The organism is Verrucosispora sp. WMMA2121, from assembly GCF_027460185.1.
Classification (GTDB): Bacteria; Actinomycetota; Actinomycetes; order Mycobacteriales; family Micromonosporaceae; genus Micromonospora; species Micromonospora palythoicola.
Map to the genome: position 1 here is coordinate 4,591,749 of NZ_JAPZBH010000006.1, position 115,343 is coordinate 4,707,091.

At 68.8% G+C, this 115,343-nt stretch carries 82 protein-coding genes, 2 pseudogenes, 5 CRISPR repeat arrays and 1 other annotated feature (1 of these 90 only partly in view); of the genes and pseudogenes, 33 read left to right on the plus strand and 51 right to left on the minus strand.

Annotation, left to right across the window (positions count from 1 at the left end; translation table 11 throughout):
* Both O7605_RS29555 and O7605_RS29560 read right to left on the minus strand, forming a co-directional pair.
* Nucleotides 1–668, minus strand: partial view of a zf-HC2 domain-containing protein gene (locus O7605_RS29555; RefSeq protein ID WP_269742248.1) — the 5' portion only. 139 nt of this gene lie to the left of the window's left edge; only the first 668 of its 807 coding nucleotides appear in the window; the start codon lies at nt 666–668; the stop codon falls past the left edge of the window.
* Complete coding sequence (locus tag O7605_RS29560) at nt 665–1,204, minus strand: RNA polymerase sigma factor (protein WP_269742249.1); 540 nt, start codon at nt 1,202–1,204, stop codon at nt 665–667. The genes O7605_RS29555 and O7605_RS29560 overlap by 4 nt, the downstream gene beginning before the upstream one ends.
* 218 nt (nt 1,205–1,422) lie before the next feature.
* On the opposite strand from O7605_RS29560, the gene O7605_RS29565 reads away from it, so the two are divergent.
* Nucleotides 1,423–2,181 (plus strand): alpha/beta hydrolase, encoded by a 759-nt coding sequence (locus tag O7605_RS29565; protein WP_269742250.1) that lies wholly within the window; start codon nt 1,423–1,425, stop codon nt 2,179–2,181.
* Between the two features lie 137 nt (nt 2,182–2,318).
* Here the strand turns inward: O7605_RS29565 and O7605_RS29570 are convergent, their stop codons facing one another.
* Nucleotides 2,319–3,098 (minus strand): SDR family NAD(P)-dependent oxidoreductase, encoded by a 780-nt coding sequence (locus O7605_RS29570; protein WP_269742251.1) that lies wholly within the window; start codon nt 3,096–3,098, stop codon nt 2,319–2,321.
* Nucleotides 3,099–3,225: 127 nt separating this feature from the next.
* On the opposite strand from O7605_RS29570, the gene O7605_RS29575 reads away from it, so the two are divergent.
* Together O7605_RS29575 and O7605_RS29580 are read left to right on the plus strand one after the other, a co-directional pair.
* Nucleotides 3,226–3,864, plus strand: coding sequence for a TetR/AcrR family transcriptional regulator (locus O7605_RS29575; RefSeq protein ID WP_269742252.1), 639 nt, complete (start codon nt 3,226–3,228; stop codon nt 3,862–3,864).
* A 52-nt stretch (nt 3,865–3,916) separates the two neighbouring features.
* A complete protein-coding gene (locus O7605_RS29580; RefSeq protein WP_269742253.1) occupies nt 3,917–4,789 on the plus strand; it encodes an oxygenase MpaB family protein in 873 nt (290 codons plus the stop codon).
* A gap of 356 nt (nt 4,790–5,145) precedes the next feature.
* On the opposite strand, the gene O7605_RS29585 is transcribed toward O7605_RS29580, so the two are convergent.
* Nucleotides 5,146–5,721 (minus strand): hypothetical protein, encoded by a 576-nt coding sequence (locus O7605_RS29585; protein ID WP_269742254.1) that lies wholly within the window; start codon nt 5,719–5,721, stop codon nt 5,146–5,148.
* Nucleotides 5,722–5,865: 144 nt separating this feature from the next.
* Here O7605_RS29585 and O7605_RS29590 point away from each other — a divergent pair, with 144 nt between their 5' ends.
* On the plus strand, nt 5,866–6,801 hold the full coding sequence (locus O7605_RS29590) for a phosphotransferase family protein (protein ID WP_269742255.1): 936 nt from the start codon (nt 5,866–5,868) through the stop codon (nt 6,799–6,801).
* A gap of 65 nt (nt 6,802–6,866) precedes the next feature.
* Here O7605_RS29590 and O7605_RS29595 read toward each other — a convergent pair whose 3' ends face one another.
* Both O7605_RS29595 and O7605_RS29600 read right to left on the minus strand, forming a co-directional pair.
* Complete coding sequence (locus tag O7605_RS29595; RefSeq protein ID WP_269742256.1) at nt 6,867–8,108, minus strand: DUF1501 domain-containing protein; 1,242 nt, start codon at nt 8,106–8,108, stop codon at nt 6,867–6,869.
* Between the two features lie 11 nt (nt 8,109–8,119).
* Complete coding sequence (locus O7605_RS29600) at nt 8,120–9,421, minus strand: DUF1800 domain-containing protein (RefSeq protein WP_269742257.1); 1,302 nt, start codon at nt 9,419–9,421, stop codon at nt 8,120–8,122.
* A gap of 277 nt (nt 9,422–9,698) precedes the next feature.
* Between O7605_RS29600 and O7605_RS29605 the strand changes: the two genes are divergently transcribed.
* Together O7605_RS29605 and O7605_RS29610 are read left to right on the plus strand one after the other, a co-directional pair.
* Complete coding sequence (locus O7605_RS29605; RefSeq protein ID WP_269742258.1) at nt 9,699–10,289, plus strand: redoxin domain-containing protein; 591 nt, start codon at nt 9,699–9,701, stop codon at nt 10,287–10,289.
* Between the two features lie 2 nt (nt 10,290–10,291).
* Nucleotides 10,292–11,203 (plus strand): cytochrome c biogenesis CcdA family protein, encoded by a 912-nt coding sequence (locus tag O7605_RS29610; protein WP_269742259.1) that lies wholly within the window; start codon nt 10,292–10,294, stop codon nt 11,201–11,203.
* 115 nt (nt 11,204–11,318) lie between these two features.
* On the opposite strand, the gene O7605_RS29615 is transcribed toward O7605_RS29610, so the two are convergent.
* The 4 genes from O7605_RS29615 to O7605_RS29630 form a co-directional block, all read right to left on the minus strand.
* On the minus strand, nt 11,319–12,098 hold the full coding sequence (locus O7605_RS29615) for a 1-acyl-sn-glycerol-3-phosphate acyltransferase (RefSeq protein WP_269742260.1): 780 nt from the start codon (nt 12,096–12,098) through the stop codon (nt 11,319–11,321).
* On the minus strand, nt 12,095–13,540 hold the full coding sequence (locus tag O7605_RS29620) for a dihydrolipoyl dehydrogenase family protein (RefSeq protein WP_281581584.1): 1,446 nt from the start codon (nt 13,538–13,540) through the stop codon (nt 12,095–12,097). The genes O7605_RS29615 and O7605_RS29620 overlap by 4 nt, the downstream gene beginning before the upstream one ends.
* A gap of 124 nt (nt 13,541–13,664) precedes the next feature.
* Entirely contained in the window at nt 13,665–14,300 is a 636-nt protein-coding gene (locus O7605_RS29625; protein ID WP_269742262.1) for a class I SAM-dependent methyltransferase, read from the minus strand.
* 309 nt (nt 14,301–14,609) lie between these two features.
* A complete protein-coding gene (locus O7605_RS29630; protein ID WP_269742263.1) occupies nt 14,610–15,095 on the minus strand; it encodes a hypothetical protein in 486 nt (161 codons plus the stop codon).
* A gap of 175 nt (nt 15,096–15,270) precedes the next feature.
* On the opposite strand from O7605_RS29630, the gene O7605_RS29635 reads away from it, so the two are divergent.
* Complete coding sequence (locus O7605_RS29635; RefSeq protein WP_269742264.1) at nt 15,271–15,780, plus strand: YunG family protein; 510 nt, start codon at nt 15,271–15,273, stop codon at nt 15,778–15,780.
* 74 nt (nt 15,781–15,854) lie between these two features.
* Here O7605_RS29635 and O7605_RS29640 read toward each other — a convergent pair whose 3' ends face one another.
* From O7605_RS29640 to O7605_RS29650, 3 genes are all read right to left on the minus strand, one after another.
* Nucleotides 15,855–16,868 carry a DUF3885 domain-containing protein gene (locus O7605_RS29640; RefSeq protein WP_269742265.1) on the minus strand — a complete coding sequence of 338 codons (1,014 nt, stop codon included), beginning with the start codon at nt 16,866–16,868 and terminating at the stop codon, nt 15,855–15,857.
* Nucleotides 16,869–17,084: 216 nt separating this feature from the next.
* Nucleotides 17,085–17,573, minus strand: a complete 489-nt coding sequence (locus O7605_RS29645) for a DUF1877 family protein (protein WP_269742266.1) — start codon at nt 17,571–17,573, stop codon at nt 17,085–17,087.
* Nucleotides 17,574–17,718: 145 nt separating this feature from the next.
* A complete protein-coding gene (locus O7605_RS29650; protein WP_269742267.1) occupies nt 17,719–18,156 on the minus strand; it encodes a VOC family protein in 438 nt (145 codons plus the stop codon).
* Nucleotides 18,157–18,556: 400 nt separating this feature from the next.
* Here O7605_RS29650 and O7605_RS29655 point away from each other — a divergent pair, with 400 nt between their 5' ends.
* The 3 genes and pseudogenes from O7605_RS29655 (at nt 18,557) to O7605_RS29665 (ending at nt 22,778) form a co-directional block, all read left to right on the plus strand.
* Nucleotides 18,557–18,934, plus strand: a complete 378-nt coding sequence (locus O7605_RS29655; RefSeq protein WP_269742268.1) for an effector-associated constant component EACC1 — start codon at nt 18,557–18,559, stop codon at nt 18,932–18,934.
* Nucleotides 18,935–21,574 carry a caspase, EACC1-associated type gene (locus O7605_RS29660; RefSeq protein WP_269742269.1) on the plus strand — a complete coding sequence of 880 codons (2,640 nt, stop codon included), beginning with the start codon at nt 18,935–18,937 and terminating at the stop codon, nt 21,572–21,574.
* Between the two features lie 148 nt (nt 21,575–21,722).
* Nucleotides 21,723–22,778 (plus strand): annotated as a pseudogene (locus O7605_RS29665) (hypothetical protein).
* A gap of 156 nt (nt 22,779–22,934) precedes the next feature.
* On the opposite strand, the gene O7605_RS29670 reads toward O7605_RS29665, so the two are convergent.
* Both O7605_RS29670 and O7605_RS29675 read right to left on the minus strand, forming a co-directional pair.
* Complete coding sequence (locus tag O7605_RS29670; protein ID WP_269742271.1) at nt 22,935–23,378, minus strand: SMI1/KNR4 family protein; 444 nt, start codon at nt 23,376–23,378, stop codon at nt 22,935–22,937.
* A 196-nt stretch (nt 23,379–23,574) separates the two neighbouring features.
* Complete coding sequence (locus tag O7605_RS29675) at nt 23,575–24,249, minus strand: TetR/AcrR family transcriptional regulator (protein ID WP_332317193.1); 675 nt, start codon at nt 24,247–24,249, stop codon at nt 23,575–23,577.
* Between the two features lie 154 nt (nt 24,250–24,403).
* Between O7605_RS29675 and O7605_RS29680 the strand changes: the two genes are divergently transcribed.
* From O7605_RS29680 to fxsT, 6 genes are all read left to right on the plus strand, one after another.
* Complete coding sequence (locus tag O7605_RS29680; RefSeq protein ID WP_269742273.1) at nt 24,404–25,099, plus strand: hypothetical protein; 696 nt, start codon at nt 24,404–24,406, stop codon at nt 25,097–25,099.
* Nucleotides 25,100–25,184: 85 nt separating this feature from the next.
* Nucleotides 25,185–25,571, plus strand: coding sequence for a hypothetical protein (locus tag O7605_RS29685; RefSeq protein ID WP_269742274.1), 387 nt, complete (start codon nt 25,185–25,187; stop codon nt 25,569–25,571).
* Complete coding sequence (locus O7605_RS29690; RefSeq protein WP_269742275.1) at nt 25,568–27,352, plus strand: caspase family protein; 1,785 nt, start codon at nt 25,568–25,570, stop codon at nt 27,350–27,352. Before O7605_RS29685 ends, O7605_RS29690 begins: the two co-directional genes overlap by 4 nt.
* Before the next feature lie 162 nt (nt 27,353–27,514).
* Nucleotides 27,515–28,996, plus strand: a complete 1,482-nt coding sequence (locus tag O7605_RS29695; RefSeq protein ID WP_269742276.1) for a VMAP-C domain-containing protein — start codon at nt 27,515–27,517, stop codon at nt 28,994–28,996.
* A gap of 14 nt (nt 28,997–29,010) precedes the next feature.
* Complete coding sequence (locus O7605_RS29700) at nt 29,011–30,051, plus strand: AAA family ATPase (RefSeq protein ID WP_269742277.1); 1,041 nt, start codon at nt 29,011–29,013, stop codon at nt 30,049–30,051.
* A complete protein-coding gene (gene fxsT, locus O7605_RS29705; RefSeq protein WP_269742278.1) occupies nt 30,048–34,301 on the plus strand; it encodes an FxSxx-COOH system tetratricopeptide repeat protein in 4,254 nt (1,417 codons plus the stop codon). Before O7605_RS29700 ends, fxsT begins: the two co-directional genes overlap by 4 nt.
* A 27-nt stretch (nt 34,302–34,328) precedes the next feature.
* On the opposite strand, the gene O7605_RS29710 is transcribed toward fxsT, so the two are convergent.
* The 5 genes from O7605_RS29710 to O7605_RS29730 all read right to left on the minus strand — a co-directional run bounded on the left by O7605_RS29710 (nt 34,329) and on the right by O7605_RS29730 (nt 41,720).
* A complete protein-coding gene (locus tag O7605_RS29710) occupies nt 34,329–36,197 on the minus strand; it encodes an HEXXH motif domain-containing protein (protein WP_269742279.1) in 1,869 nt (622 codons plus the stop codon).
* Nucleotides 36,194–37,420 (minus strand): FxsB family cyclophane-forming radical SAM/SPASM peptide maturase, encoded by a 1,227-nt coding sequence (locus O7605_RS29715; RefSeq protein ID WP_269742280.1) that lies wholly within the window; start codon nt 37,418–37,420, stop codon nt 36,194–36,196. Before O7605_RS29715 ends, O7605_RS29710 begins: the two co-directional genes overlap by 4 nt.
* An 8-nt stretch (nt 37,421–37,428) precedes the next feature.
* On the minus strand, nt 37,429–37,599 hold the full coding sequence (gene fxsA / locus O7605_RS29720; protein WP_269742281.1) for an FxSxx-COOH cyclophane-containing RiPP peptide: 171 nt from the start codon (nt 37,597–37,599) through the stop codon (nt 37,429–37,431).
* A gap of 506 nt (nt 37,600–38,105) precedes the next feature.
* Complete coding sequence (locus tag O7605_RS29725) at nt 38,106–39,152, minus strand: LacI family DNA-binding transcriptional regulator (RefSeq protein WP_269742282.1); 1,047 nt, start codon at nt 39,150–39,152, stop codon at nt 38,106–38,108.
* Between the two features lie 117 nt (nt 39,153–39,269).
* Nucleotides 39,270–41,720, minus strand: coding sequence for an alpha/beta hydrolase-fold protein (locus O7605_RS29730; RefSeq protein ID WP_269742283.1), 2,451 nt, complete (start codon nt 41,718–41,720; stop codon nt 39,270–39,272).
* A gap of 502 nt (nt 41,721–42,222) precedes the next feature.
* Between O7605_RS29730 and O7605_RS29735 the strand changes: the two genes are divergently transcribed.
* The 5 genes and pseudogenes from O7605_RS29735 to O7605_RS29755 form a co-directional block, all read left to right on the plus strand.
* Entirely contained in the window at nt 42,223–42,771 is a 549-nt protein-coding gene (locus O7605_RS29735) for a hypothetical protein (protein WP_269742284.1), read from the plus strand.
* A 398-nt stretch (nt 42,772–43,169) separates the two neighbouring features.
* The gene (locus O7605_RS29740) at nt 43,170–44,309 is read left to right on the plus strand and encodes an amidohydrolase family protein (protein WP_269742285.1); all 1,140 of its coding nucleotides are present in this window, start codon (nt 43,170–43,172) and stop codon (nt 44,307–44,309) included.
* A 309-nt stretch (nt 44,310–44,618) separates the two neighbouring features.
* Nucleotides 44,619–44,930 carry a transposase gene (locus O7605_RS29745; RefSeq protein ID WP_269742286.1) on the plus strand — a complete coding sequence of 104 codons (312 nt, stop codon included), beginning with the start codon at nt 44,619–44,621 and terminating at the stop codon, nt 44,928–44,930.
* Nucleotides 44,885–44,998 (plus strand) — a sequence feature (AL1L pseudoknot). It overlaps the preceding gene by 46 nt.
* Nucleotides 44,936–45,853 (plus strand): IS3 family transposase, encoded by a 918-nt coding sequence (locus O7605_RS29750; RefSeq protein ID WP_269742287.1) that lies wholly within the window; start codon nt 44,936–44,938, stop codon nt 45,851–45,853. It overlaps the preceding feature by 63 nt.
* 206 nt (nt 45,854–46,059) lie before the next feature.
* A pseudogene (locus tag O7605_RS29755) lies at nt 46,060–46,764 on the plus strand (ISL3 family transposase); the annotation flags it as partial.
* Nucleotides 46,765–47,128: 364 nt separating this feature from the next.
* Here the strand turns inward: O7605_RS29755 and O7605_RS29760 are convergent.
* The 4 genes from O7605_RS29760 to O7605_RS32005 form a co-directional block, all read right to left on the minus strand.
* Complete coding sequence (locus tag O7605_RS29760; RefSeq protein ID WP_269742289.1) at nt 47,129–47,548, minus strand: hypothetical protein; 420 nt, start codon at nt 47,546–47,548, stop codon at nt 47,129–47,131.
* Nucleotides 47,549–47,634: 86 nt separating this feature from the next.
* A complete protein-coding gene (locus O7605_RS31995; RefSeq protein WP_332317194.1) occupies nt 47,635–49,371 on the minus strand; it encodes an RHS repeat domain-containing protein in 1,737 nt (578 codons plus the stop codon).
* Nucleotides 49,372–49,553: 182 nt separating this feature from the next.
* On the minus strand, nt 49,554–53,018 hold the full coding sequence (locus O7605_RS32000) for an RHS repeat domain-containing protein (RefSeq protein WP_332317167.1): 3,465 nt from the start codon (nt 53,016–53,018) through the stop codon (nt 49,554–49,556).
* The gene (locus tag O7605_RS32005) at nt 53,008–53,856 is read right to left on the minus strand and encodes a hypothetical protein (protein WP_332317168.1); all 849 of its coding nucleotides are present in this window, start codon (nt 53,854–53,856) and stop codon (nt 53,008–53,010) included. Before O7605_RS32005 ends, O7605_RS32000 begins: the two co-directional genes overlap by 11 nt.
* Nucleotides 53,857–55,021: 1,165 nt before the next feature.
* Between O7605_RS32005 and O7605_RS29770 the strand changes: the two genes are divergently transcribed.
* Nucleotides 55,022–56,224: an RNA ligase RtcB family protein gene (locus tag O7605_RS29770; RefSeq protein ID WP_269742290.1), complete on the plus strand. Its 1,203-nt coding sequence runs from the start codon at nt 55,022–55,024 to the stop codon at nt 56,222–56,224.
* Complete coding sequence (gene prfH, locus O7605_RS29775; protein WP_269742291.1) at nt 56,221–56,829, plus strand: peptide chain release factor H; 609 nt, start codon at nt 56,221–56,223, stop codon at nt 56,827–56,829. Before O7605_RS29770 ends, prfH begins: the two co-directional genes overlap by 4 nt.
* Nucleotides 56,830–57,545: 716 nt before the next feature.
* On the opposite strand, the gene O7605_RS29780 is transcribed toward prfH, so the two are convergent.
* The 4 genes from O7605_RS29780 to O7605_RS29795 form a co-directional block, all read right to left on the minus strand.
* Entirely contained in the window at nt 57,546–60,641 is a 3,096-nt protein-coding gene (locus tag O7605_RS29780) for a LamG domain-containing protein (protein ID WP_269742292.1), read from the minus strand.
* Nucleotides 60,642–61,197: 556 nt separating this feature from the next.
* Nucleotides 61,198–67,194 (minus strand): RHS repeat-associated core domain-containing protein, encoded by a 5,997-nt coding sequence (locus O7605_RS29785; RefSeq protein ID WP_269742293.1) that lies wholly within the window; start codon nt 67,192–67,194, stop codon nt 61,198–61,200.
* Nucleotides 67,195–68,175: 981 nt separating this feature from the next.
* Entirely contained in the window at nt 68,176–69,075 is a 900-nt protein-coding gene (locus O7605_RS29790; protein WP_269742294.1) for a hypothetical protein, read from the minus strand.
* A gap of 927 nt (nt 69,076–70,002) precedes the next feature.
* Entirely contained in the window at nt 70,003–71,121 is a 1,119-nt protein-coding gene (locus O7605_RS29795) for an IS630 family transposase (protein WP_269741614.1), read from the minus strand.
* A 1,306-nt stretch (nt 71,122–72,427) separates the two neighbouring features.
* Between O7605_RS29795 and O7605_RS29800 the strand changes: the two genes are divergently transcribed.
* Nucleotides 72,428–73,234 (plus strand): hypothetical protein, encoded by an 807-nt coding sequence (locus O7605_RS29800; RefSeq protein ID WP_269742295.1) that lies wholly within the window; start codon nt 72,428–72,430, stop codon nt 73,232–73,234.
* Between the two features lie 129 nt (nt 73,235–73,363).
* The gene (locus O7605_RS29805) at nt 73,364–73,606 is read left to right on the plus strand and encodes a hypothetical protein (protein WP_269742296.1); all 243 of its coding nucleotides are present in this window, start codon (nt 73,364–73,366) and stop codon (nt 73,604–73,606) included.
* A 431-nt stretch (nt 73,607–74,037) separates the two neighbouring features.
* Nucleotides 74,038–76,202: a CRISPR direct-repeat array (repeat unit 29 nt; unit sequence CTGCTCCCCGCGCACGCGGGGGTGATCCC).
* 80 nt (nt 76,203–76,282) lie between these two features.
* Here O7605_RS29805 and cas2e read toward each other — a convergent pair.
* The 9 genes from cas2e to O7605_RS29850 are packed head-to-tail and all read right to left on the minus strand — an operon-like array spanning nt 76,283 to nt 87,465.
* The gene (cas2e, locus tag O7605_RS29810; protein WP_269742297.1) at nt 76,283–76,690 is read right to left on the minus strand and encodes a type I-E CRISPR-associated endoribonuclease Cas2e; all 408 of its coding nucleotides are present in this window, start codon (nt 76,688–76,690) and stop codon (nt 76,283–76,285) included.
* Entirely contained in the window at nt 76,690–77,658 is a 969-nt protein-coding gene (cas1e, locus tag O7605_RS29815) for a type I-E CRISPR-associated endonuclease Cas1e (RefSeq protein WP_269742298.1), read from the minus strand. The genes cas2e and cas1e overlap by 1 nt, the downstream gene beginning before the upstream one ends.
* Nucleotides 77,655–78,332: a type I-E CRISPR-associated protein Cas6/Cse3/CasE gene (gene cas6e, locus O7605_RS29820; protein WP_269742299.1), complete on the minus strand. Its 678-nt coding sequence runs from the start codon at nt 78,330–78,332 to the stop codon at nt 77,655–77,657. The genes cas1e and cas6e overlap by 4 nt, the downstream gene beginning before the upstream one ends.
* Before the next feature lie 2 nt (nt 78,333–78,334).
* Nucleotides 78,335–79,036 carry a type I-E CRISPR-associated protein Cas5/CasD gene (cas5e, locus tag O7605_RS29825; protein ID WP_269742300.1) on the minus strand — a complete coding sequence of 234 codons (702 nt, stop codon included), beginning with the start codon at nt 79,034–79,036 and terminating at the stop codon, nt 78,335–78,337.
* Nucleotides 79,033–80,157, minus strand: coding sequence for a type I-E CRISPR-associated protein Cas7/Cse4/CasC (gene cas7e, locus O7605_RS29830; protein WP_269742301.1), 1,125 nt, complete (start codon nt 80,155–80,157; stop codon nt 79,033–79,035). Before cas7e ends, cas5e begins: the two co-directional genes overlap by 4 nt.
* Nucleotides 80,154–80,828: a type I-E CRISPR-associated protein Cse2/CasB gene (gene casB / locus O7605_RS29835; protein WP_269742302.1), complete on the minus strand. Its 675-nt coding sequence runs from the start codon at nt 80,826–80,828 to the stop codon at nt 80,154–80,156. Before casB ends, cas7e begins: the two co-directional genes overlap by 4 nt.
* Nucleotides 80,825–82,486 carry a type I-E CRISPR-associated protein Cse1/CasA gene (casA, locus tag O7605_RS29840; RefSeq protein ID WP_269742303.1) on the minus strand — a complete coding sequence of 554 codons (1,662 nt, stop codon included), beginning with the start codon at nt 82,484–82,486 and terminating at the stop codon, nt 80,825–80,827. The genes casB and casA overlap by 4 nt, the downstream gene beginning before the upstream one ends.
* A 36-nt stretch (nt 82,487–82,522) precedes the next feature.
* Nucleotides 82,523–85,369 (minus strand): CRISPR-associated endonuclease Cas3'', encoded by a 2,847-nt coding sequence (locus O7605_RS29845; protein WP_269742304.1) that lies wholly within the window; start codon nt 85,367–85,369, stop codon nt 82,523–82,525.
* Nucleotides 85,366–87,465, minus strand: a complete 2,100-nt coding sequence (locus tag O7605_RS29850; RefSeq protein ID WP_269742305.1) for a UvrD-helicase domain-containing protein — start codon at nt 87,463–87,465, stop codon at nt 85,366–85,368. Before O7605_RS29850 ends, O7605_RS29845 begins: the two co-directional genes overlap by 4 nt.
* Before the next feature lie 258 nt (nt 87,466–87,723).
* Here O7605_RS29850 and O7605_RS29855 point away from each other — a divergent pair, with 258 nt between their 5' ends.
* A complete protein-coding gene (locus tag O7605_RS29855; RefSeq protein ID WP_269742306.1) occupies nt 87,724–89,019 on the plus strand; it encodes a serine/threonine-protein kinase in 1,296 nt (431 codons plus the stop codon).
* Here O7605_RS29855 and O7605_RS29860 read toward each other — a convergent pair.
* Nucleotides 88,955–89,539 carry a hypothetical protein gene (locus tag O7605_RS29860; protein ID WP_269742307.1) on the minus strand — a complete coding sequence of 195 codons (585 nt, stop codon included), beginning with the start codon at nt 89,537–89,539 and terminating at the stop codon, nt 88,955–88,957. The genes O7605_RS29855 and O7605_RS29860 overlap by 65 nt on opposite strands.
* A gap of 170 nt (nt 89,540–89,709) precedes the next feature.
* On the minus strand, nt 89,710–89,880 hold the full coding sequence (locus O7605_RS29865) for a hypothetical protein (protein ID WP_210940623.1): 171 nt from the start codon (nt 89,878–89,880) through the stop codon (nt 89,710–89,712).
* 93 nt (nt 89,881–89,973) lie between these two features.
* Here O7605_RS29865 and O7605_RS29870 point away from each other — a divergent pair, with 93 nt between their 5' ends.
* A complete protein-coding gene (locus O7605_RS29870) occupies nt 89,974–92,145 on the plus strand; it encodes an N-6 DNA methylase (RefSeq protein ID WP_269742308.1) in 2,172 nt (723 codons plus the stop codon).
* 152 nt (nt 92,146–92,297) lie between these two features.
* Nucleotides 92,298–92,877: a CRISPR direct-repeat array (repeat unit 29 nt).
* A 94-nt stretch (nt 92,878–92,971) separates the two neighbouring features.
* Nucleotides 92,972–93,671: a CRISPR direct-repeat array (repeat unit 29 nt; unit sequence CTGCTCCCCGCGCACGCGGGGGTGATCCC).
* A 195-nt stretch (nt 93,672–93,866) separates the two neighbouring features.
* The gene (locus tag O7605_RS29875; RefSeq protein ID WP_443083975.1) at nt 93,867–97,352 is read left to right on the plus strand and encodes an nSTAND1 domain-containing NTPase; all 3,486 of its coding nucleotides are present in this window, start codon (nt 93,867–93,869) and stop codon (nt 97,350–97,352) included.
* Here O7605_RS29875 and O7605_RS29880 read toward each other — a convergent pair.
* The 12 genes from O7605_RS29880 to O7605_RS29935 all read right to left on the minus strand — a co-directional run bounded on the left by O7605_RS29880 (nt 97,349) and on the right by O7605_RS29935 (nt 111,121).
* Complete coding sequence (locus O7605_RS29880; protein ID WP_269742310.1) at nt 97,349–97,645, minus strand: NIPSNAP family protein; 297 nt, start codon at nt 97,643–97,645, stop codon at nt 97,349–97,351. The genes O7605_RS29875 and O7605_RS29880 overlap by 4 nt on opposite strands.
* A gap of 240 nt (nt 97,646–97,885) precedes the next feature.
* Nucleotides 97,886–98,834: direct repeats of the CRISPR family, unit length 29 nt; unit sequence CTGCTCCCCGCGCACGCGGGGGTGATCCC.
* 92 nt (nt 98,835–98,926) lie between these two features.
* Nucleotides 98,927–100,495, minus strand: a complete 1,569-nt coding sequence (locus O7605_RS29885) for an ISL3 family transposase (protein WP_269742311.1) — start codon at nt 100,493–100,495, stop codon at nt 98,927–98,929.
* An 83-nt stretch (nt 100,496–100,578) separates the two neighbouring features.
* A CRISPR array of direct repeats spans nt 100,579–101,400; the repeat unit is 29 nt; unit sequence CTGCTCCCCGCGCACGCGGGGGTGATCCC.
* A gap of 324 nt (nt 101,401–101,724) precedes the next feature.
* On the minus strand, nt 101,725–102,180 hold the full coding sequence (locus O7605_RS29890; RefSeq protein WP_269742312.1) for an NUDIX hydrolase: 456 nt from the start codon (nt 102,178–102,180) through the stop codon (nt 101,725–101,727).
* Entirely contained in the window at nt 102,177–103,298 is a 1,122-nt protein-coding gene (locus tag O7605_RS29895) for a DegT/DnrJ/EryC1/StrS family aminotransferase (protein WP_269742313.1), read from the minus strand. Before O7605_RS29895 ends, O7605_RS29890 begins: the two co-directional genes overlap by 4 nt.
* Nucleotides 103,288–104,316, minus strand: a complete 1,029-nt coding sequence (locus O7605_RS29900; RefSeq protein WP_269742314.1) for a zinc-dependent alcohol dehydrogenase — start codon at nt 104,314–104,316, stop codon at nt 103,288–103,290. Before O7605_RS29900 ends, O7605_RS29895 begins: the two co-directional genes overlap by 11 nt.
* Nucleotides 104,317–104,372: 56 nt before the next feature.
* Complete coding sequence (locus O7605_RS29905; protein ID WP_269742315.1) at nt 104,373–104,969, minus strand: deoxynucleoside kinase; 597 nt, start codon at nt 104,967–104,969, stop codon at nt 104,373–104,375.
* A gap of 126 nt (nt 104,970–105,095) precedes the next feature.
* On the minus strand, nt 105,096–106,295 hold the full coding sequence (locus O7605_RS29910) for a histidine decarboxylase (RefSeq protein WP_269742316.1): 1,200 nt from the start codon (nt 106,293–106,295) through the stop codon (nt 105,096–105,098).
* Entirely contained in the window at nt 106,292–106,984 is a 693-nt protein-coding gene (locus O7605_RS29915; protein WP_269742317.1) for a hypothetical protein, read from the minus strand. Before O7605_RS29915 ends, O7605_RS29910 begins: the two co-directional genes overlap by 4 nt.
* A gap of 281 nt (nt 106,985–107,265) precedes the next feature.
* Nucleotides 107,266–108,711: an APC family permease gene (locus tag O7605_RS29920; protein WP_269742780.1), complete on the minus strand. Its 1,446-nt coding sequence runs from the start codon at nt 108,709–108,711 to the stop codon at nt 107,266–107,268.
* An 8-nt stretch (nt 108,712–108,719) separates the two neighbouring features.
* Entirely contained in the window at nt 108,720–109,034 is a 315-nt protein-coding gene (locus O7605_RS29925) for a hypothetical protein (protein WP_269742318.1), read from the minus strand.
* A gap of 171 nt (nt 109,035–109,205) precedes the next feature.
* A complete protein-coding gene (locus tag O7605_RS29930; RefSeq protein ID WP_269742319.1) occupies nt 109,206–109,910 on the minus strand; it encodes an N-acetyltransferase in 705 nt (234 codons plus the stop codon).
* Nucleotides 109,910–111,121 (minus strand): FAD-binding oxidoreductase, encoded by a 1,212-nt coding sequence (locus O7605_RS29935; protein WP_269742320.1) that lies wholly within the window; start codon nt 111,119–111,121, stop codon nt 109,910–109,912. Before O7605_RS29935 ends, O7605_RS29930 begins: the two co-directional genes overlap by 1 nt.
* 642 nt (nt 111,122–111,763) lie before the next feature.
* On the opposite strand from O7605_RS29935, the gene O7605_RS29940 reads away from it, so the two are divergent.
* The 5 genes from O7605_RS29940 (at nt 111,764) to O7605_RS29960 (ending at nt 114,744) form a co-directional block, all read left to right on the plus strand.
* A complete protein-coding gene (locus O7605_RS29940) occupies nt 111,764–112,495 on the plus strand; it encodes a hypothetical protein (RefSeq protein WP_269742321.1) in 732 nt (243 codons plus the stop codon).
* A 194-nt stretch (nt 112,496–112,689) separates the two neighbouring features.
* Complete coding sequence (locus O7605_RS29945) at nt 112,690–113,073, plus strand: hypothetical protein (protein ID WP_269742322.1); 384 nt, start codon at nt 112,690–112,692, stop codon at nt 113,071–113,073.
* Nucleotides 113,070–113,777, plus strand: a complete 708-nt coding sequence (locus tag O7605_RS29950) for an SDR family oxidoreductase (RefSeq protein ID WP_269742323.1) — start codon at nt 113,070–113,072, stop codon at nt 113,775–113,777. Before O7605_RS29945 ends, O7605_RS29950 begins: the two co-directional genes overlap by 4 nt.
* A gap of 33 nt (nt 113,778–113,810) precedes the next feature.
* A complete protein-coding gene (locus O7605_RS29955; protein WP_269742324.1) occupies nt 113,811–114,539 on the plus strand; it encodes a DddA-like double-stranded DNA deaminase toxin in 729 nt (242 codons plus the stop codon).
* The gene (locus tag O7605_RS29960) at nt 114,526–114,744 is read left to right on the plus strand and encodes a hypothetical protein (protein WP_269742325.1); all 219 of its coding nucleotides are present in this window, start codon (nt 114,526–114,528) and stop codon (nt 114,742–114,744) included. The genes O7605_RS29955 and O7605_RS29960 overlap by 14 nt, the downstream gene beginning before the upstream one ends.
* The last annotated feature ends 599 nt before the right edge of the window (nt 114,745–115,343 follow it).

Genomic DNA, 115,343 nt, shown 5'->3' on the forward strand with positions numbered 1-115,343 from the left:
ACCGTGGCCCAGAGCAACGCCAGGCCCCACGCCGCCCTCGGCAGGCCGACCACCTTGCCGAGCGCCAGCGCACCCACCGTGAACGCCAGGCAGGGCATCAACCACCGCGCCGGGGATGCGCCGACCAGCCAACCGGCCACCGCCAGCACCGGAATCACCACCACGAGCACGACCAGGGTTCGTCGCAGCACCATCCCGAGGCCGGCCCGGGCGGTCGCGACGACCAGTTCGTGGGCCGGATCGAGTCGCCCGGTCCAGGCGGTGGCGACCCCGAGCAGCGGCGCGACCGGTGCCAGGAGCACCACCAGCGACGGCGGTGCCGCACCCCGGCCGGCGACCGCCAGGTCGAACCCGAGCGCGACCAGCACCACCAGCACCGTCGTCACGAGCCAGGGAACGAGCACCGGCGTCACCCACCGGGCGGATCGTGCAGGCATCCACCGGTGCCGGACCGGCGCCGGCTCGGTGGCGGACACCGCAGCCTCCACCTTCACCCAGACGGCGGCCAACAACGCCATCGCGTCACCGTCGGTGGCGTCCACCAGCCGACTCCGGCAGTCGGCACACTGCTCCAGGTGCGTCTCCATCGCCCACAGGACGTCCGGTGCGATGCCCGGATCACCGGCGGCGTAACGGCCCAGTGCCCGGACCGGGATGTGTGCGTTCACGACAACGCCTCCCGCAGTGCCAGTCGCGCACGGCGGGCGCGAGTCTTCACGGTCCCCTCCGGAAGGCCGAGCATGAGCGCGGTCTCCCGGACCGAAAGTCCGTCCAACACCAGGGCGTGCAGCACCTGGCGCAACTCCGGTGCCAGCCGGCGCAGCGCATCACCCATGTCGTCGCCGATCGCGCCGGCCAGCACCACATCCTCGGCCGCCGGTGAGTCCTGCAGCGCCAACGGCAGCGGCACCGCCTGCGAATCCCTCGCGCGTCGCCGAAACCCGTCGACGAGCCGCCGCGCGGCGATCGACCACAGCCAGCCGACCGCGCTACCGGCCCTCATCCCCGCGTAGGAGTCGGCGGCCCGCCACACCGCGAGATACGTCTCCTGGACGACCTCAGCGATCAGGTCGTCGTCCGCGCAGCGACGGCGGAGACGAACGAGCAACCACGGAGACGTCCGGCGGTACAGTTCGTCGAACGCCGCGCCGTCGCCACGCGCGATCCGCCGCAGCAACTCCCCTTCGTCTTCCCTCACGTCCATACAGACGCCAACCACCAAGATCAGGTTCTCGTCACCATGCGTGGCCGCCGATCTCGGTTGTCGAGGTGGCGAATAGTACGCAAAAGTGGCGTTTTATCCATTCACCCTACTTCTCGAACATATCGAACTCCTGGCGGAGAGCGGTCCGCGGCGATCAACCAGTCAGGATGGACGGTTGCTGGTCCGCGAGATCAAACCTTCCGTGACAGAATGCGATCATGGAAGAGACACCGAGTTTCCTCCGCCCTTTCGTGCTGACCCCACCAGACCATGACGCGGAGCGGGAGGCGAACCTCGACTGGTACCGGCCGGATGGCGACACGCCACGCCCCGCGGTGATCCTCGTTCATGGCGGCCCGATGCCGCCCGGCACAAGCCCGACCCCACGTGACTGGCCGGTCTTCCGCGGCTACGGCTCTCTCCTCGCATCCCTCGGCTCGATCGCGGTGACCGCCGAGCATCGGCTCCAGGTGGTTGTCGGCCCGGACGGACCCTTCGCGGACTACCCCACGGCGGCCCAGGACGTCGCCGATGCGGTGGATCGGGTACGGGCGGACCCGCGCGTCGACCCGGAGCGGATCGCGCTCTGGTTCTTCTCCGGCGGAGGCCTGCTGAGCACCGACTGGCTCCGCGAGCGGCCGGAGTGGCTGCGCGCGGTCGCCCTGACGTACCCGCTGCTGGCGCCGTTGCCGGAGTGGGGCATCGATCCACGGTTCGCACCCGCTGCGGCGATCGGCGAGGCGGGACGGCCCGTACCGCCGCTTCTGCTCACCCGGGTGGGCCTGGAGCGCCACATGTTGTCCGAGCCGGTCGCGGTGTTTCTGAGGGCGGCGGGTGACAACGGTGTACCGGCCGACGTGCTCGACGTGCCGAACGGGCAGCACGGCTTCGACATGCTCGACCACACCGACGAGTCCCGGCAGGCGGTCGAGAAGGCGGCGACCTGGATCACCGAGCGGCTCAGGGGGCAGCGGTAACCAATCCCGGCGCTGCATCGCCGGTCCCGGTGTTGCGGCTCGTTGGCTGTTCGATCCCTGCGCTCACCGCGGCCCGTTCCATGGCATCGGTGACGGTGGTCGCGGGTCAGGCGTGCGGCGCTCACGGTGCGCGGGGTTCATTCGGCTTCCTTCGGCAGGGCGGGGCCGAGGAGCAGCCCGCCGTCGATGACATATTCGGCGCCGGTGATGAAGGCCGCGTGGGGCGAGATGAGGAACAGCAGCAGCGCGGTGATGTCGGCGGGCTGCCCGAGTCGCGGGATGGCGAACGGCTCGGGCGAGTAGAAGTCGGCGATCGGGGTGTCGCTGCCGGCCGCCGGCTCGGTGATGAAGGGGGTGGCGACGACGCCGGGGTGGATGGCGTTGACGCGGATGTTGTCGCGGCCCAGCTCCAGGGCAGCGGTATGCGTAAGCCCTCGGACCGCCCACTTGCTGGCCACGTAGGGCGCGTAGCAGGCAGTGCCGCCGATGCCCATGGTGGAGCCGATGTTGACGATTGCTCCTCCCCCCGCGCGCCGCAGCGCCGGTGCGGCCGTCTTGATGCCGAGGAAGGTGCCGGTGAGATTGATGTCGAGGATGCGAGCCCACGTCGCCCGCTGGGTGGACTCGATGAGGGCCGGCGGGTTCTGCACCCCGGCGTTGTTGACCAGCACAGTGAGCGCACCGAAGGCCCTCTCGGTCTCCGCGATGGCGGCGGCCCACGACTCCTCCCGGGAGACGTCGAGGTGGACGAAACGCGCCGCGCCTCCCAGTTCGGCAGCCAGGCCGGCGCCGCGCTCGGCATCGATAGCGCCGATGACGACGTTGGCGCCTTCGGCGTGCAAGGCGCGAACGTGGCTGGCTCCCTGCCCACCGGTGCCACCGGTGACGAGCACGGTCTGATTGTCGAAGCGGGGCATCTGATCCTCCGAGTACGAGCGAGAGACGACAACCCGTAGGGCCGCGTGGTGAGTCGGTCGACTCGCCTTCCGAAGGTACGCCCCGTCGAGTGGTGAGTCAACCCACTCACCTCGCTATGATGGGCGCATGACCCCAGCGCCGTCGGCCTATCACCAGCGCGTGGCACAGGAGAAGCGGGCACTCATCGTGCAGGCCGCTACTGAGCTTTTCCTCGAGTTGGGCTACGACCGGGCATCACTAGCGCGTGTCGCCGAGAGCGCCGGCGTGTCGAAAGCGACGCTGTTCAAGCAGTTTCCGACCAAGGCGGCATTGTTCGATGCCATCGTCATCGACTCGTGGGCCGAGAACGACGTCGCCGACGTACCACCCGCCGGTGACCTGGCAGCCGGCCTGACGGTGCTCGGCCGGCGCTACGCGACGCTGTTGAGCCAGCCGGAGATGACGGACCTGTTCCGCATCGTCATCGCCGAGCTGCCACGCTTTCCCGAACTGGCCAAGGCGCATTTCTCACGCGGCAAACTGCCATACTTCGAGTCCGTCCGGATCTACCTCTCGACCGAGCACGACGCGGGAGCCGCGGACATCGCTGATCCGGAGATGGCCGCTACGCAGTTCCTCGGGATGATCTCCAACTACCTGCTCTGGCCGAGTCTGGTGCTCCCGGACTGGACGGTGACCCCTGACCGCACGACCGCGGTCGTGGACGAAGCCGTCCGCACCATGGTCGCCCGGTATGGCACCGATGCGGGCCGTTCGGGCCCGTGAGTTCGGCACCGTCCCTGCCCGCCTCGCAGTCCACTCCTGGAGACACCCGCCGATGAGAGCTCGGTACACCAACCTCGCTCGTATCCGCGCCCTCGACCCCGAGCATGACTACCTGGCCATCTACCAGACGATGCTGCGGTACGAATTCCCGTGGGACATGAAGCTCGGGCTCAACCTCGCCTTCAACAGGTCCTTCTCGATCCCGTCGATCGCCGCCCTGCACGTCGCCACGGGCGAGCTGACCGAACGCACACAGAAGCGCATCGACGACACCGGGCTCCTCATGTACGAGATGGTGCTCAATGGCTTCGACCAGCCGCGGGGGCGGGAGGCGTTGCGGCGGGTCAACCACATCCACCGCCCGTACGACATCAGCAACGACGACTACCTCTACGTCCTCGGCTGCCTGGTGGTGATCCCCACCCGGTGGCTGCAGCGGTACGGCTGGCGTCGCCCATGCTGGCACGAACGGCAGGCCACGTACCGTTTCTACCGCGAGCTCGGCCGCCGGATGGGCATACTCCACATCCCCGACTCCTACGAGGCGTTCGAGGCCTGGTTCGACGCCCACGACGCGGCGCACCTGAAGCCCAACGACGACGCGGCCGCCATCGAGCGAGCCACCCGCATGCTGATGCTCACCCGGATCCCCAAGCCCTTCTCCCGGCTGGGCAACGCCCTGGTCAGCGCCATGTATGACGTACCACTCCGCCGAGCGACGCGGGTCGCCGCGCCGGCGTGGCCGGTCCGGGCCGGCCTCCACTTGGCGTTGAAGACGCGCTCGCGGCTCCAGCGATGGTTCGGAGCGACTCGGACCACGCCGTTGTTCGCCGACGGGATCAAGGCCAAGAGCTATCCCGACGGGTACGAGATCAGCAAACTTGGTCCGCAGAATGCCCATGTGCCTGGCCGTCCCGGCGCATGAGCTCGATGCGTTCGCCCATCGCCTCGCGGTGCCGGTGATCCGCGCTGTGTGCCAACCCGAGGTTGTGCAGGAGAGTCCCCGTCCCGAGATGCCCACCACAGCAAAGTCGCAGCGCGTACCCTGATCTGCATCTGACGCGCTCCTGGTTGAGCACTACGTCGCCGTGGTGACCCACGATGGACGCCGGTGGCGATCCCCGCCGACCTCAGGTCGACGGCAAGCTACGTGACCTCGCCGACGCCTCGATTCCTGAGCGTGTAAGAGCGTCTGAACTGCCGACGGGCGGATGGGTCGTGCCGGCAGTCGTTGTTCGACCACACCGAGCTTTTTCGACAGTGGTGATGGTGGGGCTGGTGTCAGCGGGACCATCGCCGGGACGGTTCCGGCGTTGAGTCGGGGAAAAGATCCTCGCGCAGCTGTGCGAGTTCGGCCCGTCGTGCGGCAAGTTGCCGTCGCATCTCCGCCAGCTCGGCGTTCTCCGCCGCCTCCGGGCCGTCCTGGTCGGGGCGCAGCGTCGACCACAGAACGGAGGCGCTGAGCATGAGAAGGATCAGACCTCCGCCGGCCGGCAGCAGCAACCAGGGGTCCGGCTCCCAGGCCAAGGTGGCGTTCGGTCCCGCCACCTTCGCCTCGACCACGCCGACGGGCCGGTCGTAGAGCAAGGGGCGGAGGTGAACCCGGTCGATGTGGACGCTGCCGTCGTCTGCGGTGAAGGGACCCGAACACGCCCAGCCGTCCCGCTTACCGCCAGACTCGAAGTGGCAGTCACTGACCGCGACCTGCCCTGGCACCCCAGCGACGAACGCGTAGCTTCGCTCAGCCGCCATCACCATGAGGACCACCCCGAAGACCAGCACGAAGCCGCAGTAGGCGGCGGCCGGTAATCCTCGCACCGTGCGGCCCCTGACGCGGCTGCGGGCGTACCGATTCATGCCCGCAGGGTACGGACATCGATCAACACTGGACCCGCCCGTGTCGGATCGAGTTTCGCGTTGGATATCGATCAGTCGTGTCGGTGCAGGGATCCTCGATCGCCGCGCGATGACATCCCGCGTCAACAGGTGAGGAGCACGGCCGTGTTCGCGAGTAGGAGACGACCCCGCTGGGCCGAACTACCGGCGTCGGTTCGACGATGTATCGAGGGTCTGCTGGGTGGCGCCGTGGTGGACACCGAGAGCTGTGCCGGCGGCTTCTCGCCCGGCTTCGCCTCGCGGATCACCCTGCGCGGTGGCCACCGGGCCTTCGTCAAGGCGGTGGACGCGCATCTCTGGCCGACCGAGGCGTCGCAATACCGCGCCGAGGCCGAAGTGGCTGGGCGGCTGCCGCAGGGCCTGCCCGTGCCTCGACTACTGACCACGCACGACGACGGCCGGTGGGTGCTGCTGGTCTTCGAGCAGGTGGACGGTGTCGCACCGGGGCGACCCTGGACGACACGGCAGATCCGGCGGGTCGTCACGCAGGCAGTCGCCTTCGCTCAGGCGACCACACCGTCTCCGATCGTGCTACCGCGCGACCATCCGCGACTCGGCGGCTGGGCTCACCTCGCCCTCGATCCGTCCAGCGTCGCCCGGCTGCACACGGTCTCGACCTGGGCGTCGCGTCACCTCGATCGGCTGACGGCAATCGAGCAGCGAGGGCTGCACGCGGCACAGGGCGACTCACTCGTGCACTGCGACCTGTACCCACACAACGTCCTGCTCAGCGGCGACCGGGTGATGTTCGTCGACTGGCCGCACGCCCGGCTCGGTGCCCCCGTCATCGACATCATCGCGCTGCTGACCGGCATGGCAGCCGACGGCGTCGATCCCGAACCGCACCTTCACACAGCCTTGCCGGCGCTGAACTGCCCACCAGACTCCTTCGACGCGATCCTCACCGCGCACACCGGTTTCCTGATGGCGGGCGCACTCACACCGATGCCCACCGGGCTGCAAGCCATCGCCGAGGAGAAACTCCGCCTCGCAACCGCCGCAACCCGATGGCTACAGCACCGCCACACCCACACGCGATAGCACGGAAAACCGGACCGGTACGAGGAGCCGGTCGATCCTGATGGCGCGCGGGTCGGCCGAGCGCGTCACAGGATGCCGGTCATCCGCCCGCGCCAGCCGTGCAGGACCACGGCCGGGTCGGTGTCCAGCACCGACTCGAGCAAGGTGGCGTAGACGTCCCGGAAGTCGATGGTGAACTTCAGGTCACCGCGGTCGAGGTCGGTCAGGCTGGGCGGTTCTCCGTACAGGCCGCCGCGCACCCCGGTGCCGAGGAGAAGCAGGTTCGAGGCCGTGCCGTGGTCGGTGCCGTCGGAGCCGTTGGCCCGGACCCTGCGGCCGAACTCGGAGTAGACGGCGGTGACCACCTTCCGGCCCGCGTCGGTTCGCGCCATCCGGTCGGTGAATCGGGTCAGCGCCCGGTCGAGCTGCCCGAGCAGCACCTCCTGCAGTTGCCTCTCGTCGGCGTGGGTGTCGAAACCGCCGAGCGACACCGAGAACACGCGAGTGGTGACACCGGCCTCGATGCACTGGGCGACCAGGTCCAGCTGCGCGTCCAGTGGGGTTCGGGCGCCTCCGGTCGCGGTCGCCGGTACCGTCTCCGTGTCCTGGTCGCTCTCCTCGTCCACTGTCGCGTCGCGCACATCGCGGATCATCTGGTCGACGGCGCGCAGGTCGGCGAAGCAGGCCGCCGCGCGCGCCCGGGCCGCCGACTCCCCCGCCTGGTTCACCGCCAGCGCAGCCAGCGCTGAATCCGGCAGACCACGAGCGACCGCACGCCCGCTCACCAGCACCGAGGCACCCGCCGACCGTTCGCCGGCCAGCAGCGGAGGCAGCGTCGGCTCGAAGGAGACGGCAAGCCGCGGGTCCCCACTGGTGTGATCCAGCCAGCGGCCCACCCACCCGGTGGCACCGGGCCGCTCGGGATCGGCGGTGTGCCAGATGTCCATCGACCGGAAGTGGCTGCGGTCGGGCTTCGGGTAGCCAACGCCACGCACCACCGCGAGCCGACCTTCGCCGTAGCGCGTGTGCAACCCGGCCAGCGCCGGATTCAACCCCACCTCGCCGTCGAGGTGTCTGACCTCCTCCGCCGCGTACGCCAGCTCGGGGCGGGCGTCGTGGTAGGCCGGGTCCGCGTACGGGACGACGGTGTTCAGGCCGTCGTTGCCGCCGTACAGGGTGACCAGCACCAGCGTGCGGGAATCCGGATCCCGGTCGCCGGCGGTGGCGAACAGGTCCTCCAGCCGGTGGGTGGTGGCTCCGGCCGCCAGGGCTACCGCGCCGGCTACGCCGCTGGCCACCAGGAACCGCCGCCGGGTCAGGATGTCCACGCCGTCCTCCTTCAGCTGACCGTGTACTCGGGGCTGACCAGTCCGGCGACGATCAGTCGCCGTGGTTCACCGGCCATCGGGGCCAGGGCCCGCCGGGTGCGCTCGCTCCACCGGTCGACCACGAGCAGCCGGGCCAGCACCTCCGGCCGGTCGTCGCGCGGCGCTGCCGCGAGCCGGGACAGCACCGCCGGTGCCGCGGCACGGGCAAGGTGCTCAGCGGCACGGATCCGGGCCTGCGCCGACGACGTGGTCAGCCAGGCGGTTCCGGCCGGCCAGCCGCCGACGCTGGGCGGGCGCAGCGGCACCTGCTCCAGCGCGTTCAGGCCGCCCACCAGCTGCCGGCGGCGCTGCTCCGACAGGTCCGCCGGGCGGATCCCGAGCTGCCGCATCGCGCCCACCGCCCACTCGACGGGCTGCTTGACGAGGGTCTCCCGGGTCTGTGCGAAGTCCGGCGCGGTGAAGATGCGACGCAGTGTCGCCAGTGTGTCCACATCGGCGAGACCGTCCGGGGCCGGCAGGTGCGCACCGGCGAACCGGAACCAGAGCCGGCCGGCCACGAACCGCTGCGTCTCCGGCTGGTCGGTCAGCAACCGGGCGTAGGACCGGGCGTCGAAGGGGGCGGTGACGCCGAGAATCGTCTTCGGTCCGGTGTCGTGCCGGCGCGGCTCGAACCGCACCACCGCGGTTCGGCGATCGACCGCCCAGCCGGTAAGTGCCCGGGCGCCCTCCCGCACGTCCGTCTCGGTGTAACCGCCGCCGACGCCGAGAGTGAACAGCTCCATCAGCTCCCGGGCGAGGTTCTCGTTCGGAGCCTTGCGGGTGTTGCGCTGCCCGTCGAGCCACAGGATCAGGGCCGGATCGCCCACCATCGCGTCCACCAGCGGCGGCAGCGGTCCGCGCCCGAGCCGGCGCAGGGTTTCCAACTGCCGCAGCATCAACCCGGCGGAGCGAACCTTCTGCACACTGGTCGCCCAATGCCCGTGCCAGAAGAACAGCAGCTTCTCGGTCAACTGGTGTTCGGCGGCGACCATCCGTCCCAGCCACCAGTCGAGCAGCCGGGTCACCTGCTCCCGGCGCTGCCGATTGGCCCGCTGCCGCTGCTCCCGGGGCGCCCCGCGATCGAGTTGGGCCGCCGGGTCCGGCCCGAGGACCGGCACCGGGGTGGCCGCCGCGCCACGATCCGGGCCCTCCGGCGCGAGCAACCGATCGAGGGTACGGGCGAACCCGTCCCGTTCGGCCGCGTCCACCTCCTCGGCCGTCGGGCCGAACGTCGCCCGACGCAACAGGTGCGCCACCGCCTCCCGATCAGTCACCCGGCAGACGCTACGACACCAATGTACGACGACGGTAAGAACTCGGTCAGAGCTGGACGAACATGCGGTCGGCCGGCCGATGCCCTGCTCGCACCGTCGCGGCCGTCGCACGGGCCACCGCCACCATTCCCGCTTCGCAGCAGGCACCCACCTTCGCCTGCGGCCCCTCTCGTGGGGCGCAGCAGGCATCGCCGCGACGACGAGCAGTTCCGCGCCAACGCCGCCCGTAAGGAGCTTGTAAGGCCACCCCAGCCGGTGGTCGGGTTAGCATCCGATCATGCCCGGCATCCGTACCGTCCCCGCCGTCGCCGCCCTCACCGCAGCCGTCCTCGCCCTGACCGCCTGCGGTGGCACGGAGCGGCCCGCCGACTCGAAGAGCACGACTGCCGCACCGAGCGCGGCGGCTCAGCCGACGCTGTCCGGTCCCGCCGCGCCGACGGCGAGCAGCGGGACGGAAGCGACGGTCCCGCAAACGCTCTCGTTCACTGCCCGGACGATCGACGGTGAGAACTTCGCGGGTAGCAGCCTCGTCGGCAAACCGGCGGTGTTGTGGTTCTGGGCAGCCTGGTGTAGCCGGTGCCGCGCGGTGGCCGACGAGGTCGCCGCGGTGCAGCGGGACAATTCGGGTCGGGTCAACGTGATCGGCGTGGCCGGGCTCGGCAGCGGCGACGAGGCGATGAGAAGCTTCGCGAAGCAGACCGGCATCGAGCGCTTTCCCAACCTGGCCGACGACGATGGTCAGGTATGGCGCCGCTTCGAGGTGACCAGTCAGGAGCAGTACGTGCTGCTCGACTCCGCCGGCACTGTCGTGCACTCGGGACCTCTGTCGCAGCAGGACCTGCGCAAGCGGGTCAGCGAGCTGAGCTGACCATGACAGACACCCCGTACGGCCTCGCCGTCGGTGCCGGGCTGTTGGCCGCGGTCAACCCCTGTGGCTTCGCACTGCTACCGGCGTACCTGTCGATGCTGGTGCTGGGTGACGAGCCAGCAGCCGAACGGGACGCGCTTGCGTCCGTCGGTCGGGCGGTCGTGTTGACCGGTGCCATGACGCTCGGGTTCGTCGCGGTGTTCGGCGCGTTCGGGCTGCTCGCCGCCCCTGCGGCGGACGCGGTCGCCCGTCACCTGCCCTGGGTGTCGATCCTCATCGGGCTCGCCCTGGTGGCTGCCGGTGGCTGGCTGCTGGCGGGGCGCCAGTTGCCCACCTTCACGCCGAAACTGGCCACCGGGCCGGAGGTCCGCCGGCGCTTCGGCTCGATGGTGCTGTTCGGTGCGGCGTACGCGATCGCTTCGCTCGGTTGCACCATCGGCCCGTTCCTCGCCGTCGTGGTCACCACTTTCCGCGCCGGATCCGCCCTGTCCGGCGTCGCCCTGTTCGTGGCGTACGCCTTCGGTATGGGGCTTGCGGTGGGGGCAGCCGCGCTGGCCGTCGCGCTGGCCCGTGAGTCGCTGGTGCGCCGCGCCCGCCGGGCTTCCTCGCTGCTCGGGCGGCTCGCTGGGCTGCTGCTGGTGGTCACCGGCGGGTACGTGGCCTGGTACGGCTGGTACGAGGTGCGGGCTTTCTCCGGTCGCGGTGCCGTGGACGATCCGATCATCGAGGCGGCCGGCACCGTCCAGACAGCGGTCAGCACCTGGCTGGCGGAACTGGGTCCGTGGACGGTCGCGGTGGCGGTGCTGGCCCTGCTCGCCCTGGCCGCAGGGATCACCCTGCGGCACCGGCTACCTGCCCGCCGGGTCGTCGCCCGCCCGGCGGGGCCTGACCGTGCGTCGGACGACCGGGCCTGAGTACGGGTCTGCCGCGTCCCCGCAGGTGGCGAGGAAGTCGCGCCGTCGTCCGTACCCCGCCGGTGGCGGCACTGGGCGCCGGACACGCCACACTCGCAGGCGACGGCCACGACCGTCATCGACGAGCGTCGCCGGTCGAGCCGCCGAGGAGCGCCTGCACAGTGTCGTGCACCCGAGCGGCGCACCGGGCGACGTACTCGTCGTCGGCGGCGGCCTCCGGGCCGTGCCGTTCGAAATGGATGGGCGGACCGATCCTGACGGTGATCCGGGCCGGCAGTGGCAGGTAGGGCACCGCGGGGAGAAAGGTCAGACCCCATGGCAGGCTGAGCAGCAGCGGCCACCGTGCGAGACGCAGCCACCGTCGGGTGCGCAGCAGCCGGGCCACGGCGGCGCCGTCGTAGAGGACCACGGCGGTGTTGTGCGCGCCGGCTGCGGCGACCGGGACAACCGGCACGCCGCAGGCGACCGCGAGGCGCGCGTGGCCGACGCGACCGTCGAAGATCACCTGGTGTCGGTCGGTCCAGCGGCGGGCGCCGTCGGCGTCGCCGCCCGGGTAGACGAGGACCTTGTCGCCCTTGGTGAGCAACGCCACGGCGGTGGCGAAATCGGCGGGAACGGCGCCGAGTGGTCGTAGCCAGCGCCCGAGCAGGGCCAGCCCGAGGTCGTGGGTGAGCACCCACGGCGTGTCGGCCAGTCCCCGCGCGTGGTGCACGGCTGCGGCGAACAGGTAGGTGTCGCCGGTGTAGAAACCGCCGTTGTGGTTGGCGACGTAGAGCGCCGGACCAGACGGGATGTGTTCGATGCCGATGACCCGCGCGCGGTGATAGGGCACCAGGATGCGCCGGACCCGGCCGGCCGCGCGGGCGATCGCCTGCGGGTCACGCTGCGGCTTCATCTGGTACGGGCGGCGGTACGCAGCGCGGCCAGCAGTGGCCGGGCCAGCCGGCGGGTGGCCGGGGTCAGCAGCCGCGCCTGCAGGTGCTCGCCCACGGCGTCGACGGCGGCAAGCGCGTACGTCGGGTAGGGGTGCACCGTGCGGTACAGGTCGGTGAGCCGGCCGCGGCGGGCGACCATCGCGGCCAGTTCACCGATGACCTCACCCGCGGCGGGCGCCACCACGGTGGCGCCGACCAGCCGCCCCCGCGGATCGGCGACCAGCTGCGCCCACCCGTCGGTGCGTCCGGCGGCCACCGCCCGGTCCACCTCGGTCAGGTCGAGGCGGGTGATGATGGCGCGGTCGCCCCACCGGTGGCGGGCCTGCGCGGCGCGCAGGCCGACCCGGGCGACCTCGGGGTCCGTGAAGATCACGTACGGCATCGGCAGGTAGCGAACGTGGCTCGGCAGCCAGAACAGCGCGTTGAGCGTGGCCGTGCCCGCCTGGTGGGCGGCGACGTGGGTGAAGGGCAGCACGCCCGTGACGTCGCCGGCGGCGTACACACCCGGGGCGGTGGTCCGCATCCGGCTGTCCACCCGGACCGCACCCTGGTCGGTGACCGCCACGCCGGCAGCTCCCAGGCCCAGCTCGGCGGTGCGCGGCCGTCGCCCGCCCGCGACGAGGATCCGGTCGAAACCGACCGCCCCCGGCCGGTCCCCGGTCAATCGCACCCGCCACGGGTCGGCGGCGGCCACCTCGGTCACCTGTGTGCCGGTGCGCACGTCGACGCCCTCGTCGCGTAACCGGTCGGCGATCAGCTGCCCGACCTCTGGATCTTCGCGGGGCAGTAGCCGCGGCGCCCGCTCCACCAGCGTCACCGCACTGCCGAGACGGGCGAACGCCTGACCAAGTTCGCAGCCGACCGGCCCGCCGCCGAGCACCAGCAGCCGCGGCGGCAGAACCTGCAGGTCCCAGACGGTGTCACTGGTCAGCGGGCCGGCCGCCGCCAGCCCCGGCACCGGCGGCAGCTGCGGCTGCGATCCGGTCGCCACCAGCACACACCGCGCCGTCACCTCCCGGCCGTCAGAGGCCAGCCGCACCCGCCGAGGACCGACGAAGACGGCCTCGTCCGTGATGACCTCGGCTCCGGCCGCGCGGACCCGTTCCGGTGCGTCATGCGGTGCGATCGCCTCCTGGGCCGCTCGCACATGCGCCATCACGCCCGTCAGGTCGATGTCCGGTTCCACCGGGGTCAGGCCGACCCGGTCGGCGCGGCGCATCCGGTGCGCCAGGTCGGCCGCCTCGATCAACGCCTTGCTCGGCACACACCCGGTCCACAGGCACTCACCGCCGGTACGGTCCCGTTCGATCAGCGCGACCCGGGCCCCGAGCCCGCCGGCGATCACGGCGGAGACCAGGCCGGCGGTACCGCCGCCGAGCACCAACAGATCCAGGTCGGTCATGAGCACCTCACCGTCGGCCAGGTGGGTCGCGGCCAATTGTCGATCACGCCGCGACGCTACCCGGCGGCGCACCGGCCAGCACGCCCGTACGGGAACTCGTCACCGACCGGTAAGCCCGGCGAGGTCAAGGGTGGGCGGCTCGCGTGCCGGAGACCACGTGCACGTGCCCACCGCGCATCACCTCGTGCGTGACGTCGGTGAAGCCGCTGTCCAGCAGCGTCCACGGGTGCCGGTGGGGGTCTGACCCGCCAACCCGGCAGGCCAGCCGCGCGGCCGGCGACAGGATCCGCCAGCGACCCGCCGGCAGGGCCAGGTCGACCACTGTCATCCGACCGCCGGGCCGCAGCAGGCCGACCGCCTGCTGGAACGCCGGTCGCCAGTCGCCGATGACGCTGAGCGCGTACATGAACAACACCGCGTCGAACGCCGCACCGGACCGCAGCGCCGCTGGCAGGCGCGCCGCGTCCGCGAGAACAAGGTCGACGTTTCGCCAACCACCACGCTCGACCCGCGACCGCGCCTGTCCCAGCATCTGCCTGCTGGCGTCGACGCCGACCACCGTACCGCCGGATCCCACCGCGGCCCGGGCGAGGGGGATGGTCAGTCCCGTCCCGCAGCCGATGTCCAGCACCCGGCCCCCAGGCCGCAGATCGGCCGCTGCGACGCCCGCCGCCCGACCCGCTCGATAGACAGGCCACTCCAGCGAGATCAGGTCGTACAGGCGGGCCACGTGACGGTAACGACGCCGCTGCCCGGTCACCGCGCCCTCACCGGTCCCGGGCGTGCGGAGACGACGATGGCCGACCCAGTGCCCAGCCGCGCGCTCCCGACATCAGCGGCAGGCGCGCGACGGTGGGCGAGACCTGACGTCATGCGGGTCATTTTGCCAAGAGACCCGCGTCTGCGAGCAGTTGTCGCGGCGGTGCGTCCCATTGGGAGAAGTCGTGCCGCCACGCGACCCCAGCGATCGCTGCGACTGAAGGCGCTGCCGTACCGGTCACTGCAGGTTGGATCCGACGAGGCTGTCGAACATGCTCACCCGCTGCCGGCTCAGGTAGCAGCGGAAGGATCAGCCGCGTGCCTGGCTGACCAGCGCCTGTCTGAGCGCGTGGAGCAGACCTTGGCTGAAGGTGCTGTCCCCGTCCGGCGTAACGAGAGTGACCAGCGACAACCCGGCGGTGACCAACGTCGCCGGGTAGGGCTCGAAGCCGAATCCTCTTCGTTCGTAGGGATCTTCATTCAGTTGAATCTCGACCGCCGGCTGGCTGGCGGACTGGTAGAGCACTGCGAACGGTCCCTCGGCCTGCTCCATGAGCGAGTACCCGAGATCGTCCCAGCGCCGTTCCATCTCCGCATCGCGCGCGACGTACACCTCACCTGCGCCAGCCGGTACCTGCGCCCGCGTCGTCCGCCACGGCAGAAAGGGTCCGACGTGGTCCCCGCCCAAAGCGACCAACATGTTCGGCCATCTGCCACGCAGATCGTCCAGCATCACTCGAATGCCAGCGTCGACCGGCGCGGCCGTGATGAGGACCGTGTCGTATCCCGTGATCATCAGGCTCCGCTCCACTACGGATCCATCCGCTGCAGCCAGCGAACGTACCGATCGATGCCCACCCGTACCACCGTCAGCGGTCCTTCGCGCGACGTGCGCCGTACGCAATCGTGCTCTCGTCGTGTGGCCCGACGCTTACCCTGCGGCTAGAGGATCCCGCTCGGGGTGCTCTTTCATGCTGTCGAACGACCCGGCGGAGATCTTCCCCTTGACTCTCGATCCGGTCGAGGGCCCACCCTTCGGGACGCGTCCTGCGTTTGTGTTTGACGAGCTGGGAGGTCCTCGGATGCTCGACCTGGAGGTACTGCGCCCCATACTTCGGGCGAGCTGGGCAGCGGACACCTGCGACCCGCACGACTTGCAGGATTGGCGGCCAGACAACCCCGCTCGGGGTCAGTGCGGAGTGACTGCGCTGGTCGTCCAGGAACTGCTCGGTGGAGAGCTGATCCTCGGCGAAGTCTTCGTGCAGGACGCCAAGATTGGTCACCACTACTGGAATCGGCTACCCGACGGCCAGGACGTAGATCTGACGGCGGACCAGTTCCGGCAGGAAGAAGTCATCGTCGGCGGTCAGGTGCAGCAGCGGCCACCGGGCGCCCCTCGACGATGCCGTGAGCAGTACGAGATCTTGAGGCAGCGTGTGCTCGCCGAACTCGGCGGCGTACCGATAGCGACCGATCAGTGACGGACCGATCGGCGGATCGAGCAGTGTGGGCGGCATGACAGGACGTCCGATGGGTGGTCGAGTGGCTGCTGGGATCAGAGTCCGGCGGGGTGGTTTGACAGCCATTGGCGATGACGGTCACGTAGGACGTCGCGTCGCGCGATGTTCGCCAGCAGTACGTCCGCGCCACCGTCGTAGGGCGCGTAGAGCCAAGCCAGATCAGGCGGCGCGATGATCACATAAGCGATCCGGTCGTCAGCGACTTCACGAAGCAGTCGATCGAGGCGACCGGGCTTCCAGGCGACGCGGTTGACGTAGGTGTGGGCGAAGGCAAGGTCGGGATCGAGGTCTGGCCAGGACAGCACCCACCAGCATTCACCGTCCGGTAGCAGATCATGCAGGATCGGCGTTCGACGTCGGGGCACTGGCGTGAACGCCACTTCCAGCGTGATCACGAGCAGGTCCGCGGTATCGCCGCGAATTTCATCGAGAATGGTGTTGTGCCGGTGCAGGATGGTGGCGTACTCGGACTCGCTGTCGGCGTAGCGCTTTGAATCAGGCAGGCCATGAAATCTCACCCAGTGGTCATCCAGCCGCTTGAGGTGGTGACTGATGGGTGCGACCTGCGGCCAACGGGTCTCCCAGACCTTCTGCAGACGATGCCCGTCAGCGCCTGGTGGGGGCCACACTCGGACCTCGCCGGGCGGTACCGACTGCCGGCCCGACAGGACCACCTCCCGCAGCGCGATCACATGGGGATCGTCGCTCGGTGCTTCCGGGTCGACGTCGAAGACCACGATCAGCGGATCGTCGTCCCACTCCCAGCCCTGGATCTCACGCCAGATCCGCAGGTTCGGATGCTCGACCTCCCGGCATGCCTCGGTCGGCGCCAACATCCCGATCGCCTCCGCAAGCTGCGCCTGCCCCAGCCGCACCGAGCCGCTGCCACCACGCCACCCCGTGACCGTGGCCAGCACTGCAGCCGATAGCAGGTCCTCGCGCGCGTTGACCCGCACGAACCCGATCTCCCGCTGCGGAACGACGGAGGCGATCGTCGCGTCCAAGCCGTGCTCGATGACGCGAGGAATGAAGCCGACGCCATGCAGCACCGGCCTCTCCCAACCCAGACCCTGCTCACATCGCACCAGCGCTGCCTCGATCTCCCGAAGCGTCGACCACCTCTGCGACATACCGTCCTGCTGTTGCTCACCGCCATCGTCACGACCGGTCGTCGAGAGTCGGCTCTCCCCTCGACCAGCTATGGAAGACTCTCTCAAGGGGTCGGTCTCCTCAGCGCCCGCTTTGCCGGCAGATCAGTGCCCAGTTCAGGTGGCGGTGAAGACCACCGCACGCCCCGCGGCCGCAGCCCGCTGGTAGAACGCCCGCACCTCGACGAGGTTATCCCAGGTGTAGTCGAAGTCGGCGTCGTCGAGGGCACCGCGATAGTCGGGGTCGTCGATGGCGTCGAACCGCTGGCGCAGCTCGCGTCGGTCGACGGACTGCAGAGCGGCGGCCACGTCCCGGGCCTCGTCCACCGTGAGGTAGACCACGACGTACTCCTCGTGCAGCCGGCGCCCACCGAGCACCGCATGGCTCAACGGATACTCACCACCGTCGGGTTCGAGGGTGCCGTCGGTCAGGCACCGGTGGATGGTGTCCCATGCCTTGTCGGTGTCGACCTTCAGGCCGTCCTCGGCCCACGACTCCTCGATCTCCTCGATGAGTTCGTCCACCGCGTCGCCGTCGCCGTCATCGGCGGCCGCGAGCAGCGACCGCTCCTGCTCCGGCGTGATCGCGAAGTGCACTCCCAACACGCAGAGATCCTATGCCGATCTTCACCAGTTGGTTGCGGAGGTTCACCTCGGACCACGGCACGAAGGACCAGCAAGGGTGACCCGCCGATTGCGGCATGAGCGTGGATGTGATCTTCGAACCTGAAGAATGAGGACCGCGGTCGTTTCAGCGGAGCTGTTCGGCCAGTCCGACGAGGATGCCCTCGGGCCCTCGGACGTAGCAGAGCCGATACCTGTCCTCGTACTGCGCCAGTTCGCCGACAAGTTCGGCGCCGTGGACGCGCAGGCGGGTAACGACGTTCTCGATGTCGTTCACGGCGAACATGATGCGACGAATGCCCAGCGTGTTCGCCGGCGCGTCCTTCGGCTCGGCGCTGATCGCCTGCGGCGTGTGGAATCTCGCCAGCTCGATCCGACCGTGGCCGTCCGGCGTGCGCAGCATCGCGACATCCTGCCGGACGCCATCGACTCCGATGACACGCTCCACCCAACGTCCCTCGATTGGCCCCTTGCCCTCCAGCTCCATGCCAAGTTCGACGAAGAACGAAATAACCGCATCAAGATCGTCGACAACGATGAGGACGTTGTCCATCCGCTGGATCATGCCGGACCTCCCTGGTGTCGTATGGCGGCAGTGGCCGCGCTCGCTTCTGAGACGGAGCCGCCAGGTCGTTCTCGACATCCGTTGCGACATCTTCGCCGGGTATCCACACTCAGCGTGACCGAAGGCTGACGGCTCGCCGCGTATCACCGACGTGACGTGACAAGGACTGGCACAGCGTCGCGGTCGACGGCGAGTGGGTCCTGGGCGTGCAACTCGTCCCGATCCACGTACCACCGGATTCGCCGACGACCCCGGCTCCCAGCAGCAGGATCCCGGAACCCTGGGGGCGGAGCACCGTCGAGGTCACGGCGCGTCGTCTGGGTGTGTCGGTAATCTGGCGGTTCCCGAGAGCCGCCGTCTGGTGTGATCGATGTGTCCTGTGTGGAAGGCTGTGGTGTCCGTGGATGGCGCATCGATCCTGCTGGTGCTTGAGGGCGACGATGACGATCGGGAGTACATCGAGCAGGACCTCCAGTACCTGATCGCCGAGCTGCGCAATCTCCATCTCGACCAGATCGAGCGAGTGTCGGAGGAGTCGCCTCCGCCTGGCACCCGGGCGGCCGGTGGTGTGGAACTGGGTGCCTTACTGGTGGCGGTGGGTGGCAGTGGGGCGACGTTGCCCATGTTGATCGGCCTGGTGCAGGACTGGCTGGCACGCCGGCGTTCGGGCACGATCCGGCTGAAGATCGGCTCGGATGAGCTGGAGTTGACCGGCGCGTCGGATGCGATGCGGCAGCGGGCGCTCGAGGATTTCCTGCGCCGGCACGCGGACGGTTAGATGACCAACCGGGCGCTCATCATCGCCAACAGCCGATACGAGGATGAGCATTTCGAGGATCTTCCGGCGGCGGCGGCGGACGCGGCGGCGCTGGCCGAGGTGCTGGCCGATCCTTCGATCGGCGATTTCGCTGTCGATCAGCTGGTGGACGCTGAGCAGCGTGCGGTGATGCGCGCTCTGGAGGGGTTCTTCGATGCCGCCCGGTCCGACGACCTGCTCCTACTGCATCTGTCACTGCACGGCTGGAAGGATTTGCGGAACCGGCTCTACTTCGTGGTGCGCGATACCGAGCGGGATTTTCCGGGTTCCACGGCTGTCTCGGCCGAATTCGTGGCCGACCGGATGGCGCAGAGTCGCAGCCGCCGTATCGTGCTCATGCTGGACTGCTGCTACAGCGGTGCGTTCACCATCAATACGCTGCGCCGCTCCGGGTCGACGCCCGCCGTGGACGTCGCCGAACCGTTCGCGGGCAACGGGCGGATGGTGCTCACGGCGTCGACCTCCCTGCAGTACGCGCATGAGGGCGAGCAGAACGTCCGGTCGAGCCGGGCCCGGTCGCAGCCGTCGGTCTTCACCTCCGCTGTCGTGCGTGGCCTGCGAGATGGTTCGGCCGACCTCGACGGCGACGGGTTGGTCTCCGTCGATGAGCTGTACGAATATGTCCACGAGCAGGTCCGCCAGCGCGTGCCTGGGCAAACTCCGACGCTGAGCGTGGACAGCGCCCAAGGCGCCATCTATCTGGCCCGCAGTGCACGCCACGCCGACACCGACCTGCTCGCGGAGATGCGTGGTGCCGTGACCGATCCCCAGTCGTGGAAACGGATCGGCAGCCTGCATCTGGTCGAGCGGCTCCTCGGCAGTGTCCGGGAGCAGAGCCGTGAGGCCGCGCGCACCGCGTTGCTTGGTCTCGTCGTCGACATGGACCGCGAGGTGGCTCGCCGCGCCCGTGAACTGTGGCACGCGCGAGGCCTCGGTGACCTGCCCACGGCCCGGCCGACCGCCCGGCCGACGCCTCCGCGTCGGGCGGCCGGTGACATGCCCGTCGGGATCGACTTCGGCACCACCAACTCGTCGATCGCCGTTCTCGAGGGCGACGACGTGCGCCTGATCCCGAACCCCGAAGGGGCGCTGACCACGCCGAGCCTGGTCGCCATCGGCGCGGACGGCCAGATCCTGGTCGGCGCGGCCGCCAAGCGACAGGCACTGGCCAACCCGGACCACACGGTGCGTTCGGTGAAGGTCAGGCTCGGCACCGAATGGAGCATCACTCGCGGCGACCTCCGGCTCACCGCGGAACAGGTAGCGCAGCACATCCTCGCCCAACTACGCGAGGACGCCGAGGCGTACCTCGGCGGTCCCTTCCGCGGCGCGATCCTCACGGTTCCGGCGTACTTCCGGCGACCTCAGCGGGCCGCACTGGTCAGGGCCGCCGAAGCCGCCGGGATCAGGGTGCTCCGCATGATCAACGAGCCGACCGCCGCTGCGATGACCTTCGGGCTCAACCGCGCCGCCGACGCCACCGCGCTCATCTTTGACCTCGGCGGCGGCACCCTCGACGTGTCTCTCGTCGAGATCGCCGATGGCGTCTGCGACGTCAAGGCCACATCGGGCGACAACCACCTCGGCGGCGACGACTGGGACCGGCGCCTCGCCGCGCATCTGGCGCACCGCATCCACGAACGATCCGGCGTCGATGTCTCCGGCGACCCCACCGCGCGGCACCGGCTGCTCGAAGCAGCCGAGGCCGCGAAGGTCGAGCTGTCGTCCGCCGTCGTGGCCGACGTCCGGCTCCCGTACCTCACCACCGGCGCAGACGGCCCACTGCACGTGGACGAGAGGGTTACCAGGGACGAGTTCGAGGCCGTCACCCGGGATGTCCTCGAACGCTGTGCCCGCCCGGTCGAGCAGGCCGTCAGGGACGCCGGGATTGCCCTGCCGGACCTCGACCACATCGTGCTGGTCGGCGGAGCCACCAGGATGCCCGCAATCGCAGGCCTGATGCGCCGGCTCACCCGCGGCAAGCAGGCCTACCGTGGCCTCATCCCCGAGGGCATCGTCACCGGCGCCGCCCTCGAGGCGGGCGTCCTGACCGGGCATCTCAAAGACGTCCTGCTCCTCGATGTCACCCCGATGACAATCGGCGTGCAGACCCAGCCCGACAGGACCACGACGATCGTGAAGCGCAACCGCACCATTCCCACGCTCACCTCGACCGTCGTCGCGACCACCCGGCCCGGCCAGACCGACATGGTCTTCCACATCGTCGAAGGCGATCATGCCGACGCGGAGCAGAACGCGAGTATCGCCCTTCTCGAACTGTCCGGCCTCACCGCCACGCCTGCCGGCACCCCGCTCGTCGAAGTGATCGTCGACATCGACGCGAACGGCACCGCGCACGTCACCGCCAAGGAACTTCGCGGCCCGCTACGAGACCTCCCTCGCAAAGCGCGCGAACTGCGCCGGATCAGAGCCGACTGGAGATACCGCAACACCCCCGTCCCCGCCGACTTCTACACCGGCCGGGAGGCTGGCCAGACCGCGATCGACGCCGTCGAACTGGTCGGCAGCCTCCGACGCTCCGGCCGATGGACCGACATCCGGCGCCTCATGCCAGCCCCATGGGATCCTGACCCGGTCTGACGAACTGCCGCGCGTACCCCGTCGAGGTCCTGGGGGCGCAGCCTGCCGACACAGGAATGTCGCGGGAGGTCCGCGCGGCACGGACCGGAGCGCGACCGGCGGGCCGGGCCGATGATCTAGATTGGCGTCGTCGACACGCGGGGGATACATGACAGTCTTCGGCTGCAGGAGCTGCGACGCCACTCTGACAGTTCCGTTGTCGAGGGTGGCGCTGCCCGTCCACGCGGACCAGAAGTACGGGAACGGGCCGGGGTCGCTTGCGCCGGCACTGGAGCCCGGCACGTTCGCGGTGAATCCGCTCCCCTCTGGCTCGCCGTGGCGCCGGTGGGCCGAACTCGAAGCCGGTGAGGCCGAGGCGCTCGGCTGGTACGCGCCCAGGTTCAGCATCTCCGCCGGGCCGGTCGACCGAGTGTTGCTCACCCCGGGAGACGTCCGCGACGCCGTCATCGACCCGGCACGGGTCGGCGACTCCGCGTGCTGTGGCCTCGACGGCGGCGAGCCCAACATGGTCTGCGTCACCTGCGGCACCCCGGTGGCCACCCGGATCGACGACTGTGGTCTGCGGCAGGCGATCTGGCTGGACCCGCTGACCACCCGCGTAATCGAGGACGGTCCCGGCCCGCACCCGGTGCTCGACTGGGCGGACCTGATCGACCAGCGGCCCGGTATCCCGCCGTCCGAACCAGGCGGCGGCTGGCACCCGATGTGGGCGGCCGCCGCAGCCTCGGCGCTGGCACACCTGCTGGCCGCCTCGGGCGGCGACCCGATCCTGATCCCGGAACACCAGGTTGCCGAGGTCTTCCGGCCCACTCTCGGCCGTCTCGTCGGCCCGATAGGTACGAGGCCGGAGCGCATCCTGGTCCTGGCCGGGCCCGGCCTTCCGGACGCCGACGGCGACTTCGCCCTCATCCCGGAACATCCGCAGACCGGCGAACCCTGGCCGGTGGCCCCGCCGGTGAAACCGGTCCCGCTGGCCTGAGACAGCTGGCGGCACCTCGCGTTCCACCACACCCCGAAGCCGGTCGGGCGGTCGGCCCCGATCCCGCCGGAGGCCCTGCCGGCACTGCTCCCGGGCCACCGCTTCGAGCCCGACGGCCACATCTTCCTCAGCGTCCTGGCCCGACTGCCCGAGGTCAGGCAACCACAGTTGCGCGCCATCTATGAACGAAGCCGACCCTACAACTACACGTCCTACGTCTTCTGACCGCCCGGCTCGCCGTGACAGCGCCCTTCTTCCGGCGGGTTCACTCTCATCGGCCAGTTCGGGACGCTTCTGCACGGAACAGGAGCGCGAAGGTCTCCCCGCTGGCTGGCGCGCACGGACGGCGGCCGGAAGAGTGCGTGAAGTCCCCTCGCGCGGTTAGATCCCGAGGCGTTCGATCAGCGTCTCAATGTTGGGCGCAACCTCGATCCAGTCCGCCGTTGTGCTGAGGTAGATCACTGACGGGGCGGCCAAGGAAGGTCTGTAGTCCAGCGCGAACGGCTGGTCGGGGCCGAGGTCACCGATCAGGAGAGACTGGTCAGGATCCACGTCGCCAGGCGGGCGCTGCCGGTCCGGCTGGCCGAGATAGAACCCGCGATAGTCCTCAGGCATGTCGTCGAGCCAGCGTCTGTTGGCCGTCATCCGACTCAGGGGGAGGAACTGTGGGACCACCGCGTCATCGCCGAAGACGTCGCGGTACGTCGAGGACGAGCGGTCTGGGGCCACCCACCGACCTTGCCGCACCGCATTGAGGAGCACCGACGGGACCGGCAAGCCGTCGATGATCACATCGCCATCATCGGCGCGCCGTACGGTCCCCACAAGTCCGAATCTCCTCGGCGCAGCATCGGGCGGCATGAGCGGAGGCCGAAGTCGCGTTCTGTGCACCCACGCCTACCTCGCCGTCACCGCCGCGCAGGCCAAAAAGGGGGCACCGGCTGCATGACAGGGACCCAGGGCCACGACGGACCAAGGCCGCGACGCCGTCGGCCATCACCGCGACGGTCGTTGAGGGTTGCTATGTGGAGGCTCTTAGGGGCTCGAGGGCGGCCAGGATGAGGTCGAGGCCGAAGATGAACTCCTCTGCCGGGTCGTAGCCGGCAGCGACGAGCGCTGCGGCGGACTCGTTGAGGTAGGGGAACTCGTCAGGAGAAAGCTGGGGCAGGTAGACGTCCTCGGCCATGTCCGCGAAGTCATCGGCGGTGTCGAACGGCAGGCTGCTTTCCTGTAGGGCGAAACCGTAGACGTAGACGTCGAGCAACCAGTTGGCGTGCGTCGCCATCAGAACCGAGAAGCCGGCCCTTCGCAGGCAGGCGGTGACCGCTTCGCGGTGGCGCAGGTGCGCGGGCCCCGGCGACGTCCGCGACTCCATCAGGCCGATCGCCCACGGGTGGCGGGCGAGAACCTGTCGGGCGGACACCGACCGCCGTCGCATCGCCGACTGCCAGTCGGTCTCGTCGGGCGGGAGCTCGATCTCCTCGAACACGATGTCGATCATGGCGTCCAGCAGTTCCTCCTTGTTCGCTACGTAGTAGTAGAGCGACATCGCGCCCGCGCCGAGCGCGCCGGCCAGCCGGCGCATGCTCAGCGCGTGGACCCCCTCGCGGTCGGCGATCCGGATGGCCTCGATGACCACTCGTTGCTTGCTCAGCCCCGCGTCGGGCGCGACCTGGCGTTTTTTCCTCCCGGACACGGGTCTCCTCACTCGCTCGAACGGCTTGACAATCGTCAAGCGTACTTTCATCGTACGGTGTACTAAACCGTAGTACGGTGTACGAATCAGCGAAACAATCCCCGAACCCGCTCGACAACCCGCCGGTCATCCGACCGCAACGAAGGAGTAAGAGATGGGATCACCGAAGAACACCGCCACCACACCAGCCCGCAGTTGGTTCGTTCGAGGCCGGCTCGTCGGTGCCGCGGCGATCGCGTTCGCGGTGTTGGTGGTGACAGAGAACGTGTTGTTTGCGGTGACGGGCGCGCTGCCCTACGGCGCTCCGATCGAGGAAGTGCTGGCCTACTACGCGGCCAACCGCGACGCGGTCGCGATCGTGTCCGGTCTGGTAGCCGTGTACCTGCCGCTGCTGCTCGTGTTCGTGACGGGCCTGCACGGCCTCGTAAAGCGGCGCGGCGGAGCGGGCACCGACTGGTCGCGCCTCGCCTTGACCGCTGGCGCAACGCTGTCGGCCATCTTCGTGCTCGTCAACGTCCTGCAGATCGGGCTCGCGCTCTCCGCCAGCGCGCTCGCCGAGCCGACGCCCGCGTTCGGGCTCGTCTGGCAGATTCACGCAGCGGCGTTCGCGCTGGCGCTGCCGATGCTCGGCACCACCTGCATCGGCTCGGCCCTCGCCGCGCACGCGAGCGGGCTGACTCCGGCTTGGCAGCGCCTGCTGGGCATGGTGGGCGGGAGCCTGCTGCTCGCTGCGGGGCTGGGCAACCTCGCGATCGCCGACGGCTCGCCGCTGATCTTCGTCGGGCTCCTAGGGTTCGTCGCCTGGCTCGTCTGGCTGCTCGCGACCGGCGTGCGCCTCGTCCGCTCGTGACCGAGATGAGAGCGGCGCCGGCCGGGCGCGTTGACCACCGATGGTGCAATTGACGCGGACGGATCCGTACCCGGGGAGGAACCTGATGGCTGACCACAGCGGGCTGCCGATCGCCGCGCTCCTGTTCGGGGGCCCGGAGGACGGACCTGGCGAGCTGGAACGCGGTGCCCGGCAGTTGGCCCTGGAACTGGCGCCGTACGGGGAACGGTTGCCCGCACCGACCGAGGTCGCGCCGGACGGCACCCGTGCCGGCGAGATCGAGATGATCGGTGCCGTCGCGCTGGCCATCGAACCCGCTCTCCCGTCGATCATCGCGGTGCTGGAACTCCTCGTCGCCTGGGCCGGCCAGCGCCAGGGACGCGGCGTGCGGATCGTCGAGCCGGACGGCAGCGAACTCGAACTCACCGGAGTCTCCGCCGCCGACCAGCGCCGCATCGCCCAGACCTGGCTCGACCGGAAACTTCCCCGGTGACGCGCAGACGCGCCCTGTTGATCGCCTGTGACGAGTACGAGGATCCCAAGCTGTCCCGCCTCCGGTCTCCGGCGCACGACGTCCAGGTGCTGGCCCGGCTGCTCGGTGACCCGACGGTCGGTGCCTACGACGTACGACTGCTGGTCAACCCGACCGAGCACGAGGCCCGGCTGGAGATCGCCCGACTGCTGCGGTCGGCCGGCCGGTCGGACCACCTGCTGATCTTCTTCGCCTGCCACGGTCGACGCGACATCGACGGGCTGCTCTACCTCGCTCTGGCCGACACGGACGTCGACGACCTGCCGGCCACCGCGCTTCCCACGGAACTGATCAACCGACTGCTCAACCGCTCGGCCTGTCAGCGGATGGTCCTGCTGCTGGACTGCTGCTTCAGCGGGGCGGTGTCGCGGGTGTTGACCCACCAGGGCGACGCGGGCGTCCGCGGCGGGGACCTGTTCCCGGGCGAGGGCACCGGCCGCGCCGTCCTGACCGCCACCACCGCCCACGAGTACGCCTGGGAGCCGGCCGGCGAACCGCTGCCGCTGACCGACAACCCACGGCACTCCGTCTTCGCCGGCGCGGTGATCGAGGGACTGCGCACCGGTGACGCCGACCTGGACGGTGACGGACTGGTATCTGCCGACGAGCTCTACCGGTACGTCAGGGACTCGGTCGCGGTGGCCGGCGGGCAGACGCCCCGCCGCTGGATGTACGGCGAGGGCGACCTCTACGTCGCCCGGAGCGCCCGGGGCCCAGCCCTGGCCACGGCGGCCGGCCGGACCGCGCCCCTGCCGCCGGCCGGGGTGGAGGTTCGGGACGCGCGCGGTGCCGACCGGTCGGACGGTCCGGTCCCGCCCCGCCAGCGGCCCGTCCCCTGGGCGGCGGAGCGCCTGCACTGGGAGGCGGGGTTGCCCGAACCGGTGGAGCGGATGCTGCGGGGTTTGGCCGACCGTAAGGGTTGGCTGGCCCTGCGGGCGGGCGGCTGGGACGAGGCGACCACCCAGTTCGGGGCGGCGGTGCGCGGCGACGGGACGGCCGGTGCCTGGTGGGGACTCGGGATCAGCCACGCGATCGGCGGACGCTGGCGGGCCGCAGGCCACGCGTTCGCGGCGGCCGCCGGAGGGCTGCGGGAGGCCGCGCCAGACCACCCGGCGCCGACGGCCGCGCTGACCGCCGGGGCGCTGCTGCTCGCGGTCGTCACGCTGCGGGCGGGCGGCGACCAGCGCGCGGCCCAGGTGCTGACCGACTCCGTCGACGCGTTGCCGCTGTGCCCGCCGCTGCTGGTGCTCTCCGCGGCGTGGGCCGGTGACGGTGCGGCGCTGACCCGCGCGTTCCTGCTCGACCCGGAGATTGCGGTGGAGTGCGAGGCCGCGGGCATGGAGATCGGACCGGCCGTCCAGGAGGCCATCGCCTGCGGCGAGGCGCAGATCCGCCGGCTCCACGTCGCCCGCACCCGGCTGCGCGCCACCGATCCGGCCTGGTCCGGCGGTCCGGCCGGCGACGGCGGGCCCGAGGGAGTACGGCGGTCACCGCTGGCGCGGCTGCGGGAGGTCCAGCGGACCGTGGAGGTACGCCGAGACGAGCTGATCTCCCTGCTGCACGCCCGCCAGCTCGGCGTACGGGACGCGTTACGCGCACCGGTGCCGGACGGGGGCGGAGCGGTGGTGGCGGACATCCGCAACGCCATTCACACCGGTCATGAGGCGCTGCGGGCGACGGACCGGCCCGCACCGCTGGCGGCGGTCGGTATTCCACCGATCCGTCCGATGCGTTCAATTTAAGCTAATTGATTTCCCCCGTGCGGAGGCTTCTACCGTGGGCGGTTGCCTCCGTACTATCTGTAGACCCGCCGCAATGGGTGGTTCTCGGCATCGCATCGGAGGAGACATGGTCGATAGCGGTGTCCTTCGGCGTTGCCGAAGTGCGCTCGGGTGGCGGCGCCGGTGACCCTCGAATCCCACGACCACCGCCGGCTGGTCGACGCGATGCTCGCGCTCACCGGTGCCGAGGTACGCACCCACCGCGACCGGTACATCCGGCAACTCGGCCACCTGATCGAGGGCGAGCCGGTCTTCCGCCGCTCCGACGTGCCCTTCGCCGACCTCTGGGGACTCGTCGCGGCCTGCGAGGAGGTGCCGGGGGCGCTCCGGCTGTTGCCCGAGGCGGTTGCGGCGGTGGACGGTGAGAGCCCGGAACTGGACCGTTTCCGCGCACTCGTCGCCATCCACCTGCCGCCGGAGATCCTCACCGCCGACGAACGCGGCCAGATCGTCGAGCTGGCCGACGGCCTCGATCCGCGGGTGCTGCTGGACCTTTGCCGCGGCGCGGTGGCGCGGCTCGGTCCGCGGGTGCGCCCACCGGTCACCGACCTGGCGGCCGTACTCCGGGAGCTGGAGGACGCGGTCTCCGACCCTGACGTACGCCCGCCGCTGGTCGCCTTTTTGGACGACCTGGCGGGCCGGGTCGCCCTACCGGCCCGCCGGATCGCCGGCCGCCTCGCCGACGCGGTCGCCCGGCGGATGGGGGTTCCACCGGGTCCGGCGGCGTCCCCGCCGCCGCCCGGGTCGACGGGCGGTCCCAGACCCTCGGACGGCGACCAGTACCGCTCCTACTTCGTGGTGCTGCTGGACATGGACGGCATCGACGCCTCCCGGTACCTGTTCGAGGCCTGGTTGGTGACCCCGGGCGATCCCGGCCGGCTGCCGTGGCACTGGGAACGCATGCCGGACGGGCCGGAGGATCGGTTCCGACTGGAGCAGATCCAGCTCAAGATCGATGAGGCGCTCACCGAACTGGCCAGTCGCAGTACCGCCGAGATCGGTCAACTGACTGTCGAGTTCATCGTGCCCCGTCCCCTGCTCGACTACGAGTTCGACCGGTGGCAGGTGGCGGCTCCGGGGCTCTACACGGCCCTCGGCGTGCACTACCCGGTGGTCGTCCGCGACCTCACCCGGATGCGCAACTCCCTGATGCGTCCCCGCTGGCGGACGCGGCACCGGCGGCTGCGCGAGCAGGGTTCCGCCGTGCAGGCCCGGGCGGTCGCCTTCGAGCGGCTCACCGAGCCGTACGTCGCGCAGCACCTGCACGCCCGACTGCTCGGCAACGACGACTACCCGGTCTGTCTCGTGCTGTTCGTCAGCGGCGCCGAACGGCACATCCAGGCGGCGATCGGCGCCGCGGTCACCGCCGGACTGCCGGTCGTCCTCTGGTGTCGCGACCGCGCGGCGGCGTCACGGTTCGATTCGTACATCCCCGAGGTGCTCATGGCGCGTAGCGTCGCAAACCTGCGCGAGCTGGTCTGGGAGCTGCGTCGCGACGCGGGTAGCGAGGGCGGCTCCCCCGAACACCTCGGTCTCCACCTCACCCTGCTGTGGGACGAGATCGACCGGGTGCCACCGGCCGACGCCCTCAGCGCGCCGGTCTAGGAAGGGGCGACAGCGTGTTGGAATCACCACCGCAGCCGGAGGACTTTGCCACGGGCGACGGCGAGGACTGGCGGATCTACCTCGGCACCGGACGGCCGCACAACGGCATCGAACGGCTCCCCGAGCCGCCCCGGTGGCGGCGGTTCGGCGGCGGGCCACTGATCACCTCCGCGCTGCCGGAGGACCGGCAGGGCGCCGAGCGGGCCCGTGGCTACCAGATCACCGACGAGGCGATCGAGATGGTGAACGCCGCGCTCTACCTGCGCCGCCCGCTCCTGGTGACGGGCAAGCCGGGCACTGGAAAGTCCACCCTCGCCTACAGCGTCGCGTACGAGCTGGGCCTCGGGCCGGTGCTCTATTGGCCGGTGACCAGCCGATCCACAGTGGACGACGGCCTCTACCGCTATGACGCGATCGGCCGACTCCAGGAGACGAACCTCTTCCAGTCCACCGGGCGGACCGAGGAGATACCGGACATCGGCCGCTACCTGACGCTCGGCCCGCTGGGCACGGCACTCCTGCCCTGGGCACGTCCACGGGTGGTGTTGATCGACGAGCTGGACAAGAGCGACCTGGGGCTCCCCAACGACCTGCTCAACGTCTTCGAGGAGGGCCGGTTCGAGATCCCGGAACTGGCCCGGCTGCCGGAGGACCAGAGCCTGGCGGAGGTGATGACCAGCGACGGCACCCTGCGGGCACCGGTACGGCGCGGCCAGGTCCGCTGCGCCGCCTTCCCGGTCGTCGTTATCACCAGCAACGCCGAGCGGGAGTTCCCACCCGCCTTCCTGCGCCGCTGTCTGCGACTGGACATCCAGCCCCCGGACGAGCAGGCCCTGGCCCAGATCATCACCTCGATGCTCGGCGAGGAGGCGGTGGCCGCCAGCGCCGACCTGATCACGCACTTCCTCGACATGCGCGACCGGGGTGCGGTGGCCACGGACCAGCTGCTGAACGCGATCTTCCTGGTCACCTCCGGGGTGCGACCGCCCGAGTCGACCCGCGCCCGGCTGCGGGCGAACCTGATCCGGGACCTCGAAGCGGCCGGCACCCTATGATCGATCGGCTGGTCACCGCCCTCGGCGGCGCTCCCTCGGCCCTGACGGCCGAGGAGTACGCCGAGGCGATCTGGCTGGCCCGCTTCCTGCCCCGCCAGCCGGGACCGCCCCGAGCCGGGCCGGCCGCGACGGCGAGCGACGCACCACCGGGGGCGCTACCCGAGTCACCGGCGTCGCCGCCGTCCACCTCCCCGGCCCGGCAGCCCGCCCGGCCGGAGACGCCCGCGGTGTCCGAGACGGAGCCGTCCGCCAGGCTCTACCTGCCGCCGCCCGCCAACGGGCCTCGCGACCCGTCCTCGCTGCCGGTACGCACTCCCGGGGTGCCCGCCCTGCCGCACGCCCGGGAGATCGCCCGGGCGCTGGCCCCGCTGCGCCGGCCCGTGCCCGCCCGGCACGCCGTGCGGCTCGACGAGGCAGAGACGGCCCGCCGGTCGGCTGAGGCCCGGATGCTCCAACCGTGCCTCACCCCGGTCACCGAGCCGTGGCTGGATCTCGTACTGCTGGTCGACGGCAGCCCGTCGATGGTGGTCTGGGAGGCGACGGCGACCGAGATCCGGACCCTCGTCGAGCGGATGCGGGTGCACACGTTCCGGCGCATCCAGGTGTGGTACGTGCGGCCGGACGCCAAGGGCCACCGGCCGATTTTGACCTCCGGCGGCGGCAGCACCGCGCGGGACCCGCGCGAGCTGGTCGACCCGGAGGGCCGGCAGTTGACGATGGTGGTGAGCGACTGCATCGGCGCCATCTGGGACGCTCCCGAGCTACGACGGTGGCTCGCGATCTGGGGCCGCTCCGGCCCGGTCGCCGTGGTCCAGCCGCTGCCACAGCGGCTGTGGCACCGCTGCCGCCCGACGCTGTACCCGGTGCTGGTCCGGCCGACCCGGCCTGGGGCACCGGCGGCGCAACTGCATCCCCGCCTGCGTGACGAGGTGCCGGATCACCTTCCGCGCGGTGCAGTCGCGATACCGGTGCTGGAACTGGCACCGCGATGGTTCGCCGCCGGGGCCGCCCTGGTCAGTGGCCGCACCCTCGGCCCGGTCGCGGCGGTCGCGCTGCTGACCACCGACCCTCGTCCGCTGCTCGTTGACCCGCTGCGGGAGCCACCGCCGTCGGAGCTGCTGGACCTGACGCCGGCCCAGCGGGTCGCCCGGTTCCGGGCGGTGGCCTCAGACGAGGCCCGTCAACTCGCCGAGTTCCTTGCCGCCGCACCGCTGACACTGCCGGTGATGCGCCTGGTGCAGCGCCTCATGCTGCCACGCTCACAGCCGCAGGACCTCGCCGAGGTCTACCTGAGCGGGCTGCTGCGCCACGCGGCGGGCTGGACCGAGGACACGCCGGTCGAACAGGCCCGCTACGAGTTCCTTCCCGGGGTACGGCAGGAACTACTCTCCGGACTACGGGTCGGTGAGGCGCTGCGGATCCTCGACGTCGTTTCCCGCTACGTCAACGAGCACATGGGCGCGGCTCTGGACTTTCCGGCGCTGCTCGCCGGACAGGTCTCGGGCCGGCTGGCGACCCGACTGGGCCGCCCGTTCGCAGAGGTGGCCTACACCGTGCTGCGCAGCCTGGGAGGCCGGTACTCGGAACTCGCGCGGCGGCTGGCTCCGGCCGCCCTCGGCCCGCCAGCCACGCCAACGCAGCGGACCGACCGGCGACTACCGATCGCGGCGACACCCGAAGAGGGGGACGACATGACCGCACCGACCGCTCCAGGAGATCGGGGCCGTTCCAGTGTCGGGGAGCAGCCGGCGGTGTTCGGGAACGTGCCGCCCCGCAACCCGGACTTCACCGGGCGGGAAGAACTGCTCAACGTGCTGCGCCAGCGGTTGACCGACAACGTCACCGCGGTGCTGCCGCACACCGTGCACGGCCTCGGCGGAGTCGGCAAGAGCCAGCTCGCCGTGGAGTACGTCTACAAGTACGCCAGCGACTACGACCTGATCTGGTGGGTTCCGGCCGAACAGCCGACCCGGATCCGGGAGTCGCTCGTTGCCCTGGCCCGCAAGCTCGATCTGGTCAGCGACGACGTCGACGTGTCGCAGGCCCTGGAGACCGTGTACGACGCATTGCGCACCGGACGACCGTACGGCCGGTGGCTGCTGGTCTTCGACAACGCGACCCGGGCCGAGGACCTGATGCCGTTCCTCAGCAACCCCGGCGGGCATGTGCTCATCACCTCCCGCAACCACAACTGGGCCGGGGTGGCGGACAGCATCGAGGTGGATGTCTTCACCCGGGAGGAGAGTATCGAGCTGATCCGGCGGCGGCTGCCGGAGCTGGACGACGGGGACACCGACCGGCTGGCGGAGCAGCTGGGGGACCTGCCGCTGGCGCTGGAGCAGGCGGCGGCCTGGATGCTGGCGACCGGCACCCCGATCGACGAGTACCTCGGCCAGTTGGAAAAACGGGTCGGCCTGTTGCTGCGGGAGAGTTCACCCGCGTCGTACTCGACGCCGGTGGTGATCACCTGGGGGCTGGCATTCGACCAGCTGGCCGAGCAGACCCCCGCCGCGTTGCAGTTGCTGGAGCTGTGCGCCTTCCTCGGTTCGGAGCCCATCTCGATCAGACTGCTGCCGATGGGGCGTTACGCCGGGCTGCCCAGCCTGCTCGACGCCACCGTCCGGGACGACATCCAGTTGCGCCGGGCGGTGCGAGACATCGGCAAGTACGGCCTGGCGAAGGTGGACGCGACCCGCAACAGCATCCAGATCCACCGCCTGGTGCAGGCGATCCTGCGGGACCGGCTCACCCCGGCCGACCGGGAGACCTACCGCACCGCCGTGCAGAAGCTCCTCGCCGCCGCGAACCCCGGTGATCCGACCGAGGACCAGGAGATCTGGCCCCGGCACGCGGAACTCAACCCGCACGTGCTGGCCTCCGGGGCGATCGACGGCGAATCCGACGACATCCGCAAGGTGGTGCTCGACCAGATCCGCTACCTCTACGTCAGCGGCGACTACGAGAGCAGCCGCGAGCTCGGCTCGATCGCGTACCGCCGGTGGCTGGAGAAGCTGGGGGCGGCCAACGAGCAAACCATTATCACCGCCCGGTTCCTCGCCAACGCGCTGCGCTCCACCGGCAATCCGCAGGAGGCGAGGCGGTTGAACGAGCGGACGTACGAGATCGCCCGCGACACGCTCGGGCCCGACCACGAACACACGTTGGCGCTGGCCAACAGTTTCGGGGCGGACCTGAGGCTGTTCGGCGAGTGGCAGCGGGCCCGCGAACTGGACGAGGGGCTGCTCGAGGCGCACCGCAGGGTGTTCGGTGAGGACGCTCCGGACACCCTGCGCTGTGCGAACAACCTCGCCGTCGATTACCGGTTGCTCGGCGACTTCGAGCGGGCGCGGCGCACGGACGAGGACAACTGGGCGCGCTACCGGCGGGTGCTAGGCGACACGAACCCGTACACCCTGTTCACGGCCACCCTACTCTCCCGGGATCTGGACGGGCTGGGCCGCTACCACGAGGCGCTGCGGTTGCAGCGGCAGTGGCTGCCGCTGCACCGGGGAAGCCTGCGGCCGGACCATTCGAACGTGCTGCGGGCGACCCGGCTGCACGCGGTCACGCTGCGCAAGACCGGTCTCTACAGCGAGGCGCTGACGGTGGCTCGCGAGGTGTACTCGCTGTGCCTGCGCCGGTTCCGGGAGAACCACGCCGACACGATCTCGGCGGCGATGACGCTGTTCAACATCCTGCCCCGCACCGAGCAGGAGCGGGTGGCGCGGGCCCGGGCCCTGGCCGAGGCCCGGGTGCTGGGCGAGGAGACGTTGACCGGCTACCAGCGGGTCCTGGGCGACGAACACCCCTTCACGTACGTCTGCATGACGAACCTGGCGATCGTGTTCCGCCTACTCGGGGACTACACCGAAGGGCGCCGGCTCGACGAGCGGGCGGTCGCCGGACTCCGTGCCGGGCTCGGGATGGAGCACCCGTACACCCTCTGTGCGATGATCAACCTCGCCAACGATCTCGCTGCCAGCCGAGACCATGCCGGAGCGGCTTCGCTACTGCGGGAGACCCTGGCGGCGGCCCGGCAGGTGAACGGCCAGGATCACCCGGAGACGTTGATCTGCGCCGCGAACCTCTCGATCGAGCTGTCGGCGCTCGGCGACCGGCCGGCCGCCCGGGAGCTGCGCGACGCGGCCATCGCCGGGTACGAGCGGACCGTCGGCCTGGACCACCCGGACGCGGCCGAACTGCTGGCCAGCCATCGGGTGTCGATCCCGATCGACCCGCCTCCGACGTGAGCACTGGCGGGTTCGGGAGGACGGCGGCTAGGCCCGGGCGGCGAGCGGGGCGCCCGCCGCCGGGCTGACCGCCTCAGGCGCCTCGTCCACGAGGGGGCGCAGCCAGCGGGTCAGCCGGAGCGGGTCCGGTGCGTCGGCGCCGCGACGCCGGATCTCGCGGTGCAGCGCGGCGACGAGTTCCGGCATCTGGTGCAGCGCGGCGGTCTCCCCGTCCGCGCCGTCGCCGCTCAACTCGGTGAGGATCGCCAGACCGACCCAGGACCGTGGCTCGTCCGGCTGGTCGAGGATCTGGCGGAGGTAGACGGCGCGGGCGGTCGCGTGGTCGCCGAGGATCTGCGCGATGTCGCCGGCGGACGCCTGTGGTACCTGCGTGGTCACCTGGGTCGGGTCGGTGCAGAGCTGGTCGAAGCCCTCCGGATCTGCCATCTGGAGTCCGGCCAGGTCGAATCGGACGTTGTGGGTCGAGGTCCAACCGACGTCGTGGGTCAGCACGGCGGAGATCGGCCCGGGTGAGGGCGCTGCCCCGGCCAGCCAGTCGTCCGCCAGCAGGCGCACCCGGTGCGGATCGGGCATCCGGTTGCGTAGGCGCCAGCCGAGCCGGTGTTCGGCAGTGACCTGCCGGGCCAGCGAGGCCGCAGCCGGGGAGACGGGTTCCGCGAGCCAGCGGCGCTGCCGTTCGGTCAGCGTGGCGAGGAACCGCCGGCCCTCCGCGGTCAGGTTCGGGACCCCGTGCAGCAGCTCGGTGGTCTGCCAGACCATGGAGCGCCAGCGGGCGAATTCGAAGTCGGCGAACCGGGCGGCGGCGTCGCGCTGGACGTGCCGTTGCACCCGCCAGAAGTCGGTGACCCCGAAGAAGGCGTAGACACCGTGCAACAGCCCGCCGAGCGGCCGGGGATCGTCGCGCCACGGCGCGTAGTGCCGGGGTTCCGGATCGGCGTGGTGCAGCGGAATCAGGTCGAGCAGCGCCCCGAGTTTGGCGTGCTGCCACTCGTGTACCAGCGCCGCCGCCAGGGCGAGTGGATCGGTGGGTGGGGTCAGGGACACGGCGCCGAACGACTCCATGGCGGTCGCGTTGACGCCGTAACTCTCCTCGGGGGCGACCAGCGGGACGATCGTGGTGAGTCCCGCGGCGATCCCCTCGGCGTAGCCGGAGTGCCACCGCACGAGCACCGGCCACGCCTCGTCGAGGGCCGCCTGCCACCCGGCCAGCTCGAGGTCGGTGAGCCGGCCCGCCGCCCGGAGTTGATGGATGTCGCGGCACGGGTCGAGGTCGTCGACGATCAGCCGCAGCGTGCAGCCGGCGGCCTGGGCCGCGATCGTGCGCAGGCCGGACCACCCTGGCGCGTCCGCCGACGGGTCGGTGGGTACCAGGACCGGGCCGATCCGCAGCCGGCCGTCCTCGGCGGTGACGGTGACGCTGCCGGTCCCCGACTCGGCGCGCCCGTACGTCGGCAGCATGACCTGGCCGTCGGTGCTGGACAGCTCGATCGTGAAGTCCAGCCCGGCCCGGGCCGCCGCGGCCACGGCGATCTCGCCCAGCCGGCCGACGTCGCGGGAGGCCGCGACGGTGCCGTCGGTGGCGCTGGAGCGGCGACTGCGGGGCGGCACCGTGGCGGGGCCGGCCCGCAGGCGCCGGAGTGTGACCGTCAGCCAGGAGCCGACGTGCGGCGCGAGCAGTACCTCGTCGACGGCCTCCGGCCGGTGGGCCTGGGCGCGGACGAGCAGCTCCAGCGAGGCCCCGGTGTCCGGGGACGGGTCGGCGTCCAGCAGTGCCCGCAGCAGGAACAGCCGCCGGCTGAGCTGGCCGCGGCGGAGCCGGGCGATCGTCTCGGCGTCGCCGTGACCCGCGGCGAGCTGGCTGAAGGACTGGGCGGGAAGTCGGATCACGTCGGTCACGCGCGTTGCCTCATCACTTGGGCGACATCGGCCTGTACGCGGCCGGCGATGTGGTCGATCAGATATCGCAGGTCGGCGCAGAAGACCGAGGGATTGCGGAATCCTGAGCCCTTACGGTATCGGTGCGGATAGTACCCTCCACCACAGATCGGATGAACCGAACAATCAAGACACGCCGGAGCGAGTGCCTTCACGCCGATCTGTCGGGCGATGACGGCCGGGTGCCGCAGGGCGGCGTCCAACGGGTGATCGGCCAGGTTGAGGCCGGTGGCCGGGGCGCCCTCGTAGGCGGAGCGCAGCGTGTCGACCTGTTCGAGCGACCCGTCGACGTCGATGACGATCACCCCGACGGGGCTCAGTCCGATCTGCTCCGACCTGCTGTGGCCGCCCAGTACGCCCACGGCGATCTCTTCGAAGAGGCGGAGGCGGGTCTCCCGCCGGGGCGCGTCGTACCACCGGTCGAAAACAGCGACGAGCCACTCTCCGTACCGGGTGCTTGCGTCGGGCGGACGACCCGGCGGTGGCTCGCTCCAGTTGCCGTGCGGCAGCAGGAAGTCCAGGGCCGGGGGCTGGTACGCCAGCAGCGTCTCGTAGGTCTCGACCGGATCGTTGCGCAGGTCGATGACGCTAAGGATGCCGGCGAACAGATCGGGCTGCTCGCGCAACAGCCGCAGCGCGCGGTCGACGGCGGGGAAGCTGCTCCGGCCGCCGAGATGCCGGCGGTGCCGGTCGTTGGCCACCCGGCCACCGTCCACGCTGACCCCGACCCGCAGGCCGGCGGCGCTCAGCAGGCGCAGGCGTTGCTCGGTCAGGCGGGTGCCGTTGGTCTGCACGGTGAACTGTGCCGCCGTCCCGGGCGACAGCGCCGCACGCAGCGTGCTCACCACCCGCTGCAACGTGGCGGGCGGGGCGAGCAGCGGCTCGCCGCCGTGCAGGATGACCCGGATCGTCGACAGGCGATGGTCGCGAGCGTGTTCGGCGATGCGCCGGGTCGCCAGGTCGACGACCTCGTCGGACATGAAGGCCTTCCGGCCCCGCCAGGAACGGTCGGCCAGCTCGTACATGTAGCAGTAGTCGCAGGCGAGGTCGCACCGACTGTGCAGCTTGACGACGAAGTCGTGGAACGGGGTGGGCCGCCAACCGGCCGGTGCGATGTCGAGCGGTGACTCGCCGAGCGGCCATTCGGGCGGCGAGGGAAGTGACGGTGGCGCGCCGGTGACCACGACGGGGTTCAGATCGCGGAGGTGAAACCAGCGACGGGGTCCTGCGGTCGGTCCAGCTCGTCGAGAATCCGCTCCAGGCAGTGCACGAACGCGCCATGGCTCGCCTCCCGGAGTTCGGCGAGGCTGATCTTGCTCACATCCAATTGGTGAGACAGATAATCATCGACCGTGGTTTCCATCGATTCCTCTATAGGACAATCGCACGCTAGTGATCCTGACCGGCTCCGAACGCGGCGGCTGGAGACGGAGCAAACTTCCCAAACTAACCCAAGATACCAGTGGATGCCGGACGGCCGGGTCAGTCTACGGCCGTCGCCCCGCCCCGGACAGTCCATAGCCGGTGCGCGCACCGTGGGCTGTCCGATTTCTCGCAGTGGTCGCGGAAGTCGCGGCGCCGCGCCCTGCGCGTTGGCCGGTCGTCGCTCCTGAGCGTCGGTGACCGACGCTCAGCGCCACGCTGGGGGTCGGTCCGCTCAGCCAACCCTCGGCAGCCGCGGCAAACCCAGCGAAACGAGGAAGCTGTCCGCCTTGAGTTCGACGAAGACGCTCGCGTCGTCGTGATCTTCGTCCGAGCGCAGGAGCGCGACCGGCGGTGACGCGCCGCTGCAGCAGGGCGAAGTGCCAGTCACAGCAGTACGCCGACGGGCGCCGTCGTAGCAATTGCGCTACCGCTGGCAGGGCGGCCTCAGCGCAGCGTCGACTGCCTCTGGATCAGTTCGAATTCGACCACTACCCTCCGGGGCGCCGGCTGTTCCTCTCGCGGCACACCGTCGAACTGGAGCTGGATCCGCTCTTCCAGCAGGTCGACTGCCTGGTGTGCGATCACGTCGCGTCCGGGGTCGATGGTGCTCAGCGGAGGTCGGGAGTAGTTCGCTTCGTCGATGTTGTCGAAGCCGATCAGCAGGACGTCCTCGGGAACCCGTAGGCCGCGGTCCTGAAAGGCGGCGAGCGCACCCAGCGCGAGTGTGTCGGCGAACGCCACGACCGCGTCGGGCTTGACGCCGCTGTCCAGGATGCGAGCGATCGTCGTGGCGCCGGTGGAGTGGAAATAGTCGGGTACACCGATGATCGCGCGTGGATCGACGTCGAAACCTCGTGACTGGAGGGCGTCCCGGAAACCCTGGAACCGCAGCGTTCCGCTGCTCGGCGATGGGTCGTCCTTGACTCCCAGGGGAACTACCGTGGTTGCACCCCGGCCCAGGACGTGCTCGGTCGCCGCGCGTGCTCCCTCGACGTTGCTCATCGTGACATGGTCGAGGCCGCCATCGAACACCCGCTCGCCCAGGAGCACGAGGGGGAAGTCGACGTCGAACAGCGGGAGGTCTTTCTGGCCCAGCGCGAGCGGGGAGTACAGCACGCCGTCGAAGCGTGACCGGTAGCTGCCGTCCAGTACCCGCAACTCGCGGTCGCGCTCGGCGTTGGTCTGCTCGATGAAGACGGTCAGGCCCCGCCTGGATGCCTCTCGCATGACAGCGTCCGCGAGTTCGGCGAAGTACACAACGCGCAGCGACGGCAGCACCAGAGCGATCGCCCCGGTCCGGCCCCGGCTCAGGTTCCGCGCCGACACATTCACGTGGTAGTCCAGCTCACGGATCGCGTCGTCCACCCGCTCACGGGTTTCCGGGCGCACGTACTGATAGCCGTTGAGGATGTTGGACACCGTCTTGACCGACACCCCGGCGAGTCGGGCGACGTCGCGCATCGTCGCCGACCTGTTGGTCTTGCGCGCCACAGCCCCTCCCGCCGCTCGTCGATTCGTCGGCCAGGGTATAAGACTGCACCATTCACAACCCCGGGACGCAGCGGCCGGCCCGCCCGATCCGGGGCGCGCCGGCCGCGTGACGCGAGGTCAGTTGATGGTCAGGGCGATGGCGTGAACGGGGCCGCGGACCGGGTCGATCTGCAACTCGTAGGCACCGGGGGCGAGCCCCCTGGTGTCCCAGTGGAAGATGTACTGGTTGCTTGCCGCGCTGTAGCGTGCGGTGTTGTCCGCCCTCTTCTGGACAGGCGTGGCCGGAACGCGGTTGCCAGCCACGCCGTCGGTCTTCCTCACGAGGTAGACGCGCGGCCGCGCGTCGGTGACCGTCTCGCCGTCTGCGTCGGTCAGGGTGAACTTGACCGGCACGGCGCGTCCGGCTTCGACGATGTCGGAGCCGTCGCCGGCCAGCGGTGGCCGCACCCCGCCGAACCGGTACTCGGGCGCGAAGATCCGCGGCAAGAAGTCGATCAGATTCGCCATCCAGATGTCGAAGCCATGCGGTCCGACCCAGGTGCCGGCGTACTCGTATTCGATGCCCTGGGAGGTCAGCCACTGCATCGTGTTCTGGGTGAACGTGTACGTGAAGTCGACGTCACCGGAGTACAGCCGTGCCAGCTTTGTGCCTTCGTTGACCGCCTCGGCGTCGACGCCGCTGGGGTAGGAGAACAGGAACCCCGAGAAGACACCGACGTAGGCGAACTCGCCCGGGTGGCTGAGCCACGTGCTCAGGGTGTTCATGCCCCCCCACGACAGGCCAGCGAGCGCCTGCTCATCCGGATCAGTCGAGATGTTGTACTTGTCCGCCGCGGTTGGCATCACGTGCCGGCTGAGGTCGGTCCAGAAGTCGACGCCGTTCTGGTCGGGCATGACCACAACCATCGGCGCCATTGTCTTGTTGAGGTAGCTGTTGTCGAGAATCTGCTTGGCACGCCCGGTTTCGAGCCAGCTGCCGTAGTTCTGGCCCCCGCCGTGGTACAGGTACATCACGGGGTAGGCGGCTTCGCGGTCAGCATCGTAGCCTGGCGGCGTCCAGACGTACGCGTGGCGCTCTGTGCCCTGGCTTCCGTCGTAGGTCATCAGTGAGACCGTGCCGCCCCTGCCCTCGGGGACATCGGCCAGCATCGCATCGGACTTACCCGGCACGAAGAGCTGCGACTCCATCACGTGGGTGTTGACGGTGTCGGCCGGGTCCTTCAGGTCGACGCCGTCGACCACGTACCGGTAGTAGTAGTAGCCGTCGAGCGGCCCAATCGTCGTTCGCCAGCGGCCGTCGGGCTGCTTGTCCATCGGGATCCGGAACCACTGGCCATTCGGAGCCCAGTTGCCCCAGATCGTGACGTCCTTGGCGCCAGCCCACTGGGTGCCGGTCTCGAACGTGACGATGCCGTGCGGGTCGATGTGCGGGGTGGTGATCGAGCCGGCCGCGGGGGGCTCGTACGGCCGGGTCAGCGCGCGGTGTCCCTTGCTGGCGCCGTGGCGGAGGACCTTCTGTCCGAAGAGCCGAGCGGCGAAGTCTCGCAGGTTCTCCCGCCACGCGTCCCAGGTGGCGCCGCCGTCAGGGTTGACGCCGTCGAACTCGAACCTCACTCCGGACTTCTTCAGGTCCACCAGCAGGTCGTAGTTGTCGTTGTACGACGGATCGAGCGTGTTGCCGACGAATACCCGCAGCAGTTTGGTGCCCTTGTTGATCGCCTTGGCCTCCGCTCTGGTGATCGGGCCGTCGGCAGAGCCGGAGAAGGATCCGACGTAGGCGAACCTGCCGGGATCGCTGCGGAGGATGCTGATCGCCTGCTCGGCGCCCGTGGCGACACCGGCCAGCGCCTGACCCTTGGGCCGAGACGAGATGTTGTAGCCGGCCCGTGCTGCGGGGACGATGGCGTCGAGCAGCTCGGCGCGGGGGTCGGCGGAATTGGCGTCAGCCATCACGACCACCATCGGCTTGGCGTCCCCGCCGGCGACCAGGTTGTCGAGGATCTGCTTCGCCCGGCCAAGTTCCAGCCACTCACGAGCTGTCTGACCCTCGCTGCTCAGCAGGTACAGGACCGGGTACGCCTCGGCCCGGGCCGAGGCGTAGCCGGGCGGCGTCCACACCAGGGCGGTACGGTCCTCCGCCGCTGTCGCGCTCGGGTAGGACAGTTCCTCCACAGTCCCGCCCGCGGCGATGTCGTCCATCCACGCGACCGACTCACCGGGCACGAAGAAGGTGTTCCAGTTTGGCTTCGACGTCACCGCCACCGGGCTGCCGGGCTGCCGGAAGGACACCTTCGACCTGTCCTGCATCGTCGCGGTGTACTGGTAGTAGTACAGCCCGGGATCGAGCGGACCGACGTTCGCGGCGTAGTCCGAGCCGCTCGGGTCGAGCGCGAGCGCCGACCAGGTGCCGCTCGGGCCGATGTTCGCCTCCAGTTCGAGCGTTGCCGGCGTTCCGCCGACAATGCTGCTGGCCTGCGACTGCGGCACCTTGAAGTAGTGATAGACGTCGTCGTTCGAATGCCACGTGTCGGTCGCGGCAGCCGCCGGGGCGGCCGCGATGACTGACACCACCACCAGAGCCGCGGCTGCGACAAGGCTGGTCGTTCGGGGGCCACTGCTGTGTGACATCGCGATGCTGCCCCTCTCAGAGCGTCAAGGCCTCCCGCATCGAAGGCACGCGCCTCACCATCGAGATCGGCCACCGAAACCTTCCCGACAGCCACGACGGTCCACATTCACACCAGCGCACTACATGTCCTACACCGGTGTAGAGCGGATGGCAAGAGACCTCTCGAAGCCCCCTACGACATCCATGGTGGACTTTGTACTCGACACCGTCCGGATCTCCGGACGGCAAAAGAGGTCACCCACGAAAGCCAACACAACGAGCAGCCGCTTCCAGGTGGTTCATGCCTGTTGACCTGAAGTTTCATGCTGTTCGACGCAGTTGGCGCGCCCGTCCATCGAGTGCCTGCGTGAATACGTTCCACGCCAAACCCGTTGCACTGAGGGAACGGCACTCCAGCAGGTCAGCGGCCCATCCGTTGAGGACCGTCGGCGCTGGTTCGGCGTGCTGCGGGCCAGCCTCACCCACGTCCGGGCCGTACGCCCTGGTCCTCGTCACCGGCCCGCGACAGGAGATGCCCTCGGCCTCACCTGGACCGACGTCGACCTCGACGCCGGTGAGCTGACCATCGGCCGGCAACGGCATCGCGTACGCGGAAAGCTCCTGCACCGCGACACCAAGACCCAGGCGTCCGACGTCTGCCTGGCCGCGCTCAACTCGTTTGCTCACGCCGCCAGCCGCGCCGCTACGCAGCGTCCCGCCGAGCCGGCCCAGGTTCCGCCGCGCGACCACCCGCGACTCGGCGGCTGGTCCGGCATCGCCCTCGATCCGTCCAGCATCGCCCGGCTGCACACCGCCTCGACGTGGGCAGCGCACCACCTCGATCGACTGGCCGCGATCGAGCAACATGGGCTGAACGCGGCACAGGGCGACCCACTGGTGCACCGCGACCTGTACCCGCACAGCGTGCGCCGGGCACCTGGCTCGGACAACCGGCCTGAGAACATTAACGTTCGTCTCAGATTCACCAGGTACGAAGTCGGCGTCAGATAAGCGAGGTAACCCGCCGACAGGGGCTAGTGATGACAGTGGATGCAGCGCCGTCAGGAAAAGCGCCGCCCGGGCGATTGAGGTTCGGGGCGGCCACCATGGCTCTGGCGACGGCATACCCGGTCGCCGCCTGCGGGTCGCACCCCCACGACAATGCGGGGCCCGCTGCGGCCGGCCCGTACAGCACGCACGCGAGCGACCGGTTCCTCGACCCCGGGCAGGACGCGAAAACCCCTGGTCCCGGCCGGCAGTGCCTCGGCGGGAGCGGCCGAGGTCGCAGCGGGGGGCACGGCTCGGGTGGAGACCTGTTCGACGAAGGCTCGATCCGAAGCATCGCGCAGACGGGTGCCGTACGGATACCACACCACCCAAACACCTGAAGAGAGACTGACATGAAGCCAATGGGACGCCGCACCTTCCTGGCCGCCGCCACGGCACTCGGCATCGGCGCCGGCGTGTCCACGCATGCGATTGTCTCGGCAGCGAGCGATGACAAGACTCCGGACCAGAACGCGGACAAGACCGCGGAAATTTACCAGCGAGACCGGGACCTGCCCTTCATCGGCACCGAGGAAACATTTTCGACTCCCACGTTGTTGAAGCTGAACTCCATCAATGAGGATCATATAGCGTTCCTTGAGGAAATTGGACTGTCGGATCTAGGCCAACGCCGCATCGGCGACATGGACGCGGGGGGACTCGACGTTCAAATCCTCTCCGCTCATACACCGTCCGTACAAAATGTCCCCGGAAAAAGGGGCATCGACCTTGCCTATCGCCTCAACCGGCAACTTGTAGACGGGCCAATCGCCAAATATCCGGGCCGCTTCAAGGCTTTCGCCACCTTGCCCTTGCAGAGCCCCGAGGCGGCGGCGGACGAGCTGGAACGCTCGGTTCGGGAAGATGGCTTCCTGGGTGCACTGACCAACGGACATATCACGAGGAAGTACCTCGATCATCCCGATTTCGAGCCCGTGCTGGCACGTGCCGTTGCTCTTGATGTGCCGATCTACCTACATCCCGGCTATCCAGCTGACGAGATCTTCGAGATCCTTTACAGCACCACCCGACCTGAATACACGAAGGAGTACCAACCCTACATTTTCAGCGGGTCTGGATATGGCTGGCACCAAGAGATACTGACCCAGTGCATTCGAATGATCACGTACGGAGTTTTCGACAGATTCCCCAAACTGAAGATCATCATCGGCCACATGGGCGAAGGCCTTCCCTTCTACTACGAGCGGATCGCCAATGACATGGGCGAGCCGACCGAAAACTCGCTCAAGAAGCCCTTCGAGCAATACTTCCAGGACAACTTCTGGATCACAACCAGCGCATTCCCCCAGACCGAACTGCTCAATCTCCTGCTGAAGTACATAAGCGTGGATCGAGTGATGTTCGCAACCGACTACCCGTTCGCGGACATAAAGGAGCAGACCGATTGGTTCCGCGGAGTCGATTTGCCACGCGAAGACAAGGAAAAGATTGCGTTCCGAAATGCAGAGGAACTGTTCAGAATGAAAATGCCCGTGAAGTGAGGCGCCGACGTCGGCAGCAGTAGCGACTCTCCTGAGATCCTCAGCGCGCCGACCCGCCTGGGTCATCGACAGTGCGGTTCGCGAGGGTCTCTACGGGTCCCCGTAGCAGACCCTCGCCCGCCCACGTGATTGCCTGGTCACGCCTGGACACCGTCAGTGGCGAGCACAGCATTCCACCGACGGCGAAGTGCGAACCCAGTTCTCATGGCCCGCTCCGACAACGACCCCCGTCGGAGCGGGCCTGAGGTTCCCCCGATAGCTCGGAGACTTTCGATCATGGTCTGATAGGCCCTGACCAGGAGGTTTTCTGTGCCCGCCCCTCGTAAGTACCCGGACGAGTTGCGCCAGCGTGCGGTGCGGCTCTACCGGGAGTCCGACCCCAAACCGGTGATCAAGCGCTTGGCCGAGCAACTCGGTGTGCATCCCGAGGCGCTGCGTAACTGGATCCGCCAGGACCAGGCTGATCACGGTGAGCGCTTCGACCAGCCCACCACCGCCGAGGCCGAGGAACTGCGCCGGCTCCGCAAGGAGGTCGCTGAGCTGCGCCGAGCCAATGAGATCCTCAAGGCCGCGTCCGCTTTTTTCGCATCGGAACTCGACCCGACCCGGCGACGGTCATGACGCTCGTGAGCGAGCTGCGCGACCGCTTCGGGGTCGAGCCCGTCCTCCGGGTCCTGAACATCGCCCCGTCGACCTACTACGGGTGGCTGGCACGCGAGGCCACTCCCGGCCCGCGGGAGGTCGAAGACCGCGGGCTGCTGTCGGAGATCGTCGACATCCACGACCGGTCCGGGCAGACGTATGGCAGCCCGCGCGTGCATGCCACCCTCGCCCGCCGGGGCATCCGCGTGGGCCGCAAGCGCATCGAGCGGCTGATGCGTGAACACGACCGGCAAGGAGCCTTCCTGCCTAAGGGCTGGCGGGGCGGGTCCACGAAGCAGAACCCGAAGGCCGATCCGGCACCGGACCTGGTCAACCGGAACTTCACCACCGACGCCCCGAACCGGCTGTGGGTGGCCGACGCGACCCGAATCACCTGCGGTGATGGTGTGCTCTGGCTGGCCGCGGTCCGCGACGCGTTCTCCAACCGGATCGTGGGCTGGAAAACCTCCGACCGGTGCAACACCGACCTCGTCCTCGGCGCCCTCGAGTACGGGATCTGGTCACGCGACGTGCGTGACGGTCAGTTGATCCATCACAGCGACCGCGGATCGACCTACACCGCGATCAAATTCTCCGAACGCCTGGCAGACAACGGGATCCTGCCCTCGATGGGCTCCGTCGGGGACTCCTACGACAACGCCCTGATGGAAAACTTCTTCAGCACCCTGAAAATCGAACTGGTCTACCGCACCTCGTGGCGTACCCGAGACGAAGCGGAGAACGCGATCTTCGCCTACATCGACGGGTGGTACAACCGCGAACGCATCCAGAAGGACCTCGGCTGGCTGTCACCCGACGAGTACGAAGCCGCCTGGTACACAAAGAACATCGATACACCGAACCCCGTGAACACCACCCACGAACAGGCTCTAGCCTGCTAAAACGCCCTCCGCGTTATCGGGGGAACCTCAGTGGGGTGATCGATACCGTGAACCCACCATGGCTTGGCCCAGACGATGATGTCGTGATCGACTTTCGTCCGCAGTTACCCTGATGACAGCTGCCATGACCCCCGTTCACCGCCCCGCCAGTTCATGAGATGCCTGCTAAATCAGGGACTTGCACGCTGGCACGCGCTCAGGAACTCGAACCCCGAACCCGCGCGGTCACCGGCTGGCTCACCGCTCGCCGACCGGCCTGGCGCGAGCAGATCCAAGCGGTGGCGATCGACATGTGCACCGTGTTCAAGGCCGCGATCCGGCAGGTTCTGCCGCACGCGCTGCTGGTCGTCGACCATTTCCACGTCGTGCAGTTGGCCAACCGGGCCGTCACCGAGGTCCGCCGCCGGGTCACGCTCACTCAGCGCGGGCGTCGCGGCCGCGGCACCGACCCGGAATGGCGGATGCGTAACCGGCTGACCCGGTCCGCTGCTCGCATGCCCGGCAAGCACGTCGACCGCCTCGTCGACACCCTTGAGGCACTGCCCGCCAAGATCGGCGCCCCGATCCTCGCCGCGTGGAACGCCAAGGAAGACCTGCTCGACCTGCTCGCGACCGCCCGCACCAAGCCCGACCGGGAACACGTCCACCGACTGCTGCACCGCTTCTACACCCGCTGCGCCGCCACCGACCTGCCCGAGCTGCACCGGCTCGCCACCACGATCGAAACCTGGTGGCCGCAGATCCACGCATTCCTACGCACCGGAATCACCAACGCCGGATCGGAAGGCACCAACCGCGTCATCAAGACCGTCGCTCGCGACGCCTACGGCTTCCGCAACCCCGAAAACCAGCGCCTACGCACCCGCACCGCGACCACCCGACGCCACCGCGGACACCTCAACCCCGCTTAACTTCGAAGAGCCGTCAAAAGTCGGCATTGAGCTTGCATATACACGGCCAGGAGGTGATCTCTTCTTGCTACTGTCCGTCAACGTTCGGCCAGTGTTTTCGGAGGGTAAACGGGGGCTATCAGGATGCTTCCATGGGGGACGCCGACAGCACGTCGCCAGGGCCCCCCGCGCCCCCCGCTCCCCTGTCGGGCACCATCGGTACGAGAGCGACGTGCGCCTACCCGATCGCGACCCGTCCCATGCGGTAGGCAAGGATTAGTGTCCACAGCGAGAGCAGTGTCGGTTAGTCAGTTCATCGCTGCGGAGTGGCAACCGGGACGCGGGAGGAACCAATTGTCTCCTCCCGCGTTGTTCGCACGGTCACTCACTCGCGGTACCGAATGAAGCTCAGCTCCAGCACCTCCCGCTCTCCCCGAGCAATCTCAGCAGCCACATTTTCATCGATGTTCAGATATTCGCTGCGGGCGGGACCGATATCTAGCCTCGACAGGTAGACCAAGCAACGGGAATTCTCACCACGGATGCTCCCCTCCGCCAAAAGCACGTCTCGGCCAATCGACCCGTCAGCCTTCTCAAGCCGCATCCCTGGGGCCTGCACGAGCCCCATCGGATCGTCACTCGGCGGGCCGACGTACGCCACTTCGAACTGCGACTTCTCCCAGCCCTGGTGAATTTCCTGATAATCGGTGATTGTTGCAGTCGATGCACACTCCATGACCTCGGACTGCCAGGCAGGGCGACTGATGACCCCGCATCCACCCAGCACGAGAACGGTCAGCAGCAAGCCGGCCACCAGCCGCGCGAAAGAAGGAGCCGTGTCCACACGGCCGTGGCAGACGCCAGCGAGTCTCGACCACCCGTCCACACGACTCACATCTCTCCCCACCTCGGGTCGAACGGGACCCTCAACTCAGACATCGCGTATTCCGCTACGCCTCTGTGGAACACGTATCCCGGCGTCGTCCGACCGTAGAGGTAGGTGCGAGCATCGGGATTCAGCTGTCCCGATTTCGCAATGTCCCGCATGCCACCTTCCCCCTGATTATACCCTACGGCGGCGAGTTCATCGATCGATAGTGGAGAATTGTTGGTTAGGAGTTTGGCGGTCACGGTGAGATCCTTCAGGTGATAAGTCAGCGCCGTGAGCGCGAGCTCGTCGTCGAGAACCAATTCATTCCAGGATCTCCCGGAGAATACCGCCGGATGCCTATCCTTAGTCTCCTGGAAGGTTCCTTCCTGCATTTGAACCAGCCCAATTGAAGGCGTCCCTGGATATTTACCAAGCCGGTCCAATAGGATTTGCGTCCCCTCCATCATCTTAGCGAATTTGCCCCCAATTGTCCGCAGATTGCTTTCCCTGAGGAGGATGGCAAGGACAGGAGCCGGCGACATTCCCGCCTTCGCCGCTATTTCCTTGACCAGCGGCGTGAATCTCACGATCTGATCGACTCCCGGCAACCGAAGGTTGGGCAGCAACTGACGCCATCCGCCGTTCTTCGGCTTGCTCGGCGTTACCGGTTTCCCGGTGACCTTCACGTTGCTCTTTCCGGAAGAAGTCTTGGTGACGTAGCCGCGGCGGCCCTGACCGTCGTTGTTCTCTTCGAAGTAGAGACCGCTGGGATCACTGTATGTGGCTGGGGAATTGTTGGCGTACGCGTATCCGTGCATCTGCTGCGGGTCTGTGAGATCCATGATGGGGTCGATGCTGATGAAGCGGCCGATGAACGGATCGTACTCTCGCGCGCCTATGTGAGTCAGGCCGGTGGGATCACTGGTGCCGCCGACGAAGCCTTTGTCCATCGCAGCTGGCCAGGTTCCGGTGCCGTTTCCGCGGGTGTCGCCGTACGGCAAGGTGCGGCGCTTGGCGACCGCGAGGGTGGTGGCGTTGACGGTCACTTCGGCGGTGCCGTGGTGGTCGGCGACGATCCAATGGAGGCTGCTGCTGGTCCGTACGGCAACCGTGGTGCCGGCGTGGCTGTAGTAGCGGGTGGCGGTCTTGGCGGTGGTGGAGTTTGCGTAGCGGACTTCTAGGCCGCCGGGTAGGTAGAGGGTTTTGCCGGTGGAGTCGGTTCGGGTCAGGCGGTTGCCGTCGGCGTCGTAGCGGAAGCTGGTGGTGCTGGCGCCTTCGGTGATGCTGTCGACCCGTGCCTCGGGGCTCCAGGACAGGGTTTGGGTGGCGCCGCTGGTGGTGGGCCGGGTGATGGTGTTGCCGGCGTTGTCGTAGCTGTAGTTCCGGCTCCACGTAGCGCCGCCGGTGGCGGTGACGTTGGTGACTGTGTGCGGCCGCGCCGAACCTGCCTGCGGGTGGGTGTAGGTGTAGGTGGTGTTGGTCGCGTGCCGGGTCTCGGTTAGCCGGTTGCCGGTGACGTCGAATGTCCAGGAGTGCCAGTACGGCGCCGGGCCGCCGAGCCCGGCCACGGTGGGGTTCGCCTGGCAGTCGCCCGAATTGGGTGTCCAGGCCCGGGTCAGCCGCCGCAGATAGTCGTGGTTGTAGCACTGCGTGTCCGCAGTCTGCCCCTGCGCCTGTTCCTTGATCTGAGTGACGTTCCCGGCGGGGTCGTGGTCATAGGTCCAGTTCGCTGCTTCCGGTTTCAGCTCGGGTACCACGTTGGTGGCCTTGAGTCGACGGGTGGGCTCGTCGAAGTCGGAGGTGACCGCGACCCGGTAGCCGTAGGCGCCGAACTCCCGCCCGGTCAGTTGACCCAGTTTGTTGTAGGTGACCGCTCCGACGTAGATCTGCGCCGCGGAGAGCAGACCGCCGGAGTCGTCGACGTCGTTGTAACCGACGATCAGCCGCTCCGACGGCAGGTCCGCCGCAGCCGGGAGGTTGATCTGGTGGACCTTGCCGTTGACCCGGTAGCTGGTGGTCGTGGTGTAAGTGCAGGGGTTGGGTGCTGCCGCCGCACACAGCTGCGACTCCGACGACGGCACCACCACAGACGCGGACGTCGGGCGGCCGTACGCGTCGAAGGCGTCCGTCCGGTTGATCCATGCTGCCCGCCGACGTAGCGGGTCGCGGAGGTGAGCTTGCCCTTGCCGTTCGGCAGGCTGTCGTAGACCCACTCGGCCCGCTTCGCGCCGGTCGGGCTGCCATCGCGCAAGGTGGTCTTACGGCCCAACTCGTCATAGGTATGAGCAAGAGTCACGGTGCCGGTTCCCGTGCCTGACGGCGATGTGGTGGTCACCACGTTGCCCGCCGCGTCATACGTGGAGGTCGTCGTCCCCTTGTCCGGGTCCATCGTCTGGATTTCCCTGCCGCGCAGGTCGTAGCCGTAGGACCAGGTGTTGCCGGCCGGGTCCTGCACGGTTTTCTGTTGTCCGAGCAGAGTGTAGGTGTACTTAGTCTCGTCGTACTTGGCCGGATCCGTCGATCCTACGTCGGCCCGGTCCTTGTACTGGCGCAGCCTCGTTACCTGCCCCTTGGCATCAAGAACCGTAGTGGTGGCGGTGGCACCGAGGGGTGGGGTGGTGTGGGTACGATCCCCGCCGTAGCTAGTCGTGGTGCTCCACTTGCTCGCCCCGAGCGCTATGAGGATTTTCTCCGTCTGCCGGCCAGCCCCGTCGTACACGTTCTGGGTGATGGATGGGATCTGTCCCTGCGGTGTGCCGAGTGTCGTTGACGGTGAGGCGTTGGTGGTGTCGTAGTACGGGGCGGATGTCCACTCCACCTCACCGCGGGCGTTGTGGAACGTCTCGGTCAGCAGCCTTCCGCCGCCGGTGGCCTGGGTCTGGGTCTGCCGGGCCCGGAGGAAGCCGTCGAAGAGTTGAACCGACTTGCGGTAGCTGCTGCCAGTGACCAACAGCGTCTCGGTCGTGACCGCGGTCGGCCCACCGCTGTTGCGTACCAGGTAGCTAATCTTCATGCTCGGCGTCTGGTTAGCCTTGTTCCGTCCTGGCTGCCACACGTTGGTGACCCTGCCCAGCCCGTCGTAGGTCTGCTCGGCCACCGCCCCGTTCGGGTCGGTGACCTTCGTCGGCAGGTCCCACGCCGATTCCCGATCGGTGGTCGTGGCCTGGCTGAGGGCGTTGGTCACCACGGTCTGGGTCACCAGTCCACCGTTGCTCGTGGTGTAGCTGGTGGTTGTGGTGTAGCCCCGGGCGTCGGTGGTCGAGGCGATCCGGCCGTTGTCGTCGTAGGTGTTTGTTGCGGTGCGGAGGTATACCGGGGTGGAGCCGTTGAAGCGGTCCAGGTCCTCGGTGCGGACCACGTTGCCTTGGGTCGGGGCGGCGCCGAACGACGAGTCGTTGGTGTAGCTGTCGTAGAAGGTACGGCTCCGCTTCAGGACCGTGGTCGGGTTCGCCGGCGTCGTCGCGGCGGCACAGGTGCCGGAGAGCACTTCGGTCTGGCTGGCCCGGTCGAGCATCCACGCGGTCGCGTTACGGGCATAGCTGATCCGGGTGCACGTCTCGTCCCCCGTGGCTGACTCGTCGCCGAAATCGTCCACCTCCGCGGGGAAACCGTCCGGATTGAAAACGGTAGCGGTTTTGGTGGTACGGAACCCGCCAGCGGCCAGCGCAGTGCGACTACGGGTCGAGGCCGTGTTCACTCGCCACGCGTTGGTGGTGACCCCGTTACGTTCCCGGGTAGCGGTCGGTCCCACCCGCACCGGCTCGTTCACCGTGGAGGACACCTCGGCTCCGATGACGCCGCTGCTACTGACCCCGTTGTAGGTGATCTCCTGCCGGACGAAGCCCTGCAGCGCCTCATGGTCGGTGATGGATCCGCCCCAGGTGTCCGACACCTGCACGTTGCGGGTGCCGCTGGGCTGCTTGTCGCCGTGCATGCCACGCAGGTAGCGATACTCCACGGCGGTCTGCACCCCGTTGGTCGGGTCGCCCTGACGCACCCGGACCCGGCCGTAACCACGCCAGTCACCCCAGGTGCGGTGCTTGTCCTTGGTCAACTCGTCGGTGTTGTACGCCCAGGCCGGGGAGTCCAGGTAGTCGTAGAACGTGGTCTGGTTCGGCTGGTCGGTGACCAGGTCGTCCTGGTCGATACGGGTGACCACGTACTTGTGGAACCAGTCCAGCGTCGGGTCACCACTGCCCGGCCAGGAGAAGTACGCCGGCACGCACCGCTTGGTGTTCGAATGCGGCGTCGGCAGGCTGCCGCGGGTGCAGTCGTGCCCCGAGTAGGTGACCAGGATGTCCCCGCCGGACTCGGTGCGGATCTGCTTGATCCGCCACCGGTTCAGCTCGGTGCGCTGGTCCGACGGCCCGTCCACCCGGTTGGCCAACGGCTCCGCCCCCGGGTTGAACGTGATCTCCGGGTCGGAGACGACGACGCCACCGGCGGTGGTGACGTGCCCGGTCCGGGTGACCCCACGCAGCCACATCGGCGTGCTCTCACCGGTACCGGCGTTGATGAACTCCTGCCGCAACGCCCAGGACTCCACATCCCGATACGACGACGTGCCGTTACGCAGCTGAGCGGTCACCTTCGTCAGCCGCCGCGCCGACCAGAACGTCGGTGCGTTCTGCTCCACGCACGGCGACTCCTTGCAGTACTGGTCCCACGGAGTGTCCGGCCACGAGGCCGGCTTCGGATCCGACGTCCACGCCGTACCCGTCCAGCAGTTCGACAGACACCGCTCGTTGGTCTCGAACAGCACCCGCAGCGGCGCCGCCGCGTCGTACTCCGCACCCTTGCGCATCCCGTACTCGATGCGGTCCAGGTAGCCACCCCGGTCGTACGTGGTCCGCTGCGTCGGCGTCATGTTGCGGCCGTACGCGCCGGTCTCCTTCTTGTAGAAGTACGCCAGGGAGTTGCTGTTCGGGTCGACCACATAGTCCAGGTTCCACCGCCACCCCTGGGTACAACGGGCGTCGGCGAACGTCGAGTCGTAGCACGGCTCACCGGAGTTGTTGCCGTACACAGGCGCGGTCCAGGTCGAGTTCGTCACCGGCTTTTCCGAGGACCAGCCCGGCAGCCGGTGGTAGCCGAAGAAGTACTGCACCCCGTCGGTGGTGGTGAGCTTCCAGTACTCGTTGTCGTTGTCCCCGTTGTCACGGGCCGAGCCGGTGAGCCGCTCGATCCTGGTGCCGTCGTCGTCTTTCAACCGCCAGACCGAGCCGTCCCGAATCAGCTCACCGGCCCGACCGTTCATTGACAGCGTGGCGTTGTCGTTGAACCAGCACAGGTCGCCGGTCTTGTGGCTCGGGTTGTCGTCCGCGCAGGAGGCGTAGCGCCGCTCGATAAAGCCCGGCCACGACGCCCAACCATCACCGACCCAGCCACCCTGGTTATTCGACATCGCGGTCAACGTCCACACTGCCCGACGAGTACGCCAGGCTCACCGACGGTTCGGGACCGCCCAATCCTGGGGGCATCCGCATCTCGTACGACCAGGAGAAATCACCTGTTTGGGCCGACACATCCCAGGCAGCGGCCGGTGAGAGGTCGGTCGCCTTGTAGTCACCGTTGTCGCCACCCGACTCCGCCTGCACCGCCAGCAGCGTCGCCGCCTTACCCGACAGGCCCACCTGAGCCGACAACGTCGACGCCTGCGGGTCGTTCACCGTCGGCACCGGCGTCGACGTCTGGCATTCCGGTAGCTGCGGCGTGGTTGCCGCACACGCGGGCCGCTGCGTCAGCCGCAGCCGCGACGCCCAGTCACCACCGAACGCATGCGCGTACCCCGAATAGTTGACCCCGACCGACACCCGACCATTGCCCGGTATGCCATCCGAGCGACCGAGACTCAGCAGCACACCCTGCACGCCTGCCCGCGCCGTTGCCGCTCGGTCGAACACCCGCACCGTCACCGCTTCCGGCCCGGCCACACCCCGCGCGCCGAACCCTTTTGACTCCACTGCGGACACGGTCACCGGCAGCTCGCCAGCCCGATGCGCACCCGCCACAGTTGGGCGGGCCGTCGCCGTACCCGGCTGCGGCCAGGTCACGGGCCGTGGGCCCTGCACCGCACGCGACTCCGGGAAGGCCGTCACTCGTGCGGCCTCCGGCTTCGCGTCGGTCACCCGCAGTCCGGCAACATCCTTCGGCTTTGGCGGTTCCCACTTCGGCGCTGCCTCGACAGCCGACGGCTGATCGATCATCGTGACCGCCAGGACCACCGCCAACGGTGCGGACATCCAGCGCATCCGGCGCCCGACGCCGGGCCTTGCTTTCGTCCGCTGCGGCGGACCATCGACTTCAACCCTCATGGCGCTGCTCCCCATGCATGCTTTTAGCGACGGAACCGGAGGTGGAACGACACTGTCGGGAAGATCATGTGTACGAAGAGTGGTCACGTCGAGTAGCCGGCGGGCTCGACAGGCGCACCTCGCGGCCGGTGAGCCGACAGCGCGGCAACAAGCAGCAAAGAAAGCCAAAGCGGCGGCAACTGCATTAGCATCTGCCGCTGGCACAGCGCGGGGGCAAGCCGCCAGTGCGACCGACTCTGCTCCGGTTGCCGACCTCGGGCGAGAGTACCGCTGACACCGGATAGGGCGAGACCAGACGTCCTGTGTCACGCCCGGACTCGGGTCCGTCGTGAACAAGATGGCAGCAAGATCAACGCTGGCCGAGTAGTAGGCAGACGGCCGACGCATCGACTTTGAACCACGCGACCGATACGCGGACCGCACCGCGGAGACGCGTTCCCCAGTCCACCGCACATCGAGCCGAGGTGGTTCGCGCACTGCCAATCACGGACTCACGTTTTCCCCACGCCAGGGACTATCGGTGGACCATACTTGGCAGAATCCGAACCACACATACCAGCAGCTCACTGCCCTGCAATAGTCGTCTCACCGGTTCGACGTCACGCTGGGGTAACCAGTTGACGGCACTTCCGCAGGGATAAGCCACGACGGGCAAGACGTCCCACCGTCGGGCGTGGCAGCAGAGCGGGAGCGTTGTACACCGGCGGATGGGATTTGTGTCGGTGGGGCGACGTTGACCAGGGATCCATGATCGTCGTTTGTGGCGAACTGCAACTCAGGTCTAGATAACCGGGTCAGCCGATTGGTGACGCCACTGTCCCGACTCGTCTTCGAGGATCGACGCGGCAGCGACCCGGTCTGCGCACTTTCGGCGCCATCGCGCTCGTCCGAGAGTCAGCTTACCTAGCTGGACCGGGCGGGGACGTTCTCAGGCGGCGGGGTGGTTCGCTTGGACGGACCCGAAAGTCTGTTGCCGGCGACTATGAGTTCCGGGACGCTGGTGACATGACGTTCTGAGGGAAGCACCTTCGTCGCCGCCACGCCATCGCGATCGGCGGCCGTCCATCCCCCCTTTGGCGAGAAGCGAGCGTCCTTGTCCGTTAAGCCTCTCCGGCAGGAGTCCCTGCCGGCACCTACTCCTGCCACCGTTACCGTCTTCGCCTCCCCGGCCAGCTGGGTCGAGTCCGACGCCGTCGACCAGTGCCACCAGGTGGCCACCCTCGACGGCATGGTCCATGTCGCCGGCATGCCGGACCTGCACCCCGGCAAGGGCGCCCCTATCGGCGCCGCCATGACCTCGACAGTGCTCTACCCGCACCTGATCGGCTCGGACATCGGCTGCGGCATCGCCGTCTTCCCGATCGCGCTGAAGCGCGTCGTGCCGGAGCGGCTCGCCGCCCGCTTCCCCGACCTGGACCGCCCGCTCGACCCGGATCGGGACGCCGACGACCCGGCCTGGTCCGTGCTGGACGGTAACGTCCCCGCCGGCCACCTCGACGGTCTCGGTACCGTCGGACGGGGCAACCACTTCGTCGAGCTGGCCCGCGTCGGCGAGATCCTCGACCCGGGCCACGCCGCGCGGCTCCAACTCGCCACCGGCGACACCGTTCTCGTCGTGCACAGCGGGTCACGCGGCCTCGGCGAGCGGATCCTGCGTGAGCACACTGAGCTGCGAGGCGCCGGTCCCGCCGACGACCCGGCCGGGTACCTGGCCCGACACGACGACGCCGTGCGCTGGGGTTCGCTCAACCGGCGGCTGCTGGCCGCCCGGACCGCTATCGCGCTGGGCACCGAGCCGACAGCACCGATCGTCGACCAGTGCCACAACCTGGTCGAAATACGCAACGGGCACTACCTGCACCGCAAGGGCGCGGCCCCGGGCGACAGCCGAGACGTGCTCGTCGCCGGCACCCGCGGCACCCCGTCATACCTGGTGGCCGCACACGCGGGCGCGCAGGCCAACCACTCGGTGGCACACGGGGCGGGCCGCAAGATGTCCCGGGCCGACGCGCTGCGCCGGGGCCGAGCCAAGCACACGGTCGACGAGCTGCGCCGCACCCCGGTGGGTTCGCTGGTGGTCTGCGGCGATCGGCAGCTGCTGTTCGAGGAGGCCCCGACCGCGTACAAGCGAATCGAGCAGGTGATCGCCGACCTGGTCGGCCACGGGCTGGCAACCCCGGTGGCGACCACGGTCCCACTGGTCACCTACAAGACACCGGACGTGGGAGCCGCGGCCCGCAACGACCGGCGACCCGAGCGCCGGCAAGCCGAGCACCGGCGGCGGGGGCAGCGGTGAGCCCGCACCTGCTGCTGTCGGCGGGCCGGGGCCCGCAGGAGTGCGCATGGGCGCTGGCTCAGCTGCTGCGCCGACTGGACGCCGACGCCACCCGGCACGATGTGGGCGTCGTACGGCTGGAAAGCGTCGCCGGCGACCGGCCCGGCACCTACCGGTCAGTTCTGATCCGGCTCACCGGTGCAGGTGCGGAGACGTTCGCCGCCGCCTGGACCGGGACGTTGTGCTGGCAGGCGCCCAGCCCCTACCGTGCCGGCCACGGCCGGAAAAACTGGTACGTCGCCTCCCGACGCTGCGAGGTCGACGCCACGGTCAACCCGTTCACCGAGGCCGACGTAAAGGTGGTGGCCGTACGCACCGGCGGGCCCGGCGGCCAGCACCGCAACAAGGCCAGCACCGCAGCGCGGGCCACCCACCGCCCGACCGGCACCGTCGTGGTGGTCGACACCGAGCGGCAGTACGGCCTCAACCGGAGCATCGCGCTGCGGCTACTGCGGCAACGGCTCACGGCCAGTGACGAGGCGGCCGGGCGAGCGGTCGTTGCCGCCCGATGGCGCGTCCACGACGACCTGGTCCGCGGCAATCCCGTGCGCATCGAACGCCCCTGACCCACCTTCGCGCCCCCGCCCACGGGACGACACACAAAGGCGTCCTGAGCCTCTCCCGACTTGAGGCAACACCCGGGACCGCTCAAGCCAACCAAAGCCACACGAGTAAGGAATGCCTCGTAACCCCGATCTCTGCCCTTCGAGGACGATCATCCTTTGAGGACGGTCATCAAGGATGTCGGGTCCAGGTAATCTCCGCTCCTGCGGCTACGCCTGCACCTGCACCGCCTGAGACTATCGGGCCCGGCATGCCATGTTTCCTCGGACGAATCCGGAGGACACTTCGATCTACATGTCGTATGGGTACCAGTCGGCCGCGTAGCGCAGCAGCGAGCGGGGCCCGACCCCACGGGGTGTCGAAGAGAAACCACTGGTCGCACCCGAAGAAGCCGTCGATCTACCGGGCAACCTGCGCGATGCGCCGATCGAACCGGGTCAGGGACTCGGCGGGCCGCTCCGCGGGCAGCATGTTGAGAATCTCCCGGTGGACCCAGGCTTCCACCCGTACGAAAGCCCCTCGCCCAGCACAAACGTACCAGCCGCATATGCATCGGCCACCTCGCGCAGCTCGCCGCCGAGCAGCTGCCATCCAGACTTAAACCATCGTCCGATCGCCTGCTCACCCTGAACCACCCGAGCCCGGCAGGCGCTGACAGCGTGAACGGGGCAGGCCCAGGCGCCGTGCCGCGAGGCTTATGCGGCACGGCGCCACCCGGCTATGGCTCGTTGACCTGAGCCGTGATCTCAGCGTCCGTTAGGGCACCCTGCCAGACTCGGACGCGATCAATGTCACCAGTCCAGTGGTCTGCGGGGATCTGGTACTTGGAGCGGCCGATGGTGAAGGCACCAGCAGCGTGCCATGGGCTTGGAGCTGCGACCGTGCCGGCGAGCACGCCGTCGATGTACAGACGGAGCACTTGAGCGTTCGCGTCTTGGACGGCCGTCACGTGGGTCCATTTGTCTTGTACGCAAGGGCTCCCGTAGATGGTGCGAGAACTGCTGGTGGTGGCGTCGATGTTGCGGGTCATCAGTGACCAGCGGACGGTGTTCGACTGCAGGCGGCAGGTCAGAAAGAAGCCGGAAATCTGTGAGCCGTCCTGGGCGAAGACGGTCCTGGGGCCACTCCCGCCGGTCCAGCGGGCCCACGCCGAAACGGTGTAGGACTGATCTGTTCGGATGACGGGTCCTGTCGTGGTGGCTGCCCCGTTCGTGCCGTCGAAGCTCAGGCCGCTAGAGAAGTTGTAGCCGAGACCAGGTGCCCAGTCGACGGCGGGCGCGTCGGCCAGCGTAAGGGGACGTTGGTAGCCGGAAGCATCTGCTTCCTGGCGGGGCGAGTCGTCGTCGAGGTCCTCCATCTCCCAATGTCCGGACAGTACGGGCTCAACTAGGGGTTCGAGGTCGTACTCGTCGATGACGCGGTTCCAAAGCCTGACGTCGTCGATGTCGCCTTCGAAGTAGTTCTGCTGATTCCCGTTGTAGTGCACACGGCCGATTTGCATCACCCCTGTGGATGACCAGAGGGAGTTGAGAGTTTGCTCGCCTGCCAATCGGCCGTTGACATAGATGCGGATCCGTTGAGCTCCTGCGTCGTACACCCCGGCGATGTGCTGCCAGACGTTGATCGCCGCTGGAGCGGGGGCGGTGACCGAGGTGCGGGTGTGGCTTGGGCTGTCGCCCGAGAACGTGTGGAAGAACCAGCCGCCGCCGGCGTCTCGTTGCAGCTGCCATGCACCGTTGTTCGTGCCGCTGGCCGCCACGACGGATCCAAAGGTGTTCGGACTGAGGACCCGCGCCCATGCTGCGACGCTGAAGCTGCGGGAGGAGTCGATTGGCGGCGCTGCGGCGGTCGCGCCCCAGCCCCTGCCGTAGCCGAAGCCCACGGCGCGGTCTCGGCCCTGCGTTTTGTGGGCACCGAGTACACGCCCGTCCGTCCAGCTTGGATTGTTGTGCGTCGTGATGATTGGCCCGCCTGCGGGAGTGGTAGCTAGGGTGCTACCGGTTCCTTCATTCATGGCCCAGACTGCCGTAGGGGCTGAAGGGCTATCGGCCAGGAATACGTAGTCGTATGGATCGGAGGCGTTGCCAGCTGCGTCCCGGCTACGGACGGTGAGCACATTTTCACCAATATGCTTCGGGGTGACCCATACGGTGGCCGAACCGCCCAGGCTTGCCGCGCGCACCGCCAACTGAGTGCTGCCCTCGATCTGGTAGACGTAGTCGTAGACGTCAGCGACGCCATTGGCGGAGAAGGTGAACCGACCCGAGTAGCCGACACCGCCACGTACCTGGTCATTAGTTCCCAGCGGCGGAGACTCGAGATAGAGCCCGTCGGCTGGTGTAACGGTCGGGGTGACCGCCGGTGGCGAGTAGTCGACGTAGAACTCGCACCATGGTGACGGGTCTGAGGTGCCGCCGAGGGTATCTTTCGTCTGCACTTGCCAGCGGTACTGCTCCCCGTCGACCGTCTTCGTGGTCAGCTGCACCTCGGCCTTGGCGCCGCTGGCGACCCCGGAGTCCGTCTTCGGCCAACCCGACACGGCGGCCCATGAGGAGCCGTTGCGTTTCTGAAGGGTGAATACTCCCGACAGCTTCCCGCCGTTTGCACCGTCCGGGTCAGTTAGCGTTGCCTTTAGCCACGGGTAGTCGGAACGCACCATCGGTCGAGAAGTGCCCGTCACACAGGCCTGCGCTCCAGAAGTGTAGTTGGCGTGTGTGCTCAGTTGCCCTGCCGTCGGCGCGTTCGGGGGCGTGTTGTACTCCACTGACAGCTTCGTCAGCGCCGGGTCGAACTTCTTCCACCAACTCTCGGTACTCTCGCCGGAATGATCCGATTTCCGGGCTGATAGCGCGAGAGTGTAGTTAGACTGCCCCTGGTTAGCGATCAAGTCGTTCTTCAGAGTGGTGCTGCTGAATTCCATTGGCTTGTCCGGCTGGGGATCGTTCGAGCATCCCGTGCCACCCGAAGGCTTATGGGCGTTACCGGACCGCTCTTCCAACCACTTGGAGAAGCTCGGCCCCGACCAGGCCTGCTTGCCCGAACTCGTCAGGTCTGCCGTCCGCCACAAGTTCACAGGACTTGGGTCACATGACCACGAATGCGTCATTTCCGTCAGGAACTTCACTGACCGTACTGTCTTGCCCGAAAGCCCGGACAGGTTGAAGGCGAAGTACGATCGGTAGGTTCCGGAACCGTCCGGGTTACGCCCAACACGCGCCACTCCGTCACTTCGGGTAGCGTCTTGGGTGCCGCTGTAGCCCCACCGGAGTCTGTTTATTGTCGTCCACGGATCGATCACCACCGGGTAGGTAGTGTCGCTTCCCCGCAGCAACTCGAGGTCCGGACGCACAAGCAGATCCGATCCGTGGACCTCAGTTGGCAGTTCCGCCTTTCGGGCGCCATCCGGCACCGACTCCAGCGCCTCGCGTTGTTCCTGCTCGACGAACTCCTCAAGCGCCCGACTCTTCGAGGCAACTTCATCACGAAGCGCACTCGATGAATCCCACATCAAGGCGTTGCCTGTGGACAGCACAGGCGTGCCCGTGCTATCGACAATGTCGAACCCGCCACTGTCCGTAGGCCGCTTCGCTAGGCCCGCAGTGTCGAGTGTGAACCGCAGTGTCTCCAGAGCCGGGTTGTCTGCCGCCTCAGCTGACTGCACCACGAAAGCCCAGGTGAATCCATCCACCAATGCCCTTACCCGCAAGTCCACCCCGGGAAGAACAGACTCATACACCGCAGTGTCGCTATCGAGCCGCGGTGCGGGCAGGCCCGCCCCCCAAGACATCGCCACCTCGCCGGCGGCGAGCGGCACGCGAACCAAGGGACCCGAGCCGCCCGCAGAGAATCGAACCGGCACAAGCGCCGCTATCGGCGTCACGGATCCATCGGCTTGCGGGCGCAGCCGGGTATCGATCTGCCGCCAGGCACCGTCGGTCCCGTTTGTCCACCTTGGCACCGCATACGACTCCAAGACGAGCGTCCCGTCAGGATTCGCGATCGTCCGCGACGTCTCTGTCCTAGCGCTGGCGACCTCGACGGGTGCCCCTGCTCGCTCGGCGGCAGCGATTGCGTCGGCTTCCGGGGGCGAAGTATCAGCGCTTGTAGGTCCTGCCGGAAGGGCCGACATCTTCGCGACGGCGGCTGGCGGTGCTGTGGTAGCGCCGGTAGTAGCGATCAGAAGGGACGTCAGAGCCGCCACTCCCGCAGCACGCCATGGGCGTACCAGGTAAAAGGGGTTTCTCACCCGCAACCTCACTTAACAGTTATTTGTCCCGGGAGGGGAAAGGTAATGACAGAATCGACGTTTTGAAACGGCCAGCGTGCACGCTGGCCGTTTCAAACATCTTAAGTTGTGGTCGGTGGCTACCTCAGCCCGCGAGCCCGAAGTCCCCGCGCCTCGGTGGCTGTGGTCGCGGCAGTGGCTGAGGCTGGGGCCTGGACATTTGAGTTGCTGTCCGCGAACCTGCGATTGCGGCAGCTCCCGCCACTCCCAGTCGAATTATTAGATATCCGCCGATAAATACTCCAGTGAACAGAATGACGTCGCTGGCGAAGCTACTACGCTCGACGGCATCCCTCGTCAAAGCCTCCTTCCATCTATCCGCCTGCTCGTTCTGATCGCTGGCGATATCCTCCGCCTCTCGAAGGTTGGCTGACGCCTCAGCAGGGGCCCTCTTACTATCCCTCCACTGCTCATACAGTTGCACGCCGTCTTTTTCGCCGTTATACACGGTTGTCCTGCCCCGCGTATCTCCAAGTTGCGGAGAGGTCTCTCGCTGGGGATTGAACACTCGATTCGGCCCTGCGATTACCCGCCTGTTCTTTACCCTGGGATCAAACACGACCTTAGAAATATGCTCCTCAAGCGCCCCTGGGGCGACCGCCTTTTGGCGCTCAGGCTTCACTTCCCAGACCCACACTTCACCCTTCTTGCAGTTCCAACAGATAATGTCGGCACCCTTGGTGATGCCGAAAGCGTCACTGCTAATGACAGCGTGAGGGAAGTTCTTTTTCAGATTTCGCACCCGCAGGAGAACTGCGGTGGCGTGGGCTGCAGTGTTACCGTGCGTCCTTGGGTCGCTCTTCTGGTTGGCCTTGGCTGTGCTTTGCTTCCGCGTTGCCGCATCACGTTCGGCCTTTGCGGAACTCTTGGCGACGTTTCCTTCGAGCCAGCGGAGGCCAGTTGGGTCACTAAAACTGATGGGGCTGTTGTTGGCGTAGATGTAGGCGTTCATCTGTTGCGGGTCGAATTGGTCGAGTACTGGGTCTACGGACAGGAAACGTCCCAGGAGGGGGTCGTACATGCGCTCCCCGACCTGGGTTAGTCCGGTGCTGTCCTTGTAGCCACCGACGAAGCCACGGGGGTTGGGCCAAGTCGCCTGTGTCCCGCGTTCATTGCCGTAGGGCGTTTGCCTGCGGCGCGTGACGGTTTGAGCGGCATCACCGGTGACTGCAACCTGGCCGGTGCCTTGGTGGTCGTCGGCGAGCCAGGTGATACCGCTGGTGGTGCGTTGGGCGACGACCTCGTCTCCAAAGTGGTAGTAGCGAGTGGCGTGTACCGCCCCTGTTGTCTTCGTGAGTCGTAGTTCCATGGGTCCGAGGTGCAGGGTGGAGTTGGTCGGGTCGCGGGTGATGAGTCGACCGCCGGCGACGTCGGTGACGTAACTGCTGGTGCCGGCGGAGTCGGTGATGGTTTCGAGGTAGCCGTCCGGGGTCCAGGTCACGGTTTGTTGTCCATTCGGACCAGGACGCGTGGTCGTGTTGCCTGCTTCGTCGTAGGCGTAGCTGGTGGTGATGGTGCCGGTGTCGTCGGTTCGGGTGGCGGTGGCAACGCTGTGTGGCTGCTTGTTTCCGGCGTCCGGGTAGGTGTAGGTGGTGGTGACGTCACCGGTGGCCGTGCCATGCTCGGTTTGGCTGAGCCGGTTGCCTACCCGCCCCCTTGGGTCGGTCGGGGTGCCGAAGTCCCAGGAGTGCCAGTACTTGGCCGGTCCGCCGAGCCCGGCGACGGTAGGTACCGCGTCGCAGTCGTGCGATGCCGGCGTCCATGCCTGGGTTAGGCGGCGGAGGTGGTCATAGGTGAAGCACTGGCTGTCTCGGCCGCTGCCGGGGTTGTCGTCGATCTTTTCGATGTTGCCGGCTTCGTCGTAGCTGAAGATGCTGTTGGCAATGTAGGAGGGCGCCACCGACCGGATCACTGGCCGGCGGGAAATCCGACCTGTCGCCTCCTCGTAGTATTGGCCAGATTGCACGAACGGAGCACCGGTGAGAGCGGTCGACCGGGTAATGAGGTTCGGCTGGTTCAGGTTGGAGTAGCTGGCCTCAATGACGTAGTGAGTGGCGTCCCCATAGTCGGTTTTCAGTTGGCTGGGGAATGCCTGGTTACTGTCATAGGCGTAGGTTAGGACTTCTTGCGCCAAGCCGCCTGCGGCCGGCAGCGTAACGGTATTTGCCGATCCGTCTGGGTTGTAGGTTTGACGGAGACTGTAGGTGCCGGCGAGCCCGCCTTCTACGGGTGGGATCGTGTAACGGATTTGGGTAGGCCGGTACCGCGCATCGACGGTCAGGTTCTCCGTCCTGTACTCGTGGCCGTCAGTCCACCGAGAGGAGGAACGCAGGACACCCTTGGCTGGTAGGTCGTAGACCCATGAGGCAACCAGCGGACCTGTCGCCGAGTCTTTCCGCGTGGCGGTGAGGCGTCCCAGCTCGTCGTAGGTGGAATGCAGGGCGACCCCGCGCTCGTCGGTGACGGTCGCGACCTGGTCGAAAGTGTTGTACGCCGTGGTGGTTTCCCCGCGGTCCGGGTCGTCGGCGAAAGTTTGTCGGCCGCGGATGTCGTACTGGTAGGACCAGGTGTTGCCCGACGCGTCAGAGACCGACTTGAGCGGCCCGGTCGGATCGTAGGTGTAGGTAGTTTTGTCGTACCCGCCCGTCGGAGTCTTTCCGTGGTACTGCCGGAGCTCCGTAGTGCGACCAAGCGCGTCCGTCCAGGTGGAAGTGGGGATGCCGCCATCGGGTGGGGTGGTCGCGACGTGGTCACCGTGGTAGGTGGTCGAGGTGCGCCACTTCTCTATGCCCTTTGAGAACTGGATCGCGTGAGCGAGACGTCCAGCTGTGTCGAAGAGGGTTCTGGTCTGGTTAGGGATGTCCAGGTCATTGCCGAGGTACAGGGTCGTGCCGGCCGTACCGTTGTGGTAGTAGGCGTTGTTTTCCTTCCAGGCGCGTCCCGCCGCGTCGTAGAAGGTGTCGGTCAGAACTCGGCCGCCTCCCCATGCGGCCTGCTGAGTTTGGCGATCGCGGCCGAGCGCGTCGTACAGCGTGTAGGCCGTGCGGTAGCCGCCTCGGGCGTCGATCTCCTCCACTTTCGCACTCGAAACGGTGTTGGTCGCGACGGTGTAGGTGTATCGCTTCGACGGGGTGTCCGGGAAGGTCGCTCTCGCGCGGTCGGGGTGCCATAGCGCCGCCGTGCGGCCCAACGCGTCGTGAGCGACCTCAGTGACGCGGGAGTTTGTGTCAGTCGTCTTGACCGTGGCTCCGGTTGCTGGGTCGAGCTCCTTGGTGTCCGTCCACAGCAGGGGGTTGGTGGTAACGATCTTTGTCAGCGGGCCGCCTTCGGTCGGTGTGTAATCCGTCCTCGTGACTCCGCCGGTGATGTCCGTGGATTGTTTCGGGCGGCCGTGGGCGTCGTGCGTCATCGTGGCAACCTGCTGGTAGAGCCGGCTGCCGCCGTTCCAGTCTGTGATCTCGTCGACTGCTGTGATCACACCTCTGGTCGGGGCGACTCCGTAGGCCTTGCCGTCGTAGCGGTAGCGAGTATCCCCGATCACTTGGGAAGCGCTGGTTGGCGGGGTGGCACAGGGTCCGGCCCATCCGTGGGCGCGTTTGACGGAGTTCAGTAACCAACTGTCACCGGTGGTGTTCCGGATGTACTCGGTCAATGAGCAGCGAGTATCGGTGTCGATCGCCTCGTCCCCTTGGTCTTCAAGGGAGACCGGCATGCCGTAGTCGTCGTAGCTGGTAACAGTCCTCGTACGACGCCATCCTCCGCCGTCGATGGCGGTACGTGTACGAACAGTGCCAACTGCTACGAAGCGGGCGTCCGCGGTCGGGGTCCCGGAGCGGGTTGCCGTCGCCGCCGACCGCCACGGGTCGCTCACACTGGCGGACACGATGCTCGTGCCGTTCCAGCTGATCTGCTCGCGGGGCATGCCCGCGAAAGCATCATGGTCGGTAGCCGCTCCACCCTCTAGTCCTTGCACCGTGACTGACCGGGTACCGCCAGCAGCGAGCTTGTCACCGTGCATTCCCCGGAAATAGAGGGTCTCGGTCTTGGTCCGTGTGGCGCCCTCACCGACGTACGTGATCACTCTCGGGTAGCCACGCCACTCACCCCAACTCTTGCGGCTGGCGGGGATGAGACCGTTGTCGTCGGAGTAACGCCAGAGCGGCAGATTATCGGGGTTCAGGTACTCGTACGAGGTACGGAGTGGCCGGGCACCGCCAGTGTGATCGATGTGTTGGACCTCAGTGACGACATACTTGTGGAAGTAGTCAGTGACTGGGCTCGTGTACGACTGAGGGATCCACTTCACGGGGAAGCATCGCAGGGTGTTGTGGTCCAGATCCGTGGGCTTAGGGCCGCTGGTGGCGCACTGCTGAGGGCTGTAGGTCACATAGATCTCACCGCCTGTCTCGGTGCGAATCGAGTTGACCCGCCACCAGTTCATCGCTAGGGCCCAGTCGCTGCCCGAGGAGTCCACTCGATTAGGCATCTGGGTTCCAGCGAACGTCACCTCCGGGAGGGTCACCGTCGTGCCGTTGAGGCCCCGACGGGTGATCCCGGCCAGCCATAGGCCGGCACGAGTGCCGTCGCCGGGATCGGGGAACGTGTGCCGCAAGGTCCACGAACTTGCGTTCTGGTACGCCGATCCCTTTCGCACCTTGGTGGTCACCGTGGTAAGCCTTTTGGCGGACCAGAAGGTCGGCGAGGCGTTACGGCAGGGATTGGTGCTCGCGGTGCACTCCTGGTCCCAGGGGGTGTCCGGCCAAGTGGTGGCATTCTTCGTGGTGCAGTTCGACAAGCAGCGGTCGGAGTAGGCGAACTCGACCCGGGCCGGCGCGGTTTGGACGTAAGGGCTGGTGGCCGCATATTCGGTGTCGTCTCGGTTGTCCGTGCCGTAGTCGATCCGAGTCAGGTACGCGGCCCGATCGTAGATGACGGGAGCGGCAGCGGCCTGATTGCGGGCGTAGTAGTTGGTCTCCTTGGTCCACCACAGCGACATCGTGTTGCCGTGCACGTCCTCGACATAGTCGAGGTTCCACCGCCAGGCCTGTCGTTTCCCGCCGCAGTCCGACGCGGCGAACGTCGTCTGGTGGCACGGCTCCCCCGGGTTGTTGCCGAACACCGGCGCCGTCAGCACCGAGTTCGTCGTTGGTCGGCCCGATGACCATCCCGGCAGCTGGTGCCGGCCGAACCAGTACCGGGTACCGTCGGCGGTGGTTACCTTCCAATACTCGTTGTCGTTATCACCGTTGCTGTAGGCCGGAGTCGTCAGCAACTCGACCTTCGATCCGTCTTCCTTACGTGGATGCCACTTACCGTCCGCACTCTTCAGCAATTCGACCGTGGTGCCAGCCAGCGACAGCACGGCGTTCTCACTGCCCCAGCAGAGGTCGCCGGTCTTGGTCGTGTTGTTGGCGTTACCACCCATGTCGTCGCTGCATGCCTTGTAACGACGTTCGACAAAGCCGGGTGAGTAGTCAAATCCTTCGCCAATCGGTCCAGGCTGGTTGTTGCTGGCCGCATTCAGTCCATCAACCGCCTGCGACGAGTAGGCAAGCGCCAATGCTGGTGCGGGGCCACCGACGGCCGGTGGAGCCTCCATGGGATACGACCACTGGAAACCGCCAGTCGAACCGCTGTGCCCCCACGTCGATGCGGGTGCCAAACTTGATGCCGAATAGTCACCAGCACCGCCGGACGGGCCGGCTTCTAGAGCCAGCAAGGTCCCCGTCGATGCCGCCGTGCCAGTCAACCCGAGCCGCCGAGCGTCCGCTGTGGACACTGCGTCCCGCATCGGTGCTGCTGCCACAACAGCCGTCACCTTCTGCGATCGCACGTCGTTGCGTGATGGCAAGGGCATGCCCGTGCATCCCGCCGTGCCCGGCGAAGTCACGGCACAGTCTGGCACCTGCACCAGCCGCAGCCGAGAGGCCCAGTCCCCGCCGAAGGCCGCAGCGAACCCCGCATAGTCCAGAGTCACCTCGACCTGGCCCGGTGCTGCGACGGCATCTACGCGGCCGACCCGCAACAGGAGGCCGCCGCGCATTCCCGCCGCCTCTGCGGCCGCTCTCGACAGCAGCTCCACCCTCACCTTGTCGGGCTGATTCGGTGCTACCGTCTGGCTTGTCTCCCCTGCCGTGACCACGGGACGTACCGTCACGGGCAGGGAGCCGGCCCCCTCCACTGCCGACGCCCCCAAACGAGTCCCTGCCCCCGAGAGAGTCACCTCCGTCGCACCTGCCGCAGGCCACACCGGCTGCGGTCGACGAATCTCCGCTGCCGATTGCGTAGCATCCGCACCCGGGGTAGTAGCCGAAGCCGGCATTCCAGACACGGAGTCGTAGCGCTGCCTGTTCAACTTTTCGGCTGCTGCGACGGGCGCCGCACTCGCCGGCACATAACCAGGCAGCGTGACAACGAGTACTGCTGCCATGCCTGCCGAGACGAACGACCTGCCTAACCACGGCCACGTCCCGGTCGATCTATGCCGCGCTCGCGCACCGCCAAACGACGACCTATGAAACCCGACCACACATGCCTCCTGACCAGTTTTGAGTGCATTCCGTCGCGCTAGTGCCCGGCGGGTCTAGCGGAAAAGTGGGTGCCCGACACGCGCGTTGGTCGCGCAAACTCAGACTCAGAGTTACCGACCCACCTGCGTTAGGATGGGTCGACTCACGGTCAGTTGGGCCAAGAGGCAGCTTTCAAAGGGCTTAGTCAAACCGGATCAAGTGACAGCCGACAACGGGCTCGGGTTCATCACGCCGACCGCCGGTCTTGACTCACCCAAGCTGGCCGGGCAATGAAGATCGTCGAACTGGAATCCACGCGGGTGCAAGAAACATGTCCGCGACTTAATCAGCCTCGTCGCACTCGTTGGAACCACGTCCACGCCGGCCTCCGCCCCGCTTGCAAGTTGCGGCTGAACGTAGATCAACAAGCGGAACGTGTCAACACCTTCAGCGCTGCGTTACCTAGCGTGACGGCAAACGATGCCGCCACAAGGGGAAGGGGAAGGTCGTTGACCACGCCGGTCTCCGGCGTAACGCCCGCGTGCGGGCGCTCGTCACCTGAGGTCAGCCTCGAATGTTGAGGCGTAGGCTTTGGCGGGGAGGACGGGCCGGAGTGCCCTGAAGACGCGTTTGGCGTGGTCGTTGGTGTAGCCGGCGGCGGTATCTGCGGCTTGGAGCCACCAACTGCCACTCGACAAACGATCGACCGCGATGAACGCCCCGCTGTCGACCAGTTGCTGCCCCCCGCCGAGCCGGTCAACCAAGATGTCGGGTAGAACTGTCACCCACGAATAGCCGCGCAGCACCTGGCCGACCTCCCGTATCGACTCCTGAGGCTGGATGTAGAGCCGGTACTCAAGGCCGGTCATGCTGTAGATGCCGTAGTCGAAACCGATCTGTCCGAACAGCGGGCCGGCCTGGTCGGCGGCGCGGCGGAAGAACGTGGACAGAGTAGCTTCGTGTTCGGCGGCATCAAGCAGGTTCGTGCGAGGTGCCTCTAGGCTGAGAAGGACGAACTCGCGTCCATCCACGTGCCGACGAACGCATCTGATGCTGAGCATTCGGGGAGAGATGTCGACACCCTTGGCTGGTCGCCCATCGACGTCACTCCATGCCATCTCATACACGCTGATATCGTGAATCTGGGCACCACCGCGACGTGCGTCGTTAAGAAAGCGCCGCCATTCCTGCGGATCGTACGGCGCTCCGTTACTACTCTGCCCTTCACATGGGACCCTAGCTAGCCAGGCATCCACCCCGTACGGGAAGTTCTTACCACCCCGCACAAACGTGCCCGCCGCCTGTGCATCGGCGACATCCCGCAGCGATCCCCCAAGCAGTCGCCACCCAGACTCAAACCACTGCCCGATCGCCTGCTCACCCCGAGCGGGATCTGCGGAAAAATCGATGACAAGCTGCGCGTGTGCCAGCTTCGGCCGCCCGTCCCTGTTCATCAGCCCTCCTCCTAGTCGGAGGATCCTACGGGGGCCCAGCAGCCGTCACCACCCTCTCTGAGGTACCACCGAGAAATGCGGTGGCGGCCGAGTCGTTTCCGGGAGTCCTGCGGGCCAACACGGGGTTGGATTGCGCCGACACTGCCACACCCCAACCGGGCTCCTCAGCGTCGCCTGGATGGGAGGATCGACGCATCACCGGCACAGCTTCCTCCGCCAACGCGCCCAGCACCTCATCGGCAACATCAGTCACCAAATGATGGTGGCTCAGTCAGTAGCCAGCAGCTGCCTCGGCATCCGGTCTGCCGTCGGCCCGCGCTTCGGGGGCAGGCTGACGACTGTTCCGCCACGGCCCACGGACCTCGACGCCTCAGCGTTCGCTGGCGGACCGGGCGGCGGCGATGGCGGCGGCGCGGGTCGCTTTGGCGGCCTCGGTGGTGAGGCGGGCGAGGGGTGCGAGGGCGTCGCGGAGGGTCCGGGCGACCCAGCGCCGAGCCCGACCCGACTCCGCCGAGCCGAGGCCGTCTGCGCTCAGTACGCCGCCGACGGCTACGACCTCACCCTCGGGTAGCTGTACTACCAGTTCGTGGCCTGCGGCTGGATCTCTACAGATGCGCAGCTACAACTTCATGGCGTCATGACCACAGTCATGAGCAATCCGATTGGCGATGCTGTCTTGCCGATCGGTGCGCTGGTGTGCACGGAGCGGAAAGTAAGCGCCGAATGGGTTACGGCAACTGACGACGACCGTTAGAGTCGGCTCCGTTCGCGCGACCTGTGAGGTCGCGTGCGAGGGACCGGCCGCCGCCCGCATCCGAAACGACGCGACGGCCGATCCGCCGGCGGATCCCCGCCTGTCAGCTCAGTAGCTGTCAGGTGGGGATCCAGCCCGCTAGTGCCTTGACCACGAAGGTTCGCGGTGTTGGGTCAGGCTGCGAGGGCGGCGGGTTGGCCCCAGCGTTGTTGGCGTTCGCTGCGGATGCGGGCTCGTTCGCGGCGTTGGGCGGCCAGGACGTCGGGGTGGCGGGCGTTGGCGTTGCGCCAGCGCAGGTAGGTCTGCAGCTTTCGAGTCAGCGCCGGGTGGTTCGGGTGGTTGGAGCCGGCGATGACGAAGGTGCGTAGCGGCCCGAACTGGGCTTCGATCGGGTTGGCCCAGGAGGCGTAGGTCGGGGTGAAGCAGAGCTCGACCTTGTTGCGGGCCGCCCATGCCCGGATCTTGCGGCCTTTGTGCGCGGACAGGTTGTCCAGGATGACGTAGATCGGTGCCCCGTCCGGGCGGGCGGCGCGGATCGACGTGAGTGCGGCCAGGGTGTTCGCGGCGCTCTTGCGGCGCCGGACGACACCCCAGAGCTGGTCGTCGCCGACGGAGTAGCAGCCGTGGAACTGCCGGACGCCGTGCAGCTTGTGGTAGTTCGCGGGCAGCCGGTGCGGATGGCCTGCGGGTGCCCACCCGGCGCCGGGCTGGGGGCGGATCACGAGGGGTCCGAACTCGTCGAAGGCGAACACCCGTTGTGGGAAGTGGGTGCTGACGTACTCGATCCGGGCGAGTTTGGCATCGCGCTGCGGGTCGGTGGACTCCTTCCACGTCTTGGTCCGCTGGAAGGTGATCCGGTGCCGGTGCAGGATCTGCCGCAACCGTTCCCGCCCGATCCGGACCCGGCGGGTGGCATGCAGGCGCAGGTGGTCGGCGAGCTTGCGGATGCTCCACCGGGTGAACGGCCGCCCCAGCTTCTCGGGGCGGGTGTTGGCCGTCTCGACGATGAACTGCTCTTCGTCGCTACTGATGTGGCGGGGACGGCCACCCGCCCACTGAGGGTCCAGGCTGGCCATCCCCATCTCGTTGAACCGGTGAATGACCTGCCGGATCGTGTCCTCATCGGCTTGGACCAAGCGGGCGATCGCCGGCACCGTGTTCCCACCGGCCGAGGCGAGCACGACCATCGCCCGCCGTAGTCGGATCGGAGAACCGGTTCCCCGGCGGGTGATTCTGAGCAGCTGCTGACCTTCCTGGTCACTCAGCCGCCGCACGCGTACAAGATCTGCCACCGCCACAGCCTGACCCGCACAACGCCGCCCGCCCGACAGGCCGCGCGGCGTGTCAACCAACACCGTGAACGTTCGTGGTCACGGCACTAGGGCGCTTACAAGAGTCGCCAGCGCACCGATCAGAGCGGCCCAGGCGAGCAACCGCGCTGTGTGGCGGTCGGGCACCTGGGTCGTCTCGTCACGGTTGGGGGCTTGGTCCTCTCGCTCCGCTCCCAACTCGTCACCTCCCTCTACTGCGTCGGAAATCGGCGACCGCAGCGGGGTTTGTGCAGTGGAAACGGTACTGGGTTGAGGCACGGCGGGACATCGGGGTGCTGGTGCGTGGAATTTCCGTCGCACCAACTTGAGCTGATGTGCAAGCTTCTATATTCGCAGGTAGTGGGGATGGGGCGATCTGCCGTCAGGGGCTGGCGTGTCGTGGCTGGTGGTGCCTCTGTGCGACGGGGTGACTGATATTCGCGCCCAGTGTGAACCAAGATTCTTAGGCGTCACGCTGGGGCCTCTCGATCGTTAGGTGCTAGTCCCGTTGACGGGACTAGCACGGACGAACAGCATAAACAATGCAACACTTGGGGGTGTGGGTGAGCGACCCGCGCAGGCTGGAGACCCCGATGGAAGGCTCCACCGCCCACGAGGTTCGGACCTACACCTTCCGCGTCCGCACCCCGCAGCCCTTACCACCTCCGAAGGAATCCAGGCCGTCCGCGACAGCCTGACCAGCACGAGCGCCGGTACCGCGCCGCCATGGCCGACACCTTCGCCGTGCTCGGCACCAGCCGAGACGACGACCTCCCGTTCTGGCCACCCCCGCCCAGGGGCCGGACCGTCGGCCGCCCGGCCGGTGGCGGCTGAACCTCGAAGGACCGCGTGGCGTGCGCAGTGAGAATGGCGGACAGGCAGGCCGAGGCCCGCCGGGAGCTGTCGTGAGCACCCGAAGGCGGCCGTGCACGGCGAAGGTGCACGGCACCGCGTCCCGCGTACTCCTGGCACCGCTGCCGCTCCGGAGGCCCGCGCCGTGGGGTCGACCCGACGGACGGCCACCCGCCGGGCTTCTGGGGTGCAGCAGGCACCTCCGGCCATCCCGGCCCAGGCCGCCGCGCATAACCCCGGAGCCGGGCCGCCCGTTGACCTCTGTGCCGCAGACCGCTATCCGCCACGACACCCGCCGGCCCTACCGATACAACAAGGAACACTGAGCGTTGATGTATGGGTCCAGTTTGGGGTGTCGCAGATGTGGCGGCACACCGCGAACCCCCTGGAGAGACGACCGATGCCCGCCACGGCACGATCGACCATGCCGCCGACGATGGCCGCCGAAATCGAAGCGTACGCACGACGGCTGGCGGCTGCCGGTGGTGAACGCGCCGGTCCGACTCAGGCGAAGATGCTCGCCGGCGAACTGCGGGCCGCCCACGGCCGCGCCCGCACGGTACGCGACAGCGCCGCCGCCGCCCTGCACTACCACCACGGCTGGACGTTCACGCAGCTGTGCACCGTCATCCACGGCCGCCCCAACAAAGTCGCCGCGGTCCGTGAGGCCGTCGAGAAGGCCGCCCGCACGCGCCGCACGTCCGCCGCTCGCGCCGAGGAGGCGTTGCTGCTCGCGCAGCACGACGTGCGGGAGCTGTGGGCCCTCTACAAGCGGGCGAAGGCCCTCGAAGCGGCGGCTACCGACGACGGTGCCGGGCCGGACGTCATCCTGGACCTGCCCAGCGAGCCGCGTGCCCTCATCTCGACCGCCGCCGCGCAGCTACGCGACGTCAGTTGTCAACACGCCGACATCGTGCAGCGCCGCAACCGAGCCGCCGCCGCTCTGACCGTCCACGCCGGCTGGTCGAAACGCCAGGCTGCTGGCCTGGCCGGGGCAGCGGTACGGGATCTGTACCCGCAGGAGCGGACGGCAGTACGAGGTGAGGCCGAACCGCACCTGGTAGCGGGTCTCGCGGAGGAAGCCCGACAGTTGGACGCATGGCGGGCGGCGCTGATCCAGGCGCGTGACGGCGCGATCCGGGAGCTGTCGGCCACCGTCGGCCCGGCGGAACTGGCGCGGCTCGCGCAGGTGTCCGATGAGCGGGTGGTGCAGATCCGCGACGGCAAGGCCGACCCGGAGTAACCGATCCGAACAGGACTGTTGCAGGGTTGGGGGTCGGGCTTCGGTTCGGCCCCCAACCTGCATGAACGATCTAAGTCGTGACAGACGTTGGGGTGTAGGGGTGAGCGACCCGCGCAGGATGCAGACCCCATGCACATCCCTGACGTACTCGTACTCACCAGCCGCGAAACCCGCCGCGATGAGTTCCGCGTATACGCCGACCACACCGGCGCGACCATCCACCCGACCGACGACATGGCCTCCGCCGCCCAGTGGTGGCCCGCCGTGCCGCTGGTCGTGGTCTGCCCCGAGATGGGGCCACAGGTCAGGACCTCGACCCTGCCCGACACCGACCGGCTCGGTGAGGTGATGGCGTTGCTGTCCACGCCCTGATAAGCGTCCAGACCGGCCTCGCTGTCAGCGTGACGTTCGTGGTCAACGACACGCGGACAGAGGCCGCAGCGTGACTGCTGCCCCACATGGTCACGACCATGCGGCAGCGACGGGCAATCCAGGTTCAACCTAATCGTCGACTGCAGGCTCAGCCCCTACCAAGTGACGCTGCAGATCACGAACGCGACGGACCAGGCCCGCCCGTACCGGCTGGTGAAGCAAGGTGCTGCTGAGCCTGCCACAAGTGCTCGTGGGAGTCGGCGAGCCGGGCCAGCTCCAACACCAACGCGAGGGCGGCGATCCGCCGGGTACGCTGCTCCCACGTCAGTGGTCACCCGCCGCCCTTGTAATGTCGATCCTAAGGGGCGATCTTGCAAACTAAAGTGAGTAAAATCGGGATAGTTGATCTATAGAGCCGCAGGTCAAGAAGCCTGCTCCCCGCGCACGCGGGGGTGATCCCGAGCACCAAGACCGTACGCACGGCCTGACGACCTGCTCCCCGCGCACGCGGGGGTGATCCCCGACCGGCCAAGTCGTCGGCGTCGACCTCGGACTGCTCCCCGCGCACGCGGGGGTGATCCCGAGTCCGGTGGATCGCCGGAGTACAACGCGGCCTGCTCCCCGCGCACGCGGGGGTGATCCCCAGCAGCACGGACGGGGGTCAGGGCGACCCTGCTGCTCCCCGCGCACGCGGGGGTGATCCCCTCCTCGGGCGCGAGACGATCAGCCAGGCCACCTGCTCCCCGCGCACGCGGGGGTGATCCCCCGACCGGGTACGGAACTCCAGCCGGCAGCCCCTGCTCCCCGCGCACGCGGGGGTGATCCCGACCCCCACGCCTCCACGGTGCTCGCCCACCACTGCTCCCCGCGCACGCGGGGGTGATCCCAGCAGATGGAACGCCGGGTTCTTGTGTCTTCCCTGCTCCCCGCGCACGCGGGGGTGATCCCCTGCCCGACAAGACGATCGGCACCCTGCCCTCCTGCTCCCCGCGCACGCGGGGGTGATCCCTGCAATCGTTCGTCGGGCAACCGACATCGGATCTGCTCCCCGCGCACGCGGGGGTGATCCCCCGACCTGCGTGAGCTGCCAGCGCTCCGTAGCCTGCTCCCCGCGCACGCGGGGGTGATCCCGAACCCTTCCGGCGGGCCGAGTTCCTGCGACCCTGCTCCCCGCGCACGCGGGGGTGATCGCCATGTCGCCGGAATGGGATCGGGGGCCGGTGACTGCTCCCCGCGCACGCGGGGGTGATCCCCAGCTGGCCGAGCGCACCAGCACCGAGTAGGACTGCTCCCCGCGCACGCGGGGGTGATCCCGTGGCCAACCAGCCCGAGGAGGAGGACCCGCTCTGCTCCCCGCGCACGCGGGGGTGATCCCGGAAGGTGTCGCGGACGTAACGCGCGGGGCTACTGCTCCCCGCGCACGCGGGGGTGATCCCCGGCGGTGGGAGTCCTCCAGCAACTACTACGTCCTGCTCCCCGCGCACGCGGGGGTGATCCCAGGTTGCAGTTGGTGCAGGAGGCGACGAGGTACTGCTCCCCGCGCACGCGGGGGTGATCCGCTAAGTACGCACTGCAAACCGCAGTAGAGAATCTGCTCCCCGCGCACGCGGGGGTGATCCCGACGTCGCCGTACATGCGGTGCGGGGTGACGGCTGCTCCCCGCGCACGCGGGGGTGATCCCGTGACCGGCGACCTGGACGTGCGGTTCTGGGCCTGCTCCCCGCGCACGCGGGGGTGATCCCCACTCAACGCTGATGCTGCCACCGAAGCCGAACTGCTCCCCGCGCACGCGGGGGTGATCCCGGGTACTCACCACCGAGCCGCTTCAGCGGGTTCTGCTCCCCGCGCACGCGGGGGTGATCCCGGCCGAAGGACACGTTCCAGGGCGGCACCCGTCTGCTCCCCGCGCACGCGGGGGTGATCCCCACACGCCGCGCAGGAACCCGTACGCGGGGATCTGCTCCCCGCGCACGCGGGGGTGATCCCGGGGTGTGACCGCCGACGTTCCACTACTCGTGCTGCTCCCCGCGCACGCGGGGGTGATCCCTGGCCGCCGCTCGACGGCGACGTCTGGGCTGACTGCTCCCCGCGCACGCGGGGGTGATCCCCGGTTGTCGAACCACCCGGTGTTCGACACGATCTGCTCCCCGCGCACGCGGGGGTGATCCGGCGTCGCGGTCGGTGACCCGGTCGCGTTGACCCTGCTCCCCGCGCACGCGGGGGTGATCCCGGTCTCACGGAGGCTTTCGGCTTCCTGGTGGACTGCTCCCCGCGCACGCGGGGGTGATCCCCTGGGCACCGCCATGAGTTTCCAGTATTAGGGCTGCTCCCCGCGCACGCGGGGGTGATCCGGAGTACGGGACCCCTTCCCGGACGAAGAGGCGCTGCTCCCCGCAGACGCGGGGGTGATCCGGAACTGGAGCGCAACGGACCGTCGGTGGTCGTCTGCTCCCCGCGCACGCGGGGGTGATCCCAGCCGTAGCTCGTCTCGGGTGGGGTGATGGTCCTGCTCCCCGCGCACGCGGGGGTGATCCGTCGAAGACCCGCGGCCGGTGGCAAGTGGTCGTCTGCTCCCCGCGCACGCGGGGCTGATCCCCGATGGGCGCCGGCGACCACGGTGGCTCCCGTGCACGCGGGGTTATCCCTGCCGATTCTCTCTCGGCTTCGTAGGTTCGGCTAACCGGTGTCTTCTACGCCTTGTTCCGGGATCGCCTTCGTGGTGTGGCCCCGTTCTGGAGAACGGCGTCCGAAGCGGCGGCGTTTTGATGCCTTACTCCAGCCCCGAGACAGGGCCGGGTTGTAGGTCTTCCGGTCAGCGGGTCGACGGATCAGGGTGATGCCGTCGAGGTCCACGGGCTGCCAGTGGTGGTCGTGGACCTGGAAGCACAGTCGTTGTTCGCCTGGCTGCTGATAGACGAGTAGGGCTCGGCCCGGGCCGGCCATCTCGACAACCTTGCCCCAGAGGCGTTGGCGGATTCGGCTGTTCACGTGGCCCACGTACACGCCGGCGGAAATTTCGAGCAGCCACTGAGTCAGGTGGCCGCGCAGCCCTTCGGGGCAGGCGGTAAGGATGATGACGGTCATCAGAAGTCGGCTTCTCCGCCGTAGTTGCGGCCACTGGTGAACTCGTGGCCGCTGTCGTCCCAGAGGCGTACGGTGTCGTTCTCTGCTTCCTCGTCGAGCCACTCCTCATCGATCGGCCCGGTCGGGCCGGGGCTGAGCAGCAGGGTGCGGATGTCGCGTACGCATCGGTCGAGGAGGGCGCCGTCGTGGATGCGGTCGCGGACGGCGCGGCGGGTGTCCGCGCCGATGTCGGTCGACCCGCTGGCGGCGATGTCGAAGGCGACCGGGATGGTGATGTCGGCCTTGTAGAGGTCGGCGATGTCGTAGACGAAGGATCGGTCGTGCCCGGTGTGGACGAAACCGAGGCCGGGTGAGGCGCCGATCGCGACGATGACGGCGTGCACGACGCCGTACAGGCAGGCGTGGGCGGCGGACAATGCCTGGTTGACCGGATCGCTGCTAGTGAAGTCGTCCGGGTTGTATTCGCGGTTGTTCCAGTTCACACCGGTCCGCTTGGCGTGCTCGCGGTAGCTGCGGCGTACTCGGGCTCCCTCTTTGCCGCGGAGTTGCTGCATGGTGAGGGCGGTGGTGTCTTCGCCGGGGAAGCGCATCCGATACATCTCCCGTGCTACCTGAAGCCGCCGATCGCGGTGAGCAACTGCGACAGCCTGTGCTACGAGGAGTCGGCTGGATCGGGCGAGGGGGCGGCCGTGGGCGTAGTAGCGCACGCCGTGTTCGCCGACCCAGACCGCGGTGGCGCCGTTGTCGGCGAGCAGCATCATCGCTTGCTGGGTGATGCTGGTGCCCGGTCCGAGCAGGAGCACGCCGAGGGTGGCGGCCGGGATGTGGATCACGCCCTTGTCGTCGGTTGTGGTGATCGCGTTGCTGTCGCGGTGGATGACGCAGCGTTCGAGGTAGATGAAGCTGAGCCGGTCCTGCGCGCGGTTGAGGTCGGCCAGTTCCGCCGGTGGGACGCCGGGGATCTTCACTGGCGGCCCTGGACGGGCGCGAGGGTGAGCAGGCCGCAGCCGTATGCCTTGGCGTGCCCGATCCCGCTGGTGAGCGTGCGTCGCAGGCTGTCGGCGTCGGTGACGTGGAGGATGCCGTCGTAGGTGGCGGTGGTGAGGGTGACGGTTCCCATGCCGCGTTTGAAGGACTGCGTCTGACGCCGGTGGATCCGTAGGTTGGGGCGGCCGTCCTGCTGGGTCGCCAGCGCGAAGCCGTGTCGCTCAGCCCGCCCGAGTAGCCATGCCGTTTGTTCGTGCTCGCGGAGGTAGCCGAAGCGTTGCGTCTCCTTCGCCTCGGCTGTCTTCCGTCCGCTGTGGGTCGGGTTGGCGGTGAGGCGGAACGCCCACTCCTGACCTGGTCGTAGCGAGGCGAGCAGCCCGTCGTACTCCCGGGTGGTCCAGGCTTCGTCGCTGGTGGGCCAGCCGGCCTGCTCGACCAGGTGGGTGAGGTCGGGTCGTCCGGGGCTGACGATGTAGAGGTGGACCGTGGCGGTGGTCGGGGTGTCGAGGCGCCACAGCGTACGGGCTGCGGGGCGTTCGTAGTCGGCTGCGTCGGCGAATCCGGCGCGGACGGCCGCGTGCATGGCGTGCGGCGAGGCGAGCAGCTTGCGGGCGTTGCGGCGGGCGGCGTTGATCTGGAACCGGGTGAGGAACATGCTCAGCCTCCCAGCAGGCTCAGCGGGTCGTGCTCGGCGGTACCGGCCCGTTCCGCGAGGTCGTTGGTGACGTCGACGTGCCGGCGCACCACCGAGCGCCAGGTGTGTTGCCGATGTGCGGGGTCGAAGCTGACCGGCTCGTCGGGAACGGTTTCGGTGACCGGCTCCCCCGGGCGCGCATCTCGGATGATCTCCAGGCGGACGGTGTGGGCGGCCTTCTTGCGGTGCCAGTTGGCGGCGAGCCAGGGCCACTGGCTCAACGCGTCGTCGAGGGTGTCGTCGTGGACGCCGAGGTTGATCGGGCCGACCGGTGGGCAGGATCGACGGCCGAGGTAGAGGGGGAACTGGGGGCGGTCCAGTGCTTCGGCCAGGCCGGTCAGTAGGGCCTGTTCGCCGCTGACGGCGGCGAGGAAGACCGCGTCGGACAGGTAGAAGCGGTAGGTCAGTGGTGCGCTGCGACGGCCGTCGAGGGACCGGGCCGTCTGGAAGTCGCGCAGGATCTGGCCGGTCTGGTCCAGGCGAACGCCGAACTGGAGGCCCAGCAGGTCGGTGAGCGGTTCGGTGCGTCTCATGCCCTTGGCGGCGGCGAGCAGGCCGATGACGCCGCTCTTGGTCGGTGCGACCTCGGTGCCCCGCCGGGCGAAGCGGCTGGACGAGCCCCACGATTGCAGTGGGCCGGCCAGTTTCAGCAGCAGCACACTCATGCCGGCTGCCCGAGTGCCACGGTGACCTGCTCCCCCACGCCGGCGACGAGTTCGCTGAAGGTGACTGCCTTGCCCAGGTCGGCCAGGACTGCGGTCCGCTCGCCGACCTGGGTGACCCAGGCACCGACGGGCCGTTCCCCGTAGGCGCTCTCGACCGCCACGGTGTGCTTCGCCAGTGCCTCGGCGGCCAGTTCGATGCGTCCGGCGGCGTGGGTCTCCCGAATGGGTGTCTCGAAGGCGCCGACGAGGTTGATCGGCTGGGTGTCGCGCAGCCGGACCAGCACGGCGTCGGGGAGCGTGCGGTGGGCGAAGGTGTTCTGCTTCCCGGTCGGCATGCTGCGGGCGAACGCGGTCAGGAACGCTTCGACGGCGGCCCGGGTGGCTGCGGCGTCGCCGAGGGTGCGGTGCAGCGCGTTGACGTCCATGGTGGCGTACCGGTACAGGGTGGACGAGTTGAATTCGACGGTGCCGATCATGCCGGCGCCGGTTTCGGCGGCGTCGGCTTTGCGGTCGTCGACGGCGGTGAAGTAGTCGAACTCGTTGTCGACGGCGTGGACGCTGATGGCGTGGGAGACCTGGCAGGCGGCGTCGACGTTGATGTCGGTCATGTCGGCGACCATCCGCCCGAACATCGCGATGTCGACGGAATGCTCCGAGTCGATCAGGGCTTTGAACCGGGCCTTGTCGAGGGCACCCCCGGTCTGCGCCGCTTCCAGCGCGGCGGCGGCGAGGTTGTCCAGCTGCCGGTGGCTCAGGAACAGCAGGTAGCCGGACTCGACATCCTTCAGCTCGCCCTTCTTCTTGTCGACCTTGGCCAGGCCGCCAGCCACGAAAGTGTCGGCAGCCAGCGTGGACGCAGCCTCCTCGGACATGCTCGGGTCAAGCGCCCGGATACGTGCAGCGAGGGACTCCCCCACGCGCTTGGTCCGCTCGCCGAGCTGGGAGCGGTCGAGCAGGTCGGCGAAGGAGAGCCGGATCGCCCGCTTCCACGCCTGGCTGGACACCCGCGCACGCCGCACACCGCCGTAGACGGCGGTCTTCGGTGAGCCGGTGTCGTCGCGGTTGAGGTTGCTCGGCGGCACGGTCTGCAGGGCGTAGACGTCGATGATGGTGCGGCTCATGACGGGTCCTCCTCGGAGTTGTCAGTGTTCGGAGCGTCAGCGTCGGTGCTGGGTCGGCTGCGGAAGAACTCCCGCCCCCAGATCGCCTGGATCTTCGGTCGGCGATCGGGCTGCCGAAGGGTCTGGAGGTCGTCGGCGAGCAGGCCGTAGTCGACTGGGATCTGGTGTTCCCGCAGCATCGTGATCAGGCTGCGCAGGTGGTAGATGCTCTCGGGGTAGGTGCTGGCAGTGCCGAGGGCGGCGAACCGGCGCCGTACCCCGTCCGGCCCGGCCGACCTGCGGATCAGGTCGGCCATGGCGTGGCCCAGCCCGCGCCCGTCGGCGTGCATGCGTTCCCGACGGGACTGCTGATGCAGCGCGTACAGGGTCACCGCGTCGTGGGCGGCCTGTTCGGCGTCGGTCGGCTCGGTGTCGTCGGCCGGGCGGCGACCCAGCAGGTGCTCCGGCACCTGCACGTACCGCTCAAGGGTGAAGTCGAAGCCGGGGGTCCGGCCGATACCGCGCCGCAGCCGCGCGAGTGCGCTGACCGCCTCGGGTTGCGGCACGGTGCTCAACGCCCGCGCCTGGAGGCGGCCGACGGTCCGGGCGACATGCTCGCCGAGTTCCCGGCGACGCCGGTACCGCACCTTGTGGGGTGGGCCCGCCGGATCGGCTTCCACTGCCGTGGTCATGCTGGTTGCTCCTGTCTCTGCTGCGGGGACTCGACCCCCATCGGCAACGCCTTGGCCAGACCGGTGCGGAACCACGCCTCGGCCTGCGAGCTGGAGTAGTGGACATCCCGGCCGGCGCGGTCGGTGCCGGTGCGGCCGACCCATGCCGTCGGGCCTGCCGCTTCCACCAGCCCGGCACCGAGCCGACTGATGTCCCGCCAGACCAGCCGCTGCCACTGGCCCCGCTCGGCGGCCGGGTCGCTGTCCGGACCCAGGCGCGCCAGCCAGTCGCGGAACTGACGGTCCAGCAGGGCGTACGCGCGCTCAGCAGCGCGGTCGGCGGCGCCACCCTCGGTGTCCCGGCTCCCGGCGGCGCGGGCCAGGTTGTCGGCGAGGCGGCGCAGCACTGTCACCGCGGCCTCGGCGTCGCCGGCCGCGTCGACGGCTGTCGCGCGCAGCGCCGAGTCCGCCACCAGCAGCAGCACGTTCATGGTCAGCGCGTCGCTGAACACCTCGTCGACGACTGACTGCTTGGCGCCGTAGGTGATGCTCACGGCACGGGTGCGGGTCTGGAAGTCGGTTCCGACGACGCCGGTGACGGTGAGTCGGGCCAGCCACTGCACCACCATCGGTGGGAGCCGCTGCGGCGGCTCGCCACCGGGCGGTGGCGGCGCGGGAAGCAGGGTTTGCAGCCCTCGCCACAGGGCCCGGCCGTGGTGGTGTGGTCGGGGCAGGTAGATCGGGGTGCGTTTCTGGTCGCGTTCGCGGGGTGCGCTGCGGCCCCACACACTCAGGGGTTCCAGCAGGTGCCGGTCCTGCCATTCGATCCGGTCACCGTTGGCGATCAAAGCTCCGGTGATGCCGTCGGCATCGCCGAACAACCGGATCCGGCGGGACTGCCAGGTATAGAGGCTGAGCAACCCGTACGGGCCACGAGTCGAGGCGGACTCCTCGGCGGCGATGTGCGGCTCGCGCTCCCACACCGGCAGGTCCCGCTCGTCGGCCGACTGCCAGCCGGGAGCGACCGGTACGAGATTGAGCAGCAGGGTCTCCCGCAGGTTCGCGCCTTCCAGGTGGACGCCGCCCAGCCACCCGACGGACCCCGCGCCGATCGGATAGCCCTTGCCGTTCTTGGCCTGCGGGTCGCCGACCGCTCCGGTCTTGATGCCGGAGCTGTCGTACGCCTGGCAGTGCACCACCCAGCGGGCCGCCTCCGCCGGGCTGATCAACTCCATGCCCGGTCCGGCGCGGGTGGTCAGGAACGGCATCCCGTTCGGTACGTCGGCGATCAGCCGTTCCAGGCCGTACGTGTTCTCCTTCGCCGCCCGCAGGTCGGCCACCTGGTAGAACGGCTGCTGCGGATGCAGCAGGTCGAACCTGTCTCGGAAGGCGTCGAGATACTCGGCGATGTCGGCGGTCGGTAGTTGACGGCCCCGCCACAGTGTGCGCCAGGCCGCCTCCCCCGGCGGACCGTCCGTGGCGCGGTGCAGGACCGCCAACGCGAGGCGCAGGATCGCGAAGCTCTGCGTGGGCAACTCGCAGGCGATCATGCGTAGGTCGCCTGCCTGCTCGAACAGGCCGCGCAGGGACACCTCGCGGCGGGTCCCGGCGACGTCCAGCACCGGAATCCACGCCTGGTCAACAAGCGAGAACCCGGCGGGCTGTGGTGCTCCGGTCACCGCTATCACCTCCTTGCTCGCGAATCGGATGGGGACTCAGGTCGTGGCGCGGGTGGTGCGCAACCCTTCGTCGGGGTCGTAGTGCAGGTCGAAGCCGGCCACCGATGCGGTCCCGTCGGTATTGATGTCGAGCACCAGTTCACCGGCCAGCCACGGGCTGTCCTGCCAGGCGCGCAGGTCGTGGCGCTGTTCCAGTTCGGCGATGACCTCGTCGACGACGTCGACGGCGGTCATCGCTCGCGGCAACGGCAGGGTGCAGCGGGCGATCATCCGAGGTAGCGGACGTCGGGGAAGACTGCTGGTCGGCACCGCTGCCCCACCCCCGTCGATCCATGGGGGGAGGATCAGGCCATCGGGGGTGCGTACCAGGAGTAGGACTTCAAGGGTTTCGGCGTCGGTGTCGCGGACGTGGCCCTGCGCCACGCGTTCGTCGGCGTCACCGACGCCGCCGGAAAGCCAGCCGATCAGGGGTACGCCCGGTTCGGCGACGGCGGCCAGGCGGAAACTGTCGGCCTTCGACTCCTTGGTGGCGATCTCGTCGCGCTGCCGGGCCTCCGCCCCAACCAGGGCGGGCTGCCAGGACTCGGGGCCGACCGGCGCGTCGCCGTAGGCAGTCTGGGTGATCGGCGCGATGTCCTGCGGCAGCCGCACCGGCTCGCCGTCCAAAAAGGGCAGGAGCACGGCGGCGCTGCGCAGCAGGGTGGCCGGCTGGTAGACACGCCGTGATCCGCTGACCGGCTGGGGTGGTTCAACGCTCCAGTCGGCGCCGGTGATCCAGCAGGTCGGCGTCGCGAGCCGGGCGGGTCGGTCGGCGCGCGGGTGGCGGTGCAGCCGGCCGATACGTTGCAGCGCCAGGTCGACCGGGGCGAGATCGGTGACGAGCAGGTCGAAGTCGATGTCGAGGGACTGCTCGGCGACCTGGCTGGCCACCACGACGTGCCGGTGGGGGCGGTTGCCGGTGCTGCCCGGTGGGCCGAAGGTGTCGCGCAGCCAGCGGTCCTTGGCGGCGCGGTCGACGGCCATGAAGCGGGAGTGCGCCACCGACACGGGGGTGTCCGGCCCGAGAGCGGCGCGTAGCGCGGCGGCGGTCTCCTGGACCCGGGCCACGGTGTTGCGGACGACGAGGGCGCAGCCGCCGTCGGCGAGCCGGTCGCGGAGCAGGTCCACCAGTGCGGGCAGGTCGTCGGGCAGTCGCCGCAGTGTCACGTCGATCCCGCGACCGGAGTCGCCGCAGCTGATGGCGGTGGCGCCGCGCTTGTCGGTGGAGACGGTGACCAGGGGGTATCGCAGGTCGCTGCGCAGGGGCGCGTACGGGTCGATGCGTGGTGTGCCCCGGTCTCGCCAGGTCAGCGGCGGGGGTGGGCCGAGGCGGCCGTCGTCGTAGGCCTTCATCAGTTCGGCGCGTCGGTGTGCCGGCAGCGTCGCGGAGAGCACGACCACCGATACGCCGTACGCGCCGAGCCATTGCAGCGCCCGGTCGAGGAACCGGCCCATGTAGACGTCGTAGGCGTGCGCCTCGTCGATGACGACGACCTTGCCGGCGAGGCCGAGGTGGCGCAGCACGAGGTGTTTGCTGCGCAGCGCGGCGAACAGTAGTTGGTCGATGGTGCCGACGACGAAGCTGGACAGCATCGTGCGTTTGGCGCCGGCGAGCCAGCGGTGCGCGCCGATGTCGGCGCCTCCGGCGTCCTCGCCGATGCCGCTGGGCAGCGAGGTCGTCCGCAGGTCGTCGTAGTCGGGGTTGAGGGCGGCTTTGCCGTGGGCCAGTCGTACGTCACGGTCGCCCCGGCCGACCTGTGTGTCGGGCAGCCGGCGCAGCCAGGACAGCATCCGGCCGAACATGGCGTCGCTGGTGGCCCGGGTGGGCAGGGCCAGGTAGCAGCCGGATGCGCCGGTGCGGCGGGCCAGGATCTCCACCGCCGCCAGGGCCGCCTCGGTCTTGCCCTCCCCCATCGCCGCTTCGACGATCATCATGCCGGGTGTGGGCATGGTCTCGGCCAGGTCGGCGGCGGTGCGCTGCACCGGGCGTGGGGTCGCCCCCGCCGGTAGCGCGAACCGTGCCGTGAACAGCTCGTCGACGCTGGCCGGGGCGGCGGCGGGTCGCCAGGGCACGGGCAGGTCGACCAGTTCCCATCCGGTGCGTAGCCGATCTGTGTCGCTGCCGGTGAGCAGGTAGGGGAAGTACTCCTCGTTGCTGGCGATCCAGTCGGCCATGATGACCAGGCCGGTGAGCAGGGCCTGCACGGGTTGGGAGAGGGCGACGTCGCGCCAGTCGGCGAGCCGGTCTCCGGCGCCGGACCGGTGCGTCATCCAGGTCAGCAGTTCGTGCTGCACGGGTCGCCACGCGTCGCCGCCGAGCAGGTGGGGGCGCACCCGCACGTCGCGCAGGCCCATGTCGGTCGGCGGTACGCCGTGGTGTCCGCCGACGACCACCGCGTACGGGTGCGGGTCGGCCCAGTCCTGTTCGTGTAGCCAGTCGGCCAGCAGCACGTGCCCGGCGGTGGCGTGGGGTGCGTACCGGCGGTCGGCGCTGATCAGGTCCCGCTGGTAGCCGAGTCCGTGGTCGCGCATCCGCTCGGCGAGGTTGTACGCCTGGCAGGCGAAGGCGGGGGTGGCCTTGCCGATGTCGTGGATGCCGGCGAACCAGACGAGCAGGGTGCGGGCGTCGGCTTCACCGGCGGGCAGTTCGTCGGCGATGCGGTGCCGGGCGGCGCGGCCCAGCCAGTGATCCCACAGGTGTCCGGCCACGTCGGCGGTGTCGGCCAGGTGTCGCCACAGCGGCAGCCATCCCACCGGTGAGGTGCCCCGGCGGTCGGTCTTGCCCCAGACCGTGCGTGCCGCCGCGCCCAGCGGTGGGGCGTCGGCGCTGATGCGGGTGTTCATCGGGCCGCCGGCAGCAGCGGGCTTGGCGTGCCGCTGTGGGACAGGTAGAGCACGTCCCGGGCCCGGGTCAGCGCGACGAACAGCAGGCAGCGCTCTCGCTGGAGGTCTTGCCGGTGGGCGTGGGGATCCTCGGCGGCGGAGGTGAGTGCGTGTGGTGCCGGCAGCACGCCCGCGTCGAGCCCGACGACCGCGAGGCACTGGAACTCCAGCCCTTTCATCCGGTGCATGGTGGCTACCCGCACCCCGTCGGTGCCGCGTTTGTCGTCGGCGACGGGAATGTGGGCGTCGCTCAGGATCCGGCCGACGGTCTTGACCAGTTGCCCGGTGCGCACGGCCACGCCGACCGCGTGCGGTTCGACGCCCTGGTCGAGCCAGGTGCCGACCCGCTCGATGAGCGCCTCGCACTCGCCGTCGCGGCTGACGTGCGCGGCCAGTTCGGGCCTTCCGCCGCGGGTGACCGACCGGTAGCCGCGCAGAGTGTCGTCCTGACCGTCGAGCCCGACGGTGGCGTCACCGCCGAGGACCTTGACCGACAGGTCGAGGATCTCGTGGGTGGTCCGGTAGTTGACGCTGAGCCGGCGGGTGCGGCCCCGGACCTCGATGCCGAGTTGGGCCAGGGATACGTGGCTGTCGTAGATGCGCTGGTACGGGTCGGCGAGCAGGAACATGTCGTTGGGGCCGGGTGCCACCAGCGCCCGCAGCAGGCGCCACTGTGCCGGGTGCAGATCCTGCCCTTCGTCGACGACGACGTGCCGATACGGTGCCGGTGCGTGGCGGGCGATGGCGGCGGCGGCGTCGGCGAGCTGGGTGTGGGTGCGCAGCCGCCGTTTGGCCAGCTCACCGGTCACTGTCTCGATGACGGTCCACACCTGGTCGCGCTGCGCGGCGCGCAGGCCGGCGCCGCGTCCCCGGCGGGTCGCCTCGCGGTACGCCTCCCGGGTGGTGACCTGCTGGGCCAGCACCACCTGCTCCCACTCGTGGCGTAGGAAGGCGGGGCTGTACGTGGTGATCTGGCCGGCGCGGTTGAGGTAGGTCGGGCCGGCTTTCGCCGCGGCCTCCCACAGCTGGTCGACGATTTCGGCGTCGGCGACGGTGACCCGGCCGCTGCCTCGGGTGACGATCTCGTAGGCGAGTTTGTCGACGCTGATCACGTCGATGCGGGCGCGTACCGCCGGGTCGTCGGTGAGCCGGTAGAGCTGTCGGGCGAGGGCGTCGGCGAGGGCGCGGGTGAACGTGGTCAGCAGGACCTTCTCACCGTTTGGCAGCCGCTGGGCGAGGAATACCGCCCGGTGCAGGCCGGTCACGGTCTTGCCGGTGCCGGCGCTGCCGGTGACCAGGGCGGGTCCGCTGTAGGTGTCGCGGTAGGCCACGTCCCGCTGGGTCGGGTGCAGGAAGGTGCGCCACACGTCGAACGGATGGGCGAGGATGGCCGCGAGTTCCACCGGCCCCGAAACGAACGCGATCCGCTCGGGGGTGCGTCGCGCCGCGGTCAGCAGGTCGTCGGTGTCCACCCCGGACACGGTCCGGTCGGCCAGTTCCGCCCAGACCTCCTCGACGGACAGCCCACTGGCCAGGCCCAGCAGCACGTCGAGTTGGCTCTCCGGCAGGCGTCCAGCCAGGCTCTCGAGCTGCTTGTCGGTGGTGATGACCCGCAGCAGCGGCAGCAGGTCCTCGTCCACACCGAGCCGGGTGAGGTCCGCGACCGAGACGTGGGTGAACAGTCCGGCGCTCGCCGGTGGCTGCTCGGCGCGGGTGAACTCCTCGATGCCGACCTGGTCCCGCATCTCCAGTACGCCGAGGGTCTGGTTGACGGTGAAGCGGCGGCTCACCGCGAAGGCGATGGCGTCGTCGTGGGGCAGGACGTCGAGCAGCGCGTACCTGTCCTCGCCGAGGGCGAGCACCACCCCCCGGTAGAACTGGTCGATCCGGATGGTGCGGATGTTCGGGTCGCGTGCGCCGGTCAGCTTCTCCAGGTGCAGGCCGGCGTGGGTGTGCTCGGCGAACTTGCCGATGGCGGCGTCGACAGCGCGCTGCACCCGCCGTTGCAGCCGGGCGTAGGCGGGCAGGAAACCCCGGCCGATGGCCAACTCAGCCATACATCCCCCGATGACGGGCACCCTGGGCGCGGCCAGGAGCGGAATGGACGAACTGTCGCGCGCCGGACACGACCGGCGGCCTGGTTCACGCAGCATGGACGGCGGCACCGAGCGCTCACCGCCACGCATCGAGCCCATGATGCACCTTGTGAACTGTGCTTGCAAGGGTACTTCCGTGGGCAATGTTCACCAGAGTGGATGCGGCGTGCCGAACGGATGTGTCCGACGGTGACCGCTTCGGTCGTTATGCTGAGCCCCGTGGTGCCTAGCACGAGCCTCAAGGACCGCTATCGGCTGGCCCGATATCCGTTGGCCCACAAGGGAATGAGTGAGGTCTGGCCGGCCCATGACGCGCTGCTCGACCGGCCGGTGATCGTCAAGTTCGTCGCTGCCACGGACCTGGATCTGGTCCGCCGTTTCCGCCGCGAGGCACTGCTCACCGCCCGCCTCGACCACCCCGGCGTACCCGCCGTCTACGACCTCGGCGAACACGCCGGCCATCCCTACGCGGTCCTTCAAAAGATCAATGGTGTCGCCCTGTCGGACCTGGTCGCCGAACACGGTCCACTCCCGATCGGCTGGGTGGCCGCCATCGGCGCCCAGATCAGCAGCGTCCTGCTCGCCGCCCAACGACTCGGACTCGTGCACCGCGACATCAAGCCCAGCAACGCCATGCTGGAACCGAGCGGCGCGGTGAAGGTACTCGACTTCGGCCTGGCCGCGATCCCCAACGACGACCGCTACTCCCGGATCACCCAGAGCGGGCAGGCGCTCGGCACGATCGGCTACATGGCACCGGAGCAGATCCTCGGCCAGCCGACCGACCACCGCGCCGACCTGTACGGTCTCGGAGCCACCCTGTTCGACCTGCTCACCGGCATTGCCCCCTTCGACGGCCTGACCACCATGACCACTGTGCGGCGGCAGGTGGCCGCTACCCCGCCCCGGCCCGCCACGCTACGACCCGACACCCCGGCGGCGCTCGACGACCTGGTGCACGCGCTGCTGGCACCCACCCCCGACGACCGCCCGGACAGCGCCGCCGACGTCTACCGCGTGCTGGCCCCGTTGGCTGCGGATCTGCCGCCGATTCCGGGTGTGCTGGACGAGTCCGTCACCGCGGTCCAGGCGTACGCGGCGATCGTCGGGCGCACCCCGCCGCACCGCGGAGCACCCGTCGCGCCGGTCCTCGGGCCATCCGATGTGGAGGTGGACAAGGCTATCCGGCAGGCCGAGCAGATGCAGGCCGCAGGCGAGTTCCGCGCCGCCGCCCGGCAGTGGCGACGGCTCGCCGAGCACCGGGCCCGCCAGCACGGCGACGACGATCCCCAGGTGTTCGATCTTCGTCTGCGTGCCGCGCGTACCCATCTGGCGCTCGGCGAGCACGACCGGGCGGTGCGACAGCTCACGACCCTGCTGGAGAGCCGAGAGCGGGTGGACGGGCCGGATCACCCGGCCGTGCGGGAGCTACGCGAGGAGATCGCCCGGCTCAGCGCGGAACGAGCCGACTCGCTTGCGCTGCCGCAGCAGTACGCGCCAGACGCGGATCGCTGAACAGCCGGGGCAGCAGCGCCGCCTTCTGCTCGGCGAACCGGCGACCCCCGTAACGGAAGATCTGGGCGCAGTTCTGCCCCCGCGTCTCGGTCGTCATCGCGCGTACCGCCAGCGGCGAATACATCGTGCTGTGCTTCAACCAGGCCGCCTCCTCGCCGTGCCGGTCGAACCCCCGGCCGCTCGCCGCGTGCCCGAACACGTCGTGGACCGCGCGGAACATGTCGTTCTCCCCGTCGCTGAGATACGGATGGGGATTTCCGCTGGCCGCGCTGGCAAAGACCTTCAACCGACGCTGCCGCACGTCGTCGATCATCGACTCGACGTCGGGGTACGGATCCTCGTCGACGATGCGCACCGTCACGCCCAGCCCACCGAACTCCGTCCGCCCCACCAGCAGGTGGTACTGCGCGACGGTCTCCCGGCAGAACGCCGCGTAGGCGGCGTAGGCCCGCTCGTCACGCTGCGGAGCCGCCACGTACGCGTCGGCGACGGCCGCGCCGACGACGGGGTCAAGGCGCACTCGCGCGTACGCCTGGGACGGGGTGCCGGGCGCGTAGCGCCGCGCGCCGCGACAGACGTACGCGACCGGCGGGAAGCACGGGGACGCAACGGGTGACGGCGTCGGTTCGCGCAAGGGTGTTCATGGTCCTCCTCAGGTCGACGGGATTCGGTCGGTGCGGATAAGCGGGGTCAGCGCGGTGTCGCGCTGACCCGCGCCGGCTGCGGGCAGGCGCCATCGCGCGTCTCGGTGTGCTGCTCGCGACGGAGCAGCTCGCCGAGCATCCGGATCTCGGAGGCGCGACGGGCCTGGCAGAGCTGGGCGATCTTTCCGACGGTGGTGCTACGCCCACGACGTGGCATGGGAAACCTCCCCGAGGTTGTGAACTGATCGACCGAAACTGTAGCGCCTGTAAACCGGGTACACAATCCCGATTATTATGCTACCGTTCACGCGTGACGACAGAGCCGACGCTGGCCCCGAGCGAGACCACCCTGACCGCCAGCGGCATCGCCCGACTGGCCAACGTCGGCCGGGCCGCGGTGAGCAACTGGCGACGGCGCTACGCCGACTTCCCCACACCCGTCGGCGGCACCCCGGCGAGCCCGTCATTCGACGCCGTCGAGGTGGAGCACTGGCTACGCCGACACGGCCGGCTGCACCAGGCCGGCACCGACGAGTGGGCCTGGCGGCACATCGAGAGCTACCAGCCCGCAGCCCAGATCAGCGATGCGCTCGGCATCGCCGGCGCGCTCCTGCTCGTCCGTGCCGACCAGGCCGCTGCCCCCGACGCTGGCCTGCCGACACCCCGGCAGCTCGTCACCCGGCTGCGCGCCCTCGACCCCAACCTGGCCACAATGGTCGGCCCGCTGCTGCCGAAACAGTGGACCGCACAACTCAGCACCCTGCTGGGCACCGTCGACCAACTCGGTGCCGAACAGGGCCCGGAAGCGGCCTTCGAACACCTGCACAACCGCTACGTCTCCTCGGCCCACTCCATGTCCGGCCTGGCCGGGACACCGGACAGCGTCGCCGAGGTGATGCTGGCCCTCGCCGGGCGAGGCGACGTCACCTTCGACTTCACCAGCGGCACCGGCTCGATCCTGCGGATGGCCGCCGACCAAGCCCTGACACGGGGCACGGCAACCCGGTGCCACGCCCAGGAAATCAACCCGCAGTACGCCCTGATCACCCTGCTGCGGCTGTGGCTGCTGCACCTACGCGTCCGACGCAGCGTGCCCGACGCCGCGCCACCCGTCGTCCACGTCGGCGACAGCCTGCTCGCCGACGCACTACCCGACCTGCGAGCCGACGTCGTCGTGGCAAACTTCCCCTTCGGCGTCCACGAATGGGGCCACGACAAGCTCGCCTACGACCCCCGCTGGACCTACGGCCTACCCCCACGCACCGAACCCGAACTCGCCTGGATACAGCACGCCCTCGCCCACCTGGCACCCGGCGGCACCGCCGTGGTGCTCATGCCCCCGGCCGCCGCGTCACGCCCCGCCGGCCGCCGCGTCCGCGCCGAACTGATCCGCCGTGGCGCGCTACGCGCCATCGTCGCCCTACCCGCCGGACTCATGCCACCCACCGGCATCGGACTACACGTCTGGGTGCTCACCCAACCCGACCCCCACCAGCCACCGCCCGGCGACCTGCTCGTGGTCGACACCACCGCCGCACCCGACCGGCCGCTCACCGACACCGTGGCCACCGCATGGAGCGCCTACCACTCACCCGCGTACGCCGAACTGCCCGGCGTGCACCGCACCGTGCCCGCCATCGACGTCCTCGACGACCAGGTCGACCTCACCCCACAACGCCACCTCCCACACACCAGCGACCTCACAGCCGACCCGACCCAGGTCATCGCCCACATCAGCGAGTTCGACCAGCTCCTCGACCAGCTACGGCGCGGCCTGCCGGCAGTACGACAGGCACCGGACATACCCCTGCGCGACGCCCCACAAGCCGACGTCGCCGACCTCATCCGCTCCGGCAGCATCTCCGTGCACCGCGCCGCCGCACGCAGCCGCTCAACAGGCACCACCGCCACCGCCGTCGTGCTGACCACCGCCGACATCCTCTCCGGCAGCCCCGCCACCGGCACGACGACCCGCACCGCCGACGACGAACCAGGACCGGAGATACGCCCCGGCGACATCCTCGTCCCCGTCATCGGCCGCAGAATCACCGCCCGAGTAGCCACCCCAGAACAGGTCGGTGCCGAACTCGGCCCCGGCACCCAACTGATCCGCGTCGACACCACCCGCTTCGACCCGTGGTTCATCGCCGGCGTCATCTCCCGCACCGACAACCTCCGCATCGCCGGCCGCGCCGCCAGCACCGGCAACGGGGCCATGCGCATCGACGTCCGCCGACTGTCCATCCCGGTCGTAGCACTCGAACAACAGCACGCGTACGGCCAAGCCTTCCGCCAACTCGTCGAGTTCCGCGCCACCCTGGAACGAGCATCAGCAACCGGAACCACACTCGCCCGCGAGATCAGCGACGCCCTGACATCGGGCACCCTCGGCCTCACATCCTGGCCAGACCACGACGGATCTGGACGGTCCGGCAACCGTGAGCGACGACCGAAACTGGTCATCCCAGAGCGAGCCGTCTGAATCAGCGGCCTGTCGTCCGCGCCCGGTACGCTGATCCCACCGCACCTCAACACTCACGCGTCACCTTGCAGCGCATTCCGGAAGGGCCGATCTTGCGAACCAAAGTGAACAAAATCGGTGTAGTTGATCTATAGCGCCGCAGATCAAAAAGTCTGCTCCCCGCGCATGCGGGGGTGATCCCGCCGTCACGTTCACGCTCGCCAGTGGCGGATCCTGCTCCCCGCGCATGCGGGGGTGATCCCCCCGGCCTGCCCTGCCTGCTGCGCGGCCCGGACTGCTCCCCGCGCATGCGGGGGTGATCCGCGATCTTGCGTCAGTGGCGCGCCGCGCGTCGCCTGCTCCCCGCGCATGCGGGGGTGATCCGTCGTTGCCGTTGCCCGTGCTCTGGCCCTCTCCCTGCTCCCCGCGCATGCGGGGGTGATCCGGGCTACGAGCTGCGGCCGGTGCTGGCGGGTCCCTGCTCCCCGCGCATGCGGGGGTGATCCCCTCTCCGACGGGTTCGTCCCCGACCACGTACTCTGCTCCCCGCGCATGCGGGGGTGATCCCTGCTCCCGGAACACGTCGTAGGTCTGCTCCAGCTGCTCCCCGCGCATGCGGGGGTGATCCACCGGTCGCCGAGGGCGTTGACGGCGCAGTGGAACTGCTCCCCGCGCATGCGGGGGTGATCCCGTGCTCATGTGAACGAGAGCGTGTAGCGTCACCTGCTCCCCGCGCATGCGGGGGTGATCCCCGGCCTGGTCTTTTCGTGTTCACCACCATCGGCTGCTCCCCGCGCATGCGCGGGGGTGATCCCGGACGGCAACGTCCCGCCGGACTCGGCGCGGCCTGCTCCCCGCGCACGCGGGGGTGATCCCCCGCATCAGCTGTAGTCGTAGGTCGAGCTGTTCTGCTCCCCGCGCACGCGGGGGTGATCCCATCGACGCCAAACTCGCCGCCCGCGCCGCCTACTGCTCCCCGCGCACGCGGGGGTGATCCCTCGTCGGCGTCGAGCTGCCGTCGCAGCCAGGCCTGCTCCCCGCGCACGCGGGGGGGATCCCAATCACACCGAGTTCCTGGACCGCTGGTGGCGCTGCTCCCCGCGCACGCGGGGGTGATCCGGCAGCGTGACCACTGGGCCGGTCACGCTCGCCCTGCTCCCCGCGCACGCGGGGGTGATCCTCCGGTCCGGTAGCGCCCCATCGATAACCCTTGCTGCTCCCCGCGCACGCGGGGGTGATCCCATCGCGGACATGCGACACCGGATGATCTCGACCTGCTCCCCGCGCAAGCGGGGGTGACCCCTCCCGGTGACCGCCGCGGGCGGACTGCTGCTCCTGCTCCCCGCGCACGCGGGGGTGATCCTCCGAAGACGATCCGGACGCCGCCCTCAACCACCTGCTCCCCGCGCACGCGGGGGTGATCCCTGCTCGCAGGTGCAGTGCCGGCATCCGGCGCGCTGCTCCCCGCGCACGCGGGGGTGATCCCACGTCCGCCGCAGACTCCAGTTGAAGCCTCGGCTGCTCCCCGCGCACGCGGGGGTGATCCCGAGATGGGGAAGGCACATTACTCGACCGGCAGCTGCTTCCGGCGCCTACCGGATCCGGCGTCGAGTGCCGAGCCGCCGGCTGTCACGTTCGGCATTCGGTCGACTACCGTGAACGCTGGTGCGACACGTTCGTCCGTCCATGGGGGAGGAAGATTGCGGCACGGTCGGCGTTCGTCACTGACGCTGCAATTGTCGGTGCTTCTGCTCGCGGTGCTGCTTGAGGTGACGACGAGCCTGGCCACGGATGCGGCTGCCGGTTCCGGGTTGTTCGCCTGGGTGGAGGTGGTCGCTGGGCCGGCGCTGATCGTGTTGTTGCTGGTGCTGGTCGGCGGTAATGCGCTGATTCTGTGGTGGGAGAACCCTCGTACCCCGAAGCCGACCTGGGACGGTGATCGTTCGCCCTATCCGGGACTGTCGGCGTTCACCGAGCAGGATGCGGCGGTGTTCTTCGGTCGCGACGAGCTGGCTACGGATCTGGTCCGCCGCATGCACCGGCTCACCACCGACACCGAGACGCGTTTCGTCTGCATCACTGGGGCTTCCGGGAGCGGGAAGTCGTCGCTGGTGCACGCCGGCGTGGTGCCTCGGCTGCGTGGACAGCGGTGGCAGCTGCTCGGTTCGCTGGCCCCGGCGGGTGAACCTGTTGCCCGGCTCGCGGGGCTGGTAGCGACGTTGACCGGTGGGCAGCGGCAGGCCGCGCTGCGCGAGATGTGGTCGGAGACCGACGCGTTCGCCAATGCGGTGCGGGCGTGGCGGGCGAAGGTCGGCAACCGGCACGGTCGGGTGCTGCTGATCCTCGACCAGTTGGAGGAACTGGTCACCCTGTCCGGCCCGGCCGAGCGGACCCTGTTCCTCGACCAGGTGGCCACGGCACTCGACGCGGACCGCCGGCTGTGGGTGATCGCGACGCTGCGCATCGAGTTCCTGGCCGAGTTGCTCGCCGGTGAGCACGCGCGACTGTTCGCCGCACCCGTGGCGGTAGGCACCATGCGGCGCGGCGAGTTGGTGAGCGTTGTCGAGAAGCCGGCTCGGCTGGCGGGGATGAGTTTCGAGCCGGGGCTGGTCGACCGGATCGTCGAGGAGACCGGCACGCCGGACGCGTTGCCTCTGCTGGCGTACCTGTTGCAGGAGCTGTACCTGGCCGTTGGCGCCGGCAACGTGATCACTCGGCAGCGGTACCAGGAGTCGGGTGGGGTTGCCGGGGCGCTGGCGCGGCAGGCGGACACTGTGCTGGCCGAGCTGCGCACCAGATACGACGTCGAGTTGATCCTGTCCACCCTGCTGCGTCTGGTGTCGATGGATGGTGGCGAACCGACCCGGCGTCGGGTGCCGCTGGCCGAGCTGTCGGCCCAGCAGCGGCGGATCGTGGACGTCTTCACCGACGCCCGGCTGCTGACCTCAGCCGCCGACGGCGACCCCTACGTGCAGGTGGCGCACGAGGCGTTGTTCCGGCAGTGGGCGCCGCTGCGCCAAGAGGTTGAGACGCGGGCCGAGCATCTGAAACGGCGTACCGAATTGGAGCGGTGGGCAGCGGACTGGCAGCGCTCCGGCCGCAGCCCCGACTACCTGCTGACCGGAGATCGGCTGACGCTGGCCGGGCAGTGGCTGGAGGCGATGCGCTCGGCCGGGCAGGACAGCCCCACCGCGTACGCTCTGGTCGACGCGTCGCGTCGCCGCGACACCGCTTTCCTGCGCCGTGTGTCGGAGTCGATCGGCCGCTACGCGCTGGCCAACGTCGACCGGTACCCGGAACTGGCAGTCCTGCTGACCACGGCCGCGTTGACGGAGTGTCCCACCACTCCCGCCGCCGCGCAGGCGCTGATGTCCGCGTTGGCGTTCAGCCACGTCGAGGCGGTGCTGTCCGGACACACCGATGCGGTCCGGGGCGTGGCCTGGTCACCCGACGCGAGCCTGGTCGCCACCGCGTCCCGCGACGGCACGGCACGGCTGTGGGACGCCATTACCGGCACCGTCGCCGCCGTGCTGCCCGGCCACACCGACATGGTCGAAGCCATCGCTTTCTCCCCCGACTCCGCCCACGTCGCCACCGCATCGAGGGACGCCACGGTACGGATCTGGGAGGTGACCAGCGGCACCTTGGTCACGGTCCTGGCGTGCGATGAGTGCGTACGCGGGGTCGCGTTCTCTCCCGACGGCACCCGACTGGCCGCCACCAGCCGCGACGGTCTCGTCCACCTGTGGGACACCGCCACCTGGACATCCCACGACACGCTGACCGGACACAGCGGCGACGTGTGGGGCGTGCACTGGGCACCCGACTCGGCACGCCTGGTCACCGCCTCGCACGACCGTACGCTCATCGTCTGGGACGCGGCAGCCGGCGGCCCGGCGGCGACGCTGCGCGGCCACCTCGAACTCGTCGAGGCCGTCGCCTACTCCCCGGACGGGCGGTGGATCGCCAGCGGATCCGCCGACCACACGGTACGGATCTGGGACGCGGCCACGGGCACGCAGCACAGCGTCATCGGTGGGCAACGCGACACCGTCTGGTCGGTGGCCTGGACGCCGGACAGCCAGCAGGTCGCCTTCGCCACCGGCGACGGCACCATCCGTGTATGGGACACCGACCGGCTGCGCGAAGTCGCCGAGCTGCGCGGACACGAGCACACGGCCTGGTGCGTCGCCGTCAGCCCCGACGGTGCCCGAGTGCTCAGCGGCTCGGCCGACGCCACCGCCCGCATCTGGGCACTGCGCCCACGCGGCGCCGAACAGGTCCTCCTCTCCGGGCACCGCGCCGCCCTCACCGGGCTGATCGTCGACGACCAGGGCCTCATCGTCACCGGGTCGGCGGACGGCACGATTCGCCGCTGGCACCGGAACGGACGCCGACAGGGCACCATCCACCCGGTTCCCGCAGGGGTAACCGCGATGGCCAGCCACGGAAGCCGGCTAGCCGTGGCGGCGCAGGACGGCTCGCTGCGCCTGCTCGACAGTGGCGGCGAAACCGCCCTACGCAACGACGGCGTCGAGATCGAATCCCTGACCTTCTCACCCGACGGATCACGGCTCGCCGCAGGGGCGAAGGACAACACCATCTACCTCATCGACGTACACGCCGGTGCAGTCGTCGGCTACCTGCGCGGCCACACCGACTGGATCGGCGCACTCGCCTGGTCACCCAGCGGCCGCTACCTCGCCTCCGGCTCCGACGACCGCACCATCCGCGTCTGGGACATGGAAAACCCCTCCGCCGGCCGACTGCTCGCCGGCCACCAGAACTACGTCGACGGCGTCGCATGGGCACCCGACGAACGCCACCTCGCCAGCTGCTCCGCCGACTGGACCATCCGCATCTGGTCACCCACCGAGCCGGACATGCCGGCCCGCGTCCTCACCGGCCACGACCGACGGGTACGCGCCGTCGCCTACTCCCCCGACGGCCGCTATCTCGCCTCCGGCGGTGACGACCGCACCGTACGTCGGTGGGACACTCAAACCGACGACGGCCAGGTGATCGGCGTCCACCGTGACCCGGTCACCTGCCTGGCCTGGCTCGCGGACGGGTCGCACGTGGTCACCGGCTCGGTCGACGCCACCGCCCGCATCTGGGTCGTCGACGTCGACCTGCAGACGCTGACCGACACCGCGCGGGCCCGGGTGTTCCGTTCCCTCACCAAGGACGAACGCCGCGCCCACCTGCTGCCCGTAATCGAAAGCTAGAGCACCTGCTCCACCGTGCGGACCTCCTCGCCGACGAGGAACTCCGCCGGATCCACACCGAGCTGCTCGCGCTGCGGCGACGCCCAGTAGGCGGCGTTCGCCTCCTCAAACGACTGATCACCGTCGTAGGAGATGACCCAGATGTGGGCATCGCGCTCGCGGTCCACCCACGACCCGTGCACCTCGAAACCGAACTCTCGCCGCAACGGCACGACCAAGGTCTGCCACGCCCGTACCCACTCGTCCAACCGCCCCTCACGCACCCTGTAGGTGCGGATCTGCACAGTCCTCACGGCAACTCCATCGTGTCCGGCAGCACTTCCTGACGCTCAGCACCACCCGCAACAGCCGATCTACTCGACTCGCTCAGCGGTGATCCTCACGATGACACCCGCTACGCTGAACCCCAAACTTCCGCCGCACCCCGCACCCCGCACCCGACCCGTTACCAACGACAAAGGAGCTAGACGATCTTGCGAAGCAAAGTGAAGGAAAACGGCGTACTTGATCTCTAGTACCGCAGGTCAGGAAGTCTGCTCCCCGCGCACGCGGGGGTGATCCCGTGTTGTCCGCCCCGGCTGCGGACAGGTTGATCTGCTCCCCGCGCACGCGGGGGTGATCCCTACTCGCAGGAGATCATGCAGCGCGGAAACGCCTGCTCCCCGCGCACGCGGGGGTGATCCCAGACCGAACAGGGCCGCCGCGCCGCCGGCCACCTGCTCCCCGCGCACGCGGGGGTGATCCCCACGTAGCAGCGACCGCCACCGCCGAGAAAACCTGCTCCCCGCGCACGCGGGGGTGATCCCCGGCAAGGTGTCGGGTGAGGCGCAGCGGGTGTCTGCTCCCCGCGCACGCGGGGGTGATCCCTATTCGTCTGGCCGCGATGTGCCGGCCGACAACTGCTCCCCGCGCACGCGGGGGTGATCCCCAGCCCGGCCCGGCACCGCAGCGCGTGCACTCCTGCTCCCCGCGCACGCGGGGGTGATCCCACGTCACCGAGGCGCATGGAGCGGGTGGGGGTCTGCTCCCCGCGCACGCGGGGGTGATCCCTGGTGGTGATCATCGGCGATGAGTAGAAGCGCCTGCTCCCCGCGCACGCGGGGGTGATCCCAGTGCCGCACGGTCACCCGGGGCCGGCTTCGCCTGCTCCCCGCGCACGCGGGGGTGATCCTTCTGCGTCCACAGGGCGGCGGCGACCAGCGGGGAGAACTGCTCCCCGCGCACGCGGGGGTGATCCTCACCGGGCGCCGCGGGACACCGGCCGGAGCGCCTGCTCCCCGCGCACGCGGGGGTGATCCCGGCACCACCGACGACTCGGCCGCATTCCAAGCCTGCTCCCCGCGCACGCGGGGGTGATCCCACGCCCGGCACCGCGCCCCAGCTCGCCCACCACTGCTCCCCGCGCACGCGGGGGTGATCCCGAGTTTGGGACATCAACCTTGCGGATGTTCAACTGCTCCCCGCGCACGCGGGGGTGATCCCGGATGGCACAGCAGCGTGGGTGGTTCAAGTCCTGTCGGCGACGCGTGAAGACTGGCTCTGGCACACATTTTGTGATTGATCTTGGCGGTGGTTCACAGGGTGGCGAGGACGCGTTTGCGGAGGAGGTCGAGGCTCGCGCGGCCATACATCTGTCGCTTGATCGTCTTGATGCGGTTGACCTGGCCCTCGACCGGACCTGAACTCCAAGGCTGGGCGAGGCCGGCGACGACGGCGTCGCGATCGCTGATGAGGCCGGCGGCGAAGCCGCGGATCTCGGGGTAGCCGGCGTGGCGGGCGCGGTCGACCCAGGCGTCGAGCTGCTGCCCGGTGCCGTGGTGGCGGACCAGGGCGGCGAACCCGCGGGCGAGGCCGGCGACAGCGTCGAGGTCCGGACAGCGGCGTCGGACGTCGGCGAGGTCAGCGTGGTCGTCGTCGGTGAGCTTGTGGCCGGGTCGCATGATCCAGGCGGTGATCCGCCGGGCCGACGGCACCCGGCATGCAGTCGGCAGGATGGGTCGGTCGCGGTTCGTGGCGAGCCAGTCGCGCAGCACCCGCAGGCTGCCCTGATAGCCGCGGGCCAGGATCTCGGCGTGCAAGTCGACCGTCTGGTGGACGCCGTCGCCGAGCCGCTGCCGAAGGTAGGAGTGGAACGGGGCGAGGACACTGGGGCGGTTGCTGGGGTTCGGGCCGATCAACGCCTCGGCGGTGGTGGCGTGGGCGTACTTGCGGGCGGTTCTGACGTTCATATCGAGGCGGCGGGCGGTTGCTTTGATCGACAGTCCTTCGGCTCGCAGGGCGTGCACGGCCGCGTGGCGTTGGCGGGTGTTCGCCGCCCGACGCCCCGCTTTCACCGGCTCGTCGGCCGGCGGGACCAGGGCAGATGTCGGTTCGGGGTGGGTGCGCAGGCATCGGCGGTGCCCACGGATGACCTTCTCGACGGTGTCGCTGAGGTTCTTCAGCAGGTGCCACCGGTCGGCGACCTGGATCGCGTCGGGTGCTCCCTTGCGGGCGCCGTCGGCATAGCTGCCGCCTCGATCCCGACAGATGATCTGAACACCGGGATGGTCGTGCAGCCACGCGGCGAGGGTGTCGGCGGTGCGGTCGGGCAGAACGTCGATCGGCCGGCGCGTGTGCATGTCGAGCAGCACGGTCGCGTAGCGGTGGCCCCGACGGCGGGCGAAGTCATCCACGCCCAGCACTGTCGGCGTCGTCGGCGGCGGATCGGGCATTCGGCGGATCATCCGGATCAACGTCGAGCGGGACACCGACACCGCCAACCGCTGCGCCAGCCGGCTGCCCGGTCGACCGCCCAACGCCACCGCGACGGCCACCAGGTCACCGGCCGCCACCACGGTGTGACGGGCATGGCGACGAGTCAGGCCGGGGACCTGCTCGACGAACGTCCGCCGCCCGCATTCGGTGTTCACGCAGGTGAATCGGCGGACCGTCAACGCGACCAGCACCTCGTGCCCACCCAGCCTGACGTCAGCCAGCCGCCGCACATAGCGACCATGCACAGTGGTCGACCAGGTCCCGCAGGCGCTACAACGTGCCCGCACCGTCTGGGTCGCCGCGTTGATCCTGACCCCGACGGCCCGGATCACCACCGCTTCCAGCCGCAGACCAGTCAGGTGCGGCAGCAACGCCGGGATGATCTCCATCCCGGCACCCAAGCCGAACTACCGACGAGCGCGACTCACAAAATGTGTGCCAGAGCCCGTTTTCAGCCGTCGTTGACAAGTCCCTGCTCCCCGCGCACGCGGGGGTGATCCCGGCTACCGCAACCCTCGCCGCCAGCCGTCGATCTGCTCCCCGCGCACGCGGGGGTGATCCCGAGACGGCGGGTTCGCCGTCGTACAACGCTGCCTGCTCCCCGCGCACGCGGGGGTGATCCCTCGGCGTTCTCCGGCTCCAGCAGCGCCAGCCGCTGCTCCCCGCGCACGCGGGGGTGATCCGGCGTCCAGGGCGAGCATCCAGCCGCGCTGATCCTGCTCCCCGCGCACGCGGGGGTGATCCCCAGTCGCGGCGCAGGCCGAGTCGGGCGGCGAACTGCTCCCCGCGCACGCGGGGGTGATCCCCCTGACCCGAACTCGACGAACCCGGTACTGACCTGCTCCCCGCGCACGCGGGGGTGATCCCGAGTTCCCGACGCTGACCGTGGAGCTGGTGCTCTGCTCCCCGCACACGCGGGGGTGATCCCGCGGCGGCGCTGGTGTGGCTGATGCCCACCCCCTGCTCCCCGCGCACGCGGGGGTGATCCCATCGGGGACGCGCTCCAGGACTCCCGGCTCATCTGCTCCCCGCGCACGCGGAGGTGATCCCGCGATCCGCGGCATCTCGCGGGTGGTGACGCTCTGCTCCCCGCGCACGCGGGGGTGATCCCTCGTACGGGAAACTGTCACCAAAGACAGGAGCCTGCTCCCCGCGCACGCGGGGGTGATCCCCATGGCCGGTTGGGGTGGATCGTGGTCGAGTCCTGCTCCCCGCGCACGCGGGGGTGATCCGGCGACCGTCTGGCCCTTGGTGTTGTTGCCGCCCTGCTCCCGGCGCACGCGGGGGTGATACCTCGGCGTCGTCCATGCCGCGCAGCGCGGTGAGCTGCTCCCCGCGCACGCGGGGTGATCCCGGCCATGTCCTCCCACGACTGGCGCAGCGGCACTGCTCCCCGCGCACGTGGGGGTGATCCCCACGCTGGCGTTTCCTCCCGGTCGCTGATCTCCTGCTCCCCGCGCACGCGGGTGATCCTCGACCATCCGCCGCCAGATCGACGACCTCGCCCTGCTCCCGCACATGCGGGGGTGATCCCAAGTCGGGGAAACATGGTGTATGTGTAATGCCCTGCCTGCCCGGACAAGGCATTCCACACGTTATGGCGGGGTCGGAGCCTCTGCTATACGGGCTGCGGCATCCGGCGGGCGGCCTCCGCGATGAGGGAGGCCAGTTCCTTTGGGGCGGTGAGTTCGGCGACGTCTGCTACGTCGAACCAGGCGGCGTTGGCGACTTCTTCGACTTGGGCGTTGAGGGTGTCGTTGTGGGTGCGGCAGATGTAGACGAAGTCGATGTGCCGGTGGGGGCCGACCTTGCGGTCTTCGATGTCCATTTCGATGATCGCGAAGGGTGGGGGGATGCTGCGTACGGCGGGGTGGGTGAAGGGCTCGGGTGCCAGGATCTCTGCCTCGACGCCGGTTTCTTCCACAACTTCGCGGAGGGCGGCTTCGGCGGGGTCTTCGTTGGGGTCGATGTGGCCGCCCGGGTACAGCCACAGTCCGATCTTGTTGTGTTGCACGAGGAGGACTTGTCCCGTGCTGTTGAAGACGATCGCTGAGCTGGTGAAGTGCCGGATCATGCTGGGGTTTCTCCCTGGGCGATTCGGGCGGTTTGGTCGGCGATCCACGCTACCGTCGCCTCCGGTAGTTGGGGGTGAACGGGCAGTTGGATGGTGGCCGTGGCGAGGTGTTCGGCGTTGGGGCAGGCCGTGGCGTAGGGCTGGAATAGGGGTTGGTGGTAGAGGGGCTGGTAGCGCCACCGGATCGAGTCCGGGGGTAGCCCTGCGCGGTGGAAGGTGTCCGCGATCTCGGCTTGGCGGGCGGTCGCGATGAGGACCAGGTTGTAGTAGTTGGGTTTGTCCTGCACGCCGTAGGGCAGTTCGCGCAGCAGTCCGCCGGCGGGTAGGGCGGTGAGGATGCGTTCGGCGTTGCGGCGGCGCTGGGCCAGTTGCGCGTCGAGGCGGGCCAGCCGACGTAGGCCGATGGCTGCGAGGGGTCCGGCGAGCTTGTAGTTGACGCCGTGGCCGCCGCGTAGGTGGCCGAGGTGGGTGTAGTGGTCGATGCGGTCGGCGAGGTCGTGGTCGTTGGTCAGGACGAAGCCGCCTTCGCCGGTGGACAGGAGTTTGCGGTCGTGGGTGGAGAAGCAGCCGACTTGGCCGAGGGTGCCGGCGTGCTGGTTGGCGATGCGGGTGCCGTGGGCCTGCGCGGAGTCTTCGATGACGGGTATGCCCGCGTCGATGAACAGGCCGGTGATGGCGCGTTCGTCGTTGGGGTAGCCCCATAGGGGCAGCGTGATCACGGCGCGGGTGCGGGGTGTGAGTTTCCGTTGGAGGTCGGTGGGGTTCAGGGCGAGGGAGTTCGGGAGTGTGTCCACCAGGATGGGGGTTGCGCCGCAGGTAAGGATCGGCATTGCGGTGGGCAGTGGGGCGGTCGCGGGGAGGAGCACCTCGGTCCCGGGGCGGACGTCGAACGCGACGAGCGCGGCGTGTAGGGCTGAGGTGCCGGAGTTGACGGCAATGGCGCGGGCGGCCCCGAAGCGGGCGGCGAGGGCACGCTCGTAGAGGGGCAGGATTTGGGCGCCGCCGGAGAGGCGGCCGTCGTCGAGGACGGCGCGGATCTCCTCCAGTTCCCCGCAGGGTGGTGGCGAGTACCGGTCATCGACCGGGTGGTCCAGGTCGTAGGCGGTGTCAGTGGTCATAGGTGAGCACCACCTTGATCGTCTCCTCGGGCCGGGTGTCGATAAGGCCGTACGCGGTGCGCGCGTCGGTGAACGGGATGCGGTGGGTGATGAGCCCGTCGACGCGGACGTGTCCGGCGGTGACGAGTTGGCGGGCGGTGGCGCTGAGCCGCGGAAGGTCCCAGGCGGGGTGGGTGCGTTGGGGGCAGCCGTTCACGGTCATGGAGGAGACGAGGGTGATGCGGTTGCGGTGGTATTCCTCGCCGAGCCGCAGGCCGCCCTGGTCGCCGTGGTAGGAGGCGATGGTGGAGACCGTCGCGCCGACGCGGACGCAGCGGATGGCCTCGTGTAGCCCGGCGTAGGAGCCGGATGCCTCGATGGCCACGTCGGCTCCGGCGGAGCCGGTCAGCTTGCGGACCAGATGGGCGACGTCGGCTCCGGTGTCGGTGTGCATGGCGGTCATGCCGAGTGATTCGGCGGCTTCCAGGCGTATGGGGTAGCGGTCGATGCCGATGACGCGGCGTGCGCCGGCCAGATGCGCGAGTTGCCCGGCGATCAGGCCGACCGTGCCGAGGCCGACGATGACGACGGTGTCGCCGATGTGGATGCCGGCGTCGTGGACGCCGCCGAGCGCGACGCGGGTGAGGATGAAGAACACGGCCCGTTCCGGGTCGATGCCGGCAGGTAGGCGACCCGCCTCGGCGGTGTCGAGGCTGACGACGTGGCCGGTGGCGTGTGGGCGGTCCAGCGCTACCAGGTCCCCCACGGCGATCCGGTCGCGGGCGGCGCTGCCAACCGATGTGACGCGGGCGATGGTCTCGTAGCCAGGTGCTACCGGATAGTCCCGTCCCGGTCCGCTGGTGAACAGGCGTTGCTCGGGCAGCCACGAACGGTGCAGCGCAGCGGCCGAGCCTCGCACCCAGGCCATTTCGGTGCCGTGGCTGATGCCGGACACGACGGCTTCAGCGTACACGTCGGTCGGGCCGAGCGGCGGCAGGTTCTCCGAGATCAACTCGACCGTGCCGGGGCCGGTGATCATCAGGCGTGTGGTGGGCGGGCACACAGCAATGCCCTGGTGTGCGAGAGCGGGTTGGGTCACGACTTCTCCGATCCGGTGAGTTGGGCGATCAGCTCGTCGAGGTCCGCGTCGTTGAGGGCGTCGAACGTGCTGCCGTCGCGGTGGATGACGTGAGGGGTGAAGGCGCGCTGGAACGCCTCATTGAGGGCGGCGAGATCGGCTTCGGACACGGCGGTCTCCATGTCCCGGCCTCGCTGCTTGACGCGGTGCAACAGCGTCGAAGAGGGCGCGGTCAACCCGATCACCACATCGGGGCGCGGACTGTCGGTGGACCAGATACCACAGGTCTGCGCGACCCGGCCCGCGTCCGCGGCGGGCAGCGTTTCGGCGGCGAAGATGCGTTGCTGCACCATCGCCCAATCGGCGACAACCCGACCACCAGCCCGGGTGATCATCTCGATCCGACGCAACTGCGCGACCCGGAGCGCGATGAAGGTGAGTTCCACCTTCAAGGCGAGATCGTCGGGGGCGCGCTCGGCCTCGGCGTACAGCTGCGGCAGGTAGGGGTTGTCGGCGAACGGATCGAGCATCAGCGTCGCGTCCAGCCGGGCGGCCAGGCGACTGGCGAGCGTGGTCTTTCCGACTCCAGTAGGGCCAGTGATCGCGATGAACAACGAGATCCCCTTCAACGCGGGACGTCAGCGATGCGGCCAGTTCAGCCCGGGGCTGACGGCGGGGGTGGTGGACGTAGCCGGTGGCCATGGAATGTCGCCTCGCCTCCGTGAGCGTCGGTCCGGTGGTCAGGGCATGGTGGTGACGTTGGGGGTGCGGGGGCGTGGGATGGGTGTCGTGATGGCGGTGGCGAGGTCGGCGGCGAGGGCGTCGATCTGGCCTCGGGTGATGCCGGGCATGCAGATGAGGTGGCTGACCGTGCCGTCGGCGGCGAGTAGCCACTTGGCACGTACCGGCTCGGGTGGGGTGGGTAGGACGACGGTGAAGGCGTGCGGCCACCGCCAGGCGGCCCAGCCGGTCGCGCGGATCTGTTCGACGGCGTACGCGGCGGTGCTGCGGGCTTCGGCGGCCCGCCACCGGTGCCCCTCCCGGCCGTGCAGGGCGATGGCGTGCCACAGCAGGGCGGCGGCCAGTCCGCAGCGGGAGCCGGTGATGGTGGTGTCGGTGACGGCGGTGTAGGCCACCTGCGGCCGAGCTGGTGTGCGGATGCTGTCGCGGATGAGCACCACTCCGCAGGGGGTGGGGACACCGAGGAACTTGTGTCCGCTGATCGCGATGGAGCCGATGCCGCCGGCATCGTCGAGGCGGAGCTGTCCGTCGAGGGCGAGCGGGATGCCGGACAGGGCGGCGTCGACGTGCAAATGCCCCGCCATGCCATAGTCGGTGAGGATCGCGCGGATGCGGCGGGTGTCGTCGACGGCTTCGGTCATGGTAGTGCCGGCGGTGGCGACCACGATCGCCGGCCACCGTCGCCGTTTGCGTAGCTGCGCGGCGAGGTCGTCGTAGCACATCTCCCCGTCCGGGCGGGCCGCGACGGGCACCCGGTAGGCGCCGAGCATGCTGACGATCTTCGGTATGGAGTAGTGGGCGGCGGTAGAGTAGTAGATGCGGGCGGTCGGCCAGCGACGGTAGGCGGCGTGCAGGGCGGACAAGTTGCCCTCGGTGCCGCCGGTGGTGACATAACCCCACCGGTCCTCGGCCGGCATGCCCAGCAGGTCGGCGAACCAGGCGATGACGGCCTGTTCCAGGACCCGCGTGTGTGCTACTCCCCCGGTGTCGGAGGGGTCGCCGATGTTGTTCCACAGCCGGTGGCCGAGGCGGGTCATGACGGCGGTGTGGTCGAGGTCGACGGCGCCCGGGTAGCCGATACTCGTCGCCGCGGCGGCGTCAGCGTTGTGGATGAGGTGGTCGAGGACGGCGGTGACGTCGATCGGTGTCCGGCTGAGGTCCGCGGCGACGGCCAGATCGAAGGTGTGGGTGTGAGTCACGTTGCCGGCCTCTCGCCGAGGTGGCCGGCGAGGGTGTGGTGCAGGGCGGTGAGCTGCCGCCACACCTCGCGGGCGGTGTAGTCGCCCTGCTCAGTCAGGGTGGCGTGCGGGTTGTGCCAGTGGGCGGGCCGGTCCGCATCGAGGGGTTTGCTGCTGCGGATGCCGTCGTAGTGCAACGGTGCATGCGGGTTACGGTCGATGTCGATGGCGGTGCCGTCGGTCAGCAGCAGGTAGCAGCGGCCCTTGAGGTCGAAGGCTGACCGGCGGTGGCCGGTGGCGGACGGTTCCCGCAGGGTGCGGGCGAGCTGATACCAGCGTCCGTCGTCGGAATCGAGGGTGCTCACCCCGACACCGACATAGGCGGCGTCGGGGCCGATGGCCATGTCACCGCCGTTGACCATCGACCGTTCCGGCCCGAGTGGATGCCACCAACGGCCGGTGGTATTCGTGTGGTCGATGTTGGTCGCGGCGATCCTGGTCAGGTCGGCGAGCATTCGGGGCAGGTCGTCGGACTCGGGTGCGGACAGGAACAGCCGCCACGCGGTGTGCAGCCGGTACCCCTGCGGCTCGGTCGCAGCCGGGGAGGTGAAGAACAGCATGACGGCGTGCGGGCCGAGGGCTTGCCGTGTGCCGTAGCGCTGGTCGGCTTCGATCAGGTGCCCGGAGTTGAGCCGCTTGGACCGGAACACCACCTGCTTGCGCAGATCCGCCCACCGCGCGTTGGCTCGGCGAACCGCCTCGTCGTCCGGTTCGCCCAGAGGCGGGGGCGGGGGTGCGGGCGGCGGCGGAAGTGACGGGTCCGGTGGGCGTTGGTAGCCGGAGGGGCGGGGACCGTAGCCGGGAGGCGGCTCATACCCGGCGGGAGGCCGCAGGTCGGCGGTCGGCTCCGGCCGCCATCCGGGGTGCAGCGGATCTGGTGGACCGTAGGGTCCGGTCGGTCGTCGTGCGTAGGTCATCATCGTCGGCCCTGTCAGATCGAGACGTGGATGGCGTCGGGAACGGCGTTCGTGGCCGGTGTGCCGCGCCCGATACCGGCGTAGACGTCCGGCCGGGCCTGGCGCAGGTGCGCGGCCCACATCCCGCCCACAGCTGCGGCGGCACCAACGATCGCGGGTAGCAGCAGCGGGAACAGCGACCCGGGCGCGGCACCCAGCAGCGGCCCGACGTTGCCGACCATCGCCACCAGCACCACCGACCCGGCGAACACAGCCATCACCGGCGCGACTCGCCACTGCCACGCCCTGGCCCGCGCACCCCGAACCCGGGCCGGGGCGGCCAGCGCCGCCAGCGACGCGGCCAGCAGCAGACACAGCAAACCCAGCGCGCCCAGGCTCGACAGCCAGGTGAACATCTGCGTGACCGGGTCGACCCCGGCCACCGCGAACCCGGCCACCACCACCGAGGCGGTGGCGGTCTGGGTCAGCGACCCGCCGCGCGGCGCGGTGACCCGCGTGCCGCTGTCCGCGCCCGCGAGCCCGGTGGGCAGCACTCCTTCCCGGGCCATGGCGAACACGTAGCGTGCGATGACCGAGTGGAACGACAGCTTCGACGTGACGATCGCGAAGATCAACACCACGCTCGCCACGGCCACCCACCCGCTACCGAGCCGTTCGAGGATCACCGACGTCAGGTCACTGTCCGGCTGGGCGGCCAGCTCGGCGACGGCGGACGGACCGACCGCCACCCCCATCGCCCACGCCGCAGCCGCATACACCCCACCGAGCACGAGCGCCCCGAAGATCGTGGCCCGACCGACCGCACGCCGATCAACGGCCTCCTCCACAAAAGACCCAGGTGCGTCGATGCCGGTGAACGCCGCCACGCAGAACGCGACCGCCCCACCCACACCGCCGACCATCAACCCGGAGGCGTCGAAACCCGCCCACGACAGGCCACCGTCTGCCGGCCGTCCCACACCTGCCACCACGAACACCGCGACGACCAGCAGCGACACCGCCAGCACCACCGCCAAGGCCCGGGTCGACAGCACGATCGCCCGTACACCCAGCACCCCGACCAGGGCCACGGCGATACCCGCCCACACCCACCAGGATCCGCCCAACTGGGCGGCGAGGGTCGCGCCGAACAAGCCGTACAAGCTGATCTGGATCGCGTTGTAGGCCAGCAGAGCCACCACGCCGCCGGCCACACCCCAGCCCCGCCCGAGCCCTTGGGCGAGGATGCCGTAGTAGGCGGCGGGATGCCCGACCTGGCGAGCCATCGCCGTGTACCCCACCGCGAGCAGCGCCACCGCGCCTGCCACCAGCACAAACGTCAACGGCACCGCGATCACACCCGTGGTCGCGTAGATCGCGGGGATACCGCCGGCGAGGACCACCATCGGGGCCGACGCCGCCGCGCCGAACACCCACAGGCCGGCTGGTGTCATCGTCCGGCGCGCCAGCGCCACCTGCACCTGCGCCGTCACCGTGACTCCCCCTGCCCCGGCTGGTTCGGGCACCACGAGTTGCGGCAGCCGTCCACCGGATGCTGGTTCACGTCGGCGGCGGTGGCCGGCACGACGGACACCGCCGATGGCCGCACCGGGCCGTGATGCCAGTAGCTCTTGTCGCGGGCAAGGTTCCGCTGCGCGGTGTCCTTGTCGGCCGTGAACCCGAACAGGTCATGCTCACCGCCGGGCCACTCACGACGGATCGCGTAACCCCACAGGTACTCCGTCGAGGTGCCGCCTCCCGTCTCCGGGACGGCACCGGCGGCACTCCGAACGCCAAGGCGCACGGCCCACCACCTGACAGGCCGCCGTCGCCGGGCGGACATGGCGGCGGGACGGCTGGTCATGGTCAGCATGAACAGAACCCTCCTGTCGATAAATTGGGTACGACGCACTGCCCCGCCGGGCGAACAGACGACGCGCCAGCAGGTGAACGAGGTGATGTCAGAACACGTGGATCACGGGGAACGCGGTGATGCCGCCAGCCTCACCACGCCGCGAAACGGCAGAGCGGTGCGCTGGACACGGACCCGTCGCGGCAACCCATCTCCGCCCGCCTCGTCCGGCTGTCCAGGGCGTACGGGTTGCCGCCACATCCGCCACAGCGCTGGACCACCCGGCTGAAGCAGAATCGGTGATCGCGGCTCGTAGCCCAGCCCGGCGAGCAGCCCCTCCCGAGGGCGGTCGGTGCTCACCTCCGCATACGACGGCAACTGCTCCGCGTCGAGCAGGCGGTGGTGGCGGGCCAGCAACGCCGCACCCACACCCGTCTGCCGCCGGCCCGGAGTCACCGCCACATGAGCGAGGTAGTGATGCGCGGTGTACGGGTGCACCGCGTCGACGTAGGCGTGCAGCAGACCGAACCGGGCAGCGTGCACACCGAGCACCCGATGCAGGTCATACATCCACACCGCCGACGGCGGCGGTGGCACCGGGCGCGAGTACCACACCGCCACACCAGCAAGGTCATCGGTCGTGTCGACCGTGCCGTGCGCCAACCCCTGCGCCACCACAAGCTGCGCGTACCGCCGCACGACCCCCGGCCGAACGACCGGATCGGCGACCAGCCAGGCACTCAACCGGCTGGTCAACAACGCGTCGGCCACCAGCGCGGACAATCCCTCAGCATCGTCGTCCGTCGCGCGACGGACACCAGAGTTCATCAGTCGCATGCCAGCTCCCCCGAAGATCCTTGAACACCCTCGCCTTCCGCGTCGTTGCCCCGGGCTGCCAGCGGCCCACGCGACGCGGCCCGCTGACGGCTCACCCACACCGCCGAATCGAGGGCGCGGTCGAAGGTGGTAGCCAGGTGCAGGCGGTCACCGGCGACCCCGGTCAGAGGCAGCCGCTGCCGGGCAGCTTTGATCATCTGCGGAGGGCCGCAGACATAGACCGCCTGGCCACGCCGGTAGTGATACACCGCCAAGGTCAGCGCATCGCCCTGCGCGGCAGGCTCGACATCACGATCGTCGGAGAACGCCAACACCACGGTCAACCAGTCGCGATGCGCGGACGCGAGCTTGTCCAACGCCACCGCGTCATACAAGTCGAGCAGCGTCCGTGCGCCCACAACCAGAGTCACCCGCCGTTTGACCGGCGACGCGGCAACCTGCTCCACCAACGCCCGCAACGGAGCAAGGCCCGTACCACCCGCCGCCAGCAGCAGATCGGCATCGCCGGCCGCCTCCAGCGACAGTCCGACATCGAACGCCGGTCCCAGCCACAACGTCTCCCCAGGCGCTATCCGCTCGACCAGCACGGGCGACACCGTCCCCTCTGCTACGGCACGGATGTGAAACTCCACCGTCCCGTCAGGGCGAGCAGCATTCGCCGGCGAGTACCACCGCCATTGGCCCGGCAGTCGGGGTGTACAGACGGGCATTGCCTGACCAGGCGCGTACTGAAGGCGGTGCATCGGCCGAACGGTCAAGACTGCGACGGCATCAGACGCCGCTTCGCACGCCACGACCTCGCCGACCGTCACGTGTGGGCCGTCACCCATCGCCTGCGCCGCCCGCTCAGCCAGACGAAACGCCCGGCGACAACCCCTCTCCCAGTAGCCGGCCATTTCCGGCTCCCAGCTCGCACTCGCGAACCGTCGCACGGTGTCAACCAGCGCAGCCGCGACAACAGTCCCGTGATACGGGAAGAGCCCGAGACGCCGATGCATCCGGCCTAGCACGGCAATTGCTGCGCGCCGACCAGCCGGATCGCCAGGGCTTGCGATCAACTGCCCGAGCGTTGAAACGAAGATCGGCGCAGACTGCTGCGGGAGAAACCGCACGCTGCGGGCTTCCATGAATGAACAGAAGTGTTCGGCGGCGCGGTCATGCGCAGCAAGGGTGACCGCCAGCGACAGCCTCAGATCAGACATCGCGCCGACCGGTCCTGGGGCGACGACCTCTAGGAGGCAGCGCTGGCCTGGACATCGCGTCAGTAAGACCAGGGCCTCGGACCACCACAACGCACGTAGTCGGGGCACCGTGATCGCGGCTCGTCTGGGTACGCATGCGCTGGTCCACACGCTCAGTGAGCGCTATCCAGGTCGCCTTCGGACCCTCCACCCCTGCTTCAAGGGGTGCCCCGGTAGCTCGACATGAAAAAAGGGTGCGGCCAACCGGATCAAAGGGCCCGTCGTCGGCCGGAAGGAACCACTTCACCCGGCGCATCTCCATGCCACCCTCCTCTCAGTCCTTGCTCCGTGCCCGGAACGACGGAAGCTCGACCACGCCACTGGCGGCGATCCGTTGGTGCGGTCTCGGTGACAGCCATGACCAGGCCGACACGACCAAGAACACCGATAGAAACCGACTAACGCCGGAGCGGATTGCCCATTCAGGAAAGCGGAACGGCCACAACAAATCGACGGCCGGCATGTTGTCTCGCTGTTGTCTCTTGGCCGAACCCGAACAGTTTCCGCAGTTCGGCGCGCATCTTGTCGGCCGATTCGGGCTACAGTGGCGGCGATGACCGGGGAGGCAGGATGACGCGGGCCCCATCGCCACGGAGCCAACTCTTGGTCCATCCGCTGAGCTACGTTCGAGAGCAGCGGAACTGGACGCAGCAAGACCTCGTCAACGTCATCGCGCGCCGGCTAAACACGGCTGCGCGGAGGGAGAAGGCGTGGCGCTGGGAGCGATGGGGCGTGGTGCCAGATGATGATTCACAGCTCGCACTGGCCGACGAGCTTGGCGTCGATCGGCAGACAGTCAAGGCGCTCGGATGGCCCCATTGGCTCCCGAGTGGCCCGACGATCAGCACGGCAACGCCGTGGACAGTCGATGGAGCGGTGGCCCTGCTTGGCGACACTGCGGGGCCAGCGATGCTAGATCGACGAGGATTTTTGATCATGCAGGCTGGGCTCGCTGCCGCCGTAGCCGAGCGGTGGCTCGCGACCGAGCCTCCAAAAGTCAATGCGGCGCTCCAAGGTGGCCGCGTTGACGCGGAACTTCTGGACTGCTTTGAACAGCGGCTACCGGCGCTGCGTCGCATGGACGCCAGTCTCGGCGGTGGCAGTGTGCGTTCCCTGGTCGACGCCGAGCTTCGCCTCGTGACGGATCTTCTGCGCCATGGAAGCTACTCAGAGACGGCCGGCAATCGCCTGCTTGCCGTGCCGCCGAACTGGGCCGGATCGCTGGCTGGGCAAATTTCGACGCGGGCTACCACGCTGCGGCCGAACGCTACTGGTTCGCCGCTCTCCACGCTGCGCACTCCGCGTCCGACCGCGCGGCCGGTGCCAACGTCCTGAAGTGCCTGAGCCTGCAACGGGTCGACACAGAACGGCCCACCGAGGCGCTTCGCCTCGCCGAATCTGCGCGGGCTGGCGCGAAAGATGCGCCCGCACGAGTACGCGCGATGCTAACCACGCGACTGGCTCGTACCCACGCGGTACTCGGTGAGGCGGTCGCGTGCGAACGACGGCTCGCAGAAGCCGACACCGAGATGTCACGCGCTGACGAGGAACCAAGCCCGGCCTGGGCCAGCTACTTCGATCACGCGGAGTACTCCGCCCAGGTCGCCGCCTGTTACCTCCTCATGGAGCGTCACCAGGCAAGCGACAGATGGCTTCAACAGACGCTCGCTCTCCAGCCCGCCGAGCGCAGCCGAGATCGCGCAACCTATCTGATCTGGCGCGCCGACGCCGTTCTGAACCTCGGAGATGTCGACCATGCATGCGCCCTCGTGACCGAGGCCGCGCCTGACGTCGCCGGCACGCGTTCGGTGCGCAACCATCGCCGGCTACTGGACATTCACGGTCGCCTGATGGCCCATCGACACCCCGCCGTCAATGCTCTGGACGAGCGCGTGCGTAGTCTGCTCGCATGAGTGAGGCCAAGCGCGTCGCTGTCGTCACCGGTTCAAACCGCGGACTTGGGAAGGCCATCGCTCGGGGTATAGCTCGGACGGGCGCCCATGTGGTCGTCACGGCTCGGGCTGAGGATGCCGCCGTGCGCGCCGCCAACGAGCTATGCGCGGAAGGACTGTCCGCATCCGGCCATCAACTCGACATTGCCGACTCAGCCAGCGTCGCTCGCGCCATGGCCGATGTTGGTTACCAGTACGGTCGCCTGGACATCCTCGTGAACAACGCCGGCATCGCCATCGACCGTGGCCAGGCGGCAGCCAGCGCCGACATGGAGAAGGTACGCGCCACCCTGGACACCAACATCATGGGAACCTGGCGTTGCTGCACCGCAGCCATCCCCGAGATGAGGAAGAACAAGTACGGCAGGATCGTGAACGTCTCCAGCCACATGGGCACCTTCGGTGAACTGGGGCCGGGCAGTGTCTCCTACCGGGTTTCCAAGGTCGGAGTGAATGCCTTGACCTGCATCCTTGCGGCTGAACTCGACAATGACGGCATCCTGGTGAACGCCGCTTCGCCCGGAAAGGTCGACACCCGCCTGGCGTACGGTAAGGCGAACTACACACCGGAGGAAGCTGCGGACACTTTCGTGTGGCTTGCCACGCTCCCCTCAGACGGCCCCACCGGGGGACTCTTCTTCCAGCGGCGGCCCCTCGACTGGTAGGCCCGGCATCGACGCCCGGCGGGAGGTACGGCGTTGTCGTTGATTGCCGATATCGTGGCGCGACTCAACACGGTCCGCTTGGGCCTGAGCAAGCAGCGGCAGCGCACCCTGAGCCTTGCCGACCAGGTCGATCAGGCCACTCGTCGGCTGACCGCAGTGATCGGCACCTCCACCAACCCGTACGCCCGAGCGACCCTCGCCCGCCTCGCCGCCGGAGGACAGCGCTTACGTGAGGGGGCGCAACTTGCCCACGGCGCTGAGGAAGCTGTCGCGTCGTACGTCGGCATCATCACCGGGACCAAAGTCGGCGTCACCGGCGGCGGCGAATCCACCGACTCGGTCGCACCCGCTGTGGCCCAGACCCGGCCGCAGAAAGCGGCAGTCGACGAGATCCGACCCCAGGTCGGACGGGATGTCGCCGCAGGAAGGTTGTACGACAGCGACGGGCGGCCGCTGACGCCACTGGTCGGGCCCGGGGACACCGGAGCCGGAGCGGGACTCGCTGTTCCCCTACCGTCTCTTCGGTTCATCACGCACATCGAGTCCAACGCCACCGCGCACATGCGCCGACACGGCATCCGGCACGCTGTGCTCTACACGAACATGCGCCCCTGTCTCGGCGAGGACGGCTGCGCCCAGAACATCAAGGCCACGCTGCCGGCAGGCTATAGGTTGACCGTGTACCAGGTTCGCCCTAACGGGGGCGTACGGGTCTGGCTGTTCGATGGAACCGGGGAAGGAATCACCGATGATTCAGGCTGACGAGCACCCCGTGCAGGGCGACGAAGCCGCCGTGGCGGACCTGCACGAGCGGGCCCACAGCCTCGACACCGCCGCACTGACCGCCCACGCGCTGACGCTGGGAATTCGCCCTCCCGATGCGCGGTCCGGCTGGCTCATCGTGCTCGAATACGATGAAGATGGGGCCGAGCGGGGTCTGTTCTGGATTGGGCCGGACGACCAATAGCCACCATCTGATCCGATCGTTGGCGACGTGCGGTGAGTCGATGACTGTTGGCGTAAGTCGGCTGAGCGTAAGCCGGAGGACCGAGTGGTACTCGCCGCCTGATCTGACTGATCGACGGTGATGTGAACGTCATCCCCACGTTTTGACTGTGTCGATGGGGACGGCAGACGTTCGACTGTCGATTGGCTGCGGTAGTGCCAGCACCGTGGCGGTGTTGGCGTGGGGTTACGGTCGCGCCTCGGTCGTTTCCTTCGACAGTATGCCGTTCCTGCCAAGCTCGGTGTACGTGGTGAGCGGTGGGCGCGTGTGGACGGGACAGCAGGCGTGGCAGGCGCTGGCGAGGCGCAGCCGGGCAGGTTGGTGCCGAGCCCACGTCCCGCCGACGGGGATCTGGTGGTCGACAGGACGCGGGTGGAGGCGGTGGAGCCGGCTGCGGCGTCGCTGCGCCGAGCCGCAGCGGAAGCCGAGCGGACCGCTGGCGAGCCGGTGCGGGATGTGCCGTTGGTGGTAGCGGCGGAATGGGGGCCGCGCCGGCGTATCTGGGCAATCGCCACGGGTGCGGTAGCGGGGAACTTCTTCTCCCGCCACCGCACCCGGTC

Coding starts and splice junctions, on each gene's coding strand:
- O7605_RS29900 (WP_269742314.1), bottom strand. CDS start 104,316: ATGATCACCGGCCCCGGCACGGTCGAGTTGATCTCGGAGAACCTGCCG.
- O7605_RS29680 (WP_269742273.1), top strand. CDS start 24,404: ATGGGATCACCGAAGAACACCGCCACCACACCAGCCCGCAGTTGGTTC.
- O7605_RS29790 (WP_269742294.1), bottom strand. CDS start 69,075: ATGAACAGGGACGGGCGGCCGAAGCTGGCACACGCGCAGCTTGTCATC.
- cas5e (WP_269742300.1), bottom strand. CDS start 79,036: ATGAGTGTGCTGCTGCTGAAACTGGCCGGCCCACTGCAATCGTGGGGC.
- O7605_RS32000 (WP_332317167.1), bottom strand. CDS start 53,018: ATGTCGAATAACCAGGGTGGCTGGGTCGGTGATGGTTGGGCGTCGTGG.
- O7605_RS29890 (WP_269742312.1), bottom strand. CDS start 102,180: ATGATCCGGCACTTCACCAGCTCAGCGATCGTCTTCAACAGCACGGGA.
- O7605_RS29865 (WP_210940623.1), bottom strand. CDS start 89,880: ATGCCACGTCGTGGGCGTAGCACCACCGTCGGAAAGATCGCCCAGCTC.
- O7605_RS29845 (WP_269742304.1), bottom strand. CDS start 85,369: ATGAACACCCGCATCAGCGCCGACGCCCCACCGCTGGGCGCGGCGGCA.
- O7605_RS29650 (WP_269742267.1), bottom strand. CDS start 18,156: ATGATCCAGCGGATGGACAACGTCCTCATCGTTGTCGACGATCTTGAT.
- O7605_RS29895 (WP_269742313.1), bottom strand. CDS start 103,298: ATGACCACTGACACCGCCTACGACCTGGACCACCCGGTCGATGACCGG.
- casB (WP_269742302.1), bottom strand. CDS start 80,828: ATGACCACGGCAGTGGAAGCCGATCCGGCGGGCCCACCCCACAAGGTG.
- cas7e (WP_269742301.1), bottom strand. CDS start 80,157: ATGAGCCGCACCATCATCGACGTCTACGCCCTGCAGACCGTGCCGCCG.
- O7605_RS29800 (WP_269742295.1), top strand. CDS start 72,428: ATGGCCGCCGAAATCGAAGCGTACGCACGACGGCTGGCGGCTGCCGGT.
- O7605_RS29620 (WP_281581584.1), bottom strand. CDS start 13,540: ATGACCGACCTGGATCTGTTGGTGCTCGGCGGCGGTACCGCCGGCCTG.
- O7605_RS32005 (WP_332317168.1), bottom strand. CDS start 53,856: ATGTCCGCACCGTTGGCGGTGGTCCTGGCGGTCACGATGATCGATCAG.
- O7605_RS29580 (WP_269742253.1), top strand. CDS start 3,917: ATGAGAGCTCGGTACACCAACCTCGCTCGTATCCGCGCCCTCGACCCC.
- O7605_RS29630 (WP_269742263.1), bottom strand. CDS start 15,095: ATGATCACGGGATACGACACGGTCCTCATCACGGCCGCGCCGGTCGAC.
- O7605_RS29960 (WP_269742325.1), top strand. CDS start 114,526: ATGATTCAGGCTGACGAGCACCCCGTGCAGGGCGACGAAGCCGCCGTG.
- O7605_RS29560 (WP_269742249.1), bottom strand. CDS start 1,204: ATGGACGTGAGGGAAGACGAAGGGGAGTTGCTGCGGCGGATCGCGCGT.
- O7605_RS29570 (WP_269742251.1), bottom strand. CDS start 3,098: ATGCCCCGCTTCGACAATCAGACCGTGCTCGTCACCGGTGGCACCGGT.
- cas2e (WP_269742297.1), bottom strand. CDS start 76,690: ATGACCGTCATCATCCTTACCGCCTGCCCCGAAGGGCTGCGCGGCCAC.
- O7605_RS29575 (WP_269742252.1), top strand. CDS start 3,226: ATGACCCCAGCGCCGTCGGCCTATCACCAGCGCGTGGCACAGGAGAAG.
- O7605_RS29605 (WP_269742258.1), top strand. CDS start 9,699: ATGCCCGGCATCCGTACCGTCCCCGCCGTCGCCGCCCTCACCGCAGCC.
- O7605_RS29805 (WP_269742296.1), top strand. CDS start 73,364: ATGCACATCCCTGACGTACTCGTACTCACCAGCCGCGAAACCCGCCGC.
- fxsA (WP_269742281.1), bottom strand. CDS start 37,599: ATGGAAACCACGGTCGATGATTATCTGTCTCACCAATTGGATGTGAGC.
- O7605_RS29850 (WP_269742305.1), bottom strand. CDS start 87,465: ATGGCTGAGTTGGCCATCGGCCGGGGTTTCCTGCCCGCCTACGCCCGG.
- O7605_RS29945 (WP_269742322.1), top strand. CDS start 112,690: ATGTCACGCGCTGACGAGGAACCAAGCCCGGCCTGGGCCAGCTACTTC.
- O7605_RS29610 (WP_269742259.1), top strand. CDS start 10,292: ATGACAGACACCCCGTACGGCCTCGCCGTCGGTGCCGGGCTGTTGGCC.
- O7605_RS29660 (WP_269742269.1), top strand. CDS start 18,935: ATGACCAACCGGGCGCTCATCATCGCCAACAGCCGATACGAGGATGAG.
- O7605_RS29740 (WP_269742285.1), top strand. CDS start 43,170: ATGGGACGCCGCACCTTCCTGGCCGCCGCCACGGCACTCGGCATCGGC.
- O7605_RS29615 (WP_269742260.1), bottom strand. CDS start 12,098: ATGAAGCCGCAGCGTGACCCGCAGGCGATCGCCCGCGCGGCCGGCCGG.
- O7605_RS29635 (WP_269742264.1), top strand. CDS start 15,271: ATGCTGTCGAACGACCCGGCGGAGATCTTCCCCTTGACTCTCGATCCG.
- O7605_RS29885 (WP_269742311.1), bottom strand. CDS start 100,495: ATGGAGATCATCCCGGCGTTGCTGCCGCACCTGACTGGTCTGCGGCTG.
- O7605_RS29950 (WP_269742323.1), top strand. CDS start 113,070: ATGAGTGAGGCCAAGCGCGTCGCTGTCGTCACCGGTTCAAACCGCGGA.
- O7605_RS29585 (WP_269742254.1), bottom strand. CDS start 5,721: ATGAATCGGTACGCCCGCAGCCGCGTCAGGGGCCGCACGGTGCGAGGA.
- O7605_RS29930 (WP_269742319.1), bottom strand. CDS start 109,910: ATGAACTCTGGTGTCCGTCGCGCGACGGACGACGATGCTGAGGGATTG.
- cas6e (WP_269742299.1), bottom strand. CDS start 78,332: ATGTTCCTCACCCGGTTCCAGATCAACGCCGCCCGCCGCAACGCCCGC.
- O7605_RS29685 (WP_269742274.1), top strand. CDS start 25,185: ATGGCTGACCACAGCGGGCTGCCGATCGCCGCGCTCCTGTTCGGGGGC.
- O7605_RS29565 (WP_269742250.1), top strand. CDS start 1,423: ATGGAAGAGACACCGAGTTTCCTCCGCCCTTTCGTGCTGACCCCACCA.
- O7605_RS29935 (WP_269742320.1), bottom strand. CDS start 111,121: ATGTCTGATCTGAGGCTGTCGCTGGCGGTCACCCTTGCTGCGCATGAC.
- fxsT (WP_269742278.1), top strand. CDS start 30,048: ATGATCGATCGGCTGGTCACCGCCCTCGGCGGCGCTCCCTCGGCCCTG.